The organism is Cellulomonas sp. PhB143 (genome assembly GCF_003752595.1).
Lineage (GTDB): Bacteria > Actinomycetota > Actinomycetes > Actinomycetales > Cellulomonadaceae > Paraoerskovia.
This window is the reverse complement of sequence record NZ_RKIJ01000013.1, coordinates 112,513-226,543: the sequence shown is the minus strand read 5'-3', so window position 1 is coordinate 226,543 and position 114,031 is coordinate 112,513. Positions and strand designations below refer to the sequence as shown.

106 protein-coding genes and 2 tRNA genes (2 of these 108 running past the window's edge) are annotated in these 114,031 nt (G+C 74.3%); 35 read left to right on the top strand and 73 right to left on the bottom strand.

The features are described from left to right. Both phoA and EDF32_RS14600 read left to right on the top strand, forming a co-directional pair. Positions 1–468, top strand: partial view of an alkaline phosphatase gene (gene phoA / locus EDF32_RS11195; protein WP_123308615.1) — the 3' end only. The gene continues 1,248 nt to the left of window position 1, outside the view; the window shows 468 of its 1,716 coding nt (coding positions 1,249–1,716); its start codon lies off the left edge, out of view; it ends in the stop codon at positions 466–468. 159 nt (positions 469–627) lie between these two features. Then, the gene (locus tag EDF32_RS14600) at positions 628–771 is read left to right on the top strand and encodes a hypothetical protein (protein ID WP_158614091.1); all 144 of its coding nucleotides are present in this window, start codon (positions 628–630) and stop codon (positions 769–771) included. An 18-nt stretch (positions 772–789) separates the two neighbouring features. On the opposite strand, the gene EDF32_RS11190 is transcribed toward EDF32_RS14600, so the two are convergent. Further along, a complete protein-coding gene (locus EDF32_RS11190) occupies positions 790–2,073 on the bottom strand; it encodes a phosphatidylserine/phosphatidylglycerophosphate/cardiolipin synthase family protein (protein WP_233565867.1) in 1,284 nt (427 codons plus the stop codon). A 92-nt stretch (positions 2,074–2,165) separates the two neighbouring features. Next, entirely contained in the window at positions 2,166–2,435 is a 270-nt protein-coding gene (locus tag EDF32_RS11185) for a Rho termination factor N-terminal domain-containing protein (RefSeq protein WP_123308740.1), read from the bottom strand. Between the two features lie 134 nt (positions 2,436–2,569). Here EDF32_RS11185 and EDF32_RS11180 point away from each other — a divergent pair, with 134 nt between their 5' ends. Continuing rightward, the gene (locus EDF32_RS11180; protein ID WP_123308613.1) at positions 2,570–3,097 is read left to right on the top strand and encodes a DUF6328 family protein; all 528 of its coding nucleotides are present in this window, start codon (positions 2,570–2,572) and stop codon (positions 3,095–3,097) included. Here EDF32_RS11180 and EDF32_RS11175 read toward each other — a convergent pair. After that, complete coding sequence (locus tag EDF32_RS11175; RefSeq protein WP_123308612.1) at positions 3,053–4,126, bottom strand: tyrosine-type recombinase/integrase; 1,074 nt, start codon at positions 4,124–4,126, stop codon at positions 3,053–3,055. The genes EDF32_RS11180 and EDF32_RS11175 overlap by 45 nt on opposite strands. A gap of 89 nt (positions 4,127–4,215) precedes the next feature. Next, the gene (locus EDF32_RS11170; protein ID WP_148061596.1) at positions 4,216–4,803 is read right to left on the bottom strand and encodes an alpha/beta hydrolase; all 588 of its coding nucleotides are present in this window, start codon (positions 4,801–4,803) and stop codon (positions 4,216–4,218) included. A 105-nt stretch (positions 4,804–4,908) separates the two neighbouring features. Between EDF32_RS11170 and EDF32_RS11165 the strand changes: the two genes are divergently transcribed. Then, a complete protein-coding gene (locus tag EDF32_RS11165) occupies positions 4,909–5,460 on the top strand; it encodes a DinB family protein (RefSeq protein WP_123308739.1) in 552 nt (183 codons plus the stop codon). A 19-nt stretch (positions 5,461–5,479) separates the two neighbouring features. Here the strand turns inward: EDF32_RS11165 and EDF32_RS11160 are convergent, their stop codons facing one another. Together EDF32_RS11160 and EDF32_RS11155 are read right to left on the bottom strand one after the other, a co-directional pair. Then, complete coding sequence (locus tag EDF32_RS11160; RefSeq protein ID WP_123308738.1) at positions 5,480–6,259, bottom strand: class I SAM-dependent methyltransferase; 780 nt, start codon at positions 6,257–6,259, stop codon at positions 5,480–5,482. Between the two features lie 758 nt (positions 6,260–7,017). Further along, positions 7,018–7,416, bottom strand: a complete 399-nt coding sequence (locus tag EDF32_RS11155) for an MmcQ/YjbR family DNA-binding protein (protein WP_123308610.1) — start codon at positions 7,414–7,416, stop codon at positions 7,018–7,020. Between the two features lie 94 nt (positions 7,417–7,510). On the opposite strand from EDF32_RS11155, the gene EDF32_RS11150 reads away from it, so the two are divergent. Both EDF32_RS11150 and EDF32_RS11145 read left to right on the top strand, forming a co-directional pair. After that, positions 7,511–8,503: a phosphotransferase gene (locus EDF32_RS11150; protein WP_123308609.1), complete on the top strand. Its 993-nt coding sequence runs from the start codon at positions 7,511–7,513 to the stop codon at positions 8,501–8,503. A gap of 98 nt (positions 8,504–8,601) precedes the next feature. Beyond that, a complete protein-coding gene (locus EDF32_RS11145; protein ID WP_123308608.1) occupies positions 8,602–9,315 on the top strand; it encodes a VOC family protein in 714 nt (237 codons plus the stop codon). Positions 9,316–9,333: 18 nt separating this feature from the next. Here EDF32_RS11145 and EDF32_RS11140 read toward each other — a convergent pair whose 3' ends face one another. The 3 genes from EDF32_RS11140 to EDF32_RS14980 are packed head-to-tail and all read right to left on the bottom strand — an operon-like array spanning position 9,334 to position 12,389. Next, positions 9,334–9,855, bottom strand: a complete 522-nt coding sequence (locus EDF32_RS11140; protein WP_123308607.1) for a putative immunity protein — start codon at positions 9,853–9,855, stop codon at positions 9,334–9,336. A gap of 43 nt (positions 9,856–9,898) precedes the next feature. Continuing rightward, a complete protein-coding gene (locus tag EDF32_RS11135; protein ID WP_123308606.1) occupies positions 9,899–12,253 on the bottom strand; it encodes an excinuclease ABC subunit UvrA in 2,355 nt (784 codons plus the stop codon). Position 12,254: 1 nt separating this feature from the next. Beyond that, positions 12,255–12,389, bottom strand: a complete 135-nt coding sequence (locus tag EDF32_RS14980) for a hypothetical protein (protein WP_255414258.1) — start codon at positions 12,387–12,389, stop codon at positions 12,255–12,257. A 310-nt stretch (positions 12,390–12,699) separates the two neighbouring features. Between EDF32_RS14980 and EDF32_RS11130 the strand changes: the two genes are divergently transcribed. After that, positions 12,700–13,044 carry an RNA polymerase-binding protein RbpA gene (locus EDF32_RS11130; protein WP_123308605.1) on the top strand — a complete coding sequence of 115 codons (345 nt, stop codon included), beginning with the start codon at positions 12,700–12,702 and terminating at the stop codon, positions 13,042–13,044. An 86-nt stretch (positions 13,045–13,130) separates the two neighbouring features. Here EDF32_RS11130 and lnt read toward each other — a convergent pair whose 3' ends face one another. From lnt to EDF32_RS11080, 10 genes are all read right to left on the bottom strand, one after another. Next, positions 13,131–14,738 (bottom strand): apolipoprotein N-acyltransferase, encoded by a 1,608-nt coding sequence (gene lnt / locus EDF32_RS11125; RefSeq protein WP_370449972.1) that lies wholly within the window; start codon positions 14,736–14,738, stop codon positions 13,131–13,133. A gap of 70 nt (positions 14,739–14,808) precedes the next feature. Continuing rightward, positions 14,809–16,500 (bottom strand): amidohydrolase, encoded by a 1,692-nt coding sequence (locus EDF32_RS11120; RefSeq protein ID WP_123308736.1) that lies wholly within the window; start codon positions 16,498–16,500, stop codon positions 14,809–14,811. Between the two features lie 62 nt (positions 16,501–16,562). After that, a complete protein-coding gene (locus tag EDF32_RS11115; protein WP_199734914.1) occupies positions 16,563–16,712 on the bottom strand; it encodes a hypothetical protein in 150 nt (49 codons plus the stop codon). A 140-nt stretch (positions 16,713–16,852) separates the two neighbouring features. Beyond that, on the bottom strand, positions 16,853–19,759 hold the full coding sequence (locus tag EDF32_RS11110) for an RNA helicase (protein WP_123308604.1): 2,907 nt from the start codon (positions 19,757–19,759) through the stop codon (positions 16,853–16,855). A 9-nt stretch (positions 19,760–19,768) separates the two neighbouring features. Further along, positions 19,769–20,776, bottom strand: a complete 1,008-nt coding sequence (locus tag EDF32_RS11105) for a diacylglycerol kinase family protein (RefSeq protein ID WP_123308603.1) — start codon at positions 20,774–20,776, stop codon at positions 19,769–19,771. A 29-nt stretch (positions 20,777–20,805) separates the two neighbouring features. Then, a complete protein-coding gene (tatC, locus tag EDF32_RS11100) occupies positions 20,806–21,546 on the bottom strand; it encodes a twin-arginine translocase subunit TatC (RefSeq protein WP_123308735.1) in 741 nt (246 codons plus the stop codon). 36 nt (positions 21,547–21,582) lie between these two features. Continuing rightward, positions 21,583–21,930: a Sec-independent protein translocase subunit TatA gene (gene tatA, locus EDF32_RS11095; protein WP_123308602.1), complete on the bottom strand. Its 348-nt coding sequence runs from the start codon at positions 21,928–21,930 to the stop codon at positions 21,583–21,585. Between the two features lie 157 nt (positions 21,931–22,087). Continuing rightward, positions 22,088–22,426 (bottom strand): hypothetical protein, encoded by a 339-nt coding sequence (locus tag EDF32_RS11090; protein WP_123308601.1) that lies wholly within the window; start codon positions 22,424–22,426, stop codon positions 22,088–22,090. Between the two features lie 10 nt (positions 22,427–22,436). Continuing rightward, on the bottom strand, positions 22,437–23,396 hold the full coding sequence (locus EDF32_RS11085) for a YafY family protein (RefSeq protein WP_123308600.1): 960 nt from the start codon (positions 23,394–23,396) through the stop codon (positions 22,437–22,439). Further along, positions 23,389–24,396 (bottom strand): YafY family protein, encoded by a 1,008-nt coding sequence (locus tag EDF32_RS11080; RefSeq protein ID WP_123308599.1) that lies wholly within the window; start codon positions 24,394–24,396, stop codon positions 23,389–23,391. Before EDF32_RS11080 ends, EDF32_RS11085 begins: the two co-directional genes overlap by 8 nt. Positions 24,397–24,431: 35 nt before the next feature. Here EDF32_RS11080 and EDF32_RS11075 point away from each other — a divergent pair, with 35 nt between their 5' ends. Next, positions 24,432–25,577 (top strand): DUF3866 family protein, encoded by a 1,146-nt coding sequence (locus EDF32_RS11075; protein ID WP_123308598.1) that lies wholly within the window; start codon positions 24,432–24,434, stop codon positions 25,575–25,577. 122 nt (positions 25,578–25,699) lie between these two features. Continuing rightward, positions 25,700–26,275, top strand: a complete 576-nt coding sequence (locus EDF32_RS11070) for a Dps family protein (protein WP_123308597.1) — start codon at positions 25,700–25,702, stop codon at positions 26,273–26,275. Between the two features lie 3 nt (positions 26,276–26,278). On the opposite strand, the gene EDF32_RS11065 is transcribed toward EDF32_RS11070, so the two are convergent. From EDF32_RS11065 to EDF32_RS11050, 4 genes are all read right to left on the bottom strand, one after another. Continuing rightward, entirely contained in the window at positions 26,279–26,884 is a 606-nt protein-coding gene (locus tag EDF32_RS11065) for a hypothetical protein (protein ID WP_123308596.1), read from the bottom strand. Between the two features lie 109 nt (positions 26,885–26,993). After that, the gene (locus EDF32_RS11060) at positions 26,994–28,454 is read right to left on the bottom strand and encodes a UTP--glucose-1-phosphate uridylyltransferase (protein WP_123308595.1); all 1,461 of its coding nucleotides are present in this window, start codon (positions 28,452–28,454) and stop codon (positions 26,994–26,996) included. A 34-nt stretch (positions 28,455–28,488) separates the two neighbouring features. Further along, positions 28,489–29,109 carry an L-threonylcarbamoyladenylate synthase gene (locus EDF32_RS11055; protein WP_123308594.1) on the bottom strand — a complete coding sequence of 207 codons (621 nt, stop codon included), beginning with the start codon at positions 29,107–29,109 and terminating at the stop codon, positions 28,489–28,491. A gap of 61 nt (positions 29,110–29,170) precedes the next feature. Next, positions 29,171–30,160 carry a threonine/serine dehydratase gene (locus EDF32_RS11050; RefSeq protein WP_199734913.1) on the bottom strand — a complete coding sequence of 330 codons (990 nt, stop codon included), beginning with the start codon at positions 30,158–30,160 and terminating at the stop codon, positions 29,171–29,173. Positions 30,161–30,250: 90 nt separating this feature from the next. Between EDF32_RS11050 and EDF32_RS11045 the strand changes: the two genes are divergently transcribed. Next, the gene (locus EDF32_RS11045) at positions 30,251–31,156 is read left to right on the top strand and encodes a LysR family transcriptional regulator (RefSeq protein WP_123308593.1); all 906 of its coding nucleotides are present in this window, start codon (positions 30,251–30,253) and stop codon (positions 31,154–31,156) included. Here EDF32_RS11045 and EDF32_RS11040 read toward each other — a convergent pair. The 5 genes from EDF32_RS11040 to EDF32_RS11020 all read right to left on the bottom strand — a co-directional run bounded on the left by EDF32_RS11040 (position 31,123) and on the right by EDF32_RS11020 (position 38,400). Further along, entirely contained in the window at positions 31,123–34,029 is a 2,907-nt protein-coding gene (locus EDF32_RS11040; RefSeq protein ID WP_123308592.1) for a molybdopterin-dependent oxidoreductase, read from the bottom strand. The genes EDF32_RS11045 and EDF32_RS11040 overlap by 34 nt on opposite strands. Further along, the gene (locus EDF32_RS11035; protein ID WP_123308591.1) at positions 34,029–34,904 is read right to left on the bottom strand and encodes an FAD binding domain-containing protein; all 876 of its coding nucleotides are present in this window, start codon (positions 34,902–34,904) and stop codon (positions 34,029–34,031) included. The genes EDF32_RS11040 and EDF32_RS11035 overlap by 1 nt, the downstream gene beginning before the upstream one ends. Beyond that, positions 34,895–36,238 (bottom strand): XdhC family protein, encoded by a 1,344-nt coding sequence (locus tag EDF32_RS11030; RefSeq protein ID WP_123308590.1) that lies wholly within the window; start codon positions 36,236–36,238, stop codon positions 34,895–34,897. Before EDF32_RS11030 ends, EDF32_RS11035 begins: the two co-directional genes overlap by 10 nt. Before the next feature lie 211 nt (positions 36,239–36,449). Continuing rightward, positions 36,450–37,940 (bottom strand): NCS2 family permease, encoded by a 1,491-nt coding sequence (locus tag EDF32_RS11025; protein ID WP_123308589.1) that lies wholly within the window; start codon positions 37,938–37,940, stop codon positions 36,450–36,452. A 10-nt stretch (positions 37,941–37,950) separates the two neighbouring features. Next, positions 37,951–38,400: a nucleoside deaminase gene (locus EDF32_RS11020; RefSeq protein ID WP_123308733.1), complete on the bottom strand. Its 450-nt coding sequence runs from the start codon at positions 38,398–38,400 to the stop codon at positions 37,951–37,953. A gap of 385 nt (positions 38,401–38,785) precedes the next feature. On the opposite strand from EDF32_RS11020, the gene EDF32_RS11015 reads away from it, so the two are divergent. After that, positions 38,786–40,054, top strand: a complete 1,269-nt coding sequence (locus tag EDF32_RS11015) for an arginine deiminase (RefSeq protein ID WP_123308588.1) — start codon at positions 38,786–38,788, stop codon at positions 40,052–40,054. 16 nt (positions 40,055–40,070) lie between these two features. Here the strand turns inward: EDF32_RS11015 and EDF32_RS11010 are convergent, their stop codons facing one another. Beyond that, positions 40,071–40,367, bottom strand: coding sequence for a DUF5808 domain-containing protein (locus EDF32_RS11010; RefSeq protein WP_123308732.1), 297 nt, complete (start codon positions 40,365–40,367; stop codon positions 40,071–40,073). Between the two features lie 179 nt (positions 40,368–40,546). Between EDF32_RS11010 and EDF32_RS11005 the strand changes: the two genes are divergently transcribed. After that, positions 40,547–41,356, top strand: coding sequence for an IclR family transcriptional regulator (locus EDF32_RS11005; RefSeq protein ID WP_123308587.1), 810 nt, complete (start codon positions 40,547–40,549; stop codon positions 41,354–41,356). On the opposite strand, the gene EDF32_RS11000 is transcribed toward EDF32_RS11005, so the two are convergent. After that, entirely contained in the window at positions 41,351–41,743 is a 393-nt protein-coding gene (locus EDF32_RS11000) for a helix-turn-helix domain-containing protein (RefSeq protein ID WP_123308586.1), read from the bottom strand. The two genes, EDF32_RS11005 and EDF32_RS11000, sit on opposite strands and share 6 nt — an antisense overlap. Before the next feature lie 101 nt (positions 41,744–41,844). Here EDF32_RS11000 and EDF32_RS10995 point away from each other — a divergent pair, with 101 nt between their 5' ends. Further along, positions 41,845–42,708, top strand: coding sequence for an SDR family oxidoreductase (locus EDF32_RS10995; RefSeq protein ID WP_123308585.1), 864 nt, complete (start codon positions 41,845–41,847; stop codon positions 42,706–42,708). A gap of 231 nt (positions 42,709–42,939) precedes the next feature. Here EDF32_RS10995 and EDF32_RS10990 read toward each other — a convergent pair whose 3' ends face one another. Both EDF32_RS10990 and EDF32_RS10985 read right to left on the bottom strand, forming a co-directional pair. Then, complete coding sequence (locus EDF32_RS10990; protein ID WP_123308584.1) at positions 42,940–44,571, bottom strand: GMC family oxidoreductase; 1,632 nt, start codon at positions 44,569–44,571, stop codon at positions 42,940–42,942. A gap of 74 nt (positions 44,572–44,645) precedes the next feature. Then, complete coding sequence (locus EDF32_RS10985; protein WP_123308583.1) at positions 44,646–46,403, bottom strand: aldehyde dehydrogenase family protein; 1,758 nt, start codon at positions 46,401–46,403, stop codon at positions 44,646–44,648. Between the two features lie 143 nt (positions 46,404–46,546). Here EDF32_RS10985 and EDF32_RS10980 point away from each other — a divergent pair, with 143 nt between their 5' ends. From EDF32_RS10980 to EDF32_RS10970, 3 genes are all read left to right on the top strand, one after another. Then, positions 46,547–46,957: a nuclear transport factor 2 family protein gene (locus tag EDF32_RS10980; protein ID WP_123308582.1), complete on the top strand. Its 411-nt coding sequence runs from the start codon at positions 46,547–46,549 to the stop codon at positions 46,955–46,957. Between the two features lie 167 nt (positions 46,958–47,124). Continuing rightward, on the top strand, positions 47,125–48,030 hold the full coding sequence (locus tag EDF32_RS10975; RefSeq protein ID WP_158614090.1) for a PrsW family glutamic-type intramembrane protease: 906 nt from the start codon (positions 47,125–47,127) through the stop codon (positions 48,028–48,030). A gap of 125 nt (positions 48,031–48,155) precedes the next feature. Next, a complete protein-coding gene (locus EDF32_RS10970; protein ID WP_123308580.1) occupies positions 48,156–49,244 on the top strand; it encodes a YihY/virulence factor BrkB family protein in 1,089 nt (362 codons plus the stop codon). Between the two features lie 17 nt (positions 49,245–49,261). Here EDF32_RS10970 and EDF32_RS10965 read toward each other — a convergent pair whose 3' ends face one another. The 16 genes from EDF32_RS10965 to EDF32_RS10895 form a co-directional block, all read right to left on the bottom strand. Further along, a complete protein-coding gene (locus tag EDF32_RS10965; RefSeq protein WP_123308579.1) occupies positions 49,262–50,035 on the bottom strand; it encodes an SCO1664 family protein in 774 nt (257 codons plus the stop codon). Further along, on the bottom strand, positions 50,032–50,583 hold the full coding sequence (locus EDF32_RS10960) for a DUF3090 domain-containing protein (RefSeq protein ID WP_123308578.1): 552 nt from the start codon (positions 50,581–50,583) through the stop codon (positions 50,032–50,034). Before EDF32_RS10960 ends, EDF32_RS10965 begins: the two co-directional genes overlap by 4 nt. A 9-nt stretch (positions 50,584–50,592) precedes the next feature. Continuing rightward, on the bottom strand, positions 50,593–51,333 hold the full coding sequence (locus tag EDF32_RS10955; protein ID WP_123308577.1) for an MSMEG_4193 family putative phosphomutase: 741 nt from the start codon (positions 51,331–51,333) through the stop codon (positions 50,593–50,595). Between the two features lie 84 nt (positions 51,334–51,417). Next, a complete protein-coding gene (locus tag EDF32_RS10950) occupies positions 51,418–51,972 on the bottom strand; it encodes an AAA family ATPase (protein ID WP_123308576.1) in 555 nt (184 codons plus the stop codon). A 77-nt stretch (positions 51,973–52,049) separates the two neighbouring features. Continuing rightward, a tRNA-Pro gene (locus EDF32_RS10945) sits at positions 52,050–52,123 on the bottom strand. A gap of 47 nt (positions 52,124–52,170) precedes the next feature. After that, a complete protein-coding gene (locus EDF32_RS10940; protein WP_158614089.1) occupies positions 52,171–53,247 on the bottom strand; it encodes a hypothetical protein in 1,077 nt (358 codons plus the stop codon). 14 nt (positions 53,248–53,261) lie between these two features. Next, positions 53,262–54,818: a ribosome biogenesis GTPase Der gene (gene der / locus EDF32_RS10935; RefSeq protein WP_123308731.1), complete on the bottom strand. Its 1,557-nt coding sequence runs from the start codon at positions 54,816–54,818 to the stop codon at positions 53,262–53,264. 47 nt (positions 54,819–54,865) lie between these two features. Further along, on the bottom strand, positions 54,866–55,561 hold the full coding sequence (locus tag EDF32_RS10930; RefSeq protein WP_123308575.1) for a 1-acyl-sn-glycerol-3-phosphate acyltransferase: 696 nt from the start codon (positions 55,559–55,561) through the stop codon (positions 54,866–54,868). After that, on the bottom strand, positions 55,558–56,256 hold the full coding sequence (gene cmk / locus EDF32_RS10925; RefSeq protein WP_123308730.1) for a (d)CMP kinase: 699 nt from the start codon (positions 56,254–56,256) through the stop codon (positions 55,558–55,560). Before cmk ends, EDF32_RS10930 begins: the two co-directional genes overlap by 4 nt. Before the next feature lie 168 nt (positions 56,257–56,424). Next, entirely contained in the window at positions 56,425–56,787 is a 363-nt protein-coding gene (gene aroH, locus EDF32_RS10920) for a chorismate mutase (RefSeq protein WP_123308574.1), read from the bottom strand. Between the two features lie 3 nt (positions 56,788–56,790). After that, complete coding sequence (locus tag EDF32_RS14895; protein WP_233565866.1) at positions 56,791–57,693, bottom strand: pseudouridine synthase; 903 nt, start codon at positions 57,691–57,693, stop codon at positions 56,791–56,793. Further along, positions 57,690–58,409, bottom strand: a complete 720-nt coding sequence (locus tag EDF32_RS14890; protein WP_233565865.1) for an SMC-Scp complex subunit ScpB — start codon at positions 58,407–58,409, stop codon at positions 57,690–57,692. The genes EDF32_RS14895 and EDF32_RS14890 overlap by 4 nt, the downstream gene beginning before the upstream one ends. Further along, complete coding sequence (locus EDF32_RS10910; protein WP_199734912.1) at positions 58,406–59,326, bottom strand: ScpA family protein; 921 nt, start codon at positions 59,324–59,326, stop codon at positions 58,406–58,408. The genes EDF32_RS14890 and EDF32_RS10910 overlap by 4 nt, the downstream gene beginning before the upstream one ends. A 43-nt stretch (positions 59,327–59,369) precedes the next feature. Beyond that, a complete protein-coding gene (locus EDF32_RS10905; RefSeq protein ID WP_123308728.1) occupies positions 59,370–60,185 on the bottom strand; it encodes a ParA family protein in 816 nt (271 codons plus the stop codon). Positions 60,186–60,370: 185 nt separating this feature from the next. Further along, a complete protein-coding gene (locus tag EDF32_RS10900) occupies positions 60,371–61,345 on the bottom strand; it encodes a site-specific tyrosine recombinase XerD (protein ID WP_123308572.1) in 975 nt (324 codons plus the stop codon). A gap of 7 nt (positions 61,346–61,352) precedes the next feature. Next, positions 61,353–62,273 (bottom strand): heme o synthase, encoded by a 921-nt coding sequence (locus tag EDF32_RS10895; RefSeq protein WP_233565883.1) that lies wholly within the window; start codon positions 62,271–62,273, stop codon positions 61,353–61,355. Positions 62,274–62,581: 308 nt separating this feature from the next. Between EDF32_RS10895 and tkt the strand changes: the two genes are divergently transcribed. The 5 genes from tkt to pgl all read left to right on the top strand — a co-directional run bounded on the left by tkt (position 62,582) and on the right by pgl (position 69,383). Next, positions 62,582–64,744 (top strand): transketolase, encoded by a 2,163-nt coding sequence (gene tkt / locus EDF32_RS10890; protein WP_123308570.1) that lies wholly within the window; start codon positions 62,582–62,584, stop codon positions 64,742–64,744. A gap of 159 nt (positions 64,745–64,903) precedes the next feature. Next, the gene (tal, locus tag EDF32_RS10880; protein WP_123308569.1) at positions 64,904–66,034 is read left to right on the top strand and encodes a transaldolase; all 1,131 of its coding nucleotides are present in this window, start codon (positions 64,904–64,906) and stop codon (positions 66,032–66,034) included. Positions 66,035–66,101: 67 nt separating this feature from the next. Then, positions 66,102–67,643: a glucose-6-phosphate dehydrogenase gene (gene zwf, locus EDF32_RS10875; protein WP_123308568.1), complete on the top strand. Its 1,542-nt coding sequence runs from the start codon at positions 66,102–66,104 to the stop codon at positions 67,641–67,643. A gap of 79 nt (positions 67,644–67,722) precedes the next feature. Beyond that, complete coding sequence (locus EDF32_RS10870; protein WP_123308567.1) at positions 67,723–68,637, top strand: glucose-6-phosphate dehydrogenase assembly protein OpcA; 915 nt, start codon at positions 67,723–67,725, stop codon at positions 68,635–68,637. Further along, the gene (gene pgl / locus EDF32_RS10865) at positions 68,634–69,383 is read left to right on the top strand and encodes a 6-phosphogluconolactonase (protein ID WP_123308566.1); all 750 of its coding nucleotides are present in this window, start codon (positions 68,634–68,636) and stop codon (positions 69,381–69,383) included. The genes EDF32_RS10870 and pgl overlap by 4 nt, the downstream gene beginning before the upstream one ends. 29 nt (positions 69,384–69,412) lie before the next feature. Here pgl and EDF32_RS10860 read toward each other — a convergent pair whose 3' ends face one another. The 9 genes from EDF32_RS10860 to uvrC all read right to left on the bottom strand — a co-directional run bounded on the left by EDF32_RS10860 (position 69,413) and on the right by uvrC (position 78,736). Continuing rightward, entirely contained in the window at positions 69,413–69,760 is a 348-nt protein-coding gene (locus EDF32_RS10860; protein ID WP_123308565.1) for an RNA polymerase-binding protein RbpA, read from the bottom strand. An 87-nt stretch (positions 69,761–69,847) separates the two neighbouring features. After that, on the bottom strand, positions 69,848–70,090 hold the full coding sequence (secG, locus tag EDF32_RS10855) for a preprotein translocase subunit SecG (RefSeq protein WP_123308564.1): 243 nt from the start codon (positions 70,088–70,090) through the stop codon (positions 69,848–69,850). A gap of 177 nt (positions 70,091–70,267) precedes the next feature. Continuing rightward, positions 70,268–71,059 (bottom strand): triose-phosphate isomerase, encoded by a 792-nt coding sequence (gene tpiA, locus EDF32_RS10850; RefSeq protein WP_123308563.1) that lies wholly within the window; start codon positions 71,057–71,059, stop codon positions 70,268–70,270. Positions 71,060–71,180: 121 nt separating this feature from the next. Next, entirely contained in the window at positions 71,181–72,380 is a 1,200-nt protein-coding gene (gene pgk / locus EDF32_RS10845) for a phosphoglycerate kinase (protein WP_123308562.1), read from the bottom strand. 102 nt (positions 72,381–72,482) lie between these two features. Next, on the bottom strand, positions 72,483–73,487 hold the full coding sequence (gene gap / locus EDF32_RS10840; protein ID WP_123308561.1) for a type I glyceraldehyde-3-phosphate dehydrogenase: 1,005 nt from the start codon (positions 73,485–73,487) through the stop codon (positions 72,483–72,485). Between the two features lie 271 nt (positions 73,488–73,758). Then, positions 73,759–74,739, bottom strand: coding sequence for a DNA-binding protein WhiA (whiA, locus tag EDF32_RS10835; protein WP_123308560.1), 981 nt, complete (start codon positions 74,737–74,739; stop codon positions 73,759–73,761). A 42-nt stretch (positions 74,740–74,781) separates the two neighbouring features. Beyond that, positions 74,782–75,756: a uridine diphosphate-N-acetylglucosamine-binding protein YvcK gene (yvcK, locus tag EDF32_RS10830; RefSeq protein WP_123308559.1), complete on the bottom strand. Its 975-nt coding sequence runs from the start codon at positions 75,754–75,756 to the stop codon at positions 74,782–74,784. Next, on the bottom strand, positions 75,753–76,691 hold the full coding sequence (rapZ, locus tag EDF32_RS10825; RefSeq protein WP_123308558.1) for an RNase adapter RapZ: 939 nt from the start codon (positions 76,689–76,691) through the stop codon (positions 75,753–75,755). The genes yvcK and rapZ overlap by 4 nt, the downstream gene beginning before the upstream one ends. Then, a complete protein-coding gene (gene uvrC / locus EDF32_RS10820) occupies positions 76,688–78,736 on the bottom strand; it encodes an excinuclease ABC subunit UvrC (RefSeq protein ID WP_123308557.1) in 2,049 nt (682 codons plus the stop codon). Before uvrC ends, rapZ begins: the two co-directional genes overlap by 4 nt. 78 nt (positions 78,737–78,814) lie before the next feature. On the opposite strand from uvrC, the gene idi reads away from it, so the two are divergent. The 7 genes from idi to EDF32_RS10785 are packed head-to-tail and all read left to right on the top strand — an operon-like array spanning position 78,815 to position 85,319. Beyond that, positions 78,815–79,381: an isopentenyl-diphosphate Delta-isomerase gene (gene idi / locus EDF32_RS10815; RefSeq protein ID WP_233565864.1), complete on the top strand. Its 567-nt coding sequence runs from the start codon at positions 78,815–78,817 to the stop codon at positions 79,379–79,381. After that, on the top strand, positions 79,371–80,369 hold the full coding sequence (gene mvk, locus EDF32_RS10810) for a mevalonate kinase (protein WP_123308555.1): 999 nt from the start codon (positions 79,371–79,373) through the stop codon (positions 80,367–80,369). The genes idi and mvk overlap by 11 nt, the downstream gene beginning before the upstream one ends. Continuing rightward, on the top strand, positions 80,366–81,343 hold the full coding sequence (mvaD, locus tag EDF32_RS10805; RefSeq protein WP_123308554.1) for a diphosphomevalonate decarboxylase: 978 nt from the start codon (positions 80,366–80,368) through the stop codon (positions 81,341–81,343). The genes mvk and mvaD overlap by 4 nt, the downstream gene beginning before the upstream one ends. Further along, complete coding sequence (locus EDF32_RS10800) at positions 81,340–82,464, top strand: phosphomevalonate kinase (protein ID WP_158614088.1); 1,125 nt, start codon at positions 81,340–81,342, stop codon at positions 82,462–82,464. The genes mvaD and EDF32_RS10800 overlap by 4 nt, the downstream gene beginning before the upstream one ends. After that, entirely contained in the window at positions 82,461–83,531 is a 1,071-nt protein-coding gene (locus EDF32_RS10795) for a hydroxymethylglutaryl-CoA reductase (protein ID WP_123308552.1), read from the top strand. Before EDF32_RS10800 ends, EDF32_RS10795 begins: the two co-directional genes overlap by 4 nt. Continuing rightward, the gene (locus EDF32_RS10790; RefSeq protein ID WP_233565863.1) at positions 83,528–84,754 is read left to right on the top strand and encodes a hydroxymethylglutaryl-CoA synthase; all 1,227 of its coding nucleotides are present in this window, start codon (positions 83,528–83,530) and stop codon (positions 84,752–84,754) included. The genes EDF32_RS10795 and EDF32_RS10790 overlap by 4 nt, the downstream gene beginning before the upstream one ends. 58 nt (positions 84,755–84,812) lie before the next feature. After that, positions 84,813–85,319, top strand: coding sequence for an OsmC family protein (locus tag EDF32_RS10785; RefSeq protein WP_123308726.1), 507 nt, complete (start codon positions 84,813–84,815; stop codon positions 85,317–85,319). Positions 85,320–85,378: 59 nt separating this feature from the next. Here EDF32_RS10785 and uvrA read toward each other — a convergent pair whose 3' ends face one another. Beyond that, positions 85,379–88,237 carry an excinuclease ABC subunit UvrA gene (gene uvrA / locus EDF32_RS10780; protein WP_123308551.1) on the bottom strand — a complete coding sequence of 953 codons (2,859 nt, stop codon included), beginning with the start codon at positions 88,235–88,237 and terminating at the stop codon, positions 85,379–85,381. 92 nt (positions 88,238–88,329) lie between these two features. Between uvrA and EDF32_RS10775 the strand changes: the two genes are divergently transcribed. Genes EDF32_RS10775 through EDF32_RS10765 form a run of 3 tightly spaced genes read left to right on the top strand, consistent with a single transcriptional unit; the run spans position 88,330 to position 91,296 of the window. Beyond that, entirely contained in the window at positions 88,330–90,243 is a 1,914-nt protein-coding gene (locus tag EDF32_RS10775) for a glycoside hydrolase family 15 protein (RefSeq protein WP_123308550.1), read from the top strand. Next, positions 90,240–90,956 carry an MBL fold metallo-hydrolase gene (locus tag EDF32_RS10770; protein ID WP_123308549.1) on the top strand — a complete coding sequence of 239 codons (717 nt, stop codon included), beginning with the start codon at positions 90,240–90,242 and terminating at the stop codon, positions 90,954–90,956. Before EDF32_RS10775 ends, EDF32_RS10770 begins: the two co-directional genes overlap by 4 nt. Positions 90,957–90,996: 40 nt before the next feature. After that, entirely contained in the window at positions 90,997–91,296 is a 300-nt protein-coding gene (locus EDF32_RS10765; protein WP_123308548.1) for a YciI family protein, read from the top strand. Positions 91,297–91,306: 10 nt separating this feature from the next. Here the strand turns inward: EDF32_RS10765 and EDF32_RS10760 are convergent, their stop codons facing one another. The 3 genes from EDF32_RS10760 to coaE all read right to left on the bottom strand — a co-directional run bounded on the left by EDF32_RS10760 (position 91,307) and on the right by coaE (position 95,302). Next, a complete protein-coding gene (locus EDF32_RS10760) occupies positions 91,307–92,320 on the bottom strand; it encodes a TerC family protein (RefSeq protein ID WP_123308547.1) in 1,014 nt (337 codons plus the stop codon). 219 nt (positions 92,321–92,539) lie between these two features. Then, entirely contained in the window at positions 92,540–94,642 is a 2,103-nt protein-coding gene (uvrB, locus tag EDF32_RS10755) for an excinuclease ABC subunit UvrB (RefSeq protein ID WP_123308546.1), read from the bottom strand. Positions 94,643–94,675: 33 nt separating this feature from the next. Beyond that, complete coding sequence (gene coaE / locus EDF32_RS10750; RefSeq protein ID WP_123308545.1) at positions 94,676–95,302, bottom strand: dephospho-CoA kinase; 627 nt, start codon at positions 95,300–95,302, stop codon at positions 94,676–94,678. Between the two features lie 88 nt (positions 95,303–95,390). Here coaE and EDF32_RS10745 point away from each other — a divergent pair, with 88 nt between their 5' ends. Continuing rightward, on the top strand, positions 95,391–97,274 hold the full coding sequence (locus tag EDF32_RS10745) for an ABC transporter ATP-binding protein (RefSeq protein ID WP_123308544.1): 1,884 nt from the start codon (positions 95,391–95,393) through the stop codon (positions 97,272–97,274). 147 nt (positions 97,275–97,421) lie between these two features. Here the strand turns inward: EDF32_RS10745 and rpsA are convergent, their stop codons facing one another. Then, entirely contained in the window at positions 97,422–98,921 is a 1,500-nt protein-coding gene (gene rpsA, locus EDF32_RS10740; RefSeq protein WP_123308543.1) for a 30S ribosomal protein S1, read from the bottom strand. Positions 98,922–99,165: 244 nt separating this feature from the next. Between rpsA and EDF32_RS10735 the strand changes: the two genes are divergently transcribed. Continuing rightward, the gene (locus EDF32_RS10735; RefSeq protein WP_123308542.1) at positions 99,166–99,966 is read left to right on the top strand and encodes a class I SAM-dependent methyltransferase; all 801 of its coding nucleotides are present in this window, start codon (positions 99,166–99,168) and stop codon (positions 99,964–99,966) included. Between the two features lie 4 nt (positions 99,967–99,970). On the opposite strand, the gene polA is transcribed toward EDF32_RS10735, so the two are convergent. After that, complete coding sequence (polA, locus tag EDF32_RS10730) at positions 99,971–102,598, bottom strand: DNA polymerase I (protein WP_233565882.1); 2,628 nt, start codon at positions 102,596–102,598, stop codon at positions 99,971–99,973. A 67-nt stretch (positions 102,599–102,665) separates the two neighbouring features. Between polA and EDF32_RS10725 the strand changes: the two genes are divergently transcribed. After that, positions 102,666–103,112, top strand: coding sequence for a hotdog fold thioesterase (locus EDF32_RS10725; RefSeq protein WP_123308725.1), 447 nt, complete (start codon positions 102,666–102,668; stop codon positions 103,110–103,112). A 65-nt stretch (positions 103,113–103,177) separates the two neighbouring features. On the opposite strand, the gene EDF32_RS10720 is transcribed toward EDF32_RS10725, so the two are convergent. Then, positions 103,178–103,855: a GNAT family N-acetyltransferase gene (locus tag EDF32_RS10720; protein ID WP_123308541.1), complete on the bottom strand. Its 678-nt coding sequence runs from the start codon at positions 103,853–103,855 to the stop codon at positions 103,178–103,180. Positions 103,856–104,053: 198 nt separating this feature from the next. Continuing rightward, positions 104,054–104,686, bottom strand: coding sequence for an ANTAR domain-containing response regulator (locus tag EDF32_RS10715; RefSeq protein ID WP_370449978.1), 633 nt, complete (start codon positions 104,684–104,686; stop codon positions 104,054–104,056). A 182-nt stretch (positions 104,687–104,868) separates the two neighbouring features. Here EDF32_RS10715 and EDF32_RS10710 point away from each other — a divergent pair. After that, positions 104,869–104,942 (top strand) — tRNA-Leu (locus tag EDF32_RS10710). A gap of 30 nt (positions 104,943–104,972) precedes the next feature. On the opposite strand, the gene EDF32_RS10705 is transcribed toward EDF32_RS10710, so the two are convergent. The 8 genes from EDF32_RS10705 to EDF32_RS10670 all read right to left on the bottom strand — a co-directional run. Beyond that, a complete protein-coding gene (locus EDF32_RS10705; protein ID WP_199734911.1) occupies positions 104,973–106,088 on the bottom strand; it encodes a helix-turn-helix transcriptional regulator in 1,116 nt (371 codons plus the stop codon). Positions 106,089–106,314: 226 nt separating this feature from the next. Continuing rightward, complete coding sequence (locus tag EDF32_RS10700; protein ID WP_123308539.1) at positions 106,315–106,926, bottom strand: hypothetical protein; 612 nt, start codon at positions 106,924–106,926, stop codon at positions 106,315–106,317. Next, positions 106,923–107,342 carry a DUF4383 domain-containing protein gene (locus EDF32_RS10695; protein WP_123308538.1) on the bottom strand — a complete coding sequence of 140 codons (420 nt, stop codon included), beginning with the start codon at positions 107,340–107,342 and terminating at the stop codon, positions 106,923–106,925. The genes EDF32_RS10700 and EDF32_RS10695 overlap by 4 nt, the downstream gene beginning before the upstream one ends. A gap of 98 nt (positions 107,343–107,440) precedes the next feature. After that, on the bottom strand, positions 107,441–108,412 hold the full coding sequence (locus EDF32_RS10690; protein ID WP_123308537.1) for an NAD(P)-dependent oxidoreductase: 972 nt from the start codon (positions 108,410–108,412) through the stop codon (positions 107,441–107,443). Further along, on the bottom strand, positions 108,409–111,138 hold the full coding sequence (locus tag EDF32_RS10685) for an alpha/beta fold hydrolase (protein ID WP_370449977.1): 2,730 nt from the start codon (positions 111,136–111,138) through the stop codon (positions 108,409–108,411). Before EDF32_RS10685 ends, EDF32_RS10690 begins: the two co-directional genes overlap by 4 nt. Continuing rightward, positions 111,132–112,154 (bottom strand): 3-oxoacyl-ACP synthase III, encoded by a 1,023-nt coding sequence (locus EDF32_RS10680; RefSeq protein ID WP_199734910.1) that lies wholly within the window; start codon positions 112,152–112,154, stop codon positions 111,132–111,134. Before EDF32_RS10680 ends, EDF32_RS10685 begins: the two co-directional genes overlap by 7 nt. A gap of 111 nt (positions 112,155–112,265) precedes the next feature. Next, positions 112,266–113,699: a pyruvate kinase gene (pyk, locus tag EDF32_RS10675; RefSeq protein ID WP_123308534.1), complete on the bottom strand. Its 1,434-nt coding sequence runs from the start codon at positions 113,697–113,699 to the stop codon at positions 112,266–112,268. A gap of 105 nt (positions 113,700–113,804) precedes the next feature. Further along, positions 113,805–114,031, bottom strand: the 3' portion of a protein-coding gene (locus EDF32_RS10670; RefSeq protein WP_123308533.1) for a glutamate synthase subunit beta. Its footprint extends 1,240 nt past the window's final position; only the last 227 of its 1,467 coding nucleotides appear in the window; its start codon lies beyond the right edge, outside the window; its stop codon occupies positions 113,805–113,807.

Sequence of the window (114,031 nt, the reverse complement as noted above, 5' to 3'; positions counted from 1 at the left end):
GCCTACGGCACCGCCCCCGAGGGCGGCTCGCAGGACCACACGGGCACGCAGGTGCGGATCGCGGCGTACGGGCCGGGCGCGGCGAACGTCGTCGGGCTCACGGACCAGACGGATCTGTTCTTCACCATGCGCGACACGCTCCGGCTCGACCCGGACAAGGAGCTGCCGGGCGCGCCGGAGATCCGCAGCGTGAACATCAACGACGGGGCGGTCCTGCGCGGGAACAAGACCTTCGTGGTCACCCTCGACGCGCCGGCGAAGTACACCTACATCGAGCTCAACCAGGGCGGGGTGTGGAAGACGGACAACACCAAGGCGCCGGGCAGCACCAACGCCGGGAGCAAGCCGACCCTGAAGATCGACACGCGCGACTACCCGGACGGGACGTACTCGCTGAAGATCGACGCCGTGGGGATCGACGGCCGCACCACCGAGAAGGTGCTGGACCTGGAGATCCGCAACCACTGACCTGCGCACGACGCGCGCACCACAGGTGCGCGCGTCAGGTCCTCCGGGGTGTCCCCGGGCCCGCCGCGACCCTGCTGGCAGGCCCGGGGGCACCCGTCTACCGTGAGGGCTACGGGCGGGTCCGACGGCCCGCCGGCGCCTAGCCTGCGGAGGTCCGAGATGAGCACTCCCGACGAGCGGCACGCCGAGGGGACGCCCCGGGTGCCGCGCGAGCACCCCGAGTACGACGAGCCCCACCTGCTCGAGGACGACGAGACGGTCCCGCCCCGACCCGAGGAGGAGGTGGCCGACGCCGACCGCTGACGGTCGGCGTCGGACCGTTCAGAGCAGGGGGCGCAGGGGCTGCAGCGTCCACTCCGACAGCTTCGCGACGACCGGTCGGGCGGTCCACTCGTCGAGGGTCAGCTCTCGGCAGTTGGACAGGTCCGTCTCGAAGATTGCGCCCATCTGCTCCGCGAGCGCCGGCTCGACGACCTCGATGTTGACCTCGTAGTTGCCGGTGAGCGAGAGCCGGTCGATGTTCGCCGTCCCGATCGTGGTCCACGTGCCGTCGACCGTGGCGGTCTTGGCGTGCACCATGGCGTCGCGGAACAGGAAGATGCGCACCCCGCCCTCGAGGAGGGTGGTGAAGTGCCCGCGGGCCAGCCAGTCGGCGAGGACGTGGTTGGAGCGCTCGGGCACGATGACCCGCACGTCGACGCCGCGGGCGGCGGCCTGCAGGAGGCCCCCGAGGATCTCGCGGTCCGGGATGAAGTACGCCTGCGTGATCGAGATGCTGCTCGTCGCGCGGTCGATGGCGTCCAGGTACAGGTTGCGGATCGGGAACGTGAGGCGCGCCGGGGCGTTGCGGGCGGCGCGGACGCTCGGGTCCCACACCGGGGACCCCGGGTCCTCGAGCAGCGGCTCGTCGTCGTCGCGGTGCAGGTTCCAGAAGTCGACGAACGCGTTGCGCAGCTCCCACACGGCCGGGCCGACCAGGCGGGTGTGCGTGTCGCGCCACTGGTTCGCGTAGTCGGCGCCGATGTTGAACCCGCCGACGAACCCGATCTCGTCGTCGACGACGAGGAGCTTGCGGTGGTCGCGGCCGGACTTGCGCACGTTCAGCAGCAGCGAGCCCGGACGGTACGCGGGGAAGCGGAGCGTGTGCACGTCGTCGGCGAACGTGAGGAAGCTGCGCGGCACCACGAGGTTGGCGAAGCCGTCGAAGACGACGTAGACGTCGACGCCACGGGCCGCCGCGTCCTCGACGGCGGTCTTGAACTCCCGGCCGACCTGGTCGTCCTTCCAGATGTACGTCTCGAGCATCACCGTGCGGCGGGCACCGCGGATCGCCTCGAGCATGTCGGCGAAGACGTCCTCGCCGAAGGTGTACACGCGCGCGGTGTTCTCCCCGACGGGGCGGTCGGCCGGGGGAGTGACGGGGAACTTGCCCGTCAACGGCCGGCTGCGGCGCCGGACGGCGTCGCTCGCCATGATCGCGGCCGCGACGGCGAACGGCGTCGCGGCTGCGATCATGGCGCCGCGCGTGGCGGCCCGGCGCGCTCGGGCGGACAGGGACCGGCGGAGAGCGCCGGTGCGCGGGAAGACTTCGTCGAATGTGGGCACGGTCGGAACACTACTGTGCGCGACTGCGGGCACGCCCGCCGCCTCCCGGAGCCGTGGGGCGGCGGAGGGCCTGCCCCACGGCGCGGCGCGCGTCAGTGGTGGCGCAGCGCGTCGATCAGCTCGGACTTGCGCATCGTGGAGCGTCCCTCGATGCCGAGCTCGGCGGCCCGGCCCTTGAGGTCGGCCACCGTCCAGTCGTCGTAGGACGGTGACTCGCCGCCCTTCCTGCCCACCGTGCTGCGGGACGAGCTGGCCGCGGCGTTGGCGACGCGCGCGGACTTCTCCTTGGAGCTGCCCTCGTCACGCAGCTTCTCGTACAGCTCGGGGTCCTTGACGCTCGGTCCCGGTCGACGCCCTGGCATCGTGGCCTCCTCGAATCCGTGGGTGCGCTCCTTCCCTGCCAGGATGTCCGCCGCCGGCACCGTTCGCACGAGGAGCCGCACGTCGGCGGCGCACCGGCGTGCGGCAGCATGCCGTCTCCGGGACGATCGGGGCCATGGACCCGGAACCGAGCTCGCCCGCGAGCGCCTCGCCCTCGGCGGCTCCCGATGGCCGGAACGAGACCCCCGACCAGCAGATGGACCGCAACTGGGCAGAACTGCTCCAGGAGCTGCGGGTCGCGCAGACGGGGATCCAGATCCTCACCGGGTTCCTGCTCACGATCCCGTTCTCCTCGCGCTTCGGCGAGCTGGACGCGGTCCAGCGCGGCGTGTACCTCGCCCTGGTCCTGCTCGCCGCGGTCGCCACGGGGTTCGTCATCGCGCCGGTGAGCCTGCACCGCGTCCTGTTCCGCCGGCACCGCAGGCGCACGCTCGTGGCGACCGCGGACCGGCTGGCGCGGGCGGGGCTGGTCGCGCTCGGCCTCGTCATCGCCGGGTGCGTGGAGCTGCTGTTCGACGTCGTCGCGGGCCGCGCGGCGGGACTGGTCGCCGGCGGGGCGGTGCTGCTCGGTCTCGTCGTCCTGTGGCTCGTCCTGCCGCTACGGCTCAGCCGGGACGCCCCGCGGGTCCCGCCCGAGGGGTGAGGCCGGCGTGAGCGGGTGCGCCCTGATGGCCGCGGCGAGCTCCCCCTCGATGCGGTCGAGGTAGACGCCGGTCGTCGCGATCGACGCGTGCCCGAGCAGCTCGGCCACGACCTTGACGTCCCAGCCGTCCGCGACCAGGACGGTCGCCGTCGTGTGGCGCAGCGCGTGCGGGGTCGTCTCGCGCCGGTAGGCCGCCGGCATGCGCGCCACCGCCCGCGACACGAGCGCCCGCACGCCTTGCGTGTCCAGCCGGCGCCCGCGCCAGGTGAGGAAGAGGGCGCGCCTCGTGTCGGGGTCATGGGGCCGGCGCGCGGCGAGCGCCGGCCGGGAGGCGGTGAGGTAGGCGTCCAACGCGGTCACGAGGTGGGGCGAGAGCGTGACCGTGCGCACGCCGCCGCCCTTGCCGTGGATGCGCCACCTCGTCTCGCCGGGCTCGCGCACGAGGTCGTCGACGTCGGCGCGCACCAGCTCCGACACGCGGGGGCCGAGGATCAGGAGCAGGGCCACCACGAGGCGGTCGCGCGCCGACAGGTCCTGGTCGGCGCGCCCGGGCCGCGCCTCGTCGTCGGCCGCCACGAGCAGGGACCGGGCAGCCGTGCCCGAGAGCGCGGTGCGTGCGGTGCGGAGCCCGCCCCGCACGCGGGCCGGGGGCGCGGCCCAGCGGAACGGGTCGACCTGGACCCACCCGTGCAGCGCCGCGTGGGAGAAGAACCTCGAGAGCGACTGACGGAACCGGTTCACGGTCGCCGGCGAGCGCCCGGCGCGCGCGGCGGGGGAGGAGGGGTCCCGGAACCGGCCGTCCGGCGTGGCCTGGTAGCGGACCAGGGCGTCGTCGACGTCCGGCCCCTCCAGGTCGTCGAGCACCACGTCCGGTCCGACCAGGCGCACGAGCTCGCGCAGGTCGCGCTCGTAGCTGCGCTGCGTCGTCGGAGCCAGCACGCCGCGGGCGGTCTGCGAGGCCACCGCCGCCAGGTAGGCGTCGACGGCCTGCGCCACCGTCAGGCGCTCGACGCGTGGAGGACTCGCCACCGTTGGTTCCCTTCGCACACCCGCTACGGACACACCGGACCATACGGGCAGCCTCGGACACCGAGGACGGCGCCGTCCTCGGTGGCGGCTCAGGACGCGGCGACACTTGCCGCGAGGAGCTCGACGGCGGCGGTGATCTCGGCGAGCGCGTCGAGGGACCGGCGCCACGCGCCCGGCACCTCGAGGGCGTGGTCCGCGCCGTCCACCTCGAGGACCTTGGCCCGCGAGGCGCGGGCCAGGGCGCCGTCCCACATCGCATCGGCCGTGCCGCCGGCGAGCAGGTGCTGCGCTGCGAGCCCGGCGGTGGCCGCCCGCACCTCCGACGCGAGCGAGCCGTCGAGGACCGGGGTCAGCCAGGCGCCGACCATCCCCAGCTCCAGCGCCGCGGGCATCGCGAGGGTCCCGAGCGACTTCGCCACGACGACGTGCGCGGCGCCCGGTGCGGCGCGCACCGCGTCGCGCAGGGTGGCTGCGTACACCTCCCGTGCCCGCGCCCACCCGGCGTCGCCCGACGGCGCGAGAGCCCAGTGCACCTGCCGTACCGTCCAGCCTGCGTCGTGCAGCGCCGTGCTCGGGTACGCGAGCAGCGGAGCGGCGGCCGTGTACCCGGAACCTGGCAGGACGGTCGCCACCCGCGCCGGGTCACCGGCAAGGACCTGCACCTCGTGGTCGCTCATGCCGAGATCCTCGAGGGTCATGGCCGGGCGGGCAAGGCGGGCGGCGCTCGTCGTGGTGCCGTATTGCCCTTGTGCGTGGCCACGGCGCGTGCGAGCGTCGCCGCCATGACACAGACCGAGAACGGACCCCTCGTCGTCACGGGGGTCGTCGACGCGCGCACGGACGGCCCCATGTCCGGGGACGAGCGGGCCGTCCTGGACCACTGGCTGGACCTGTACCGCGAGACGGTCCTGCTGAAGATCGCCGACCTGGACGCCGAGCAGCTGTGCCGGCGCTCGGTGCCGCCGTCGACCATGAGCCTGGTGGGCGTCGTCCGGCACCTGACCGAGGTCGAGGCCTACTGGCTGAGGGTCGTCCTGGTGGACGAGCAGGACGTCCCCGACTACTACTGCACGGTCGAGAGCCGGGACGGGGACTTCGACGACGTCGACCCCCGCACCGCGGCCGCGGACGTCGAGGCGTACCGCGCGGAGGTGGCGCGGACCCGTGCCGTCGCGGCGGGATGGCGCGACCTCGACGTGCCCGCCCGCGGCCTGCGGCGCGGCAAGGAGGTCAACCTCCGCTGGATCCTGGTGCACCTCGTCGAGGAGTACGCGCGGCACCTGGGACACATGGACCTTTTGCGCGAGGCCGTCGACGGCCGCACCGGATACTGAGCCCGCCGGCGCCGGGCGCTCAGCGCAGCCGGGCACGAAAGGCTCGAGCGACGTACGGCAGGTCGACCACAGACCGTCCCGCGAGGTCGGGATGGGTGAGGACAAGGTGGTCGACGGCGTCGAGCAGGGCGTCGCGAGCGTCGTCGGGCAGCGTGAGCAGGTAGCTGCGAGACGCGGCGAGCATGCGGAGATCGGTGGTGCGGACCCGGTCGGACCAGGGGAACGACGCGTGCTCGACCTCGGTGAACGCCGGACCGAGCGCGGGGGAGGCGTGATCGTGGGCCGTCCGGGGGTCGAGCCGGTCGCCCCGGTGGAGGATCTCACCGAAGCGGGCCACCCATCCGGCCCGCTCGTCCCGGTCGTTCCAGGTGACGCCCACCTGCCCGCCGGGCCGCAGGACCCGCGCGACCTCCGCGGCCGCGCGGGAGGGCTCGAACCAGTGCCACGCCTGCCCGACGAGCACCGCGTCGACGCAGCGACCGGGGAGCGGGATCGCCTCGGCAGTGCCGAGGTGCGTCGTCACGCCGGGCAGCCGCTCCCTGAGCTCGGTGAGCATGGCCGCAGAGGGTTCGACGGCGACGACGTCCAGGCCGCGGGCCGCGAGCGACGTCGTCAGGAGACCGGTCCCGGCCGCGAGGTCGAGGACCCGCTCGGCCCCGGCGGGAAGGAGCCAGTCGACGCACGCGACCGGGTACGCCGGTCGCACACCGGCGTAGAGCGCTGCGCCGCGCTCGAACGACGCCGCCCGGTCGGCAGGGGAGGAGGGGTCTGCCCGTCGTGCGGGCTGCGGCTCCGACATGCCCACAGCCTCTCAGGCATGCGGGCCGTGCATCGCTCGGCGGTGCTGGGCTCTGCCGGGCCTGCTGGGCCCGGTGAGCCCGGTGGTGGAGTGGCGGCCCGCCGACGCCGGAGCGGGGCGTGGGCGTAGGCGTGGGCGTGAGCGTGGATCCTGTGCTCACCACTGTGTTGTGCTAAACACTATGGTTTGAGCCGTATGTCCGATTGTGCAGACAGTACCGGCTCGATCGCCCGGCTGCAGCACGGCGTGCTGACGCAGGCTGGCGTGCCGCGCGCCGCGGACCGAGCGGCACGCGCAGTTCCGTCGTGCGGGCGGCGCAGCGGCAAGGGGAGGCCCGGACGCCGTCGCAGGGCCGTCGAGGACGGAGGACCTGGGTAGCCGATCGGATGCCCGAGAGCTCAGCGCCCAGGTCGCCGCCGGTTTCACGCGTGGAACGTTCTGGACGTCGGCACGGCGTGGCGTGAATCACGACGTGCCGACGTGCGCCGTCCAGCCCGACGGGATCTGTGCCGAGGCCGTCGTCGGGGCCGCCTGTGCCGGAGCGACCGGCGCGTCGGCTCGCGGCGGTCGTCGTCGTCGGTGGGCCGGCGCACGACCTCGCGAACCTGCCGCTCTGCGGCAGGCGGAGCAGGGTCGAGCGAGGAGCGGCGCGGCCGTCCATCAGCGCCTGTTCTGACATAATGCACATTATCGGCGCCGGGTTAGCGCGAACTGCCTGGGCCGATCTGCGCGAGAAACGTGTCGGCGACGTCCTCCTGTCATGAGTCCGCGCTTCCGCTCTGGTGACGGTCGTCGAGCTCAGCCAGGCCGCCAGGATGGGCCAGGTCGTAGGCCCGGGCGACCTTCTGTGGGACGACCATGCGCCACGCGTCGACGACGAGTTCGCGCGCCTCGGCCGGATCGAGCGCGGCGAGCTCGGCGTGCACCCAGTTGAATCGAAGGTCGGAATCCCCCGGCAGCTGGAACTTGACCGGGTCGCTCGCCACGAGCGCTGCCCGCTCCTCTCTCGGAAAGGCGAAGCCCATCACTCGCTCATCGAGGGAGAACGCGACGTACACGATCTGCTTGACCCGGAACTTCAGCCGGCCGCGTACGTAGACCGGGTACGACCGCTCCAGCTCGCTGCACAGCGATCGCACATCGTCGAGGACCGCCACGGTTCATGGTCGCACACGGTCCAGCGGCCAGTGGGCCCGGGCGCCCTCGGACCTGCGTAGCGCCGTCGACCGCGGGACATGGTGGGATGGCCCGGTGCCTGAGCCGCAGATGCCCGTGATCGAGATGTTGTGGGAGACGGTCGATCCTGCGGAAGCGCTGCGCGCGCGGTTCGGATTCCGCGACGCGGCGTCGGCCGGCCGCTGGGTGGCGACGACCCTGCTCGCGCACTGGGGTCTCGCGATCGATCGATGCGAACGCATCGTCATCAGCGACCGCAACGCGCTGGCATGGGTCGTGACGCCGTCGGGCCGGCTGCTCGCCAAGTGGTCCGTCGCCTCGTCCCGCTTTGCGCACCTATCCCGCGTGGCTCGCCTCACCGCGTGGCTCGACAGCGAGTCACTGCCCGTCTCCGCACCGCTGCCGGCCTTGGACGGTCGTCACCAGGTCGAGCTGGACAACGTCTCGATGAGCCTCCAGCGCGTCGTCGACGGCGATCTCCTCGACGTGGACGACGCCGTCCAGGTCAGAGCCGCCGGGGCGACCCTCGCCGAGCTTCACCGGGCCCTCGCCGCCTACCCGGCGGCCGACGAGCTCGTCCGGTCCGCCGAGCGCCCCGAGCCCTTGCCAGCGCGCATCACGGGGTGGCTCGGCGCCGCGCCGGCGCATGTGCCCGCGGCCGGTCGCCGCATGATGCGCCGCCTCGTGGCCGCGGCGCCGCCGGGCTTGCCCCCGGTCCAGCTGGTCCACGGAGACTTCCGTTCGTCGAACGTGCTCGCTGCCGGCCCGGCGATCGTCGCGGTCATCGACTTCGAAGAGGTACGGCTCGACTGGTGCATCGACGAGCTGGCCCGCTCGGCGGTGATGCTCGGGACCCGCTTTCGTCACTGGGGGCCCGTTCCCGCCGAGGTCCACGCGGCCTTCTTCTCCGGCTACCAGTCGGTGCGCCGGCTGACGCCCGTCGAGGAGCACTGGTGGGACGCCCTCGTGCTCTGGTACACGTGGGCTCTCGTTCCGACCGGCGACGACCCGACGGGATGGGGAGCTGCGGCCCAGAGGCAGCTGGACACCCTCCTCGGGACGCGGTGATCTCAACCCCAAAGAGGCATCGGGAGCGCGATCTCGCGCGAAGGCGCCGAGGAGAATTGCCTGGTGCACCGCCGTCGGCGCGACCTAGCGTTGCAGACATGACCCTTCGACTGGACTGGGTGGTCTTCGACGCTCACGACCCTGGCCGGCTGGCGCGCTTCTGGGCGGAGCTTCTCGAACGGGACAGCTCGGACGGCATCTACGGTCCGCAGCTCCCGGGCGCGGCGGGCCAGCTCGGCCTCGCCTTCTGCGCGAGACCCGAGGCGAGGTCGGGGCCGAACCGCGCCCACCTGCACCTGACGAGCACCACCCACCGGGACATGGACGCCACCGTGGCGTCCGCCCTCCGCCTGGGAGCAAGCCATCTCGACGTCGGTCAGACCCCGGACGAGGGCCACGTCGTTCTCGCCGACCCGGAAGGCAACGAGTTCTGCGTGATACCGCCGGGCAACGCCTACCTCGAGGGCTGCGGCGTGCTCGGCGAGCTGAACGGTGAGGGGACTCGCGAGCTCGGCCAGTTCTGGAGCTCGGCCCTGGACTGGCCGCTGGTCTGGGACCGCGACGGAGAGACCGCGGTGCAGGCGCCCGCGGGCGGCACGAAGATCTCCTGGTCCGGACCTCCCGTCGCACCGGTGACCGGGCGGATCCGCCAGCACCTCGCCCTCAGTACCGACGATCTGGACGGCGACCTCGCCAGGCTGCTCGCGCTCGGCGCGTCGCGCGTGGCGAGAAGGGGGCCCGACGGCACGTTTCGGCTCGCCGACCCCGACGGTCAGGAGCTCTGGCTGCGGGAGCGGCCGGACGCCGGGTGAGTGTCCCGCTCGACCTGCTCAGTCGTCGAACACGTGCCAGCAGATCGCGCTGCGCCGCCGCTGGTCGTCGAGCACCAGCGCGCGGACGACCGCGGGCACCAGTTCCCGCTGCCGGTCGCGCTCGGCGAGCCGCGCCGCCTCGGCGTCCTCGCCCTTCGCGGCTGCGTCGGCCGACGCAGCCTTGATCGCGTACGCGGCGGCGCCCAGGTCGTGCGCCGCGACGTGCGCGACCACCGCGGCCTGACCCGCCGCGTACGCGGCGTGCCGGGCGGCGCCCCGGAGCTCCCGGGCCGCGCCCATGGCGTGACCGCCCGCCGTGCGGGCCTGCGTCATCGTGACCTCGCCCGCGGCCCACCGCCGGGCGTGCTCGATGGCCTGGCGCGGCCGGGCGTCGTCGGGCCGCGCCGCCTCGAAGAGGCCGAGCACGCGCTCGGCGCAGCCCGCGGCCCACAGCGCAAGCAGGTGGTGGTCGGCGTCGGTCAGGGTGCCACCGCGACGCACGGTCACCAGGCGCGGGTCGCGGTCCTTCGACAGGATCACGGCCGGGAACCCATCTCCGGTGCGGCGGCGTCGGGCTGCGCGGTCATGCGCCCACGTACGCCGCGAGGTGCTCGCCCGTCAGCGTGGAGCGGGCCGCGACGAGGTCTGCCGGCGTGCCCTCGAAGACGACGCGGCCGCCGTCGTGCCCGGCGCCGGGACCGAGGTCGATGATCCAGTCGGCGTGCGCCATCACCGCCTGGTGGTGCTCGATGACGACGACGGAGCGTCCGGCGTCGACGATCCGGTCGAGCAGCCCGAGGAGGTTCTCCACGTCGGCGAGGTGCAGGCCCGTCGTGGGCTCGTCGAGCACCAGGATCCCGCCCTTCTCCCCCAGGTGCGTCGCGAGCTTGAGCCGCTGCCGCTCTCCCCCGGACAGCGTCGTCAGCGGCTGGCCCAGGCTGACATAACCGAGGCCGACGTCCTCCATCCGCTCGAGGACCGCCGCGGCCGCGGGCGTGCGGGCGGGGCCCTCGGAGAAGTAGGCGCGCGCGCGGGCCACGGGCAGGTCGAGGACCTGCGCGATGTTCAGCTCGCCGAGCCGGTGGTCGAGCACCTCGGCCCGGAACCGGGTCCCCCCGCACTCCTCGCACGGCGTGGTGACCGTCTCCATGAACCCGAGCTCGGTGTAGATGACGCCGGCGCCCTTGCACGCCGGGCAGGCGCCCTCGGAGTTGGCGCTGAACAGCGCGGGCTTGACCCCGTTGGCCTTGGCGAACGCCTTGCGGATCGGGTCGAGCATGCCCGTGTAGGTGGCGGGGTTGGAGCGTCGCGAACCCTTGACCGCGCTCTGGTCGATGGTGACGACGCCCTCGCGCCGCGAGATCGAGCCCTCCACGAGCGAGCTCTTGCCCGAGCCCGCGACGCCGGTCACGACGACCAGGACCCCGAGCGGCACGTCGACGTCGACGTCCTGCAGGTTGTGCGAGTGCGCCCCGCGCACCTCGAGGGTGCCCGACGGCGTGCGGGCGGCGGCCTTGAGCCGCGCGCGGTCGTCGAGATGGCGACCCGTGACCGTGCCGCTGGAGCGCAGGCCGTCCAGGGTGCCCTCGAACGTCACCTCTCCCCCGGCGGTGCCGGCCCCCGGGCCGAGGTCGACGACATGGTCCGCGATCCGGATCGTCTCGGGCTTGTGCTCGACGACGAGCACCGTGTTGCCCTTGTCCCGCAGCTGGAGCAGCAGGTCGTTCATCCGGTCGATGTCGTGCGGGTGCAGGCCGATCGTGGGTTCGTCGAAGACGTACGTGACGTCGGTGAGCGAGGAGCCGAGGTGGCGCAGCATCTTGATGCGCTGCGCCTCTCCCCCGGACAGCGTGCCGGACGGTCGGTCGAGGCTGAGGTACCCGAGGCCGAGGTCGACGAACGAGGAGAGGTTGTCCCCCAGCGCGGTGACGACGCTCGCCATCGCCGGGTCGTCGAGGTCGCGGATCCACGCCGCGAGGTCGGTGATCTGCATGGCGCACAGGTCGGCGATCGTCACGCCGCGGACCTTCGCGGAGCGCGCCGACTCCGACAGCCGGGTGCCGCCGCAGTCCGGGCACGTCGCGAACGTCGCGGCGCGCTCGACGAACGCCCGGATGTGCGGCTGCAGCGCGTCCACGTCCTTGGCGAACATCGACTTCTGGATCTTGGGGATCAGCCCCTCGTAGGTGACGTTGATCCCCTTGGCCTTGATCTTCGTCGGTTCCTTGTACAGCAGGTCGTGGCGCTGGGCGTCGGTGAACTCGCCCACGGGCCGGTCGGGCGGGAAGTACCCGGACTCGACGAACGTGGCGACCATCCACCCGTCGGCGGTGTAGCCGGGGACCTTGATGGCTCCGTCGAGCAGGGAGAGCGACTCGTCGACGATCTCGCCCAGGTCGAGGTCCGAGACGGTGCCGCGGCCCTCGCACCGCGGGCACATGCCGCCGTGGTAGATCGCCTCACGGACGATCTTCTTCTCGCCCGTCGCGGAGGTCATGACGCCGCTGGCCTTGCGCGCCGGGACGTTGAAGGAGAACGCCACGGGCGGGCCGACCTGCGGCTCGCCGAACCGGCTGAACAGGACGCGCAGGATCGCGTTGGCGTCGGTGACGGTCCCCACGGTCGAGCGGGGGTTCGCGCCGAGCCGCTCCTGGTCGACGACGATCGCCGTCGTCAGGCCCTCGAGCACGTCGACGTCCGGGCGGTCGACCGACGGCATGAAGCCCTGCAGGAACGCGGGATAGGTCTCGTTGATCATGCGCTGCGACTCGGCGGCGACCGTGTCGAAGACCAGCGAGCTCTTGCCGGACCCGGACACCCCGGTGAACACGGTGAGCCGGCGCTTGGGGATCTCGACGGTGACGTCCTTGAGGTTGTTCTCCCGTGCGCCCTGCACGCGGATCACGTCGTGCGTGTCGGCGGTGTGCGTGGCGCTCACCTCAGCGGACCTCGTCGATGCGGACCATGGTGCCCGCCGGGTCCGCGCCCGCGGCCCGGAGCCGCTCGACCGTGGCGTCGAGGTCCTTCATGGCCAGGGTGTGCGGGAAGCGCGTGGTGCGCAGGGTGAGGTCCATGCCTCTCACGCTAGGTGAAGGTCTGCTGCCGGCGCTCGCGGTGACGTCCGTGTCGCTGCCGCCGGCCACGGGCACGGCCACGGGCATAGCGACCCCGTGCCCGGGCGCCCGTGGTGTGTCCTTGCTCATTCCGGCGGCCGCCGACTTGCAGCGCCGGTGCGCGCCTGGAAACCTTGACTGGCGTTCCGGCGCGCTGTCCCGGCGATGAGTGCGCACGTTCACGGGACCTTCACCGGTCCACGGAACATCGATCGCCGTCCGGCGGTTCACTGTCTTTGGACGACGCTTCCGCTACCCCTTGGAGGACCACATGCCCGACCGTTCGTTGCGTGGAATGAGCATCGGCTCGAAGAGCATGGAGACCGACGAGGGCGTCGACTTCGCCCCCCGCTTCCAGGCCCACTACGACTGCCCGAACGGCCACACGATCATCCTGCCGTTCTCGACCGAGGCCGAGGTCCCCCCGGTCTGGGAGTGCCGTTGCGGCGAGGAGGCGCTCCTGCGCGACGCTGAGCGCCCCGAGCCCAAGGCGTCCAAGCCGCCGCGCACCCACTGGGACATGCTGCTCGAGCGCCGCACCATCTCCGAGCTGGAGGAGCTGCTCGACGAGCGTCTCGACCTGCTGCGCGCGGGGAAGCTGCGCCGCAGCGCCTGACCGCCCGCGCTGTCGAAGGCCCGCACCCGTCGCCCGGGTGCGGGCCTTCGTCGTCCCGGACGACGGGTACGCCGTCGGTGCGGGTATCAGTGCGGCAGGAGCTCCGGGGCCGGCTGCGCGTCGGGGGCGGCGGTCCGGGCCCGACGGCGTCCGCGGACCCCGGCGACCACGCCGCCGGCCAGCAGGAGCACCGACAGCGCCCACACGCCGCGCTCGACCCACCGCCCCGCGACCACCGCGGGCGTCAGCGAGGTGCGCAGCGGCAGCTCGGAGACCATCTGCGCCGCGGTGAACAGGTCCGTGGACTGCAGCACCGTCCCGTCGGGCGCGATCACGCCGCTGACGCCGACCGTCGAGATCTGCACGGTGGCGCGTCCGGTCTCCACCGCGCGCAGGCGCGACATCGCCAGCTGCTGCGTCGACTCCGCGGTGAACCCGAACGAGGCGTTGTTGGTCGGTATCACCAGGACCTCTCCCCCGTCGCGCACCGCGTCCTGGATCAGCCCGTCGTAGGCCACCTCGAAGCAGATCAGGGTCGCGAGCGGCACCGTGCGCCCGAGCCGGGGGACGTCGAGGTCCATCACCCCGGCGCCGCGCCCGGGGATCATGTCCGTGGTGATCCGGTCGACCTGGTCGCTGAACAGGCGCACGAACCCGCGGATGGGGATGTACTCCCCGAAGGCCGCCGGGTGCTGCTTGGCGTAGCGGTCGGTGACCCCGACCCCCGGCTCCCACAGCAGCAGCACGTTGTACCGGCCCCCCGACTCGGGGAACTCCTGCGCGCCCACGAGGATCGGGGCGCCGACGGTGCGCGCGGCGTCGTCGATGTCCGCGGCGACGTCGGGGTTCGTCTGGGGGTCGAGGTCGGAGCCGTTCTCCGGCCACAGGACGACGTCGAGGTCCCCCGGGTCGACCTGCTCGAGCAGCGCCTTGGTCCCGTCCACGTGGTTCTGCAGGACCTCGCCGCGGTTGGCGAAGGACCCCAGCCCGGGCTCGTCCACGTTCCCCTGCACGGCGCCGGTGCGCAGGGTGCCGTCCTGCGCGTCGGTCGCCAGCGGGATCGCGAGCGGCACCACGAGCAGGACTCCCGCGACCGCCACGACGACGACGCCGGCCCCCGCGCGCCGGGGCACGGCCTGCGCCCCCAGGGCCAGCAGCGCGACGCCGAGGAGCACGCCCACGGCCGCCACGAGGAAGGACACGAGCGGGGCGCCGCCGAGCCAGGCGGCGTGCAGCAGCGGGGAGTCCTCCTGGGAGAACGCGAGCTTGCCCCACGGGAAGCCGCCGAACGGCCAGATCGAGCGCCACTGCTCGACCGCGACCCACAGCAGCGGCAGCACCAGGACCTGCAGCCAGGCGTGCTCCCGTACGGCGGGGACGCGCCGCACCCAGGTCCATGCCGCGGCGAACCCCGCGACGAAGACGGACTCGGTGATGCTCAGCGCCAGCCACGGGACGGCCGCCGTCGCGACGTACGACCACCAGATGTGGGGCAGGAAGAACGCGAGCCCGTAGACGAGACCGACGAGCGCGTTCCACCACGCCCCGTCCCGGCGCAGCGCCAGGTACAGCAGGGCGACGCCGACGAACGCCGTCGGCCACCATCCCGTGTCGGGGAACGCCAGCATCGTGGCGACGCCGCCGGCCGCGGCGAGGAACAGCGTGGTGGAGCGGCGCGGCTCGGGATTTCGCACCCGAGCAGGGTACGGCACCCGCCCGGGCGTCCGGTGCGGGTCTCGCGCGGGCGCTGCGCCCGTGCGTCCGTCAGCCCAGCGCGTCGTGCAGGACGACGCCGTCGCGCACGGTCTGCAGGCACACCGGCTCCGGCTCGTCCCCGCCGAGCGCCGGCAGCAGCGGCGTCCCGGACCGGGCGTCCGTGCTCCACGAGGACACGCGCTGGTTGCCGCCCTGCACCGCCAGGTGCTCGGCGCGCCACACCGCGAGGTGCGCGGGCGCGCCGACGCGCAGCTCGCCGGCGCCCGAGTCGTCGAGGCCCGCCAGCCGCCAGCCGCCGCGCGTGTGCGCGCGGAACGCGGCGCGGGCCGAGATGCGCTGCTCCGGGTCGGCGTGCTCCAGGGTCGCGCGGACCGCGCCCCACGGGTCGAGCGGCGTGACGGGCGCGTCCGAGCCGAACGCGATCGGCACCCCCGCGCCCGCGAGGTCGGCGAACGCATTCATCCCCGCGACGCGCGTGCCCCCGAGCCGGGTCGCGTACATCCCGTCCGGCCCGCCCCAGGCGGCGTCGAAGCCGGGCTGGATGCTCAGGCACACGCCGAACAGCAGCAGCGACGCCAGGGCGTTCGCGTCCACCATCGGGGCGTGCTCGACGCGGTGGCGGGCCGCCCGCAGCGGACCGTTGCCCACCACCTCGGCGGCGGCCGCGAGCCCCTCGACGAAGACGTCCATCGCCCGGTCGCCGATGACGTGGAACCCGCCCTGGGTGCCCGCCTCGGTGACGGCCGCCAGGTGGGCGGCCACCTGCGCGGCGTCCAGGTACAGCAGCCCGCGGCCGTCGGGGCCGCCGGCACCCGGCACCGCCCCGCCGGCCGCACCGGCCGTCGTGCCGCCGAGGTCGCTGTACCGGTGACGCAGCGCGGCGGTGCGCGAGCCGATCGACCCGTCCACGTCCAGGTCGCCACCGATGCCCGCCAGCCCGGGCAGGTCCGCCAGGAGCGCGCGGGCGTCGTCGGCCGTCGCGCACAGCTCGCCGCGGTAGCCCACGACCGACGGGAGACCGGACCCCGGCTCGCGCGTCAGGTCGAGCAGCTCGCGCAGGCCCGCGCGGGTGTCGATGTGCGGGGCGCTGTTCTCGTGGATGCTGACGATGCCCCGCGACGCCGCGTGCTCGAGGACCACCCGGTACAGCTCGCTGCGCCGCTCGGGGCTCAGGTCGCGGGCCGCGTCCCGCGCGGCGTCGTTCGCCTCGCCCGTCACCCAGCCCTCGTCCGTCCAGCCCGGGCGCCCGGCGAGCCCCGCCCCCTCGGCCAGGGAGCTCGAGACGGCGGCCGAGTGCACGTCCACCCGCGCCGCGTAGACGCGCGCGCCCCGCGCCGCGTCGTCGAGCTCGCGGCGCGTGGGAGCACGGCCTTCCGGCCACGCCGTCTCGTCCCACCCGAAGGCGCGCAGCACGTCGTCGGCCGCCCCGGCGGGCCGGGAGTCCACCGCGTGCCGCACCGCCGCCAGAGCCTGGGCGAGGCTCGCCACGCCGGCGCTCGCGGACAGGTCGACGCCGGTCAGCGCCAGGGCCGTCTCCAGGGTGTGCACGTGGGCGTCGACGAACCCCGGCGCCACGAGCGCGCCGTCCAGCTCGACGACGCGGTCGGCGCGGTGCGCCATGCCGTCGGCCGTGTCGTCCGCCCCGATCCAGGTGATCAGGCCGTCGGCGACGAGGAGGGCTTCGGCGAACGGGTCGGCCGGCGAGTGCACGATGCCGCCCCGGTAGAGAGTCGTGGTCACGTCCCGCACCCTAGGCCGTCGGGCCGCTGCGGGCACAGCCGCGTGCCGGCTCCTGCCGGCGGCTACCGGCGCCGGTGCATGCCGACGGACGCGGGGGCCGTCTCGGTGAAGCCGTGCGCGCGGTACAGATGGTGCGCAGGGCCGTCCGCGATCAGAGACACGTAGGCGCCGGCGGGGGCGCCCGCATCGAGGGCGCCGGTCAGGGCCGCCATGATGCGAGGCCAGCCCCGCTCCCGTGCGCAAGGCGCGGTACGTCGCGGGGTCGGGCACACCGTCGACGACCTCGTACCCTTCCGCGTCCGGACCGGGGCCGGTCACCGCGGACCGGCGTGCGGGCACGCTCATCGGGGGCTCACAGGCTCGAGTAGGCGACGACGCCGCGGTGCACGGCATCGATCGCCTTGCGCGCGGTGGTGCGCAGCCTCGGCTGGGGTGCGGCCTTGGACAGCTGGTCGAGGACGTCGATGACCTGCTTGCACCAGCGCACGAAGTCGCCGGCGGCGAGCTCGGAGCCGCGCAGCACGTGGTCGAGGGACCGGCCGGTCGCCCAGCGGTGCACGGCCGTGACGATCCCGAGGTCCGGCTGGGACGTCGTGTCGACCCGGTGGGCGGCCTCGACGTCCTCGACCTCGGACCAGACGCGCACCGTGTCGTCCAGGGCCCGCGCGAGCACGCCCTGGGGGCCGCCCGGCACGTGCGGCTCGGTGCCCTCGTCGCGCCGCGCCTCGTAGACGATCGTGGAGACGGCCGCCGCGAGGCCCGGCGCGTCCAGCGCGTCCCACACGCCCCGGCGCAGGCACTCCGCGAGCAGCAGGTCGTTCTCGGCGTAGAGGCGGCGCAGCCACCGTCCGTCGTCCGTCACCGCGACGGAGCGCCGGCCGTCGAGCTCGACCTGCTCGAGGTAGCCCAGGTGCTCCAGCACGTCGCAGATGTGGTCGAAGACCCGCGCGATCGACCCCGTGCGCCCCTCGACCCGGCGCACGAGGGCGTCGTGCTCCTTCTTCAGCCGTGCCCAGCGCTCGGCCCAGCGGGCGTGGTCCTCGCGGTCGGGGCACGCGTGGCACGGGTGGGCGCGCAGCTCCTCGCGCAGCCGGGAGAGCTCGCGGTCGTCGTGGGCGGCGGACCGCACGCGGCCCCGGCCGCCGGGCGAGCCCCCGGACCGGCCGTCGGCCTCGGCGGCGGAGTCGCGCAGGGTCGCGGCCAGCGCAGCCCGGTCGCGGGGGGCGCGAGGGTTGAAGCCCTTCGGCACGCGCACCCGGGTCAGGGTCCGTACGCCGTGCGGGGCGTCGGCCACCGTGAGCTTCTTGACCTGCTTGTCCTGGGTGAGGACCGTCGGGCGGGGCCCGTCGAACCCGCCGTCGCCCTGGGCGAGGACCAGCACGTAGCCGGCCCGCCGGCCGGACGGGACCTCCACCACGTCGCCGGGGCGCAGCGCCTCGAACGCCGCGACGGTCGCCGCGCGCTGCTCGCTGCGGTCCGCTCGCCCGAGGTCCTGCTCGCGCGCCGCGATCCGGCGACGCAGGTCCGCGTACTCCGGGAAGCTTCCCCGGTCGCAGCGCATCGCCTCGGCGTACCCGTCGAGCGCCTCCGCGTGGGCCTGGGCCTGCTTCGCGAGGCCGACGACGCCGCGGTCCGCCTGGAACTGGGCGAAGGACGTCTCGAGCACGTCGCGCGCCCGGTCGCGACCGACCTGCTCGACGAGGTTGACGGCCATGTTGTAGGTGGGGCGGAAGCTGGACCGCAGCGGGTACAGCCGGCGCGACGCGAGCCCGGCCAGCGCCACCGGGTCGAGCCCCGGGTGCTCGACGACCACGGCGTGACCCTCGACGTCGATCCCCCGGCGCCCCGCGCGCCCCGTGAGCTGGGTGTACTCCCCCGGCGTCACGTCCACGTGGGACGTCCCGTCCCACTTGACGAGCTTCTCCAGCACCACCGAGCGCGCCGGCATGTTGATGCCGAGCGCGAGCGTCTCCGTCGCGAACACGACCTTGACCAGCCCGCGCGAGAACAGGTCCTCGACCGTCTCCTTGAAGATCGGCAGCATCCCCGCGTGGTGGGCCGCGATCCCCCGGGCCAGCGACTCCGCCCACGTGTGGAAGCCGAGCACCTGGAGGTCCTCCGCCGGGAGCGTCTGCGCACGCAGCTCGACGGCGGCCCGGATCTCGGCCTCCTCCGCCGGCGAGGTCAGGCGCAGCCCCGCGGTGAGGCACTGGGTGACCGCTCCCTCGCAGCCCGCGCGGGAGAAGATGAAGTAGATCGCCGGCAGCAGCGAGTCCTGGTGCAGGGCGTCGACCACGGCGAAGCGCGCGGGGGAACGGCGCGCGCCCCCGCCGCCCTGCCCCTGCCGCACCGGCTGGGCGGTCCGTCCCGCGCGCCCGCGGGCCTGCGCACGCCGCCCGCCCGGTCCGCGGAACCCGCGGTCCCCGCCCTGCCCCCGGGTGTCCCGGTCGGGGCGCCCCGCGCGCAGCGCCGCGACGAGCTCCGGGCTGATCGGCGGGTTCGTGCCCGGCGCGGTCGGGTCCACGTCCTGCGCGTACAGGTCGACGAGCTCGGGCCCGCCCCGCGCCTCGCGGGAGCCGACGGCGACGTGCTGCCACAGCGGCACGGGCCGGCGCTCGCTGACGACGACGGCCGTGTCGCCGCGCACCATGGCGAGCCAGTCGCCGAACTCCTCGGCGTTGGAGACCGTCGCCGAGAGCGAGACGAGCTGGACGTCGTCGGTCAGGTGGATGATCACCTCTTCCCAGACGGGGCCGCGGAACCGGTCGGCGAGGTAGTGCACCTCGTCCATGACGACGAACGCGAGACCGTCGAGGGCGGAGGACCCGGCGTAGAGCATGTTGCGCAGGACCTCGGTGGTCATCACGACGACGGGCGCGTCACCGTTGATCGCCGTGTCGCCGGTGAGCAGGCCGACGTCGTCGGGCCCGTAGCGGCGCACCAGGTCGGCGTACTTCTGGTTGGACAGCGCCTTGATGGGCGTCGTGTAGAACGCCTTGCGGCCGCCCGCGAGGGCGAGGTGGACGGCGAACTCCCCCACGATGGTCTTGCCCGCTCCCGTGGGGGCCGCGACGAGGACGCCGCGCCCCGCCTCGAGCGCCTGGCAGGCGTCCACCTGGAACGGGTCGAGCTCGAAACCGGCGACGCCGCGGAACCGGGCGAGCTCCGTGCGGTCCTCGTGGGCGCGCGCCCGGGCCGCGGTGTAGCGCTCGGCGGGCGACCCGGCGTCGGTGGTCGTGCGGGGTGTGCGCTCAGCCATGACGCCACCCTACGGTCGGGCGGCCCCGACCGGCGGCGCGAGGACGCGCAGCGCGCCGGGCACGACCTCGACGCGCAGGGGCAGGGGCCCGATGCGCTCCCCGTCGGCGAACGCCTCCGGGGGCAGCGCTCCGGCGCCGGTCGGCTCGAGCGTCACGCGGCGTGCCCGGAACGACTCGATCCCCTCGACACCGAGGTGCCGGCCCCGGTACATGCCCGGGAAGATCGAGGCGGCGCGCAGCCGGCCGAACGGGGCCGCGACGACCACGTCGAGCAGGCCGTCGTCGAACAGGGCACCCGGGGCGATGCGGATCCCGCCGCCGATCGCCGGCCCGTTCGCGACCGCGACGAGCGTGCCGGGCGAGTCCCACGTGCGGTCCTCGGTCGTGACGCGGTACCCGTACGGCGCGAAGCGGCGCAGCTCGGAGCCGACGGCGCGCACGTAGCTCGCCCGGCCCCGCGGCCACCGGATCTCGTTGGCACGGGCGTTGACGGCGGCGTCGAGGCCGGCCGAGAGCACCCCGCAGAACCAGCGGGCGGGCGCACCTCCCTCGGTGCCACCGGTGCCGTCGGCGCCCGCACCCAGGGCGACGACGGACGCCGCGTCGATCGTGCGCGGGCCCGCCGCCAGCGCGTCGAGCAGCGCCCGGACCCCCGTGCGGACGTCGCGGACGGGGAGGCCGAGCTCGCGTGCCGCGTCGTTGCCGCTGCCCGCGGCGACCAGACCCAGCGGGACCGTCGTCCCCGCGACGGCGTTGACGCCGAGGTGGGTCATCCCGTCGCCGCCGACGACGACCAGGGCGTCGACCGGGCCGCCGGCCGCCTCCGGGCGCGTGCCCCGGACGGCGGCCCGTGCGTTCTCGAGCGCGCCGGCGGCCGTCGTGGCGGAGAGGTTGACGACGTCGTGGCCCGCGGCGTCGAGGAGCGTGACGGCGCGACGCCCGGCGTCGAGGCCGTGCCCGCGGCCGGCGGTCGGGTTGACGACGACGCCGATCCGGGCGGACCGGTGCCGGTTCACGCGGCGGTCACGCGGCGGTCACGCGGCGGTCACGGTGCGAGAGCCTCGACGCGGCGGTCGATCCGCCGGTCGTGCACGGTGCACACGACCAGCGCGACCGCGTACAGCCCGCAGATGGGCAGCGCGACCCAGATCATCGTCAGCGCGTCGGGCGTCGGGGTCATCACCGCGGAGAACGCGAAGGCGATGAGCACGGCCCACCGCCACCCGTGGGCCCAGGTCCGGGCGCGGACGACGCCGAGGAAGTTCAGGGCGACCATCACGACCGGCAGCAGGAACGCGATCCCGAACGCGAGCACGAGGCGCATGACGAAGGAGAGATAGAGCTGCGCGTCGATGAAGTTCGCGGAGTCCGCGGGGACGAAGTCGGTGAGGACCTTCACGGCGTGCGGCAGCACCCACCACGCGAGCCAGGCGCCGCCCAGGAACAGCGGCACGCCCGAGCCGAGGAACGCGAACGCGTAGCGGCGCTCCTTGGAGGTCAGACCGGGGTTGACGAAGGCCCACAGCTGGTACATCCACCACGGCGTCGAGACCAGGATGCCGATGAACAGCGAGACCTTGAACTTCATGTCGATCGCGGTCGCGACCCCGCCGAAGTTCGTGGTGGTCAGCGTGTTGTTCTGCGCCGCGGCGTCGAGCAGGGGCTGCTGCAGGGCATGGAACACCGGGTCGTACAGGAACCAGCCGACGACGGCACCGACGACGATGCCGATCGAGGACAGGAAGAGCCTCTTGCGGATCTCCAGCAGATGCTCGCGCAGCGGCATCCGCGCGTCGGTGGCGCGGCGTGTGCGCGCCACGCGTCAGGCCTTCGGGTTCTCGTCCGTACGGCCCGGGGCGCGCGTGCTGTTCGGGTCCCACATGCCCGGCGGGAGGCTCGAGCCCGACGACGGTTCGGGCGTCGGAGGCGCGGGCGCCGGGGCCGCGGGCGTCACCGGCGGCTGGGCTCCGGCGGCCGGTGCCCCGGCCGGGTGCGTGGCCGGCGGTACGTCGGCCTTCTTGTCGTCGCCGCGCAGGTCCTCGACCTCGCTCTTGAAGATCTTCAGGGACTGGCCGACGCTCTTGGCGAGGTCGGGGAGGCGACGCGCACCGAACAGCAGCAGGATCACGACGACCAGCACGATGATGTGCCAGGGCTTGAGCGCGTTCACGGTGAGGCTCCTCGGTGTCTCGGCGGTGCACGGGGCGCAGCGACGCGTCCCACACCACGATCGTACGTTCCCGGGCGGGCGAGCCCGTGCACGGCGGACGCTATCAGCCTCCGGCGGCACGGCGTGACGCCGGTCACGTCGTGCCGCCCCGAGCGCGTCAGAGCTCGTCGCGCTCCCAGCGCCCCCAGAGCTCGGCGTCCCGGGCGTGGCGCCGCGCCCGCCGCTCGCCGCGGCGCGCGACCGTCTCGAGCCGTCGCTCGTCCACCCGCGCGCGGGCCGCCGGCACGTCGCTCATGTCGACCGGTCCCACGGGCCCGTCGGCGGCGGCGAGGCGCTCCAGCTCGGCGGCACGCGCCGACAGGTCCGAGAGGACGCCCTCCGCCTTCGACAGCTCGCGCAGGAACCGGCGCGCCCGGCGCCACACGTCGCGCACGAGCCACGCGACCACGCACACCGCGCCCACGACCAGGACGACCCACAGGATCCACCACCACATGCGCGCCAGCCTAGGGGGCCGTGGGCTCGCCGTACGCCGCCAGCGCCGCGCGGGCGGCCGAGGCCACGTCCTGCACGAGGCCGGACGGCGAGACGCCACGCACGTAGGTCGCCTGCTCGAGCAGCAGGTGGCGCAGCCAGGTCGGGTTCGTGACCCGCAGGACGACCTCGAACCCGCCGTCGTCCAGGTCGCGGACGGACTCGACAGGGACCTGCTCCGCGACCCAGCGGGCGGGGCCCGAGAAGGTGATCGTGGCGAGCGGCGCGTCCTGCGACGGGGCGTACTCGACGTCGAGCGGGATGTCGTGCTCCTCCGCGGGCACGTCGAGCGCCGTGGCCGCGGTGATGCGGTCGACCCGGAACGTGCGCCGGGCGCCGGCGCGGTGGCACCAGGCCGCGAGATAGGCGTGCTCGTCCTGCGTGTGCAGCACCACCGGGTCCACGTCCCGCTCGGAGGCGACGTCGGCCGCCGTCACGTAGCGGATGCGCACCCGGCGCCGGTCCGCGATCGCCCGCGCGAGCGTCGCGACCACGTCGGGCGCCCCGGGGGTGGCGAGGCGCACGTCGAGCGCCGCGGCCGCCTCGCCCGTCGCGGCCGTGAGCTTCGCGAGGACCGAGCCGAGCACGTGAGCACGCTCGTCGTCCGGGGCGAGGGCGTCACCCATCGCGCGCAGCGCCGCGATCAGCGCGATCGCCTCCCGCGTGCCGAGACGCAGGGGACGGGTGAGCCCGCGGGCGGCCGTGAGCCGCACGATCCCCTCGTCGAGGGAGTAGGCGTCGAAGTCGATGAGGTCGTCCGGGAAGTAGCCCGGCGTCCCCGTGACCCAGAGGGCGTCCACGTCCTTGACGATCTGCTCGCTCGAGACCCCGAACCGGGTCGCGAGCTGCTCGACCGAGACCGGGCCGGCATGGTCGAGGTAGGCCACCAGCCCCAGGAGCCGCACGACGCGGTCGTCCGCGCGCTCAGCCACGAGCCACCTCCGTCCCGGGGGACCCGTCACCGAGCGCCGCTGCCCGGCGCAGCCGGTCGACCGCCGCGGCCCGCACGTCCTCGGGCGCCAGCACCACCACCGCCTCCCCGTACCCGGCGACCTCGGCCGCCAGCCGGTCCGCCGAGCCGAAGCCGATCTCGAGGACGTCGCGGTCCCCGTCCACGGCGACCACCTGCCCCCGGGCGCGGAGCGTGCCGGCCCGCTCGGGCATGACCGCGAGCCGCGCGGTGCGCTCGGCCCGCTCGCCGCCGCCGGCCGGCATCAGCCCGAGGACCGCGTCCACGTCGACGCGGGCGGGCAGCTCGTAGGCCCCCGCCGGTCCGGTCGCGCGCACGGCGCCCACGACCCGGCTCAGACGGTAGGCCCGCACGGCGCCGCGGTCACGGTCGAGACCGATGACGTACCAGCCGCCCCCGCGCGCGGCGACGCGCCACGGCTCCACCGTGCGCCGCCGGACCTCGCCCGTGCTGGCCGCCCGGTAGGTGAACGTCACCACCGTGCGCGCCGAGATCGCGTCGAGCAACGGCCCGTACGCCTCCCCCGCGGCCCGCACCCGGGGGGCGAGCCCCGCGACCACGTCCGTGGCCGCCTCGTCCACCCCTGCCGAGCGGATCTTCGTCAGCGCCCGGGACATGTCGGTGCGCAGGTTCTTGTCCTGCCAGAACTGCGCCGCCAGGGACAGCACGCCGAGCTCCGCGGGCGTCAGGTCCAGCTCGCCCAGGGCGTAGGCGTCGAGATCGACGCGGTAGCCGACGTCGTCCGCGTGCCCGTCCGCGTTGACGGTGACCACGGGGATGCCCAGGGCGCGCAGGGCGTCCTTGTCGCGCTCGAACATCCGTTCGAACGCCTCGTCGGTCGCGGCGTCGTCGTACCCCTTCACCGTGCCGTGGATCATCTGCTTGGTCATCGCGCCGCTCGTGTTCACGAGCGCGATCACGAGGTTGAGCAGGCGCTCGTGGGGTTGTGATCTCTCGGCCATCGGGGCCAACGCTAGCGTGCAGTAGCCTCGGGCGGGTGATCACGTGGCGGAGCGGCACCGTCCTGTCGTGCGGCAGGGGCTGGCAGGGCGCGCAGGAGCTGCTGGTCGACGTCGACGGCGAGCAGGTGCGGGCGCTCGCGTACACCGACGTCGTCGGCTCCCCCGAGGCCGGCGACCGCGTGACCCTCAACGTCTCCGCGCTCGCCCGAGGGCTCGGCACGGGCGGCTACGCGCTCGTCGTCGCACTCCCCGACCGGCTGCCGCCCGACCCGCCGCCGGGACCGGGCCATCTCGTCAAGGCCCGCTACACCCCGCTGCAGGCGCTCGTGCTCGGCGCCGACGAGCAGGAGTCGCCGCACCACGAGGCCCTCGCCGACGCCGACGACCTCGACGCGCTGCCCGTCGTGGTCGCCGACCTGCACTCCGCGCTGCCCGCCGTCGTGGCGGGCGCCCGCCACGCCGCGGCGCGCGCCGGGCGCGACGCACCGCGCGTCGCCTACGTGATGACCGACGGCGGCGCGCTGCCCGCCGCGTTCTCCCGCACGGTCGCGGGCCTGCGCGACGCCGGGTGGCTGGACTCCTGCATCACCGTGGGCCAGGCCTACGGCGGCGACCACGAGGCCGTCACCGTGCACACGGGGCTGCTCACGGCGCGCCACGTCGTCGGGGCCGACCTCGCGGTCGTCGCCCAGGGTCCCGGGAACCTCGGGACGGGCACCCGGTGGGGGTTCTCCGGGGTGCAGGTCGGCGACGTCGTCAACGCCGTGGGGACGCTCGGCGGCCGGGCCGTCGCGTCCCTGCGCGTCTCGGGCGCCGACGCCCGCGACCGGCACCTCGGCGTCTCCCACCACTCGATGACCGCCTACGGGCGGGTGGCGCTCGCGGCGGCCGACGTCGTCGTCCCCCGGCCGGTCGAGGCGCTCGAGCAGATGCCCTCGTGGCCCGCGGGGCTGACGCGGCGCGTCGACGTGCAGGCCGCGACTCTGACCGCGCCGGGCGCCCGGCACCGGCTCGTCGAGGTCGTGGCGGACGAGCCGCTCGTCGCCGCGCTGCGCGCGTGCCCCGTCGGCCTGCGGACCATGGGCCGCGACCTCGACGGGGACCCGTCGTCCTTCGTGGCGGCCGCCGTCGCCGGCGTGCACGCCGAGCAGCTGCGTGTCCCGGCCGCGCCGCGGCCGTGACCGACGAGGCACCGACGAGCGCGGCACCGACCCGGCCGCCGCGCTGCGAGTCGGTCGTCCTCCGGCCAGGATGGTGGGTACCGGAGGCGTCCCTGCCTCCCATCGAGACGTAGGAGGTCCTCATGGCAGCCAGCAACCTGCCCAAGTACACGGTCCCGTCCCTCACTCCCGCGGACGGTGCGAAGGTCGCGAGCATCCTGCAGGAGCGTCTCCACGCACTGAACGACCTCCAGCTGACGCTCAAGCACATCCACTGGAACGTCGTCGGGCCGCACTTCATCGCGGTCCACGAGATGATCGACCCGCAGGTGGACGCCGTGCGGGCGATGGTCGACGCGATCGCGGAGCGCATCGCGACCCTGGGCGTCTCGCCCGTCGGCACGCCCGGTGCGCTCGTGGCGGCGCGCCCCTGGGACGACTACTCGCTCGGCCGGGCGTCGACGATCGAGCACCTCGGGGCCCTCGACGAGGTCTACGTCGGCATCGTCACCGCGCACCGCGAGGCGGCGACCGCGACGGCCGACCTCGACGACGTGACGAACGACCTGCTCATCGGCCACCTGCACGAGCTCGAGCTCTTCCACTGGTTCGTCCGCGCGCACCTCGAGTCGGTGGGCGGCGAGCTCAGCACGACCGACGCGACGGGCGAGCGGGACGCCGCCGACAGCGCGAAGCTCGCCGCGCTCGACGAGGCCTGACGCTCACTCCAGCGGGCGACCGGCCCAGGCGCGGCGCACCTGCTCGAACCGCGTCGGCAGGGGCGGGCGGATGCCCGCCCAGCGGGCGTTGGTCCGCAGCACGTGACGCCGCCAGGACAGCACCAGGCCCTGCTTGGTGATCGGCAGGCCGCTCACGACCGTCGTCCCTTGGTCGTGGGTGTGGTGCACGGTCAGCAGCAGCGCCCGCGGCGGTGACCCCTCGAGGTCCGCACAGAGCTCTGTGCGGACCTCGAGCCATGTCCGCAGCAGCACGACCGTGCCCGCGTCCAGCCGGTGCTCGAGCGGCGTGCGGTGCTTGCCGTGCAGGACGACGACGCTCCCCTCCCCCGACCGGGCCGCCTCCGGCCCGAGGTCGAGGGAGTCGACGGTGCAGCGCAGCAGGTCCCCGTACCGGGCGCCCGTGGCGCGGGTCAGCGCGACGATCACCGCCAGGCGCACCGTCTCCGGCTTCGCGCCGGGTGCTGTGGCCGCGCCGGCCAGGTCCCGCCAGACCGTCTCGGCCTCGGCGAGGCTCACCGGCGGTCGTGGGTACCGGGCCGGCGCTTCGGGGCTCGTGGTGGTGGTGAGGTGGTCGTGTTGGGCGTCCATGGGTACAGGGTGTCGCTTGGCACACTATTTATTCGACAGGCACGCCGATCGACCCAGCCGTGGATCGACGGGCGCGGTCCGGACGGACTCTGCTCGGACGGGCCGTGGCTCAGGCCCGCACGCCCTCCGGGCCGATGCCGGCGCCGTCGGGCACCGTGCCACCGCCGTCACCGAGGAAGGCCTCCCCGGTGACGGTGACGTCCCTGCCGAAGGTCCAGTCCCCCGCGACCTCCAGGGACCGCGCGTCGCGCAGCGAGGGCGCACCGGCGGCGAACCGCGCGTCGAAGTCCCCCACGAGCTTGTAGGGGCCGGGCGCCAGCGTCACGAGCGGCGCGTCGACCTGGGCCGTGAGGCGGTAGTCCTCCCCGAGGGCGTACACGTCCGAGCGCAGCAGCAGCAGGTCGCTGGTCGTCTTCACGGGCAGGAAGCGCGCGCGCTCGACCTCGATCGCCACGGCGCCGTCGAACACCTCGACGGCCGCACCCATCGCCGACTCGATCTGCACGACCGGCGTCGACGAGGAGTCCGCCGGGTCGACCGTCTTCTCGTTGCGGATCAGCGGGAGCTCCAGGACGCCGCCCGTGCGCTCGAGCTCGGTCGCCAGCGCCGCCAGGTCGAACCAGAGGTTGTTGGTGTGGAAGTACGGGTGGCGCTCGATGTCCGCCGCGGCGTCCTGGTCCTCGACGGGCGTCTGCGCCGTCTCCCGCAGCACGAGGCGGCCGTCGCTCTTGCGCACGACCAGGTGGCCGCCCTTGCGGTCCGCCGGCGTGCGGCGGGCGACCTCGGCGGCGTACGGGGCGCCCGACGCCGCGAACCAGGCTGCCATCCCGGCGTCCGGCGCCGCGCCGAGGTTGTCCGAGTTGGAGACGCTCGCGTACCGGAAGCCGGCGTCGAGCAGCGCGCGCAGCACGCCGGACGCGTGCAGGGCCGCGTAGAGGTCGCCGTGACCCGGCGGGCACCACTCCAGCGCCTCGTTCGCGGGCCACTCGACGGGCTCCAGGTCCTCGGCGCGCAGCTTGGGCTCGCGGTTCTGCAGGAAGTCCAGGGGCAGCCCGTCGACGGCGAGGTCGGGGTACTCGCTCAGCGCCGCGAGCGTGTCGTCCTGGGTGCTGAAGCTGTTCATCAGCACGAGCGGCAGGCGCGCGCCGGTGGCCTCCCGAGCAGCCCGCACCTGGCCGACGATGACGTCGAGGAAGCTCAGCCCGTCCGGTGCCTGCGCTCCCTCGGGCGCGTCGTCGCGCACGGTCAGCAGCGACTTCGCCCGGTCCATGCCCATCGACGTGCCGAGGCCGCCGTTGAGCTTGACGATCGCCGTCGCGGCCAGCGCCCCGCGGGCCGCGTCCGGGTCCGTCTCGAGGTCCGCGCGGCGGGGGACGTCCGTGAGCGGGTCGACGTCCGCCTCGGCGATCGTCCCGGTCTGTCCCGAGGCGAGCAGGTCGTAGAAGCGGCTGAAGACGTCCACCGCGGCGTCCGCCACGCCGGCGTCGCGCATCTTGCGCCGGGCGTGCTCGAGCCCGGCGCGGCCGGGGGTGTCGCTCGTCTGGCTCGTCTGGCTCGTCTCGCTCGTCATGGGGCCCAGGCTAGTGGTCGCGGCCGCGCTCCCGTCACTCGAACCGGGACGGGTCCCCCGCGCCCACGCGCAGGATCTCGGGCGCGCCGCCGGAGAGGTCCACGACCGTCGTCGGCTCCGTCCCGCACTCCCCCGCGTCGACCACCGCGTCCACGAGGTGGTCGAGCTCCTCCTTGACCGCCCAGCCGTCCGTGAGCGGCTCCTCGCGGCCCGGCAGGAGCAGCGTGCTCGACAGGATCGGCTCCCCCAGCTCGCGCAGCAGCGCCTGGACGACGCGGTTGTCCGGGATCCGCACGCCGACGGTGCGCTTCTTCGGGTGGGCCAGGCGCCGCGGGACCTCGGCGGTGGCCGGCAGGACGAACGTGTACGGCCCCGGCGTGGCGGCCTTGATCGCGCGGAACGCGGCGTTGTCCACCTTCACGAGCTGCCCGAGCTGGTGGAAGTCGCAGCACACGAGCGTGAAGTGGTGCCTCGCGTCGAGGTCCCGGACGGCGCGGATGCGGTCGGTCCCGTGGGTGTTGCCCATCCGGGTGCCGAGCGCATAGCCGGAGTCGGTCGGGTAGGCGACCAGGGCGTCGTCGGTGAGCATCGCGACGACCTGGGCGATCGCCCGGGGCTGGGGGTCGTGGGGGTGGACGTCGAAGTAGCGGGCCATGCGCCCATCGTGCGCCCGACGCCACCTGCCCGCCGGGCAGGCTCGCCCGGCCCCTCGCCCGCTACGGGAGCACGGACCCGGCGGCGACCACCTCGCGGAGCTCGGCCGCGCTGGCGTTGCCGCCCGTGACCGCCATCCCGACCCGCCGCCCGGCGAACCGGCCCGGGTCGGCGAGCACGGCCGCGAGCGCCGCGGCGCCGGCCCCCTCGGCGACGGTGCGTGCGGCGGTGAGCAGGGTCCACTGGGCGTCGCGGATCTGGTCGTCGGTGACGGTGACGAAGTCCGCGAGGTGGGCGCGCATGACCTGCTGGGTCAGGGGGAACCCGGTGCCGGTGGCGAGCCCCTCGGCGCGGCTCGTGTTGGGCAGGCGCTCGATGACGCCGGAGCGCCAGGAGGCGTAGGCGGAGGGTGAGGCGTCGGACTGGACGGCGATCACCTCGCAGCGCGGGGCGAGCGCGGACGCGACGGTGCACGCCCCGGCGGCGCCGCTGCCCCCGCCGACGGGCACGAGGAGGACGTCGAGGTCGGGCGCGGCGCGCAGGAGGTCGAGGTAGGCGGTGGCGACGCCGGCGAGGATCCGGGTGTCGCCGGCGGCGCCGACGAGCCGCGCGCCGGTCTGCTCGCTGATGCGGGCGGCGTGCGCGGCGGCGTCGTCGAAGGTCGCGCCGTGCAGCACGAGGCGCGCGCCGAGGGCCCGCACGGCGTCGGCCTTGGCCGGGTTGGGGCGCTCGGGCATGACGATGGTGCAGGCGGTGCCGGTCGCGCGGGCGGCGTGGGCGACGGCCTGGGCGTGGTTGCCCGTGGAGTAGGCGACGACGCCGCGGGCCCGCTCGTCGGCGGTGGAGCGCAGCAGGACGTTGAGGGCGCCGCGGACCTTGAACGCGCCGGTGGGCTGGAGGTTCTCGTGCTTGAGCACGACGCGGGCTCCGGCGGCGCGGTCGAGGGCGTCGTAGGTGCGGACGGGGGTCTCAGCGAGGTGGGCGGACAGGAGGAGGTCGGCCTCCAGCACGTCGCCCATGGTCGGCGGGCAGGTGTGGTCGGCGGCGGTCATGTTTCCACGGTGGCAGGGTCGGACCCATCGATCCATACCCGAATGTCGCTGGTCTCATCGATAGCATCGATGCCTGGGTAGCCTGGACCCATGGACCTGCACCGCCTGCGCATCCTCGTCGCCGTCGCGCACGAGGGATCGGTGACGGCCGCCGCCGAGTCGCTCTACCTCGCCCAGGCGTCCGTCTCCCACCACCTGGCGCGCCTCGAGTCCGAGGTCGGCGTCCCCCTGCTGCAGCGCCACGGGCGCGGCGTCCGGCTCACGGACGCGGGCCGCCTCCTGGTCGCCCGCGCGGAGGAGATCCTCGGGCGCACCGAGGCCGCGCAGGAGGAGCTGCGCGCGCTCGCCGGCCTCGAGGCGGGCCGCGCCCGCCTGGCCGCCTTCCCGTCCGCGCTGGCCACCCTGGTGCCCGACGTCGTCGCGCGCCTCGGGCGGGAGCGCCCCGGGCTCGGCGTGGAGCTGGTCGAGGCGGAGCCGCCGGAGGCGCTCGCGTCGCTGCGCCGCGGCGAGGTGGACGTCGCGCTCGTCTTCGAGCACGACCACACCCCCGCCGACCTCGGGGGGCTGGCCGCGACGCCGGTGCTCACCGAGCCGGTGTCGCTGGTGCGGCGCCGCGACGACCGGCCCGGCACGGGGCCGGCGGACCTGCGCCGCTGGGCGGGCACGGACTGGATCGCGGGCTGCCCGCGCTGCCGGGCCGACCTCGTCGGGCGGTGCGAGCGGGCGGGGTTCACCCCGAGGATCGCGTTCGAGACCGACGACTACGTCGCGGTCCAGTCGCTCGTCGCGGCGGGGGTGGGCGTGAGCCTCCTGCCGTCGCTCGCGCTGCGGGCCCACACCGACCCGCGTGTGGAGGTCAGCCCCGTCGCGGACGCGCACCGGCGCGTCCTGGCGGTCACGTACGGCGACCGTCCTCCCCCGCCGGCGCTGGCCCTGGTCGAGCTGCTGGCGGCCGCGGGCGCTCAGCGCACCCCCGCCTCCTTCATGCCGAGGTAGACGCGGTCGCGGGTCAGCGGGAGCCGGGTGAACCGCACCCCCGTGGCCGCCTTGATCGCGTTCGCCATCGCGGGCGCGACGGGGTTGAACGGGCTCTCGCTCATCGACTTGGCGCCCGCCGGGCCCGTGGTGTCCGACGTCCGGGCGAAGTACACCTCCGTGCGCGGCACGTCGGCGAAGGTCGGCACGTGGTACGAGCGGAAGATCTGGGTCTCGGTCGTGCCGTCCTCGCCGACGACGACGTCCTCCCACAGCGCCGCACCGAGGGCCTGGGCGACCCCACCCTCGACCTGTCCGCGGCACTGGCGGGGGTTGACGACCGTCCCGGCGTCGGCCGCCTGGACGCTCTGCAGGATGCGGATCTCACCGGTCCCCCGGTGCACGGCGACGCGGAAGCCGTGCACGTTGAACGCCACGGAGCGCGGCGTGCCGTCCCAGTGCCCGGTGGCCTCGAGGCGCTCGCCGCGCCCGGCCGCCTCCCGGGCGACGGCGGCGAGCGGGAGGAGCGTGCCCGCGCAGTCGACCGCGCCGGGCACGAGCCGGCACTCGTCGGGCGTGGTGCCCGCGAGCGCCGCCGCGTAGGCCCTGATCCGTCGAGCGAGCTCCTCGGCGGCGGCGAGGGAGGCCTTCCCTGCGACCGTGGTGCCGGTGGACCCGAACGCCCCGGTGTCGTGGGCGACGAGGTCGGTGTCGGACTGGCGGACGGTGACGGCGGCGGCGCCCTGGCCCAGCGCGCCGCCGACGAGCTGGGCGTGCACGGTGGTGGTGCCGTTGCCGAACTCCGCGGTCCCGACGAGCGCCTCGAGGCCCCCGTCGGGGCGCAGGCGCACGGTGGCGTCGGCGATGTGCCCGCGCGGGGGGACGGTGTCGATCATGGACAGGGCGGTGCCTTCCCCGATCCCCCAGTCCGGGCCCAGGTCGATGCCGCAGCCGGTGCCGTCGGCGGCGCGCCCGTAGTGCTCGGCGTCGCGCTCGCGCCCGCGGGCGAGGGCGTCGGCGACGAGGTCCACGCACTGGTCGAGGCCGTAGGAGCCGTAGAGCACGTCCTCCTCCGGCTCGGGGAACGCGGACAGCAGCGGGTCGCCGTCGCGGACCATCACGCGCCGGCGCATCTCGAGGGGGTCGATGCCCAGCTGCTCGGCGAGCTCGGAGACCGCGGACTCGACCGCGAACACGGTCTGGGACAACCCGTAGCCGCGGAAGGCCCCGGCGGGCACGGTGTTGGTGTAGACGGAGCGGGCGTCGACCTTCTTGTTCGCGCACCGGTACACGGCCAGCGACTCCCCGCAGCCGTGGAACATCACCCCGGGGCCGTGGTTGCCGTACGCGCCGGTGTTCGCCAGCACGTCCAGGTGCAGGGCGGTGAGCGTGCCGTCGGCGGCGGCGCCGGCACGCACCCGGATGCGGAAGGGGTGGCGGGTGGTGGTGGCGGTGAACTGCTCGGTGCGGGTGTGCTCGAGCTGGACGGGCCGGCCCAGGCGCAGGGTGGCGAGGGCGACGACGTCCTCGGTGATCATCTCCTGCTTGCTGCCGAAGCCGCCGCCGACGCGCTCGCACACCACCCGCACCCGCTCGGCGGGCAGGTCGAGCACGCGCGCGAGCGCGCGCCGCGTGAGGAACGGCGTCTGGGTCGAGGAGCGCACGACGAGGCGGCCGTCCTCGTCGAGCGAGGCGATGGACGCGTGGGTCTCCAGGGCCGCGTGCGCGACGCGCTGGGTGCGGTAGGTCGCCTCGTGCACGACGGCGGCCTGGGCCAGCCCCGCCTCGACGTCGCCGATCTCGCTGTGCAGGCGGGCCACGACGTTCCGCTCGGGTCCGGGCGCGAGGCCGTCGGCCCCCTCGGGGACCTCGGCGGGCGGCCCGTCCCCGGCAGGGGCGTCGGCAGGGTCGCCGCGCAGCTCGTCCTCGGGGACCTCCTGCAGCTCGGGGTGCACGAGGGGCGCGTCCGGGGCGGTGGCCCGCTCGGGGTCGACGACGGCGGGCAGCTCCTCGTAGGTGACGCGCACCCGGCGCGCGCCCTCCTCGGCGGCGCGCACGGTCTCGGCGACCACGGCGGCGACCCGCTGCCCGCGGAACCGGACGACGTCGTCCAGGATGCGGGTGTCGGCCGGGTCGTCCTCGACGAGCTCGTGCTGCGCGGTGGAGAACCGGGTGGCGGGAGCGTCGGCATGGGTCAGCACGGCGTGCACGCCCTCGACCGCGAGCGCCTGCGTCGTGTCGATGTCGATGACGCGGGCGTGGGCGTGCGGGGAGCGCACGAGCTTCATGTGCAGCAGGCCCGGGTACCGTGCCGGGTCGATGTCGAGCGTGTACCGCACGGTGCCGGTGACCACGCCCCGCCCGGCGGGGGCGGGCGCGTCGGTGCCCACGCCGCCGGTGGCGCACGTCCCGCTCCCGCGCCCCTGCACGGCGTCCTCGATCGCGCGGTAGCCGGTGCAGCGGCAGAGGTTGCCCTTGAGGCTGCGGTCGAGGTCGGCGCGCCCCTCGTCGTCGAACGTGGCGGCGGTCATGACGAACCCGGCCGTGCAGAACCCGCACTGGAAGCCCTGGGCGTCGAGGAACTGCTGCTGGACGGGGTGCAGGGCGTCGGGTCGCTCGGCGGTGGCGTGGCCGGTGGCGGCGGCGAGCCCCTGGACGGTCGTGACCTCGTGGCCCGCGGCGCGGTGGGCGGGGTAGATGCAGCTGTGCACGGGCACGCCGTCGACGTGCACGGTGCAGGCGCCGCAGTCGCCGGCGTCGCAGCCCTTCTTCACGCCCAGGGCGCCCTGCTCGCGCAGGTAGGTGCGCAGGCACTGCCCGGGGGCGGGCGGCGCGGCGGCGGGGCTGCCGTCGACGACGACGGTGTCGGGCCGGTGCGTCAGGGGCTCGGTCATCACAGGTGTCCTTCCGTGCGGGCGCGCGGGCCCGTCTGGTCGGCGAGCTCGGCGCGCACCTCCTCGGCGAGCCGGTACGTCATGTCCTTGCGCCACGCGGGGTGGCCGTGGACGTCGTCGTGGTACAGGTCGTCGGCGATCGCGGCGTCGATCGCGGCGGCCAGGGCGTCCGGGCCCGGGTGCGTGCCGGCCGCGAAGCGCAGCTGCACCGGGCGGCGGGTCGAGGCAGTGACGGTCACCACGAGCGCGCCGCCGTCGTCGGGCCGGTCGACGCGGCCGATCACCAAGACGCCGGAGCGTCCCCGCTCGGACAGCGACAGGCGGCGGAACGCGGTGCGGGCGCGCAGGGCGCGCGCCGGGAGGCGGATCGCGCGCAGCAGCTCGCCGGGGCGCAGGTCGTTGCGCATGTCCCCCGTGACGAGGTCGACGACGGGCAGCCGGCGGGTCCGGTCGCCGGGAGACCAGATCTCCGCGACGCCGTCGAGCGAGGCGGTCAGCGACGTCATCGGTCCGGCGGGCAGGGACGTGCAGACGTTCCCCCCGACCGTGGACATCGTCCAGATCTTGAAGCTCGCGACGAACGCGTCGCAGCAGGGGCGCACGAGGTCGAGGGCGCTCCAGCCCGGGTGCGCGGCGCGGGCGGCGGCCCTGCCGAGGTCCCACAGCCGGGCGATCGTGCAGGTCGCGGCGATCTCCAGCCCGTCGTCGTCCGCGACGAGCGGCTCCCAGCCCGCGCCGGAGACGTCGAGGAGCCGGCGCAGCCGATCGGTGCCGTAGGAGTACAGGACGGTGCCGCCGGCGAGCCAGGCGTCGCCCTCGCGCCACTGGTGCGGGTCGCTCGTGGCGACGACGTCGGTGACGGTGCTCATGTCCATGGCCGGTCGCTCTCCTTCGGCTGAGGTGCGGGGTGCAGGGGTCCGTCGAGGCCGCTCAGCGGCACGCCCGTGGCGCCGGGCCGGGCCGCGGCCACGACCTCGGCCAGCACCGAGACCGCGATCTCGGCGGGGGTCACGGCGCCGACGTCGAGGCCTATGGGCGACCGGAGGCGGGCGAGGTCCGCGTCGGTCAGGCCCTCCTCGCGCAGCGCGGCGACGCGCTCGGCGTGGGCGCGGCGCGAGGCCATGGCGCCGACGTACCCGAGGTCGGTGCGCAGCGCGAGCGCCAGCAGCGGCACGTCGACCTTGGCGTCGTGGGTCAGCACCGCGACGGCGGTGCGCGCGTCCGTGCGCCCGGCCGCCACCTCGGCGGCGAGGTAGCGGTCGGGCCAGTCCACGACGACGTCCGCCGCGGGGAACCGGCGCGGGTCCGCGAACAGCGGCCGGGCGTCCACCAGGGTGACGCGGTAGCCGAGCAGGCGCGCGGCGGCGGTCAGGGCCGCCCCGTGGTCGTTGGCGCCGCACACGATCATCCGCGGGGGTGCGAGGCGCGTCTCGACCAGGAGCGTGACGGGTGCGCGCTCGGCGCTCCCGGGCCGCGCGTCGGGCCCGGCGCACTGCGCCGGGCGCGGGGCACCGTCGGGAGCGACGCGCACGACGCCGCTCGCGCCCGCCCGGGCCAGCGCCCCGACCTGCGCCACCGCGCCGGGCAGCGACCGTTCGTCGTCGAGCAGCGGGCGCAGGAGCGCGGCCAGCGTCCCGGCGTCCAGCACGCCGCCCACCGCCGAGCCGCCCACCGCGGCGCCCACCGCCGAGCGCGTCATCAGTCGGCCCGTTCCCGGTTTCCGACCCACCGATGACGCGCTCGGCGGTGGGGGCGGGACGTCGTCCGAGGCGTCGTCGGGCGCGACGCGGCGCACCAGGAGGGCCGGGGCGTCCTCGGGCGCGGCCGCCAGCCGGCGCAGCGCGCCGAGCAGGTGTCCCGGGGACGACGGGTCGACCGGCTGCACCAGCACGTCGATGGTCCCGCCGCACGTCAGCCCGACCGCGAACGCGTCCTGCGCGCTCCACCCGAAGCTCTCGCGGTGCGGGCGCCCGGTGCGCACCGCCTCCACGCACGCGGCGTGCACGGCGGCCTCGACGCAGCCGCCGGAGAGGCTGCCGACGACCTCGTCGCCGTGCACCGCTCCGCTCCGCACCGCTCCGCTCCGCACCGCCATGGAGGTGCCCACAGGTCGCGGCACGGAGCCTCCCGCGGCGACGATCGTCGCGACCGCGAAGGGTGGCGAACCGGGCGCGAGCCACGCGGCGGTCCGGTGGACGACGTCGAGCATGCTGCCTGCCTTCCGCACGGTGCCGGGAACCCCCCGGCGACCTCAGTGAACCTGTGCGGTGAGTCCCTCGTGTGTCCGGGACGTGACGCCGTGTGACGCGCGTCCCGGGCGAGGCTTGATTCCGCGGCCGGCGCGCCGCGGCGCCGGTCCTCCTCCAGTCATACACGCCGTGCGCACCGCCCACGCGTCCGGCGCGGGCGGTGCGCACGGGTCAGCCGCCGAGCACCACGGTCACGGGCCCTCGCGCGAAGTACACGAGGAACCCGGCCGCCACGACCCACAGCAGCGGGTGGATCGACCGCCCGCGGCCCGCGAAGGTGCGGATCAGCACCCAGGTGACGAAGCCGGCACCGATGCCGTTCGCGATCGAGTAGGTCAACGGCATCACGACGATGGTCATGAAGGCCGGCAGCGCGACCGAGAAGTCCGCGAAGTCGATCTCCTTGATCTGCCCGACCATCATGGCGCCCACCACCACGAGGGCGCTGGCGGCGACCTCCAGCGGCACGACGCCGGTCAGCGGCGTGAGGAACATCGCGACGAGGAACAGCCCGCCGGTCACGACGGAGGCGAGGCCGGTGCGCGCCCCCTCCCCGACCCCGGCCGCGGAGTCCACGAACACGGTGTTGGAGGACGACGACGTCCCGCCGCCGACGACGGCTCCCGCGCCCTCGACCACGAGGGCGCGCTTGATCCCGGGGAAGTTCCCGTCCTCGTCCGCGAGCCCGGCCTGGGTGGCGAGGCCCGTCATCGTGCCCATCGCGTCGAAGAAGTTGGTGAAGAACAGGGTGAACACGAGCATGGTCGCGGCCAGCGGGCCGATCCGGTCGAACGCGCCGAAGCTGACCTGGCCGAAGAGGCTCAGGTCCGGCACGGAGAACAGGGACGACGGCGCGGTGGGCACGTTGAGCGACCACCCGTGGGGGTTGTCGGCGCTCTGGGCGCCGACGTGGGCGAACGCCTCGACGACCACGGCCAGCACGGTCGTCGAGACCAGGCCGATGAGCAGCCCGCCGCGCACCTTGCGCGCGACGAGGGTACCCATGGTGATCAGCCCGACGACGAAGATCAGCGTCGGGATCGAGGCGATGGACCCGCCGTCGCCCATCTGGACCGGCGGGCCGCCCGGGGTGCGCGTGACGAAGCCGGAGTCGACGAAGCCGATGAACGCGATGAACAGGCCGATCCCGACGGTGATCCCGGCCTTGAGCGGCCGGGGCACCGCGTTGAAGATCGCCTCCCGCAGCCCCGTGACGGCGAGGACCACGATGAGGACGCCGTTGATCAGCACGAGGCCCATGGCCTCGGGCCACGTGACCTCCCCGACCACGGTCACGGCGAGGAAGGAGTTGATCCCGAGCCCCGCCGCCAGCGCGAACGGGAGGTTGGCCACGACGCCGAAGGCGATCGTCAGCACCCCGGCCGCCAGGGCCGTCATGGCCCCGACCTGGTGGGCCTGGAGCCAGCCGCCCTCGACGTCCAGGGGAGCGGCGTCGGCGGAGAACCCGCCGAGGATCAGGGGGTTGAGGACCACGATGTAGGCCATCGCGATGAAGGTCACCAGACCGCCGCGCAGCTCGCGCTCGACGGTGGTGCCCCGGGCGGTGAGGTGGAAGATCGTGTCGAGCAGCCTCAGGCGCGGTGGCCGGGGGGACTCGACCTTCTCCGGGGTGCGCTCGCGCTCGTCGTCGATGAGGGTCATGCCCGCCTACTCAGTAGTCGACCCGCGCGGCGTGCGAGCGCCACGCGTCGAAGGGCGCGACCGGCGCTGAGGCCGGTGCCTGGCGCACGGGCATGGGGCGCTCGTCCGGGTGGGTGTCGAAGTAGTCGTAGAAGACCGCGTCGTCGAACCCCGCCGCGGCGGCGTCGTGCCGGTCCGCCGCAAATCGTACGGTCTCGATGCGCGCCCACAGGGCCGAGGAGAGGCACATGGGGCACGGCTCACAGCTCGACCAGAGGGTCGCGCCGCGCAGGTCGAACGTGCCGAGCGCGGCGCAGGCGGCGCGGATGGCGGTGACCTCCGCGTGCGCGGTCGGGTCGTTGGTGGCGGTGACACGGTTGACGCCGTCGAAGACCCGGCCGTCGGCGGTGACGACCACCGCCCCGAACGGGCCGCCGGCGGCGGTGACGTTGTCGACCGCGAGCGCCACGGCTCGCTCCAGGTGCGGGTGCGCGGCGGGCGACGGAACGTCGCTCGCGGGGTCGTCGGGGGCGTGCTGGGCAGGGGTGATGAGACCAGGCAGAGTGTCCACGTCGAGACTCCACTGTTCGGGCCGCGCCCAGGGGTCCCTCTGAGACGGGTGGGAGCCGGGGCGCTGCAGGCGATTCGTGCTGGTTCACCTGGTAGATAGCTCCCCGGCGCATGGTCCGCGGGAGCCCGCCTTGGGCTTGCGGAGGAACGTAGCACCGTGTGGCCCAGGACACAATGTTTTCGGAATGCGGATTTCGTTGTGCGGAAAGCCGCTGGTCAGTCCGGTGCGGCGCCGCGAGGAATCGCGCGAGCGCGCCGTCACGGCAAGCGGACGGCGGACGTGACAGGGTCCTGCCATGGACACCACGGCACCGGCAGGCACGCCACCGGCACGCACGTTCTCGGTCGGCTCGGAGGTCGGCACGCTGCGCAGCGTGCTCGTCTGCGAGCCCGGTCTGGCGCACAGCCGGCTGACCCCCAGCAACTGCGACGACCTGCTGTTCGACGACGTCATGTGGGTCCAGCGCGCGCAGGAGGACCACGCCGACTTCGTCCGCTCCCTGACCGAGCGCGACATCGAGGTCCTCGAGCTGCACCGCGTGCTCGCGCAGACCCTGGAGGACCCGCGGGCGCGGGCCTGGCTGCTCGACCGCAAGATCGTGGCGAACGAGGTCGGGCTCGGTCTGGTCGAGCCCACGCGCGCCTACCTCGACGAGCTGCGCACCGACCAGCTCGCCCGGCACCTCGTCGGCGGGCTGTCCACGCTCGAGCTGCCCCGGGACCTGCGGCCCGCCTCGATCGACCTCGCGCGCGAGTCGCTCGGCCGGGGCGAGTACCTCATGCCCCCGCTGCCCAACTCCCTCTACACGCGCGACACCACCTGCTGGATCTACGGGGGCGTCACGCTCAACCCGCTCTACTGGCCCGCGCGGCACGACGAGACGCTGCTGATGAAGGCGGTCTACCGGTTCCACCCGAGGTTCGCGGGCGCCGAGGTCTGGTGGGGGGACCCGGAGCAGGACTGGGGGACGGCCTCCCTGGAGGGAGGCGACGTCATGGTGCCCGGCAACGGCGTCGTGATCGTCGGCATGGGCGAGCGCAGCTCGCGCCAGGCCATCACGCAGGTCGCGGTGCGCCTGTTCGAGGCGGGTGCCGCCGAGCAGGTGATCGTCGCCGGCATGCCCAAGCTGCGCGCCGCGATGCACCTGGACACCGTCTTCACCTTCGCCGACCGTGACTGCGTGACGATCTACCCGGAGATCGTCCACTCGATCCAGGCGTTCACGCTGCGCCCCAGCGACCGCTCCCCCGGCTTCGGCGTCGTGCAGGAGACGCGCCCGTTCCTCGAGGTGGTGCGCACCGCCCTGGGCCTGGCCGAGCTGCGCACCGTCGACACCGGCGGCAACGTCTACGACACCGAGCGCCAGCAGTGGGACTCGGGCAACAACGTCGTCGCGCTCGAGCCGGGCGTCGTCATGGCCTACGACCGCAACACCACCACCAACATGCTGCTGCGCGACGCCGGGATCGAGGTCGTCGAGATCGTCGGCGCCGAGCTCGGTCGCGGCCGCGGCGGCGGGCACTGCATGACCTGCCCGCTCGAGCGGGACCCGGTCGAGCTGTGACCGCCGCCGGCCGCGCTCAGGCGTCCGCGCCGTGGCGGACGATGGCGACCACGCGACCGAGGTTGACGGTCCAGCCGACGCCCCACACGTGCGGGCTGAGCAGGTGGGTCCCCTGCGGGTCCCACACGCGCTCGCGCAGGCGACCGAGCGTCGGCGGCCGGAACTCGTAGGGGACGAACCCCGCGACGGTGCCGTGCCAGGTCCGCTCCCCCGACGGCTTCTGCAGCTCCTTGGTGACGGCCGCGACCGCCAGCCCGATCGTCACGAGGCGGACCAGCCCGCCGAGCCCGCCGCGCTTCTTGTGGTGTCCCATGCGTACCTCCGTCGTCGGGCGGTGCAGCACCGGCCGGTGCAGCACCGGGGCCATGATCCACCCCCGCGGGGCAGGTCGCCACGACGCCGGCGCGGGCACGGGTGTCGACCGTTCCGGTGGCGCCCGGGCAGTGGCACGCTGGACACCGGTCAACGACGACGCGAGGAGGGAGCGAGCCGATGCCCGCACCGAGCCGGCCGGCCGACGTCCCCGTCCCGGCGCCGGGGCGCCGTCCTCCGCCGGGCCCCGGCGTCGTCGAGCGGGCGTTCGCGCTCCTGCGCGCCTTCGACGCCGAGCACCGCACCCTCGCGCTCTCCGACCTCGCCCGGCGCAGCGGGACGCCCCGCAGCAGCGCGCTGCGGCTCGCGCGCTCGCTGGTGGACGTCGGCGCGCTCGAGCGCCTGGACGACGGGCGGTTCACGGTGGGGCTCGGCCTGCTCGAGGTCGCCCCGCGCGGCCACGGGCTGCGCGAGGTCGCCCTGCCGTTCATGGAGGACCTGTTCCACGTCACCCGCCAGCACGTCCTGCTCGCCGTGCGGGACGGCACCGACGCGCTCCTCGTCGAGCGCCTGTCCGCGCACGACGCCGACGCGGTGCGCTACCGGGTCGGCGGGCGGATCCCGCTGGCGACGACCGGCGTCGGGCTCGTGCTGCTGGCCCACGCCCCGCACGACGTCCAGGAGGACGCCGTCGGCAGGTTCGCCTCCGGTGACCGGCAGGAGGCGTTCGACGGGCCGCAGGACCTGCGCCGGATGCTCGCCGAGGTCCGCCGCGGCGGGTTCGCCGTGGGCCGCACGGGGCAGCCGTGGGCGCGGAGCACCGCGGCGGCACCGGTGCGCGGGCCCGACGGCGTCGTCGCCGCGCTGAGCGTCGTCACGCCGAGCGACGCGTTCGACCCCGTCGGCTCCGTGGCCGCGGTGCGCGCCGCGGCCCGCGGCGTCTCTCGGGAGCTGTGCCAGGAGGCTCTGCCCGCGAGCCCGGCGTCATGACTCCGGGCTCGCGGCCGCCGTCCCGACGATCGCGTCCGCGTTGTCGGCGATCCAGTCCGTCAGGGGCAGCAGCCGCTGCGCCAGCTCCCGCCCGCGGTCCGTGAGCGAGTAGTCGACGCGCGGCGGGATGCTCGCCCACGCCTCGCGGTGCACGATCCCGTCCGCCTCGAGCGTGCGCAGCGTCTGGGCGAGCATCTTCTCGCTGACGCCCTCCACGGTGCGGCGCAGCTCGCCCCACCGCATCTCTCGCTCGGCGAGGGCGACGAGGACCAGCACGCCCCAGCGGCTCGTCACGTGGTCCAGCACCGTGCGCGACGGGCAGGCGGCCGGCAGAACCCCCGCGGTGAACAGGCGGCTCACCGGCCTGACCTCGCTGCTTACCTCCATGTGCGTACCTTACTCGAAAGTGCGTACCGCAGTCCGGGAAGCAACGGCGTGCGGTCCGGGTTGGGACGGACGAACCACGTCGCGCAACGAGAGGGAACATCATGTCTGTCGTCGTCACCGGAGCCACCGGCCAGCTGGGCCGGCTCACGATCGAGCACCTGATCGCTGGCGGCACACCCGCCGGAGAGATCACCGCCGTCGGGCGCAGCGCCGACCGCCTCGCGGGGCTCGCCGCCCGCGGCGTGCGGACCGCGGTCGCCGACTACTCCGACGCTGCCGCGCTCGAGGCAGCGTTCGCCGGCGCGCAGACCGTGCTGCTGGTCTCGGGCAGTGAGGTGGGGCGCCGCGTCGCGCAGCACGGCAGCGTGATCGACGCCGCGAAGGCGGCGGGCGTGCGCCGGGTCGTGTACACGAGCGCCCCGCACGCCGACGAGACCGCACTGGTCCTCGCCCCGGAGCACACCGCGACCGAGCAGCTCCTGCGGGACTCGGGGCTCGCGTGGACCGTCCTGCGCAACAACTGGTACACGGAGAACTACGCCGACGCGGTCAGCGCCGCCCGCGAGAGCGGCGTGATCCTCACGAGCGCCGGCGACGGGCGCGTCGCCAGCGCGAGCCGCGACGACTACGCGGCCGCCGCCGCCGTGGTCGTGGCCGGCGGCGAGGCGCACGACGGGCGCGTCTACGAGCTCAGCGGCGACGTCGCCTGGACGTTCGCGGAGCTGGCCGACGCGGCGAGCCAGGTGCTCGGCACCCCGGTGGCCGTCCAGCAGGTCTCGAGCGACGAGCACCACGCCGCGCTGCTCGGGTCCGGGCTCGACGAGGGGACGGCGGACTTCGTCGTCACGCTCGACGGCGACATCCGCCGCGGCGACCTCGCGGACGCCACGAGCGACCTGCGCGACCTCGTCGGGCGCCCGACGACGCCGCTCGTCGAGGGCTTGCGGGCGGCGCTCCGGGCATAGCCGCACGCGCACCCAGCTCGCCGAGCGCGCGCGAGACGGAGCGCAGGCCCGGGCCGCCCGACGGCCCGGGCCTCAGCCCGCGCGCACGACCCTCTCGAGCGGGCACCTCGGCCGGCGTACCGCCCGGTGGCGCACGTCCGGCACGGGCAGCCTCGCGGTGGCGGCGCGCAGCTGCGGGTCGACTCGTGACAGGTGCGTCGTACCCGCCCCCGCGGCCCTCGGCGACCGCGCTCAGGCCGCCGAGCCCTGACGGGCGGCGCCTCGACGCTCGTCGGCGAGGACCAGCTCGGCCGCCTTCTCCCCGATCACGATCGACGGGGCGTTGGTGTGCCCGCGGATGATCTCGGGCATGACGGACGCGTCGGCGACGCGCAGGCCCTGCACCCCGCGCACCCGCAGCTCGCCGTCGACGGGGGCCGCGCCGTCCGTGCCCATCCGTACCGTGCTCGTCGGGTGGTAGAGCGTGTGCGCCGTCGAGACGAGCGAGGCCTCGGCACGCTCGGCCAGGCTCATCCCCTCCCCGTTCGCGGGGCGCAGGTAGCGCCCGGTGGTCAGCGCCGCCAGCGACGGCGCGGACAGGATCCGGTCGGCGATCACGAGGCCCGAGAGGAGTGCGGCGCGGTCGGCGCCCTCGGGGTCCGAGAGGTAGCGCGGGTCGATGACCGGCTTGTCGAACGGGTCCGCCGAGGCGAGGGTGATCGTGCCCGTGCTCTTCGGCGCCACGAGGACCGGTCCGATGCTCTGCCCGTGACCGGGGATCCCCGCCAGGCCCTCGTCGACGTAGGCGACGGGCGCGTAGATGATCTCGACGTCCGGCAGGTCGAGGCTCTCGTGCGACCGGACGAACCCGTAGGCCTCCCCCACGTTCGACGTGAGCATCCCGCGCCGGCGCAACAGGTACTTGCCCAGCTCCGGGAGGGTGGTCGCGGACATCAGGCTGCCCGGCCCCGTCTCGACGACGAACAACGACATCAGGTGGTCGCGCAGGTTGGCGCCCACCTCGGGCGAGTGCGAGACCACGTCGATCCCGAGCCCGGCGAGCTGCGACGCGTCACCCACGCCGGAGAGCATGAGCAGCTGGGGCGTGTTGACGGCGCCGCCGCTGAGGACCACCTCGTTGCGGGCGGTGGCCCGGCGCACCTCGCCGTCGGCCACGTACTCGACGCCGACCGCGCGGGTCCCCTCGAAGACGACCCGCGTGGCGTGGCTGCCCGTGCGCACGGTGAGGTTGGCGCGCTCCCGGGCGGGCTTCAGGTAGCCGTCGGCGGTGCTGTGCCGGGCGCCCTTCGTCTCGCTGACCATCGTCTGGCTGAAGCCCTCGGGGCGGCGCGAGTTCGCCGGCACCAGGGGGTAGCCCGCCTCGGTCGCCGCGCGCAGGAACGCGCCGGTCAGACGTCGCGGGTCACGCTGGGCCTCCACCCGCATCGGCCCGTCGGTCCCGTGCTCGGGATCCGTCGCGTCCTGCACGTTCTCGATCTTGCGGAACGTCGGCACCAGCGACTCGTAGGACCACGCGGGCCCGGCGAGCTCGGCCCAGCGGTCGTAGTCCGCGGCGAAGCCCCGCACCCACATCATCGCGTTGATCGAGGACGACCCGCCGAGCACCTTCCCGCGCGGCCAGTAGACCGTGCGCCCCGCCAGCTCGGGCTGCGGGACCGTCTCGTAGTTCCAGTCGAACTCGCTCTTGAACAGGCTCGAGAAGGCGGCCGGGATGTGCAGCGACTGGTTGGTGTCGGCGCCGCCCGCCTCCAGCAGCACGACGGAGCGGGACGGGTCCTCGCTGAGCCGGTGGGCGAGCGCGGCACCGGCCGATCCGGCGCCGACCACCACGTAGTCGAAGGTTCCTGCGTCTCGCGCGCCCATGCGCGTGCTCCTGTCGTCGGTGGTGCGGGGTTCTCGATCGGGTCTGTCCTGGTGCCGGCGGGGGCCGGCGCGCGCTACGCGCGGAACGCAGAGGCGAAGATCCTCGGCATCCGCCACCACGACGGCGCCCCGGCGAACCCGGTCAGCAGCCGACCGGTGGCCTGCGCGCTGCGCGCGGTCACGAACCACGGCGGCTTCGGGAACAGCGCCGCCTCGCCGTGCGCGACCGACCGCGGGAAGGGCCGGAACGGCCCGGTCACCACGGTCCGCTCCGCGGAGTCGATGAGCAGCGCGTTGTGCACGACCCCGATCCCCGACTGCACGTCCTGGAGCGTGTGGCCGGGGTACGCGCCCCACGTCGCCGTCGCGGTGAGGAACCCGATGCCGGTCCAGGCGTTGATCGCGACGGTGCCGTACTCCAGCCGCGCAACCGCCTCCCGGAATCCTGCGCCGAGCCTCTTCTGCTCCGCGGGATCGACGAGCACGTTCGCGCCGAGAGTCCCGAGGAAGTCGCGGTTGACCGTTTCCACGGCCGTGTCGAGGAACTCCTGTCCGGTGCCGCCGAGCTCGAGCACCCCGAGGACCGGGGCGAAGTACTCCGTGTTCTCGATCGTCGACGCGTCGTCCTCGGCGGTGAGGTCCACGAGGAGCCGGGTGCCGTCGGCCAGCCGCTCGCAGCCGGGATAGGCCGCCTCCGCGCTCTCCACCCGGCCCGCGCTGCCCGGGTACCAGGCCTTGCGCCGCGGGGCCCGCTCGAGCGCGCCCCGCAGCTCGTCGAGAAATGCGGCCTTCTGCGGCCAGTCCTTGCTGAGCACGACGATCTGGCCCGCGATGCAGTTGTAGCCGCCGTTGTGCAGCCGCTGGGTCGCGACGTGCTCCGCCTGGAAGCGCAGGTCGCTCGCGCTCCACCGGCCCGGGACGACGATGATCGGCGAGACGCCGCCGAGCTCGCTCGTGATGGGCTTGGTGAGCACGGGGGTGCCGGCGGCCTTGCGTGCCGCCGCCTCCTCGCCCGTCCCCCAGACGATCGCGTCGTGCGTGACCACGCTGCCCGTGATGTGCACGTGCCCGATGCCGGGGTGCTGGACCAGGTAGCCGCCCTCGGGCGCCCCGCCCTGCACGACCCGCAGCATCTTGGCGCTCACCAGCGGCTGGAGGGCCGCGAGGTAGACGCTCATCATGGGCGCCATGACCGGGTTGAGCTTGAGCAGCACCGACCGGTTGTGCGCCACGATCTCGTAGAGGACGTCGAGCGGCGGGATCGAGGTGATGTTCCCGGCGCCGAGCACGAGCCCCACCCCTCCGGACACCTGCGGGGTGCGCTGCGCGAGTCCCGCACGCGCGACGGCCTCCTCCTCGCTGACGCCCGGCCGCAGCCACACCTCGGCGCGGAAGCCGTGCAGGAGGACGGCCTCCTTGGAGGTGCGGGGCAGGACGGGCACGGTCACCCGGCCGCCCGGGGCGGTCCCGGTGGTGATGCCGGCCAGCGGCGAGTGCCCCGCCGCGAGGCCGGCCACCGAGCGCGCCACGGTCCCGAACCCGGAGAGCGTGGCGTACGGGCCCGAGAGCCACTCCTCGCCGACCAGGGGCGAGCCCGCGTCGAGGCCCTTGATGTCGCGCGCCGTCAGCGCCCAGCGCTGCGCCTGCGCGCGGACGGTGGCACAGGTCTCCTCGAGGAGCGCGGCACGCCGTGCCAGGGACAGGCCGAGCCACGCCCGCGCACCGTCCTCGAGGTCGGAGACCGCCCGGTCGAGACGCTCGCGCTCCGCCTGCGGGACCCCGCTCTGCTCGGCGGCGGGCTCGGTGGGTGCCGACTGTTCGACGAAGCTCATGGATCTCCCTTGATCGGTTAGGGCAGTCCTACCCCCTCGCGCGCCCCGGAGGCAACACGGCTCCGGGCCGCGCCCGCGCGACGCGCCGGTGTCCGGCGCACCATGGTCGTGGTGGCTGCCCGCGCCGCCGGAGGAGGACCGCCATGGACCACGACCGCGTCAACGCCTGGGTGGCGGCGTACGAGCGCGCGTGGCGCGAGGACGACGCCGGCGCCGTGCCCCGCCTGTTCACCGAGGACGCGCGCTACTCCCGTTCGCCGTACGACCACGCCCTGGTCGGCCACGCCGAGATCGCCGACTTCTGGACGGCGGACGCGGGCGCGACGTTCTCCATGACCGCGGAGCCCGTCGCCGTGGAGGGCCGCCACGCCGTCGTCCGCGTCGCCGTTCGGTACACCGCCCCCCGGGACCAGGAGTACAAGGACCTGTGGGTCCTCGAGCTGGCCGACGACGGCCGGGTCTCGGACTTCGAGGAGTGGCCCTTCTGGCCGGGCCGCCCGTACAGCGCGAACGATGTGGGCACCGAGGGCCCCGACGCCGGCCCGACGCCGTAGGTCGCTACCGGCGCCGCCTCGCTCGCGCACCCCAGCGCCCGCCCCGGTGCCCGACGTCGATGGGGTGCTCGAACGCCGCGGTCACCGCGCGACAGTGCACCGGCTCTTGCGCATACTCGTGCCAGTGGCGCGCCGCCACCCCCCGCCCTGCGTCCCGAAGGAACTCGATGCCCGCGACACCCGCTCCCCCGTCCGCCACCGTCGTCACCGCCCGGGGGTGGTGGTGGAAGGCGCTGGTCTGCGGCGCGGCGCTGTGGGCCGTCACGGCGATCGTCACGTCCAGCACGCAGAACACCAACCTCGTGCCCACGGTCATCCTGCTGGGGAGCTTCCTCGTCCCGTTCTGCGTCGTGCTGTTCGTGGTCGAGCGCGCGAGGGGCACGATCGACATCATGCTGCTGCTCGCCGCGTTCTTCATCGGCGGCATCTTCGGTGTCCTCGGGGCGTCGGTCCTGGAGTCGCGGCTGTCGCCGTCCGTGTGGATCTACGTGGGCGTCGGAGCGATCGAGGAGCTCGTCAAGGCGGTGGTGTTCCTCGTCGTCGGGGCGCGGGTCGCGCAGAAGACCGCGCTCAAGGGTGCGCTGCTCGGCGCCACCGTGGGTGCCGGGTTCGCCGCCTTCGAGTCCGCCGGCTATGCGTTCAACGCCAGCCTCACCCGGCTCGGGCGGATCGACCTGGACGCGCTGCTGCAGACGGAGGCGGTGCGCGGGCTGCTGACACCGGTCGGGCACGTCCTGTGGACGGCGATCCTGGGTGCGGCGATCTTCGGTGCGGCGTCGGCCGCCGGGAAGTACCGCCTCACCGGCGGCGTGGTGCTCGCCTACGTGGTCGTCGTCGCGCTACACGCCGGCTGGGACTCCATGGGGTTCATCGCCGCCTATCTCGGCACGAAGGTGACCGGCGGCGTCCACTACGAGCTGGCCTACGGCCAGCTGCTGCCCGCCGTGGCGGACAACGCCGGGGCCTGGGCGACGGGGTTCTACGTCGTCGGGCTCGCCGTGGTCTCGCTGCTCGGCGTGCTCGCCCTGCGCCACTGGTCGCGCGGGCTCGCGACGGCGCCGTCGCGCGCGTGAGATCGCGTTGGCGTGGCGTGCCGGCGCCTGCCGACGGACGATGACCTGAGTGTGGGGTCGCCGCTCGTGGCGACGGGCGCGGTGAGCACCGCGTCCGGCCCACGGGGACGAACGGAGCCGACGCGATGACGACCGACGGGACGACCAGCGAGGCCAGCACCGACAAGGACACGGCGCCGGCACCGGACGACCCGCGCAAGCCGGACGCGCCGCAGGACGTCACGAAGACCTCGTGGCTCTACGTCGTGCGCCGGACGGTGCGGGAGTTCGGCAAGGACCAGTGCACCGACCTGGCGGCGGCGCTCACGTACTACGCCGTCCTCGCGATCGCGCCGGCGCTGCTGGCGGTCGTGTCGATCCTGGGCCTGCTGGGCGACCCGCAGAAGATGATCGACCAGGTGCTGGACATCGTCGGCGACATCGGGGCGGAGTCCGCGACCGAGACCATCGAACCGATCCTGACCCAGCTGACGCAGGCTCCCGCGGCCGGGTTCGCGCTCGTCTCGGGTGTCGTCATCGCCCTCTGGTCGGCGTCCGGGTACGTGGCGGCGTTCAGCCGGGGCATGAACCGGGTCTACGAGGTCGACGAGGGCCGCCCGGTCTGGAAGCTGCGGCCGGCGCTGCTGCTCGTGACGCTGATCCTCGTCGTCATCGCCGTCGTCGTCGTCGCGGCGATCGTCCTCTCCGGCGGCGTCGCGAGCGCCGTCGGGGACGCCATCGGCCTGAGCGACGCCGCGCTCACGGCGTGGAACATCGCCAAGTGGCCCGTCGTCGTCGTCCTCGTGATCATCGCGATCGCGCTGCTCTACTACGGGACCCCGAACGTCAAGCAGCCCAAGTTCCGCTGGATCAGCCTCGGCGCCGTCGTCGCCCTGGTCGTGTGGCTGATCGCGTCGGCGGCGTTCGGCCTCTACGTCACCAACTTCTCCAGCTACGACCGCACGTACGGCACGCTCGCCGGCGTCATCGTCTTCCTGCTGTGGCTCTGGATCACCAACCTCGCGCTGCTCTTCGGCGCCGAGCTGGACGCCGAGGTGGAGCGCGGACGCGAGCTGCAGGGCGGGATCGCGGCCGAGAAGAGCATCCAGCTGCCGCCGCGCGACACCCGGGCGAGCGACAAGAAGCAGGGCAAGCTCGACGAGGACGTCCGCAAGGGCCGAGAGCTGCGGGAGTCGCGGGGCGACAGCACGGACCCGGGCACGGGCTCCGACTGACGGCGGGCGTCCTGCGGCTAGAACAACGGCCACGGGACCGCCGGCATGTCTCCGGCGGGCGCCGGGAACCGGGGGTCCTGCAGCAGCCGCTCGCAGCGCCGGTCCAGCGCGGCGACCTCGCGCTCGGTCACCAGCGCGCCGAGCCGGTGCCCGAGGTCACCGTGGAGGCCGTCGCGCACCCGGGCGACCCCCTCCAGCTCGTCGGCGTCCAGCTCGCCACCCAGCCAGCCCCACAGCACCGTGCGGAGCTTCGGATCGACGTGGAAGGTCACGCCGTGGTCGACCCCGAGGAGACGACCGTCCGGGAGCGGCAGGACGTGCCCGCCCTTGCGGTCGGCGTTGTTGACCACCGCGTCGAACACCGCCATGCGGCGCAGCGCACCGCTGTCTTCGTGCACCAGGGTGACGGGTCGACCCTCGCCGTCGCTGCCCTCCAGCACGACCCGGACCCCGGACCGCGGGACCTCGGCCGTCGGGACGACGTCGACCGGCGCCCGTGAGCCGTCCACCGTCTGCCACAGCTGGACCATCCCGGGTCCCAGCGGACCGTCGCGCAGCCACGTGCGCGGTACGAGACCCCACCCGGACGCCTCGGACACGGCGTACGCGGCCACCTCACGGCCCGCCAGGGTGCCGTCCGGGAAGTCCCAGAGCGGCCGCTCGCCGGCGACCGGCTTGTACACGACCTCGAGCTCGCCGATCTGGGCGAGGTAGGTCGCGTTCGAGGCGCTGCGGATGCGGCCGACGACCTCGAGGTCGGCCCCGTCGAGGTCGACCTGCGGCGACGTCACCCCTCGGCTGAGGACACGCACTCGTGCCCGTCGTCGTCGACGGGCAGCCCGCAGCGGGGACAGATCGGCCGGCCGGAGCGGACGACGGCGCGCGTGCGCTGGACGAACGCGCGGGCCGTGCCGACGGGCATCCGCACCACCAGCGCCTCGGGCGGGTCCCGCTCCTCGAGCGGATCGCCGTCGGCGTCCTCGCCCTCGACGAGCGGGAAGGTCTCGAGGACCACCTGGGCGCTGCGCGGGTCCCAGCTCAGGCGCATCGACCCGGCGCGGAAGTCCGCCTCGACCGGCTGGTCCAAGGGGTCGTCGTCGACCAGCTCGACAGGGACCGCCTCGGGCACGCTGTACCGGTTGTCCTCCTCCGACATCAGCTCGTCGAGCAGACGTTGGACGGTCTCGGCCAGGACGGCGGACTGCTCCTTCTCCAGGGCGACGCTGGCCGTCCGGGAACCGGCGCGTGCCTGCAGGTAGAAGGTTCGCGATCCGGGCGGTCCGACCGTGCCGATCACGACCCGGTCGGGCCAGTCGAACTCGTGCACGAGAGTGGGCATGCCCTCACTCTACGAGCGCTGGGGCCTGTGGTCAGGTCCGCTCGCGTCGTCCTCGTCGCCGGGACGCGGCGGGCCGCTCCCCCCGCCGACCGGCGCGTCGCCGGCCGGCGCCGCCCCGCTCAGCCATGACAGGTCGCCGCAGTCCGTGTTGGTGGCCACCACCTCCGGCCGGTGCGGCCCGTACCGCACCACCGAGACCGACGCGGGGCCGACCACGATGCGCTGGAAGACGTCGAGGTGCATGCCCAGCGCGTCGGCGAGCACTGCCTTGATCACGTCGCCGTGCGCGACCGCGGCCCAGATCGCACCCGGTCCGTGCTGCGCGGCGACATCTGCGTCGTGGCGCCGGACGGCGCCGACGCTGCGGGCCTGCACCGCGGCGAGCGACTCACCACCGGGGAACGTCGCCGCCGACGGCTGGGTCTGCACGACCGCCCACAGCGGCTCGTTCACCAGGTCGCGCAGGGCTCGTCCCTGCCAGCGGCCGTAGTCGCACTCGGTGATGCCCGCCTCGACCCTCCACTCCGGCGCGCGGTCCTGGTGCTCCACGAGGATCCGGCCGGTCCTCCGGCAGCGTTCCAGGGGGCTCGTCACGACCCGGGCCAACGGCACGCCGGACATGCGCTCGGCGGCGCGGACGGCCTGCCGGCGACCGACCGGGTCCAGGCTCACCCCGGGTGCCCGCCCTGCGAGCAGTCCCTGGGCGTTCGCGGTGGTGCGGCCGTGGCGGACGAGCAGGACGGTAGGCATGACCCGAGCCTAGGTGCCCGAGGAGGCCCTGGACCGCGCCGATCCCGCCCGCACCGCGCGACGCCGTGCCGACGTCCCGCTGGTTCAGCCTCGATGCAGCAGGAACTGCTCACCGGAGACGGCCCGTCGAACGGCGGCCAGCGTCTCGTCCGGTCCGTGGGCGGTGGTGTCGATGACGTGACTCTCGAGCGCCCCGAGGTCGGCGAGCTGGTCCCACAGCTCGGTCACTGGCACCTCGTCGACCAGCGCGTCGGGCGAGGCGCGTGCCTGCGCCCGTCGCAAGGACTCGGCGCGGCTGGCGCGCAGGACGACGTAGTGGATCCGCGGGGCGGTCAATCCGTCGTGGGCGCTGGGCCGCTGGAAGTGCGGGAGCATCCACGGGCCGATGATCCCGTCGACGACCGTGACGAAGCCGCCGGCGGCGTACGCCCAGGCTGCCCGCTGGACCACGGTCATCACGGTGTGGTTCTGCGCGTCCGAAGCGGGCAGGTAGGGGGCGATCCCGCCAGAGACGATCGCCCGCCAGAAGTCGTCGGTGTGCAGGTGCACGGAGGTCGGGAAGCCGCTGGCAAGGCTCCGGGCGATCGTCGTCTTGCCCGACCCCGGAGAACCAGTCAGAAGGATGACATCCGCGACCACGCGTTCACGCTAGCAGCGTCGCCCTCGAGCGCGACGAAGCCCTGGTGAGAACGATGCTCTCACCAGGGCTTCCGATGTCGGGCTGACAGGATTTGAACCTGCGACCCCCTGACCCCCAGTCAGGTGCGCTACCAAGCTGCGCCACAGCCCGAGGACCCGCGAGCGGATCCCGGTGGCCCTTGCGAGCCGTCCGAAATACTACCGCACCTCCGGCCGTCCCCGAGACACGGTCCGCTCCCCCGCGGTCCTGCGGTGACCGACGTCGTCCGCCCCGACGCCGTCGCGCGCCTGGTCCGCCAGCACGTACACCGCGAGCAGCACGACCGCGCCGCCGGCGGCGGGCCAGGACAGCGCCCGGAAGGCGCACACCTGCACGAGAAGCAGCCCGACGAGCGTGCCCCGGTACAACCAGTCCCAGGCGGCGGTCGCCTCGCCGCGCAGCGCCGCCGCGCCCGCCAGCACCATGGCGACGAGCACGAGCGCCGACGAGGCGAGCAGCCCGACGGCGACCCAGCGCGTCACGCCCTCGTTCGCCAGGAGACCCAGGACCGTCTCGGCCCCGACGGTCAGCGCAGTCAGCGCGAGCAGCACCCACGGCAGCCGGCGCGCGGCCAGCATCCGTCGGGCGACGCCCTGCACCCGGGACCCGAGCGCCGCGACGGGATCGACCAGCTCCGCGTCGTCGTCGACGACCGCGTCCACGAGCGCCGCGACCTCCTCGGCCCCCGGCGCGCCCGAGCCCCGCTCCGCGAGGTGGCGCGCCTCGGCCCGCGCGCGGGCCGTGAAGCCGCCCGCGATCCCCGCCGCGGCGCGGTCCACCGCGCCCGCGAGGTACTCCGACGGGTGGTGCTCCCGGCGCCCGTGCAGCGCCTCGGCGACGAGCACGAGCGCGACCACGACGACGTAGACGATCGCGGCCGTGGGCGCGAAGAAGTAGTCGTTGTCGGAGGTCACGAACTTGCCGACCTCGTCGACGAACAGCCCGAACCCGATGCCCGCGAGGACGGCCGCCAGGGGCCGCGCCGTCGGGCCCACGAAGCTGAGCAGCACGATCACCGCGAGCGCCATCGCGAGCCCGCCCCAGAGCACGTGGGCCACGTGCAGGCCGGCTCCCCCGACCTGCGGGTAGCCGGTCGCGGCCAGCAGGCCACGCACGAGGAGCACGGTCGTGACCGTGACGACGAAGAACCCGGTGAGGTATCGCCCGGACGCGGGGTCCCGGGGCAGCCCGAGGCGCAGGCGCCTGGGGCGCCCCGCGAACGGGTCCTCGGTCATCGGCGCACCAGGGGTCAGCGTCGGCGCTTCTCGCGCACGCGCACGGAGATCTCGATCGGCGAGCCCTCGAAGCCGAACTCCTCCCGCAGGCGCCGCTCGATGAAGCGCCGGTAGCCGGCCTCGATGAACCCGGTGGCGAACAGCACGAACCGCGGGGGCCGGGTGGAGGCCTGCGTGGCGAAGAGGATGCGGGACTGCTTGCCACCGCGCAGCGGGTGCGGGTGGGCGGCGACGAGCTCGCCGAGGAACGCGTTCAGGCGCCCGGTCGGGATACGCCTGTCCCACGAGGCGAGGGACCGCTCGAGCGCGGGCACGAGCCGGTCCGTGTGCCAACCGGTGCGCGCCGAGACGTTCACGCGCGGCGCCCACTGCACCTGGACGAGCTCGCGGTCGAACTCGCGCTCGAGGTAGCGGCGGCGGTCCTCGTCCATGAGGTCCCACTTGTTGTACGCGATGACGAGCGCCCGCCCGGCGTCGACCACCTGGGAGATGACGCGGGTGTCCTGCTCCGTCATGGGCACGCTCGCGTCGAGCAGGACGACGGCGACCTCCGCCTTCTCGATCGCGGCCTGCGTGCGCAGCGAGGCGTAGAAGTCGGCGCCGCGCGTCTGGTGCACGCGCCGGCGGATGCCTGCGGTGTCCACGAACCACCAGGGCTGGCCCTTGAGCAGCACGAGCTCGTCGACGGGGTCGCGGGTGGTGCCGGCGACCTCGTCGACGACGACGCGCTGGGCGCCCGCGACCTTGTTGAGCAGCGAGGACTTGCCGACGTTGGGCCGCCCGACGAGCGCGACCCGGCGCGGCCCCTCGGGGCGCAGCTCGCCGTGCGCGCTGATCTCCGGCAGGGCGTTGACCGCGGCGTCGAGCAGGTCCCCGGTGCCGCGCCCGTGCAGGGCGGAGACCGGGTGCGGCTCGCCCAGCCCGAGGCTCCACAGGGACAGCGCGTCGGCCTCGCCGGCCGCGCCGTCGACCTTGTTGGCGCACAGCACGACGGGCTTGCCGGCCCGGCGCAGCAGGCGCACCACCCGCTCGTCCGTGTCCGTCGGACCGACGACGGCGTCCACGACGAACACGACGGCGTCCGCCAGGTCGATGGCGATCTCGGCCTGCTCGGCGACGCGCGCGTCGATGCCGGCGACGTCGACCTCCCAGCCGCCGGTGTCGACGAGCGTGAACCGCGTGCCCGCCCACTCGGCGGGGTAGCTCACGCGGTCGCGCGTGACGCCGGGCTTGTCCTCGGTGACGGCCTCGCGGCGCCCGAGGATGCGGTTGACGAGGGTGGACTTGCCGACGTTCGGGCGTCCGACGACGGCGAGCACCGGCAGCGGCGCCTCGGGCGCCTCGTCCTGCCCGTCCTCGGGTTCGTGGTCGAGGAGCGAGAGGTCCTCGTCGGCCAGCTCGTAGTCGTCGAGACCGGCGCGCAGGGCACGCTCTCGCGAGGCGTCGTCGGCGCTCTGGTCGATCGTGCCGACGCCCTCGGGCTCGTCGGTCGTCGCGTCGGGTTCTGCTGCGCCGACGGCGGCGCCGGGCGTGGCGGTGGCGTCGTCGAGGGCGTCGTCGGGGTGGGTCATGGTGCCCATTCTCCCAGGCGCGGGGCCCGACGCCGAACGCAGGCCCCTCAGGCCCGCCGGACGGCGTCGGGCAGGGGGATCCCGGACTCGTAGGAGGCGCGCGCGACGAGCCCGGCGAGCGCCGCGCGCACCGCCTCGTTCGCCTCGGCGAGCGCCTCGCGCCCGGTGCTCCCGGGCCGGCGCTCGAGGCTCAGCGGCGTCCCGATCCGCACGACGAGGCGGCGCCGGAGCCCCGGCACGTGACCCGTGCCCTCGGCGCTGCGCCGGGTGCCGAGGATCGCGACGGGCACGACCGGAGCCCGCCCGTGGAGGGCGAGCCAGGCGACGCCCGCCTGCCCGCCGGACGCGTCGCCGCGGCCCCGGTTGCCCTCGGGGAACAGCCCGACGGCGTCCCCGCGGCGCAGGACCGCGAGCGCCGAGGCGAGCGCCGCGCGGCCGTTGGCGCGGTCGACGGGGATCTGCCCGGCGCGGCGCAGCACGGCGCCCACGGGACCGCTGAACATCTCCTGCTTGACCAGGATGTGCAGCGGCCTGGGCGAGACGCCGAGCAGCAGGGGGCCGTCCACGACGCCGGTGTGGTTCGCCGCCAGGATCACGGGACCGGCGGCGGGCACGTGCTGGGCGCCGCGGACCTCGGTGCGCCACACGACGTGGGCGCCGAACCGCCCGACGTGCCGCGACCAGGCCGGCCCGCGCGGCGAGGGGCCGTCGGGCCCGTAGAGCTCGACGGCGTCCGCGCTCACGCGGGGGTGCCCGTCACCTGCGCGATCACGGTCAGGACGGCGTCGATGGTCTGGTCGAGGTCGAGCTCTGAGGAGTCGACGGTCACGACGCCGTCGGCGGCGACCTGGAACTGGGAGACGGTGGAGTCGTCCTTGTCACGGCGCAGGACCTGGTCGCGCGTGGCCTCGACCGCGGCGTCGCCCGCGTCGCCGTGCAGCTCGCGCGCCCGGCGCGCCAGGCGCGCGGCCTCGCTGGCGGTCAGGAGCACGCGCACGTCGGCGTCCGGGGCGACGACGGTGGTGATGTCGCGCCCCTCGGCGACGACGCCGCGGCCGCCGGAGTGCGCCCCGGGCGCGCGCTCGGCGCCGATGGCCGCGCGCTGCAGGCGGCGCAGCTCGGCGCGGACCTCGAGGTTCGTGGCCACGGCGCTGACGGCCGTGGAGATCTCGCCCGTGCGGATCGCGGCCGTCACGTCGGTGCCGTCCACGGAGACCGTGGGGTCCGCCGGGTCGGTGCCCATGACCAGCGGCATCGCGGCGACGGCGTGCGCGACGGCGTCCGGGTCGGCGAGGTCGACGCCCTGGTCCAGGCACCACCACGTCGCCGCCCGGTACATGGCGCCCGTGTCGAGGTAGCCGAGCCCCAGGCGGCGGGCGACGGCGCGCGACACGCTGGACTTGCCGGATCCGGCAGGCCCGTCGATCGCGACGACCAGCGCGGCACCGGCCGACGAGCCGGCCCCGTCCGTGCTGGCGGGGACGTCCGGGCGGTCGGGGGCGGTGCTGGTCACGTGCGTCTCCTGGGCGGGTCGGAGGATCGGTCGGGGGGCTGACGGTGAGGATACGCGGCGCAGCGGCCGCGCAGCCACGGAGCCGCTGCCTCGCTACTGCGCGATGTCGCGGCGCAGGGCGCGTGCCCCGTGCAGGTACACGTGGCGCACCTCGGCGCGCGGGACCTCGAGCTCGGCGTGCGCCATGAGCCGCACCACGCGGGGCAGCGCGCCCGGCACGTCGACCTCGACCGCGCACATCAGGGGCACGTCGCCGAGGCCGAGCCGCCGCGCGGCGGCGGCCGGGAAGTCGGACGTGAGGTCGGGCGTGCAGGTGAAGAAGACCGAGATCAGCGCGTCGGTGCCGACCCCGTTCTCGGCCAGGACGGCACGGACCAGCTCGCCGGTCCGCTCGTGCAGGTGCTCGCGGTCGTCGGCGTCCAGCTGGGTGGCGCCCCGCACCGCGCGGACGGGCACGCGCTACAGCCCGAGGTCGGACATCAGCGAGCCGAGCTCCGCCTGGCCGAGCACGCGGGTGGTGCCGGGGCGCAGGTTGCCGAGCCGGATGGGGCCGACCTGGGTGCGCACGAGGCGCGTCACGGGGTGGCCGACCTCCTCGAACATGCGGCGCACGATGCGGTTGCGGCCGTCGTGGATGACGACCTCGACGAGGCTCTCGACGGGCGTCGCGTCCACGAGCTTGTACGCGTCGACCCGCGCGGTGCCGTCCTCGAGCTCGACGCCGTGCAGCAGCTTGTTCGCGAGCGATCCCTTCACGCGGCCCTCGACGCTGACGAGGTACGTCTTGCGCACCTCGTACTTGGGGTGCGTGAGCCGGTTGGCGAGCTCGCCGTCGTTGGTCAGCAGGAGCAGGCCCTCGCTGTCCGCGTCGAGCCGGCCGACGTGGAACAGGCGCTCCTTGCGGTCCCCGACGAAGTCGGTGAGCGTCGGGCGCCCGTCCGGGTCGTGCATGGTGGAGAGCACGCCCTGCGGCTTGTTGAGCGCGACGGTCACCAGCGACGTGTCGAGCTGGACCCGCATCCCGTCCACGTGCAGGACGACGTCGCCCGGCACGACCCGCACGCCGAGCTCCCGCACGGTCACGCCGTCCACCTGGACGCGCCCCTCCTCGATGAGCTGCTCGCACGCGCGCCGGGACCCGAGCCCCGCCCCGGCGAGCACCTTCTGCAGGCGAACACCCTCGGGGTCGTGCACGTCGCGGGCCGGCGCCTCGGCGACCTTCGTCGGACGGCGGGTGCGCGGCGCGGACCCCGACGAGGGGCTCCGCGAGCCCGCCGGACGGGAGCCCTTGCGGTGCTTCGATGCGGAGCCGCCGGAGGCGTCCGGGCGGTCTGCGCCGCGGCGCGGCCTGGGAGTGCTCATGGTGTGTCGTCGTCCTTCGTCGGTGCGGTGGAGGCCTCGGGCCCCCCGGCCTCCGGGTGCGCCCGCCGGCCGGCGGGCCCCGAGAGGTCCGCCAGACCGTCGATCTCGTCGAGCGCGTCCACGTCGGGCAGGTGGGGGGCGAGCGGCGGGAGCTCGTCGATCGTCGAGAACCCCATCCGCTCCAGGAAGTATCCCGTGGTCCCGTACAGGATCGCACCCGTGGCGGGGTCGTGGTCGACCTCGGCGACCAGCCCGCGCGCCGTCAGCGTGCGCACGACGCCGTCGACGTTCACCCCGCGCACCGCCGAGACCTGCCCGCGCGTGACCGGCTGGCGGTAGGCGACGACGGCGAGCGTCTCGAGCGCGGCCTGCGTCAGGCGCGCCGTCTGGCCCTCCAGCACGAACCGGCCGACGACGTCGGCGAAGGCCGGGGCGGAGTAGAAGCGCCAGCCGCCGCCGGCCTCCCGCAGCTCGAAACCGCGCGGCCGCTCCCCCGTCCCGCCCCGGTAGGCCGCGGCGAGCCCTGTGAGCAACGTCTCCACCTCGGCGACGGTCAGCGCGAGCGCCGACGCCAGCGCCGGCGCCGGGATCGGCTCGTCGGCCACCATGAGGACCGCCTCGAGCGCCGCCCTCGCCCCACCGGGCAGCGCGTCGACGTCGAACGCGAGCTCGTCGGCGTCCGGTGCGTCCGGCGACCCCTGCGTGGCCTCGCTCATCCCCGTGCTCCCTCGTCCGCCGACGCATCGTGCGCCGCCGCATCGTCCTGCTCGTCGTACTCGCTGCTGGCGACCGGGGCGTCGTCCCCGCCGCCGGTCCACCGCACGGTCAGCTCTCCGAGCGCCGTCACCTGCTCGAAGGCCACCAGCGCCTGGCGGAACAGCTCGAGCAGCGCCAGGAACCGGGCCACGACCACCGCCTGCTCCGCGCCCGCGACGAGCGCGCGGAACGTCGCGGCCCCGTCGCGCCGCAGCCGCTCGGCGACGACCTGCCCCTGCTCGCGCACGCTGACGGCGGGCGCGTGCAGGTGGCTCAGGTCCACCCCCGGCGGCGCCTCGCGCGGCGCGAGCGTCCGCGCGGCCAGCCGGGCGAGCTGCTCCGCCCCGACCTGCCACACCAGCTCGGGCAGCAGCGCGGCCAGCTGCGGCTCGAGCTGGACCTGGCGCGGGAAGCGTCTCCCCTCGGTGGCCAGCCGCTCTGCGACGACCGCCGCGACCTCCTTGTAGGCGCGGTACTGCAGGAGCCGCGCGAACAGCAGGTCGCGCGCCTCGAGGAGCTCGAGGTCCTCCGCGTCGTCGACGACGCCCGCGGGCAGCAGCCGCGCGGCCTTGAGGTCCAGGAGCGTCGCGGCGACGACGAGGAACTCGCTGGCCGTGCCGAGGTTCCAGTCGGCCGTGCCGTCGGGCCCCGCGCGGCGGATGTAGGCGATGAACTCGTCCGTGACCGCCCCGAGGGCGACCTCGGTGATGTCGAGGCGGTGCTTGGCGATCAGCGACAGCAGCAGGTCGAAGGGCCCGGAGAAGTTCTCCAGGTGCACCTCGAACGCGTCGCGGGCGACGCGGCCCTGCCCGAGGTCCTGGGCCACGGCCGTCGCGGCTCCCGGCACCGCCGCCGGCGCCGGCGCAGCGCCGCTCACGGTGACCTCCGCCCGCGGCGGGCGGAGGGCACCCCCCGCCTCCTCAGGCCGCGTCGCCGCGGGCGACGAGCTCACGGGCGAGCTGGCGGTAGGCCGCCGCGCCGGGGTGGTTCGGCGCGTACGCGGTGATGGGCTCGGCCGCCACCGAGGCGTCGGGGAACTTCACGGTCCGCCCGATGATCGTGTGCAGCAGCCGGTCCCCGAAGGCCTCGTGCACCCGGGCCACGACCTCCCGCGAGTGCAGCGTGCGCGAGTCGTACATCGTGGCGAGGATCCCGTCGATCTCCAGCCGGGGGTTGAGCCGGTCGCGGACCTTCTCGACGGTCTCCACGAGCAGGGCCACGCCGCGCAGGGCGAAGAACTCGCACTCGAGGGGGATGACGACGCCGTGCGCGGCCGTCAGCGCGTTGACGGTCAGCAGCCCGAGGGACGGCTGGCAGTCGACCAGGATCACGTCGTAGTCGTCCGTCACCGGGCGCAGCACCCGCGAGAGGACGGACTCGCGAGCCACCTCGCCCACGAGCTGCACCTCGGCCGCCGAGAGGTCGATGTTGGCCGGCAGCAGGTCGAGTCCTTCGACGCCCGTGGTGACGATGGTCTCGCGGATGTCCGCGTGCCGTTCCATCAGCAGGTTGTAGATCGTCCGGTCGAGCTCGTGGGGGTTCACCCCCAGGCCCACGGACGCGGCGCCCTGCGGGTCGAAGTCGACAACGAGCACCCTGCGGCCGTACTCCGCCAGCGCCGCGCCCAGGTTGATCGTGGACGTGGTCTTGCCGACCCCGCCCTTCTGGTTGCACATGGCGATGATCCGCGCCGGTCCGTGCTCCGCGAGCGGCGGCGGCTCGGGAAACTCGGGCATGGTCCGCCCGGCCGCGTCGGGACGGAGCGCGCCGACCGCGGCGCCCGAGACGGTGTCGTCGGTGCTGGTCTCGCTCGGGATGCTCACGCCCGCCACGCTACAACAGCGCCCGGGCCCAGACCCGCGCGCGTCCGGGCGCGCCGCGCATCGACGCCCGGGGCCGGTCGCCGACGAGCGCCGCGTTCTCAGCCGAGGGCGCGCGGGTGCGCGGCGACATACACCTCGCGCAGCGTGTCCGGCGTCACGAGCGTGTAGATCTGGGTGGTCGTCACCGACGCGTGCCCGAGCAGCTCCTGGACCGCGCGCACGTCCGCCCCGCCCGCGAGCAGGTGCGTCGCGAACGAGTGGCGCAGCGTGTGCGGCGAGATCCGTTCCGGGCGCTCGATGCCCGAGCGCTCCGCGGCGCTGCGCAGCACCGACCAGGCGCTCTGCCTGCTCAGCCGGCGCCCCCGGGTGTTGAGGAACACGGCCGGCGTGCCCACGCCGTGCGCGGCGAGCCCGGGCCGGGCCTGCACGAGGTAGGCCTCCAGAGCGCGCCGGGCGTAGGAGCCGACCGGCACCGCCCGCTCCTTGCTGCCCTTGCCGAAGAGGCGCACGGCCCCGCGCTCGAGGTCGAGCTCGTCCACGTCGAGGTTCACCGCCTCGGAGATGCGCGCCCCCGTGGAGTACACGAGCTCGAGCAGGGCCCGGTCGCGCAGCGGGGCGAGGCCCTCGCCCTGGCCGGACGCCTCGAGGATCAGCTCGACCTCGTGGGTAGAGATCGCCTTGGGCAGGCGCTTCGCCTGCACCGGGGCGTGCACGTCGGCAGACGGGTCGTCCCCCGCGGACCCCTCCGCGAGCGCGAACCGGTGGAACCCGCGCACGGCCGCGAGCGTGCGGGCCGTCGACGACGGCGACAGCGCGCTCCCCCCGTCCGCCCCGGTGCGCACGGCGGCGAGGAACCCCGTCACGTCCTGCGGCAGCACGCCGTCGACGCCGGTGCGCCGCAGCGTCGTGAGGTATCCCACGTAGCGGGCGAGGTCGCGCCGGTAGGCGCCGAGGGTGTGGGGCGACAGGCCGCGCTCGACGCCCAGGTGCGCGAGGTAGTCGGCGACGGCGCGGGCGAGACCCGGTGCGACGTCGTCGGGCACCGGGGCGGGCGGGGACTGGCTCGCTGCCACGGCGGCGTCAGAAGGGCAGGAAGACGTCGACCGCGACCGCGACGAACAGGAGCGTGAGGTAGGTGATCGAGGCGTGGAAGACCTTCATCGCCCCGAGCTTGCCGGTCCCCGGTCGCTCGGCGCGCCGCAGCATCAGCACGCACGACGTGAGGAACCAGGCACCCAGCCCGACGGCCACGACCGTGTACACCCACGTCATCCCGGCGAGCGGCACCAGCGCGAGCGAGCAGACGATCATCGCGACCGTGTACGCGACCATCTCGCGGGCGACCCGCGCGGAGCTCGCCACGACGGGGAGCATCGGGACGCCGGCGGCCCGGTAGTCGTTGGTGAACTTGATGGACAGCGGCCAGTAGTGCGGCGGCGTCCAGAAGAAGATCACGCCGAACAGCGCGACGGCGCTCCAGCTCAGCCCGCCGTCGACCGCGGCCCAGCCGATGAACACGGGCATGCACCCCGCGATGCCGCCCCAGACGATGTTCTGCGACGTGCGCCGCTTGAGGAGCATCGTGTAGCCGACCACGTACATGGCGATCGCGCCGAAGGTCAGCCACGCGGACGCGGCGTTGACCAGCAGGGCGAACCAGGCGAGGGAGAAGAGGCCGAGCGCGCTCGCGAAGACCAGCGCCGCCGTCGGCGTCACCTCGCCGGTGACCAGCGGGCGGCGCTTCGTGCGGTTCATCACCTCGTCGATGTCGCGATCGAGGTAGCAGTTGAAGACGTTGGCGGACGCTGCCGCAGCGGCACCGCCGACCAGGGTGGCGAGCACGAGCCAGAGGCTCGGCATCCCGCCCTGGGCCAGGATCATCGTGGGCAGCGTCGTGACGAGCAGCAGCTCGATGATGCGGGGCTTGGTGAGCGCGACGTACGCGCCCACCCGCCCGCGCGTCCTGACCGCCGGGACCTGCGCCGGAGCGTCGGTCGGCACCTGGCTCGTCGTGTGCACTCGCGCAGCTTCCGTTCTCTCTCGTCCGGGCGGTCCCCCACATCCTACGGCCCTCGCCCCGGCGCCGCGTCGTGCCCCTGCCCGACGACCCTCCCGCCCCTCGACCCCCACCGCACCTGCGCGCCCGGTGGTGTATAGGCTGAGGAGAGACCGGCAGGCCGCCCCACGGCGGCCGCACGGTGCCGCACCCGCCGCGCGCGAGCCGCGCGGACGGCACGGCGCCTCCACACCGGTCGTGTCCGACGATGGCTGACGGTCCCCGACACGCCCGGGGACGGGAATGAGGTTCGGTGAACACGTTCGACCCGGCGATCACGCCGCTCGACTGGTCCGCGATCGACGACGAGGCGGTGCGGAGCATCAAGGCCCTCGCAGCGGACGCCGTCGAGAAGGTCGGCAACGGCCACCCCGGCACGGCGATCTCCCTCGCGCCCGCCGCGTACCTGCTGTTCCAGAAGACGATGCGCCACGACCCCGCGGACGACCACTGGATCGGGCGCGACCGCTTCGTGCTCTCCGCCGGCCACTCGTCCCTCACGCTGTACCTGCAGCTCTTCCTCGCCGGCTACGGGCTCGAGATGGAGGACCTTGCGGCCCTGCGCACGTTCGGCTCGAAGACGCCCGGGCACCCGGAGTTCCGGCACACCCGCGGTGTCGAGATCACCACCGGCCCGCTCGGGCAGGGCCTGGCCTCCTCGGTCGGCATGGCGATGGCGGCCCGCCGCGAGCGCGGCCTCCTCGACCCCGACGCCGCCCCCGGGACGAGCCCGTTCGACCACCACGTGTACGTCATCGCCTCCGACGGCGACCTCCAGGAGGGCGTGACGTCCGAGGCGTCGTCGCTCGCCGGTCACCAGAAGCTCGGCAACCTCGTCGTCATCTACGACGACAACAAGATCTCCATCGAGGACGACACCGACATCGCGTTCACCGAGGACGTCCTCGCGCGCTATGCCGCGTACGGCTGGCACACCCAGCGCATCGACTGGACGAACGGCGGGACCGGCTACGCCGAGGACGTCGACTCGCTGGCGGCGGCCCTCGAGGCCGCGAGGGCCGAGACGGACCGGCCCTCGATCATCGACCTGCGCACCATCATCGGGTTCCCCTCCCCCACGAAGCAGAACACCGGCGGGATCCACGGCTCCGCGATGGGCGCGGACGAGGTCTCCGGCCTCAAGGTCGCCCTCGGCCTCGACCCCGAGCAGTCCTTCGTGATCTCCGACGAGGTCCTGGCGCACACCCGCGCGGTCGCGGACCGGCAGTCCGAGCAGCGCGCTGCGTGGGACACCGCGTTCGCCGCCTGGAAGACCGCCGACCCCGACGGGGCCGCGCTCCTCGAGCGCCTCTCGGCGCACGAGCTCCCCGAGGGCTGGACCGACGCACTGCCCGAGTTCGAGGCCGGCAAGGGCGTGGCGACCCGCGCGGCGTCCGGGAAGGTCCTGTCCGCGCTCGCCGACGTGCTGCCCGAGCTCTGGGGCGGCTCCGCCGACCTCGCCGGCTCCAACAACACGACGATGGACGGCGCGACGTCCTTCGTGCCGGTCGAGCACGCCACGAAGAAGTTCCCGGGCAACGAGTACGGGCGCACGCTGCACTTCGGGATCCGTGAGCACGCGATGGGCTCGATCCTCAACGGGATCGTCCTGCACGGCCTCACACGCCCGTACGGCGGCACCTTCCTGCAGTTCTCCGACTACATGCGCGCGGCGGTGCGCATCTCGGCGCTCATGGCCATCCCGACGACCTTCGTCTGGACCCACGACTCGATCGGCCTCGGCGAGGACGGCCCGACGCACCAGCCGGTGGAGCACCTCGCCGCCCTGCGCGCGATCCCCGGCCTCGACGTCGTCCGCCCCGCGGACGCGAACGAGACTGCCTGGGCGTGGCGCACGGTGCTCGAGAACCTCGACAACCCCGCCGGGCTGGTCCTCACCCGCCAGAACGTGCCCACCTACGAGCGTGGCGAGGGCGCCTTCGCCGACGCCTCGGGCGTCGCCCGCGGCGCCTACGTGCTGGTCGACGCCGACGGGACGCCGGACGTCGTGCTGGTCGGCACGGGCTCCGAGGTCCAGCTCGCCGTCGAGGCCCGGGACCTGCTCGCGGCGGACGGGATCTCGGCACGTGTCGTGTCGATGCCCTGCCGCGAGTGGTTCGACAAGCAGGACGACGACTACCGCGACTCGGTGATCCCCGCCGCCGTCCGCGCCCGCGTGTCCGTCGAGGCGGGCGTCGCGCAGGGCTGGCACGACATCGTCGGTGACGCCGGCCGCACGGTCAGCCTGGAGCACTACGGCGCCTCGGCGGACTACGAGACGCTGTATCGCGAGTTCGGCATCACCGCCGAGGCGGTCGCCGATGCCGCGCGGGCGTCCGTCGCCGCCGCGGCCGAGGGCGTGGCCCCGGGCAAGTCGCCCGTGCCGTCGGAGGGCGGGACCGGCGACCAGGCCTGACACTGGTCGCGAGACGACCGGGGACCGGTCGGGGGGGGGGGGGGGGGGGGGGGGGGGGGGGCCCCCCCCCCCCCCCCCCCCCCGCCGGCGGACCGGCACCGGCGCGCGGCACGACGCGCGCACGCACGTGAGAACCATCCGAACGGAGAGAGGACCACGATGCCCGAGCAGACGAGCTCCAGCACCCCCAGCCGACGGACCGCGGCGCTCAGCGCCGCCGGCGTGTCCATCTGGCTCGACGACCTGTCCCGAGAGCGGCTGCGCTCGGGGAACCTCGCCGGGCTCGTCGCGGAGCGCGACGTCGTCGGCGTGACGACGAACCCCAGCATCTTCGCGAAGGCCCTCGCCGAGGGCGACGCCTACGACGACCAGCTGCGCGAGCTCGCGGCGGCCGGCACCACCGTGGAGCCCGCGGTCGAGACCATCACCACCGACGACGTGCGCACGGCCGCCGACGCGCTGCGTCCCGTCTACGACGCGACCGGCACCGTCGACGGGCGGGTGTCCATCGAGGTCGACCCGCGCCAGGCGCTCGACACCGAGGCCACGGTCGAGACCGCGGCCCGCCTGTGGTCCACCGTCGACCGGCCGAACGTCTTCATCAAGATCCCCGCGACCGTGCAGGGCCTCGACGCGATCACCCGCACGCTCGCCGCGGGGATCAGCGTCAACGTCACCCTGATCTTCTCCCTCGAGCGGTACCGGGCCGTCATGGAGGCGTTCCTCAGCGGCCTCGAGCAGGCGCGCGAGGCGGGGCACGCGCTGGAGCCGATCGGCTCCGTCGCGTCCTTCTTCGTCTCCCGGGTCGACACGGCGGTGGACGCGGAGCTGGAGAAGATCGGCACCGACGAGGCCCTGGCGCTGCGCGGGCGCACCGCCGTCGCGAACGCCCGCCTGGCGTTCGAGGCGTACGAGGAGGTCCTGCGCTCGGACCGCTGGAAGGCGCTCGCCGAGGCCGGCGCGCACCCCCAGCGCCCGCTGTGGGCGTCGACCGGCGTCAAGAACCCCGACTACTCCGACACGATGTACGTCACCGAGCTCGTGACGGACGGCGTCGTCAACACGATGCCCGAGCCGACCCTCGACGCGTTCGCCGACCACGGCTCCGTCGACGGCGACACGGTCACCGGCCGCTACGCCGACGCCCGGGCCACCTTCGCGGCCGTCGAGGCCGTCGGCGTCTCGCTCGACGACGTCATCGGCCGCCTGGAGGAGGAGGGGGTGCAGAAGTTCGCGGACAGCTGGACCGAGCTCCTCGCCACCGTCGAGAACGGCCTCTCGGACGCCTGAGCCCCACCCACCGCACGACCGGCGCCGGACCCGTCCCGCCGCCACGGACCACGAACGGAGACACCCGGTGACACCGGCGACCATCAGTGCGGGCGAGAACCCGCTGCGGGACCCCCGCGACCTGCGCCTGCCCCGGATCGCGGGGCCCTGCGGCCTCGTGATCTTCGGGGTGACGGGCGACCTCGCGCGCAAGAAGCTCATGCCCGCGGTCTACGACCTGGCGAACCGCGGGCTGCTGCCCCCGGGCTTCGCGCTCACCGGGTTCGCGCGCCGCGACTGGGAGGACCAGGACTTCGCGCAGATCGTGCACGACTCGGTGCGGGACCACGCGCGCACGCCCTTCGACGAGTCGACGTGGACCCAGCTCGCCGAGGGCATCCGGTTCGTGCGCGGGGAGTTCGGCGACGACGACGCCTTCGAGCGGCTGCGCGAGACGGTCGAGAAGCTCGATGCCGAGCGCGGCACCGGCGGCAACCACGCGTTCTACCTCTCCGTGCCGCCGTCGGCGTTCCCGGTCGTGTGCCAGCAGCTGTCCCAGTCGGGGCTCTCGGCGTCGTCGCAGGACGCGTGGCGGCGCGTCGTCATCGAGAAGCCCTTCGGCCACGACCTGCAGAGCGCCGAGGAGCTCAACGACGTCGTCTCGCAGGTCTTCGACCCGGAGTCCGTGTTCCGGATCGACCACTACCTCGGCAAGGAGACGGTGCAGAACCTGCTCGCGCTGCGCTTCGCCAACCAGCTCTACGAGCCGATCTGGAACTCGAACTACGTCGACCACGTCCAGATCACCATGGCCGAGGACATCGGCATCGGCGGGCGTGCCGGCTACTACGACGGCATCGGCGCAGCGCGCGACGTCATCCAGAACCACCTCCTGCAGCTGCTCGCGCTCACCGCGATGGAGGAGCCCGTCTCCTTCGACGCCGACGCGCTGCGCGCCGAGAAGATCAAGGTGCTCTCGGCGGTCCGTCTCCCGGAGGACCTGTCGGCCCACACGGCGCGCGGCCAGTACGCCGCCGGCTGGCAGGGCGGCGAGCCCGTCGTCGGGTACCTCGAGGAGGAGGGCTTCGACCCCCGCTCGACCACCGAGACCTTCGCGGCCGTCCGCCTGGACATCGACAACCGGCGCTGGGCGGGCGTGCCCTTCTACCTGCGCACCGGAAAGCGCCTCGGCCGGCGGGTCACGGAGATCGCCGTGGTCTTCAAGCGCGCCCCGCACCTGCCGTTCGAGACGTCCGCGACCTCCGAGCTGGGCAAGAACGCGCTCGTCATCCGCGTCCAGCCCGACGAAGGCGTGACCATCCGGTTCGGCGCGAAGGTCCCGGGCACCGCGATGGAGGTGCGCGACGTGACGATGGACTTCGGTTACGGGCACGCCTTCACCGAGTCCTCCCCCGAGGCCTACGAGCGCCTGATCCTCGACGTCCTGCTCGGCGACCCGCCCCTGTTCCCCAGCCACAAGGAGGTCGAGCTGTCCTGGCGCATCCTCGACCCGATCACCGCGCACTGGGCGGCCGAGGGCAAGCCCGAGCAGTACCGCTCCGGGACGTGGGGGCCGGAGTCGGCCGACGCGATGCTGGCGCGCGACGGGCGCGAGTGGCGGCGGCCGTGACGACCCTCGGGGCAGCACCCCCGGGCGCCCGCACCGCAGCCGACCAGACCGACCGGACAGACCGGACAAGGACAGCGCGATGATCATCGACATCCCCCAGACCACGACCAACGCGGTCAGCAAGCGCCTCGTGAACCTGCGCGACGAGGGCGGTGCCGTCGCCCTCGGGCGCGTCCTGACCCTCATCATCAAGACCGACGAGGAGTCCCTCGAGGCCTCCGTCGCCGCGGCGAACGACGCGAGCCGCGAGCACCCCTGCCGGATCGTGGTCATCGCTCCGTCGGCCCGCCAGGACCCGGGGCTCGACGCCCAGATCCGCATCGGCGGGGACGCCGGCGCGAGCGAGGTCGTGGTGCTGCGCCCGTCGGGCGAGCTGCGCGCCCACCCGGACACGCTCGTCATGCCGCTGCTGCTGCCCGACGCGCCCATCGTCGTCTGGTGGCCCGGTGAGGTCCCCGGCGACCCGGGCGGCGACCCGCTCGGGCGCATGGGCAGCCGGCGCATCACCGACGCCCTCGGCACGCGGGACCCCCGTAGCTCCCTCGAGCGCCTGCGCGACCACCACCGGCCCGGGGACACCGACCTGTCGTGGACCCGCATCACGCTGTGGCGCGGCCTGATCGCCGCGGCGCTCGACCAGCCGCCGTACCTGCCCGTCACCTCCGTGCGGGTCACCGGCGAGCACGACCACCCCTCCGTCGTCCTCCTCGCCGCGTGGCTCGGGCACCAGCTCGGCTGCCCCGCCACCGCCGACCGCCAGCACGACCTGCAGGGCATCACGCGGGTCGAGCTCGAGCGGGACGGCGGGTCGATCGTCATCGAGCGGCCCGACGGCGGCACGACCACCCTCACCGAGCCCGGCAAGCCGGCGCGCAGCCTCTCGCTGCCGCTGCGGGGTCTGCACGAGTGCCTCACCGAGGAGCTGCGGCGCCTGGACCCCGACGAGGTCTACGGCGAGATCCTGGTCGACGCGCTGCACGAGGTCGACCAGTGACCGACGAGCGCTTCGTCGTCGTCCACCCCGACGCCGGGCTCCTCGCCCGCGCGACGGCGGCCCGGCTGCTCACGCGCATCCTCGACGTGCAGTCGGTCCGCTCGCCCGTGCACGTCGTGCTCACCGGCGGGACCGTCGGGACCCGGACGCTCGCCGCGCTCGCGCAGGACCCGGTCGCCGCGGCCGTGGACTGGGACGGCGTCCACCTGTGGTGGGGCGACGAGCGGTTCCTCGCCGACGGCGACCCGGACCGCAACGAGACCCAGGCGCGCGAGGCGATGATCGACGCGCTGCCGGTGCCCGCGCCGAACGTCCATCCGATGGCCGCCCGGTCCGAGGGCGTCCCGACTCCCGAGGACTCGGCCACGGCCTACGCCGCCGAGCTCGCCGAGAACGCCGGGGACGAGCGTGCCGGGGTGCCGGCGTTCGACGTGCTGCTCCTCGGGATGGGACCGGACGCGCACGTCGCCTCGCTCTTCCCCGGGCACGAGGCTCTCGAGGCGGCCGGTACCACCGTCGTGGGCGTGCACGGGTCGCCGAAGCCACCGCCCGAGCGCGTGTCGCTGACGTTCGAGGCCATCGCTGCCGCGCGCGAGGTGTGGGTCGTGGCCGCGGGTGCGGAGAAGGCCGACGCCGTCGCGTCCGCGCTCGGGGGCGCGCCGGTCACCGAGGCACCGGCGTCCGGCGCCCGGGGCAGCTCGCGCACGCTGTGGCTGCTCGACGCCGCCGCCGCGGGCGGCCTGTAGCCGCTGGGGTGCCCGAGCGCCGGGGGACGTCAGCTGCCGCGGCGGGCGCGCAGCGCGGCGAGCGCCTCGTCGAGGAGGGCGACGCCGTCCTCCTCGGAGCGGCGCTCCTTCACGTACGCGAGATGGGTCTTGTACGGCTCGTTGCGCACGGGCGCCGGCGGCGCGTCGCGATCCTGCCCGGCGAGCAGCCCGCAGCGCGGGCAGTCCCACGTCACGGGAGCGGCGAGCTCCGGCTGCGCGGCAAAGCTCGGCGTCGTCTCGTGCCCGTTGGCGCACCAGTAGGAGACCCGCACGCGCGGCGCCGCCTCCCCGCGCTCGGACTCGCCGAGCGGGCCTGCCCCGACGCGCGACCCACGGATGGCGCTACCACCTGCCACGGTTGAACTCCCCTTCGAGTGTGCTCGAGCGTCCTCGGCGACGACGCCGGCGCGACCGTCCCCGGCGCGTGGCGCCGAAGGACGAGGTCAGCTGATCTTCTGGATGAGCCCGAGCAGGACGATCACGACGCCCCAGGTCAGGGCGAAGCCGACGGTGATCCGGTTGAGGTTGCGCTCGGCGACGCCGGAGCTGCCGACGCTGCTCGTGACTCCCCCGCCGAACATGTCGGAGAGGCCACCGCCCTTGCCCTTGTGCAGGAGCACGAGAAGGATCAGGAACGCGCTGGTGATCACCAGCACGACCTGGAGGATGATGCGCAGCACGTCCACGTGGTTTACGACCTCGGTTCTCGGGGCCCGCGGGGGCGGGCCGGCGTCAGCGAGCCGCTCGCGGCTCGTGGGACAGGGTAGGCGACGAACGGCCCCGGGGGCCAACCCCCGCGCCGCGCGGTGGGCGACGGTCGGGGCAGGCGGCCCTCGGGGCCGGGTCCGTGGGCGGGGCGCCGGTCAGGCGGCCGGGTGCTCCTCGAACCGCACGATCTTCGCGAACTCCTCGGCGTCGAGGCTCGCGCCACCGACGAGCGCGCCGTCCACGTCGGGCTGGGCCATGATCGCGGCCACGTTCCCGGACTTCACCGAGCCGCCGTACAGCACCCGCACGCCGTTCGCGAGCTCTGCGTCGTAGAGCTCGGCCAGCCGGGCGCGGATCGCCCCGCAGACCTCCTGGGCGTCCTCGGGGGTCGCGACCTCGCCGGTGCCGATGGCCCACACAGGCTCGTAGGCGACGACGACGCGGGCCGCCTGCTCGGCGGGCAGGCCCTCGAGCGCGCCGTCGACCTGCGCGAGCGTGTGCGCGACCTGGTCCCCGGCCTTGCGCACGTCGAGGCCCTCGCCGACGCAGAGGATCGGCACGATGCCGTTGGCGAACGCGGCCGCGACCTTGGCCCGCGTCGCGGACTCGTCCTCGCCGTGGTGCTCGCGGCGCTCCGAGTGCCCGACGGCGGCGTAGGCGACGCCGAGCTTCGCGAGCATCGATCCGGAGACCTCTCCGGTGTACGCGCCCGACTCGCGGGCCGAGATGTCCTGCGAGCCGTAGCGCAGGTCCAGCTTGTCGGCGTCCACGAGGGTCTGCACGCTGCGCAGGTCGGTGAACGGCACGAGCACCACGACCTCCACGGCCGACGCGTCGTGCTTGGCGTCCTTGAGCGTCCACGCGAGCTTCTGCACGAGGTGCGTCGCCTGGTGGTGGTCGAGGTTCATCTTCCAGTTGCCCGCGATCAGCGGGGTGCGGTCGGCCACGGTGTGTGCCTTTCTCGGTCGGGAGGCACCCGCGCGGCGCGCGGGTGCGGTCGTTCGTCGCGCCCGGGGCAGGCCCGTGCGCGGGGTCCCGGTGCGGTCGCGCCGCACCGGGACCGGGGCGTCAGCCCTCGAGGACGGCGAGGCCCGGCAGGACCTTGCCCTCGAGCAGCTCGAGGCTCGCGCCGCCGCCGGTGGAGATGTGGCTGAACCCCGCCTCGTCGAAGCCGAGGGTGCGTACGGCCGCGGCGGAGTCCCCGCCGCCGACGATCGTGAAGCCGCCCGCCGCGGTGCAGTCCACCAGGCCCTGCGCGACCGCCCGGGTCCCTGCGGCGAAGGCGTCCATCTCGAACACGCCCATCGGGCCGTTCCACACGACGGTCCGGGCCGCCGCGATCTCGGCGGCGAACGCGGCACCGGCCTCGGGGCCGATGTCCAGGCCCAGACGGTCCGCGGGGATCGCGTCGGCCGGGACGACGTCGTGCTCCGCGTCGGCGGCGAACGCCGTCGCGGCGACGACGTCCTGCGGGAGCACGATCTCGACGCCCTTCTCGGCCGCGGTCGCCAGGTAGCCCTTGACGGTCTCGATCTGGTCCTCCTCGAGGAGGGACTTGCCGACCTCGTGGCCCTGCGCGGCCAGGAACGTGAAGACCATCCCGCCACCGACGAGCAGCTTGTCGGCCTTCTCGAGCAGGTTGGCGATCACGCCGAGCTTGTCGGAGACCTTCGAGCCGCCGAGGACGACGACGTAGGGCCGCTCGGGAGCGGTCGTGGCGCGCGAGAGCGCCTCGACCTCCGCGAGCACGAGCTCGCCGGCCGCGGCGGGCAGCACCTGTGCGACGTCGTAGACCGAGGCCTGCTTGCGGTGCACGACCCCGAAGCCGTCCGAGACGAACACGTCCGCGAGCTCGGCGAGCTCGCCCGCGAGCTCCGCACGCTCGGCGTCGACCTTCGAGGTCTCGCGCGCGTCGAAGCGGACGTTCTCGAGGAGGGCGACCTGGCCGTCGGTCAGTGCCGCCACGGTGTCGTGGGCCGACGGCCCGACGAGGTCGCCCGCCAGCGCGACGTCCTGGCCGAGCAGCTCGCCGAGGCGCGCCGCGACCGGGGCGAGCGAGTACTTCTCCTCCGGCGTGCCCTTCGGCCGGCCGAGGTGCGCGGTGACCACGACGCGAGCGCCCGCGGCGACCAGGCGCTCGAGGGTCGGCAGCGCGGCGCGGATGCGCCCGTCGTCGGTGATGGTGGTCCCGTCGAGGGGGACGTTGAAGTCGGAGCGGACGAGGACGCGCCTGCCGGCGAGGTCCCCGAGGTCGGCGATGGTCTTCACAGGTGTTCTCCAGTCGTAGCAAAGAGAACGTCCGCGTGCACCGGCGGCCGCAGGGCCGTCCGTGCACGCGGACGCTGGATACTCACGTGATCGAGGGAACGATCAGAGCGCGCTGCCGACCTTGGCGGTGAGCGCGACGAGGCTGTTGGAGTAGCCCCACTCGTTGTCGTACCAGGAGACGACCTTGACCTGGTCGCCCATCACCTTGGTGAGCTTCGAGTCGAAGATGCTCTGGTGCGGGTCCGTCACGATGTCCGAGGAGACGATCTCGTCCTCGACGTAGGCGAGCACGCCCTTGAGCGGGCCCTCGGCGGCGGCCTTGACCGCGGCGTTGACCTCCTCGATCGTCGTCTCCTTCGAGGCGGTGAACGTCAGGTCCGTCGCGGAGCCGGTGATCGTCGGGACGCGCAGCGCGTACCCGTCGAGCTTGCCCTTGAGCTCCGGGAGCACGAGCGCGACGGCCTTGGCGGCGCCGGTCGTGGTGGGGACGATGTTCTGCGCGGCGGCACGGGCACGGCGCAGGTCCTTGTGCGGGCCGTCCTGCAGGTTCTGGTCACCGGTGTAGGCGTGGATCGTGGTCATGAGGCCACGCTCGATGCCGATGGAGTCGTTGAGCGCCTTCGCGAGCGGGGCGAGGCAGTTCGTGGTGCACGACGCGTTGGAGATGATGTGGTGCACGGCGGCGTCGTACTGGTCGTCGTTGACGCCCATGACGAACGTGGCGTCCTCGTTCTTCGCCGGGGCGGAGATGATGACCTTCTTGGCACCGGCGTCGATGTGCGCCTTGGCCTTGGTGGCGTCGGTGAAGAAGCCGGTCGACTCGATGACGATGTCGGCGCCGAGCTCGGCCCACGGCAGGTTCGCCGGGTCGCGCTCCTCGAGGGCGCGGATGGCCTTGCCGTCGACGATGATCGAGGTCTCGTCGAAGTCCACGGTCTGGGGGAAGCGCCCCAGGACGGTGTCGTACTTCAGCAGGTGCGCGAGCGTCTTGTTGTCCGTGAGGTCGTTGACCCCCACGATCTCGATGTCCGCCCCCGACGCGATGATCGCGCGGAAGTAGTTCCGGCCGATTCGGCCGAAGCCGTTGATGCCGACGCGGATGGTCACAGTGCCCTCCCAAGTGCGCGCCGGGTCTGCCGACGCGAACGGTTGATTCCGAACGATTACGTACGACGGCGTACGCCGATGCTGGCCGAGACTCCCCCGGGGCGCCATGACGACGCCGGGACAGCGGGTCTCGTCGCCGTGGCGGGCGTCCCGGTGCGCGGTGCGCGCCGGAGGCGCGTCGACGCGGCCGGACCAGACGTACCGATCCTATACGCGGACGCGACCGAACACCGACTCGGCGTCAACCCGTGAGACGGGGCGCCCGGTGGCCTCAGACGTCGAGCGCGTCCGGTCCGAGGCCGACCTCGGTGTCCGCCACCCCGAGCTCCGCAGCCCGCTTGTCGGCCGTCGCGAGCAGGCGCCGGATGCGCCCGGCGACGGCGTCCTTGGTCAGCGTCGGCTCCGCGAGCCGGCCCAGCTCCTCGAGGGACGCCTCCTTGTGCGCGAGGCGCAGCTCGCCGGCCTCGCGCAGGTGCTCGGGCACGTCGTCCCCGAGGATCTCGAACGCCCGCTCGACCCGGGCGCCCGACGCCACCGCGGCACGGGCGGAGCGCCGCAGGTTCGCGTCGTCGAAGTTCGCGAGCCGGTTCGCGGTGCCGCGGACCTCCCGGCGCTGGCGCCTCGCCTCCCAGACCTCGACCGAGTCCGTGGCGCCGAGGCGCACGAGCATCGTGTGGATCGCGTCCCCGTCGCGGATGACCACGCGGTCGATCCCCCGCACCTCCCGGGCCTTGGCGGCCACGCCGAGGCGCCGGGCCGCGCCCACGAGGGCGAGCGCCGCCTCGGGACCCGGGCAGGTGACCTCCAGCGCCGAGGACCGCCCCGGCTCGGTGAGCGAGCCGTGCGCGAGGAACGCGCCCCGCCACGCCGCCTCGGACTCGGCGACGCCGGCCGAGACGACCTGCGGGGGCAGCCCGCGCACCGGGCGCCCGCGCGAGTCGAGCAGCCCGGTCTGCCGCGCGAGCGACTCACCGTTGCGCACGACGCGCACGACGTAGCGGTTCGTGCGGCGCAGGCCGCCGGCCGAGACGACGATGAGGTCGCTCACGTGCCCGTAGAGCTCGCTGATCGCGGTCCGCAGCCGGGCGGCCGCGCGCTCCGTGTCCAGCTCCGCCTCGATGACGATGCGCCCGGAGATGATGTGCAGGCCCCCGGAGAAGCGGAGCGTCGCCGACACCTCGGCCCGACGGCAGGAGGTGCGGTCGACCTTCACCCGGGCGATCTCGTCCTTGACCTGTGCCGTGAGCGCCATGGCGACATCCTGCCATCCGTCACGGAGCGCCGTGCACCGTCGTCAGTCCCGGCGGCCGTACGGCACGTCCCCCACGACGCCCTCGAAGACGTCGCGGTAGGCGGCCGCGAGGCGCAGGGGGTCGTGGCGTGCGGACCCGTCCCCGCGCCGCACCTGGCGCAGCAGCAGGTCCGCGCCCAGCTCGGCCGTCGCCGCGCTCAGGGCGCCGACGTCCTCCACGGACGTCGGGTCGGCCACCACCGCGTCGATGCGCAGCCCGGGCGCGTGGGCGCGCAGCACGTCCAGGTGGTCGGTGGCCGTCAGGCCGTACGTCTCGCCGTCGTCGCTCTCCAGGTTCAGGGTGATGCAGCGCCGCGCGCGCGTGCGGTGCAGCGCTGCGGAGATCTCCGGGACGAGCAGGTGCGGCAGGACCGAGGAGAACCACGACCCCGGGCCGAGCACCACCCAGTCGGCGTCGAGGATCGCCGCCACGGACTCCGCGCAGGCGGGCGGGTCGTTCGGCACGAGGCGCAGCTGCTCGATGCGGTCGGTCGTGAGCGCCACGCGGCTCTGGCCGGAGACCACGCGGGCGAGCCCCGTGACCGGGTCCCGGACATCGGCCTCGATGAGCAGCGGGACGGACGCCATCGGCAGCACCCGGCCCCGGGCGTTCAGCAGCCGCCCGACCCAGTCCAGGCCCGCGACCGGGTCGTCCAGCAGCTCCCAGAGCGCCACGATGAGCAGGTTCCCCACCGCGTGCTGGTCGAGGTCCCCGGCGGAGGTGAACCGGTGCTGGAGCACGTCCCGCCACGTCCGGCCCCAGTCGGAGTCGTCGCACAGGGCCGCGAGCGCCATGCGGAGGTCGCCCGGCGGGAGCACGTCCAGCTCGTCGCGCAGGCGGCCCGACGAGCCGCCGTCGTCCGCGACCGTGACGACGGCGGTGATCCGGTCGCTCATCAGGCGCAGCGCGGACAGCGTCGCCGCGAGGCCGTGGCCTCCGCCGAGGGCGACGACGGTCGGCGACCCCGGCTCGATCATTCCTTGCCCAGGTCCCGGGCCGCCACGGTGACGCGGTGCCCCGCGTCGCGCAGCCGGCCTGCCAGCTCGTCCGCGACCGCCACGGAGCGGTGCTTGCCGCCCGTGCAGCCGACCGCGATCGTCGCGTAGCGCTTCTCCTCGTCCAGGTACCCGGCCAGGACCGGCTCCAGAGCGTGGGAGTACCGCTCGACGAAGACCTTCGCGCCGGGCAGCGCCAGCACGTAGTCGCGCACCGGGGCGTCGCGACCGGTGAGGTGGCGCAGCTCGCTGACCCAGTAGGGGTTGGCGAGGAACCGGACGTCGACCACGTGGTCGGCGTCCAGGGGGATCCCGTACTTGAAGCCGAACGAGACGATCGTGATGTGCAGGACGGGGGTGATGCCGCGGGTGACCGCGTCGCGCACCGCCCGCGCGAGGTCGTGGACGGTCATGCCCGTGGTGTCGATGACCGTGTCGGAGCGTTCCTGCACCGCCGACAGCAGCCGGCGCTCTGCCCCGATGCCGTCGAGGATGCGACCACCGCCCTGCAGCGGGTGCGGCCGGCGGACCTGCTCGAAGCGACGGACCAGCGCGGGGTCGTCCGCGTCGAGGAACAGGATCCGGTGGTCGACGCCGCTCTGCGCGAGGTGGTCGAGCACGTCGAGCAGGTCGACGAAGAACTCGCGCCCGCGGACGTCGACGACCGCGGCGACCTGCTCGAGCGTCGAGGACGAGCGCGTCATCATGTCGACCAGCGGGACCAGCATGCGCGGCGGGAGGTTGTCCACGACGTACCAGCCCAGGTCCTCGAGCACGGCGGCGGCCCGCGAGCGCCCAGCACCCGACATGCCGGTGATGATCAGCACCTCCCGGACGGTCGGCTCCGGCATGCTCGCCGCGGCCTCGGCGGCGGGGACCCCGGTCGGTGCGGTCGTCGGGTCGGGTTCCGTGCTCATGCGCCCAGCATGCCAGCCGCGTCCCGTTCGCCCGCGTCGTCGTCCTGGCGTGGCGCCGACGCCGACGCCGACAGCGCCTCGACGACGGCGCGCGCGGTGCGCTCCCCCATCCCCTTGACGGCGGCGACCTCCTCCACGCTCGCGGTGCGCAGCCGCTTCACGGAGCCGAACGCCTTGAGCAGCGCCTTCTGCCGCGCGGGGCCGAGCCCGGGGACGTCGTCGAGCACGGAGACCGTCATGCTGCGGCCGCGCCTGCTGCGGTGGTAGGTGATGGCGAAGCGGTGCGCCTCGTCGCGCAGGCGCTGCACGAGGTAGAGGCCCTCGGAGGTGCGCGGCAGGATGACGGGGTAGTCGTCGTGGGGCAGCCAGACCTCCTCGAGCCGCTTGGCGAGGCCGCACAGGGCGACGTCGTCGATGCCGAGCTCGTCCAGGGCGCGCTGCGCGGCGGCGACCTGGGGCGGGCCGCCGTCGACGACGACGAGGTTCGGCGGGTAGGCGAACCGGGCGGCCCGCTCGGGCACCTCGGCGGGGACCTCGCCCGAGCGCGGGGCCGACGGCGCCCGGACGGTGCCGTCGGCATCCTCGACGGTCAGGTCCGGCGAGCCGGCGCGCTCCGTGAGGTACCGGCGGAAGCGGCGGGTGATGACCTCGTGCATCGCCTCGGTGTCGTCGCGCGCGCCGTCGCCCTCGGCGCCGCGGATCGCGAAGTGCCGGTACTCGCTCTTGCGCGCCGCGCCGTCCTCGAAGACGACCATGGAGGCGACCTGGTGGGTGCCCTGCGTGGTCGAGATGTCGTAGCACTCGATGCGCAGGGGCGCGCTGTCCAGCCCGAGGGCCTCCTGGATCTCGGAGAGCGCGCGGCTGCGGGTCGTCAGGTCGCCGGCCCGCCGGGTGCGGTGCAGCGCGAGCGCGTGCTCGGCGTTCTTGCGCACGGTCTCGGCGAGCTCGCGCTTGTCCCCCCGCTGGGGCACACGGACGTCGACGCGCGAGCCGCGGATCCCGCGCAGCCACGTCGCGACCTGCTCCGGGTCGGGGGGCAGGACGGGGACCAGCACCTCGCGCGGGACCGCGTCGCGCGCCGCGGCCGACCCCGCCTCGGCCGAGTCGTCCGCCGCGCCGTAGACCTGCTGGAGCAGGTGCTCGACGAGATCCGCGTCCGTGGCGTCCTCGACCTTCTCGACGACCCAGCCGCGCTGGCCGCGGATGCGCCCGCCGCGCACGTGGAAGACCTGGACCGCGGCCTCGAGCTCGTCGCCCGCCATGGCGAAGACGTCGGCGTCCGTACCGTCGGTCAGGACGACGGCGTTCTTCTCCGTCGCGCGGCGCAGGGCCTCCAGGTCGTCGCGCAGGCGTGCCGCCTGCTCGTACTCCATCGCGGCCGCGGCCTGCTGCATGCGCACCTCGACGCGCCGCACGAACCGCGCCGTGTCCCCCGCCATGAAGTCGCAGAAGTCCTCCGCGATGCGGCGGTGCTCCTCGGGGCTCACACGCCCGACGCACGGGGCCGAGCACTTGTCGATGTAGCCCAGCAGGCACGGGCGCCCCGACTGCTGCGCGCGCTTGAGCACGCCCGCCGAGCAGGTGCGCACCGGGAACACGCGCAGCAGCAGGTCGAGCGTCTCGCGGATGGCCCACGCGTGCCCGTACGGGCCGAAGTACCGCGTGCCGGGGCGCTTCGCCCCCCGCATCACCTGGGCCCGTGGGACCTGCTCCCCGAGCGTGACGGCCAGGTAGGGGTAGGACTTGTCGTCGCGGTACTTGACGTTGAACCGCGGGTCGAACTCCTTGATCCACGTGTACTCGAGCGTCAGCGCCTCGACCTCGGTCCCGACGACCGTCCACTCCACGGACGCCGCCGTCGTGACCATCGTGCGCGTCCGCTGGTGCAGGTTCGCGAGGTCCTGGAAGTAGCTCGACAGGCGCTGGCGAAGGTTCTTCGCCTTGCCGACGTAGATGACGCGGCCGTGCTCGTCGCGGAACCGGTACACGCCCGGTGAGGTAGGGATCTCGCCTGGTCGGGGACGGTAGGTGGCGGGGTCGGCCATAGGATCAACACTACGTGGCGGCGCCGACAGCGACGCCCGCCGCGCTCCCCGACGCCGACCGGAAGAGACATCTTGACCGTGAGCGAGACCAGACCGATCCTCGTCGAGACCGTGGACCCCGCGGGGCGCGCCACCGGTGAGATGGAGAAGCTCGCCGCCCACCAGCCGCCCGGCGTGCTGCACCGTGCGTTCTCGCTCTTCGCGTTCGACGACGACGACCGGCTCGTCCTGCAGCGTCGCGCCGCGTCGAAGTACCACTCCCCCCTGGTCTGGACGAACACCGCGTGCGGCCACCCGTTCGCCGGTGAGGAGCCGGCCGACGCCGTCCGGCGCCGCGCGCGCGAGGAGCTCGGCGCCGCGCTCACGGACGTCGAGCAGGTCGGCACGGTCCTGTACCAGGTCCTCGACGAGCGCTCCGGCCTCGCCGAGCACGAGTACAACCACGTGTTCGTCGCACGGCTGGTCGGCCCCCTGGTCCCCGCGCCCGACGAGGTCGACTCGGTGCGCCGGGTCGACGCCGCCGGTCTCGACGCCGTCCGCGAGGAGCACGGGCTCACGGCGTGGTTCCCGCACGTGTGGGACGCCGTCCGGCCGGTGCTCGCGGACCGCTTCGGGGGCTTCGACCGGAGCGACGGTGCTCGCTGACCGCGGCGCCGCGCCGCGCGCCACCGGCAGGGGCGCCCACGCGGCCCGCCCCGTCGACGAGGCCGTCGGCAGCGCGCACGCGAAGGTGATCCTCCTCGGCGAGCACGCCGTCGTCCACGGCAGGCCCGCGATCGCGCTGGCGCTGCCCCACCTGCGGGTCACCGCCGAGGTCCGGCGCGCCGCCGGTCCGGCGCTGCTGCGCACGGAGGAGTACGTCGGCCCGATCGACACCGTGCCCGCCGCCCTCGCGTCCCTCGCCACCGCCGTGCGCGCCACCCTCGAGCGCCTCGAGCTCCCGGTCTCGGGCGTCGACGTCGCCGTGCGCACCGGCATCCCCGTGGGCCGCGGGCTCGGCGCGTCCGCCGCGGCGGCTCACGCGATCGTCGACGCGCTCGCGCGGCTCACCGGCGCCGACCTCGACGAGGAGGCGCGCTACCGCCTCGTGCAGGAGGCCGAGCGCGTCGCGCACGGGAACCCCAGCGGGCTCGACGCCCGCGCGACCCGCACGCGGGGCGCCATGCTCTTCCGCAGCGGCACCAGCACGCGGCTGCCCGTGCGGCTGGGCACCTGCCTGGTCGTCGCCGACTCGGGCGTGCGCGGGGCGACGAAGGAGGCCGTCGCGGACGTCCAGGCCTTCCTGGAGCGCGACCCCGCGCGGGCGACGGCCCTGCTCGACCGCCTCGCCACCCTGACCACCGAGGGCGCCGCGGACCTCGCCGACGACCGGCGCCGCGAGCTCGGCGCGCGCATGTCGCAGGCGCACGCCGTGCTGGGCGAGCTCGGCGTCGGGCACCCGGCGCTCGACCGGCTCGTCGACGCCGCCGAGGGCGCGGGGGCCCTCGGCGCCAAGCTCACCGGGGGCGGGCTCGGCGGCTGCGTCGTCGCCCTCGTCCCCACCCCCGCGGACGCGGACCGCGTCGTCGGCGCCCTCGAGGCCGCGGGCGCCGTCGGGACGTGGGTCGTGCCGCCGCTGGAGGAGGACGCGTGAGCGCCGGCACCGCGACGGCCGTCGCCCACCCGAACATCGCGCTGGTCAAGTACTGGGGCAAGCGCGACGAGGACCTCGTGCTGCCGGTCACCGGCTCGCTGTCCCTGACGCTCGACACCGGGGCCACCCGCACGACGGTCGACCTCGACCCCGCGGCCGCCCAGGACACCGTCGAGCTCGACGGCGCCACGAGCACCGGCGTCCCGCACGAGCGCGTGGCAACGTTCCTCGACCTCGTGCGCGAGCGCGCCGGGCGCACGGAGCGCGCCCGCGTGACGACGGTCAACACCGTCCCGACGGGCGCGGGCCTGGCGTCCTCGGCCTCCGGCTTCGCCGCCCTCGCCCTCGCCGCCGCGGGGGCCTACGGCCTCGAGCTGGACGAGCGCGACCTGTCCCGGCTCGCGCGCCGGGGCTCGGGGTCCGCCTCCCGGTCGGTCTTCGGCGGTCTCGCGGTCTGGCACGCCGGGCACGACGACGCCTCGTCGTTCGCGGAGCCCGTCGCCACGGACCTCGGGCTGGGGATGGTCGTCGTCGTCCTCACCGGCGAGCAGAAGGCGGTCTCCAGCCGGGTCGCGATGCGCCGCACCGTGGACACCTCGCCCTTCTACCCCGCGTGGGCGCGGCAGAACCCGCAGGACCTGGCCGACGCGCTCGCCGCGGTGCGCGCCGGCGACCTGGCCCGGCTCGGCGAGATCACCGAGAACAACGCCCTGCGCATGCATGCGACGATGCTCGGCGCCGTCCCGCCCGTCGTGTACTGGAGCGCCGGCACGCTCACGGTCCTGCACCTCGTGCAGGCGCTGCGCCGCGACGGCCTCGAGGCCTGGGCCACGATGGACGCCGGGCCGAACGTCAAGGTGCTGTGCAGCCTGCGCCACCGGGCGGCCCTCGCGCAGGCGCTGGCCGACCAGGTCGACGGCGCCCGGCTGCTCGTCGCCGGCGCCGGCCCCGCGGCCCGGCTCGAGACGCCGTGATCCGGGTCCAGGCCCCCGGCAAGCTCTACGTCGCCGGGGAGTACGCCGTCGTGGACCCCGGTGGCGCGGCCGTGCTGGTGGCGGTCGACCGCTACGTCACGGTCGACCTGCACGAGCGGGCCGACGACGGCGCGGGAACCGTCCGCTCCCGGCAGCTCGCCACGGGCGGGCTCGCCTGGGTCCGCGAGCGCGGCGACCTCGTCCCGACGCGCCCGGACCCGACGGCCGCGCCCGTCCTCGCGGCCGTGCGCGCCGCCGACGCGCTCGCGCTCGCCCGCGGTCGGCGCCCGCGGGGCTACGACCTCGCCGTGTCGAGCACCCTGGACGCCGAGGACGGGCGCAAGCTCGGGCTGGGGTCGAGCGCGGCGGTCACCGTCGCGGCGGTCCGCGCGGTCGCCGCGCTCCACGGCCTCGACCTGTCCGACCTCGCCGTCCTCAAGGTGGCGCTCGCCGCCCAGGTGACGCACGACCCGTCCGGCTCCGGGGGCGACCTCGCCGCGAGCGCGCACGGCGGGTGGGTGCGCTACACCTCGCCCGACCGCGCGGCCGTCGCGGCGCTCGTCGCCGCGCACGGGCTGCCGGCCGCCGTCGAGCGGGACTGGCCCGGCCTCGGCGTCGCCGCCCTGCCCGCCCCCGCGAGCGTGGACCTGCACGTGGGCTGGACGGGCGTGCCCGCCTCCAGCCGCCGACTCGTCGCCGACGCCCTGACCCCCGACGACCGCTCGCCCGCCGCCGACCGCCGCGACGCCCTGCGCGACCTGCGCACGGGCAGCGACCGCGCCGTCGAGGCCCTCGCCGCGGCGCTCCGTGCGGACGACGCGCGGCGTATGCTCGGGGCGGTCCGCGACGCACGCAGCGCGCTCACCGCGTACGGCCGGCGCACGGGCGTCGTGATCGAGACGCCCGCGCTCACCGCGCTGGTGGACGCGGCGGAGCGCGCCGGCGGCGCCGGCAAGTCCTCCGGGGCAGGCGGCGGCGACTGCGGCATCGCCCTGCTGCCCGCCGGGCACGAGACCGGCACGATGACCGCCGCGTGGCGGGACTCGGGCGTGCAGCTGCTGCCCCTGCGCGTCACGGCACCGGCCGGGCAGCCGACCGCTACTGACAGGGAGAGACGATGACGGTGCAGGACCGCCCACAGGAGGGTGCCCCCGCGGGCGAGCAGGAGCGCGCCGCGCGCGTCCCGCTGCGCTGGGTGGGCCCGATCCGCGTCAGCGGCAACGCCGTCCAGGGCGAGATCGAGGTGCCGCTCGCGACCTACGAGTCGCCGCTGTGGCCGTCGGTGCGCCGCGGCGCGCGCATCAGCCGCCTCGTCGAGGGCGGGCTGCGCACCACCGTCGTCGACGAGCGGATGAGCCGCTCCGTGCTGTTCGTCGCGCCCGGCGCACAGGCCGCCCTGCGCGTCGCCGTCGAGCTCGAGGCCCGCCTCGACGAGGCGCAGGACGTCGTCGCGGGGTCCAGCCGCTTCGCGCGCCTGATCGACGTGCACCACCAGATCGCCGGCGACCTGCTGTTCGTGCGCTTCGAGTTCCGCACCGGGGACGCCTCGGGGCACAACATGGCGACCCTCGCCTCGGACCGCCTGATGGCCTGGATGCTGCAGGCCTGGCCCGACCTGCGCTACGAGTCCATCTCCGGGAACTACTGCTCGGACAAGAAGGCCACCGCGGTCAACGGGATCCTCGGGCGCGGCAAGAACGTCGTCACCCAGATGACGATCCCGCGCGACGTCGTCGAGCGCCAGCTGCGCTCGACGCCCGAGCGCATCGCCACCCTCAACACGCGCAAGAACCTCGTGGGGACCATCCTGGCGGGCGGGCTGCGCTCCGCCAACGCCCACTACGCGAACATGCTGCTCGCGTTCTACCTCGCCACGGGCCAGGACGCCGCGAACATCGTCGAGGGGTCGCAGGGCGTGACCCAGGCCGAGGTCGTCGACGGCGACCTGGCGTTCTCCTGCACCGTCCCCAACGTCATCGTCGGCACCGTGGGCAACGGCAAGGGCCTGGACTTCGTCGAGGAGAACCTCGCCCGGCTCGGGTGCCGCGAGGAGCGCGAGCCCGGAGCGAACGCCCGCCGCCTCGCGGCCCTGGCGGCCGCGTCCGTGTGGTGCGGCGAGCTCTCGCTGCTCGCCGCGCAGACCAACCCCGGCGAGCTCATGGCCGCGCACGTGAAGTTCGAGCGGTGACGGGCGAGCGCCCGGTCCCGGACCCTGAGGAGAGCACGCTGAGCACGCACCCCGTCGGCATCCACGACCTCTCGGTCGCGACCGGCAGCCACGTCATCGGTCTCGACGAGATCGCCGCCCGCCACGGCGTCGACCCCGCCAAGTACCACGTCGGCCTCGGCCAGGACGAGATGAGCGTCCTGGCGCCCGACGAGGACGTCGTCACCCTCGCCGCCGCCGCCGCCCTGCCGGTCGTCGAGCGGCACGGGACGCAGGGCCTGCGCACGCTGCTCTTCGCGACCGAGTCCGGGATCGACCAGTCGAAGTCCGCCGGGGTCTACGTCCACCGCCTGCTGGGTCTGCCGGCGACCGTGCGCACCGTCGAGCTCAAGCAGGCCTGCTACTCGGGCACCGCCGCGCTCCAGATGGCCGCCGCGCTCGTCGCGCGCGACCCCGCGGAGAAGGTCCTGGTCGTCACGAGCGACGTCGCGCGCTACGACCTCGACTCGTCGGGCGAGCCGACCCAGGGCGCCGCCGCCGTCGCCATGCTCGTCACCGCCGACCCGGCGCTGCTGGAGATCGAGCCCGTGACCGGGGTGCACACCGAGGACGTCATGGACTTCTGGCGCCCGAACCACCGCTCCACGGCGCTCGTCGACGGCCGCGCCTCGATCGACGCCTACCTGCGCGCCGTGAGCGGCGCGTGGGCCGACTACGCCGAGCGCGGCGGCGCGCCGTTCGAGGACATCGACGCGTTCGCCTACCACCAGCCGTTCACCCGGATGGCCACGAAGGCGCACCGCCATCTCGCGAAGGTCGCCGGCAGCGGGCTCGACCGCGACGCCGTCGACGCGCAGATCGCCGCGACGACGACCTACAACCGGCGCACGGGCAACAGCTACACCTCGTCGCTCTACGTCGGCCTCGCGGCGCTGCTCGACAGCGGGGAGCTCGACCCGGGCTCGCGGGTGGCGCTCGTCAGCTACGGCTCCGGTGCCGTGTGCGAGCTCTTCACCGGCATCGTGCCGGAAGGTTACCGGGAGGCGACGCACCCCGGGGCGACCACGGCGGCGCTCGACGCGCGCACCCCGATCTCCGACACCGCATACCTCGAGCTGCACGCGGCGCACGACGTCGTCGTGGCCGACCTCGTGACCCCGCACCGGACGACGGGCCCGTTCCGCTACGCCGGGCTCGACGGGCACCGTCGCCAGTACGAGCGGAACGAACCGGCGACGCGCTGATGTGGACGAGACGGCACCGTCCGAGCGCGGCCGGCGCCGGGGGGCTAGCGTGACCGGCATGACCGGGGCGACGCACAGCTATTCGGGTACGGTCCGCTGGACGGGCGCCGGGACGAGCGGGACGTCCGGCTACACCGCCTACGGGCGGGACCACGAGGTCAGCTTCGACGGGCTGCCGACGCTGCTCGGGTCGGCGGACCCGGCCTTCCGCGGCGACCCGGGGCGGCACAGCCCCGAGCAGCTCTTCGTCGCCAGCCTCTCGCAGTGCCACATGCTGTGGTTCCTGCACCTCGCCTCGGCGGCCGGGGTCGTGGTGCGCGAGTACGTCGACGAGGCCACGGGAACCATGCGCGTCGAGGCGGCCGGCGCGGGCGAGTTCACCGACGTGACGCTGCACCCGCACGTCACGGTCGATGCCGGCACCGCGGCCCTCGCCGACGACCCCACGCTGTCGGCCCTGCACGCCCGGGCGCACGACCACTGCTTCCTCGCCCGCTCGGTGAGCTTCCCGGTGCACGTCCAGCCCGCGACGGTGCGCACCGCGGAAGTCGGCACCGCGGGCTGAGCGCCAGCGACCCGCGCTGTCGCGCCGCCTGAGCCACGGCCCCCGGGACCGCCCGCCCGCTACGCGCTCGCGCGCGTCTCGATCCCGAGGACCTCTGCCAGGAAGCGCCCGGTGTGGCTCTCGGGCACGGTCGCCACGTGCTCCGGCGTGCCCTCGGCCACGACCGTCCCGCCGCCCGAGCCACCCTCGGGTCCCATGTCGATCACCCAGTCGGCGTTCTTGATCACGTCGAGGTTGTGCTCGATGACGATCACGGTGTTGCCCTTGTCCGCCAGCGACTGCAGCACGCCGAGCAGCCTGCGGACGTCCTCGAAGTGCAGGCCGGTCGTCGGCTCGTCGAGCACGTAGACGGTGCGGCCCGAGGAGCGCTTCTGCAGCTCGCTCGCGAGCTTGACGCGCTGCGCCTCGCCGCCCGAGAGGGTCGGCGCGGGCTGGCCGAGCCGGACGTACCCGAGACCCACGTCGGTCAGGGTCTTCAGGTGGCGGGAGATCGCGGGGACGGCGGCGAAGAACTCGGCGGCCTCCTCGATGGGCATGTCGAGGACGTCGGCGACCGTCTTGCCCTTGAAGTGCACCTCGAGCGTCTCGCGGTTGTAGCGCGCACCGTGGCACACCTCGCACGGCACGTAGACGTCGGGCAGGAAGTTCATCTCGATCTTGATCGTGCCGTCACCCGAGCAGGCCTCGCAGCGCCCGCCCTTGACGTTGAAGGAGAACCGTCCGGGGAGGTACCCGCGCACCTTCGCCTCGGTGGTCTCGGCGAAGATCTTGCGCACGTGGTCCCAGACGCCCGTGTAGGTCGCCGGGTTCGACCGCGGGGTGCGGCCGATCGGGCCCTGGTCGACGTGCACCACCTTGTCGAGGTCGTCGAGGCCCGTGACCCGGCGGTGCCGGCCCGCCACCTGCCGGGCTCCGTTGAGCTCGTTCGCCAGCACGGTATAGAGGATCGAGTTCACGAGCGTCGACTTGCCGGAGCCGGAGACCCCCGTGACGGCGGTGAACGTCCCGAGCGGGAACGAGACGTCGACCCCGCGCAGGTTGTGCTCGCGCGCGCCGACGACGGTGACCTGCCGCTTGCGGTCGACCGGGCGCCGCTGCGCCGGCATCGGGATGTGCCGGCGCCCGGAGAGGTACGCCCCCGTCACCGAGTCCTTGGCCTCGAGCAGGCCGGCATAGTCGCCGGAGTGCACCACGTGCCCGCCGTGCTCCCCCGCGCCGGGGCCGATGTCCACGATCCAGTCGGCGGTGCGGATGGTGTCCTCGTCGTGCTCCACCACGATCAGGGTGTTGCCGAGGTCCCGCAGGCGCACGAGCGTGTCGATCAGGCGGCGGTTGTCCCGCTGGTGCAGACCGATGCTCGGCTCGTCGAGCACGTACAGCACGCCGACCAGGCCGGACCCGATCTGCGTGGCGAGCCGGATGCGCTGCGCCTCGCCTCCGGAGAGCGTGCCGGCCGGCCGCTCCAGCGAGAGGTAGTCGAGACCGACGTCGAGGAGGAACCCGATGCGGGCGTTGATCTCCTTGAGCACCTCGTTGGCGATCGCACGGTCGCGTGCGCCCAGCTCGAGCGCGCCGAGGAACTCTCCCGCCTCGCGCAGCGGCAGGCGGCAGACCTCGGCGATGGAGCGGCCCCCCACGGTCACGGCCAGGACCTCGGGCTTGAGGCGCGTGCCGTCGCACGCCGGGCACGGGACCTCGCGCATGAAGGCCTCGTACTTGTCCTTGGACCATTCGGACTCGGTCTCGGTGTGGCGACGCTGGAGGAAGGCGATCACGCCCTCGAAGCCCGTGGAGTACTGGCGCTCGCGCCCCCACCTGTTGCGGTAGCGCACGTGCACCTCGTGGTTGCGCCCGTGCAGCACCGCGTCCTTCGCGCGCTTGGGCAGCGCGCGCCAGGGCGCGTCCATGGAGAAGCCGAGATCTTCCGCGAGCGCCGTCAGCACGCGCTCGAAGTACTCGGAGGAGGTCTGCGCCCACGGCGCGACGGCGCCCTCGCGCAGCGACCTCTCGTCGTCGGGCACCACGAGTTCCGGGTCGACCTCGAGGCGGAAGCCGATGCCCGTGCACTCCGGGCACGCGCCGTAGGGGGCGTTGAAGGAGAAGGTGCGCGGTTCGATCTCGTCGAGGGCGAGCTCGTGGTCGTTGGGGCAGGCGCGCTTCTCGGAGAACTTGCGCACCCGGCCCGGGTCGTCCGCGTCGGCGTCGACGAGCTCGACGAGCACCAGCCCGCCCGCGAGGCCGAGCGCCGTCTCGACGGAGTCCGTCAGCCGGCGCTGGACGCCCTCGCGGGCGACGAGCCGGTCGACGACCACCTCGATGTCGTGCTTGAGCTTCTTCTCGAGGGTCGGCGGCTCGGTGAGCTGCGCGACCGTGCCGTCCACCCGGGCGCGGGCGAAGCCCTTGGTCTGCAGCTCGGCGAACAGCTCCGCGTACTCGCCCTTGCGGCCGCGCACGACGGGCGCCAGCACCTGGTACCGGGTGCCCTCCTCGAGCTCGAGGAGCCGGTCGACGATCTGCTGCGGCGTCTGGGCGATGATCCGCTCGCCGCACACGGGGCAGTGCTGCACGCCGGTCCGCGCGAACAGCAGGCGCAGGTAGTCGTAGATCTCGGTGATGGTGCCGACCGTCGAGCGCGGGTTGCGGTTCGTCGACTTCTGGTCGATCGACACCGCGGGCGAGAGCCCCTCGATGAAGTCGACGTCGGGCTTGTCCATCTGCCCGAGGAACTGGCGCGCGTAGGCGGACAGCGACTCCACGTAGCGGCGCTGGCCCTCGGCGAAGATCGTGTCGAAGGCGAGGGACGACTTGCCGGAGCCCGACAGGCCGGTGAAGACGATCAGGCGGTCGCGGGGAAGATCGAGGTCGACGTCGCGCAGGTTGTGCTCTCGAGCGCCGGAGATGACGAGGCGGTTGTCCACCGCAGCATCGTACGGCCCCCCACCGACAGTCGTACAGACGTTCGACGCGCCCGGCTACCGAAACCGGACCGCTCGCGGCAGACTGTCCGACGATGACCACCCAGCAGAGCACCCGTGAGAGCAACCGGCCGAGCGCCCGGGCGAACGCAGCCCGGGGTCCGCGAGCGCCCTACCCCGTCCCCGTCGCCGACTACGCCGTCGTGGGCGACGGCTCCACCGTCGCCCTGATCAGCCGGCGCGGCTCCGTCGACTGGCTGTGCCTGCCGCGCGTCGACGACCCGGCGTGCTTCGCCGCGCTCCTCGGGGACGAGCGCAACGGCCGCTGGCTGCTCACCGTCCCGGACGCGACCGACGTCGAGCGCCGCTACGACGGCGACACGTTCGTCCTCGTGACCACCTACACCTCGCCCACGGGGCGCGCCCGCGTCACCGACGTCATGCCCGTGCACGACGGCGCCGCCGACCTCGTGCGCCGGCTGGAGGTCCTCGAGGGGACGGTGAGCGTCGAGCACGAGTGGGTGGTGCGCTTCTCCTACGGGCAGGTCGTGCCGTGGGTCCGCCGCATCGGCGACGAGGCGGCGAACGAGGGCCGCCCCGCCATCCGGGCCATCGCGGGGGCCGACGCGCTGCTGCTGCGCGGCGACCGGCTCCCGCCCGCCGCCGACCACACGCACGCGGAGACGTTCGAGATGTCCGCGGGCGAGACGCTCGAGCTCGCCGTGACGTGGACCCGGTCGTGGGAGCCCGTGCCGGAGCGCCAGGGGTTCGCCGAGCGCATCGAGGCGACGCGCGCGCACTGGACCTCCTGGATCGACACGTGCTCGTACACCGGGCGCTACCGCGAGCCGCTGGTCCGCTCCCTGCTGACCCTGCGCCTGCTGACCAACAGCGAGACGGGCGGGATCGTCGCCGCGGCGACCACGTCCCTGCCGGAGGACCCGGGCGGCGAGCGGAACTGGGACTACCGCTACTGCTGGCTGCGGGACGCCGCGCTGACGCTCGAGGCGCTGGTCGAGTCCGGCTACCAGGACGAGATCTCGGCGTGGCGCAGCTGGCTCCTGCGCGCCGTGGCGGGCGACCCCGCGGACCTGCAGATCATGTACGGCGTGGACGGCGGGCGCGACCTGCCCGAGCGCACGCTCGACCACCTGCCCGGCTACGCGGGCTCGCTGCCCGTGCGGGTGGGCAACGCCGCCGTCGGGCAGATGCAGAACGACGTGCTCGGCGAGGTGATGAGCGCGCTCGCCATGGCGCGCGCCGCGGGTCTCGAGGAGACGGCGGACAGCTGGTCCCTGCAGGTCCACCTCGTCGACGACCAGCTCGAGCGCTGGCGCACCCCCGACCGCGGGCTGTGGGAGATCCGCGGCCCGGAGCAGCACTTCGTGCACTCCAAGATCATGACGTGGGCCGCGGTGGACCAGGCGGTCCGCGCGATCGAGGACCACGGCCTCGACGGGCCGCTCGAGCGCTGGCGCCGCGAGCGCGACGCGATCAAGGCGGACGTCCTCGCCCACGGCTACGACGCCGGGCTGGGCTCGTTCGTGCAGCACTACGGCGCCCATCACACCGACGCCTCGCTGCTGCAGATGCTCCAGGTCGGGTTCCTGCCCCCCGACGACCCGCGGGTGCTCGGCACCGTCGCCCGCGTGCGCGCCGAGCTCGAGCGGGACGACGGGCTGGTGCTGCGCTACCGCACGGAGACCGGCGTCGACGGGCTGCCCGGCGACGAGCACCCGTTCCTCGCCTGCTCGTTCTGGCTCGCGGACGCGCTCGCCCGCACGGGCCAGGTCGAGGAGGCGGAGCGCCTGCTCGACGTCCTCGTCGGCCTCGCGAACGACGTCGGGCTGCTCGCCGAGGAGTACGACGCCACGGACCGGACCCTCGTCGGGAACTTCCCGCAGGCCTTCTCCCACCTCGGCCTCGTGCGCGCGGTGCACAGCGTCGAGCGGGCGCGGGCGGGGAACGCCCGCACCGCGGAGCCCGCCGCCCAGGAGGCGGCCCGGTGAGCCGGCCGGCCGGGGGCTACTCCGGGGCCGTGGACGGCGGCGGCGCCTCGGCGCTGCGCCGCCTGGACGAGATCGACGTGCGCAAGGCGTCCGTCGGCCCGATGGACAACGACGCCTACCTGCTCACGTGCCGGCGCTCGGGCGAGCAGCTGCTCGTCGACGCCGCCGCCGACCCCGACCGCCTCCTCGCGCTCGTGCGCGAGGGCTCCGGCTCGGCCCGCCTCGCCCACGTCGTGACGACGCACCGCCACCACGACCACCTCGGCGCGCTGGCGGCCGTCGTCGCGGTGACGGGCGCGCCGGCGCTGGCGGGAGAGGCCGACGCCGAGGCCGTGGCCGCCGCGGCGGACGTCCCGGTCGGGGCGCTCGCCCACGGCGACCTCGTCGCCGTCGGGCACGCGCAGCTCGAGGTCGTCGCGCTGCGCGGGCACACGCCGGGATCGATCGCCCTGGCGTACCGCGAGCCCGCGTCCGTCGAGGAGCCCGACGCCGTGGCGGGACGCGTGCACCTGTTCACGGGCGACTCCCTCTTTCCCGGGGGTCCCGGACGCACGACGTCGGCGGAGAGCTTCGCGACGCTCATGGACGACCTGACCTCGCGCGTGTTCGACCGGTTCGACGACGCCACCTGGGTCTATCCCGGGCACGGCGCGGACACGACGCTCGGCGCGGAACGGCCGCACCTGGCGCAGTGGCGCGCCCGCGGCTGGTGAAGGACCCTCGGGCGCGACGCCCGTCTGCCAGACTGGCGGCATGCCCCTCGTCGCCGTGACCTATGTCTACCCCGACCGGCCCGCGGAGCTCGACGCGGCCCGCCCTGCGCACCGCGCGTTCCTCACGGACCTGCACGACGCCGGGACGCTCGTCGCGTCCGGCCCATGGCTCCCCTCGCCGGGGCAGCGCCCCGGCGCCCTCCTGCTCCTCGCGGTCGAGGGGCCCGAGGCGGCCGAGGCGCTCCTCGAGGCCGACCCGTTCGCGCGGGCCGGCCTCGTCGAGGACCGCACCGTGCGGGCATGGTCGCCGGTGATCGGTGACCTCGCCGCGCACGCCTGACGCGGCGCGGTCAGTCCGGAGCGCCGTCCGCCCCGGCACCCAGGGCTGCGCGCCGCCGGTCCCGCCGGTCCTTGGCGAGGCTCGCGACCGTGGTGACCACCAGGACCACCGCGATGAACGCGAGCGAGACGCCCGTCGAGATCTCCGGGACCGCGTCGACGTGCTCGCCGCCGTTGACGAACGGCAGCTCGTTGGTGTGCAGCGCGTGGATGACGAGCTTGACCCCGATGAACCCGAGGATCGCGGCGAGCCCGTAGGCGAGGTAGACGAGCCGGTCGAGCAGGCCGTCGATGAGGAAGTAGAGCTGGCGCAGCCCGAGCAGGGAGAACGCGTTCGCCGCGAACACCAGGTAGGTCTCCTGCGTCAGGCCGAAGATCGCCGGGATCGAGTCGACCGCGAACAGCAGGTCCGCGCTGCCGATCGCGACCATGACGATCAGCATCGGCGTGATGAACCGCTTGCCCCCGACCTTCGTGACCATGCGGTCCTCGACGTAGTCGTCGGTGGTCGGGAACAGCCGGCGCACCAGGCGCAGGACGCCGTTCTCCTTGAACTCGGTCTCGTGCTCCGTTCCGCTGCGCGCCTGGGCCCACGCCGTGTAGATCAGGAACGCGCCGAACAGGTAGAAGACCCAGCTGAAGTTCGCGATCAGCGCGGCGCCGGCGAGGATGAAGACCGTGCGCAGCACGAGGGCGATGGTGATGCCGATCAGCAGGACCTTCTGCTGGTAGAGCCGCGGCACCTTGAAGGACGTCATGATGAGCACGAAGACGAAGAGGTTGTCGACGGACAGGCTCTTCTCGGTGACGTACCCGGCGAAGTACTCGCCGCCGTACGTCGAGCCCCAGGCGGCCCACACGACGGCGCCGAACGCGACGGCGACCGCGACGTAGGCGAGCGACCACCGGGTGGCCTCGCGCAGGCTCGGGGCGTGCGGCGTGCGCACGTGGCCGACGTAGTCGAACGCGAGCATGGCCACGATCAGGCCGACGGTGACGATCCAGACCCAGACGGGGACGTCCACGGGTATACCTCCGGTAGGGACGACGAGCTACCGGAGGTCTCTTCCGCCCGGACGCCGGCTCCTCGGTCCCGTCCCGGCGACCGATCGACCTCGCGTGTGCGCGAACCGGTGGCACCGGGCCCGCTGCGGAACGGACCGTACTGACGACGCCACCGCGTGGGAATACTCCCCTCACGATGGGTACAGCGTAGGCGATCGCGCGGCCCCGCGGCCAGAGGGCTACGCCGTCGCGGCCTGCATCTGCCGCAGCTCCTTCTTGAGGCCGCCGATCTCGTCGCGCAGCCGCGCCGCGAGCTCGAACTGCAGCTCCCCCGCCGCGGCGTGCATCTGGTCGCTCAGCTCCTGGATCAGGCCCGCGAGGTCGGCCGCGGCGAGCCCGGCGAGCCGGTTGCCCGACACCGCGCCCTCCTTCGGCGCGCCCGGCACCGGTGCGCGCGTCCCCTGACCGGGCTTGCGGTACCCGCCCTGGAGCAGCTCCGCGGTGTCGATGTCCTCGCGGGCGAGCATGTCCGTGACGTCGGAGATCCGCTTGCGCAGCGGCTGCGGGTCCACGCCGTGCTCGACGTTGTACGCGACCTGCCTCTCCCGGCGGCGGTCGGTCTCCTCGATCGCCTGCTTCATCGCCGCGGTGATCTTGTCGGCGTACATGTGCACCTCGCCCGAGACGTTGCGCGCCGCGCGGCCGATCGTCTGGATCAGGGACGTCCCGGAGCGCAGGAAGCCCTCCTTGTCGGCGTCGAGGATCGCGACGAGCGAGACCTCTGGTAGGTCGAGACCCTCCCGCAGGAGGTTGATCCCGACCAGGACGTCGTACTCCCCCGTCCGCAGCTCGCGCAGCAGCTCGACGCGGCGCAGCGTGTCGACCTCCGAGTGCAGGTAGCGCACCCGCACGTCCCGCTCGAGGAGATAGTCCGTGAGGTCCTCCGACATCTTCTTGGTCAGCGTCGTGACGAGCACCCGTTCGTTGCGTGCGGTGCGCTCGCGGATCTCGCCCAGGAGGTCGTCGATCTGCCCGGTCGTCGGCTTCACCACGACCTTGGGGTCCACGAGCCCGGTGGGGCGGATGATCTGCTCGACCACGCCGTCGGACATCGAGAGCTCGTAGCTGCCCGGCGTCGCCGAGAGGTAGACGGTCTGGCCGATGCGGTCCACGAACTCCTCCCAGCGCAGCGGGCGGTTGTCCGTCGCGCTGGGCAGCCGGAAGCCGTGCTCCACGAGGCTGCGCTTGCGCGACATGTCGCCCTCGAACATCGCGCCGATCTGCGGGACGGTCACGTGCGACTCGTCGATGACGAGCAGGAAGTCCTCGGGGAAGTAGTCGAGCAGCGTGTTCGGCGCCGAGCCGGGCTCGCGCCCGTCGATGTGCCGCGAGTAGTTCTCGATCCCGGAGCAGGAGCCGATCTGGCGCATCATCTCGATGTCGTAGGTGGTGCGCATGCGCAGGCGCTGGGCCTCGAGCAGCTTGTTCTGCCGCTCGAGCTCCGCCAGCCGGTCGGCGAGCTCCGCCTCGATGGTGCCGATCGCCCGCTCCATGCGCTCCGGCCCGGCGACGTAGTGCGTCGCGGGGAACACGAACATGCTCTGCTCCGAGCGCACCACCTCGCCCGTGAGCGGGTGCAGCGTCTGGATCGACTCGATCTCGTCGCCGAAGAACTCGAAACGGATCGCGAGCTCCTCGTACACCGGGATGATCTCGACGGTGTCGCCGCGCACCCGGAACGTGCCGCGCGTGAACGCGACGTCGTTGCGCGTGTACTGCATCGTCACGAAGCGGCGCAGCAGGTCGTCGCGGTCCACCTGGTCGCCGACGTCGATCCGCACCATCCGGTCGACGTACTCCTGCGGCGTGCCCAGGCCGTAGATGCACGACACCGAGGCGACCACGATGACGTCGCGTCGGGTCAGGAGCGAGGACGTCGCCGAGTGCCGCAGGCGCTCGACCTCGTCGTTGATCGAGGAGTCCTTCTCGATGTAGGTGTCCGTCTGCGCGATGTACGCCTCGGGCTGGTAGTAGTCGTAGTACGAGACGAAGTACTCGACCGCGTTGTTCGGCAGGAGCTCGCGGAACTCCGTCGCAAGCTGCGCCGCCAGGGTCTTGTTCGGGGCCATCACCAGCGTCGGGCGCTGGAGCTTCTCGATCAGCCAGGCCGTGGTCGCGGACTTTCCGGTGCCGGTCGCGCCGAGCAGCGTGACGTCCTTCTCCCCCGCCCGGATCCGCTCGGAGAGCTGCGCGATGGCGGTGGGCTGGTCGCCCGACGGCGTGTACTCGGACACCACCTCGAACGGCGCCACGGTGCGTTGCAGGTCGGTGACGGGTCGCATGCCGCCACGGTACGCCGCGCCACCGACACGCGGTCAGGCCGGCTCGTCCGCCTCCGCGGCGACCTCCGCGGCGATCCGCGCCCACAGGTCGTCGACCTGGGCGCGCAGCGCGGCCAGGTCCCCCGAGCCGTCGAGCAGCACGTCGGCCGCCGCGGCGCGCTGCTCGTCCGAGGCCTGCGCGGCGATCCGGCCCCCGGCGTCCTGGGTGCTCAGCCCCCGCCCCGCGACCAGCCGCTCGCGGCGCAGCGCCTCGGGGGCCTGCACCACCAGCACGAGGTCGAAGTCGTCGGTCCGGCCGGTCTCGACCAGCAGCGGCACGTCGTGCACGACGACGGCGCGCGCGTCCCCGGCCGCCACCGCGGCCTCCCGCTCCGCCGCGAGCCGCCGGACCTCCGGGTGCACGATCGCGTCGAGCCGCGCCCGCGCCTGCGCGTCCCCGAACACCAGCGTCGCCGTGGCCGCACGGTCGAGCGTCCCGTCCGGCAGGACGACGTCGGCGCCGAACGCCGCGACGATCCCGTCCAGCCCGACCGACCCCGGACGCACCGCCTCCCGTGCCAGCAGGTCGTAGTCCACGACCACGGCCCCCCGCTCCGCGAGCCGCTCCGCCACCGCCGACTTGCCCGCCGCTATCCCGCCCGTCAACCCGATCCTGAACATCACCCCATCGTGCCAGCACGCCCGGAAGGATGCGCCCGCGCGCGGTGTTGCCCCGGTGGGCGCGTCCGCGCCCGGAGCAGGAGAGCACATGTCCGTCCCCCACTTCTCGCCGCGCACGACGTCGTCGTTCCGCCAGGACTCGAGCGTCACCCGGCACCGCCTCGCGCCCGGGACGGTCCGGCGCGTCCTCGCCTTCGCCCGGCCCTACCGGCGCGAGCTCACGGTGTTCCTCGTCCTCGTCGCCCTGGACGCCGCCGTCGGGGCCGTGACGCCGCTGCTGTTCAGGGACCTCATCGACGACGGGATCACGCCGGGCCGCACGGACGTGGTGCTCGGTCTCGCCGCGACCGCCGCGGCGCTCGCGGTCGTGACCGCGCTCCTCGGGCTCGCCACGCGCTGGCTGAGCGCGCGCGTCGGCGAGGGCCTGATCCTCGACCTGCGCACCGCGGTCTTCGACCACGTCCAGCGCATGCCGCTGGCCTTCTTCTCCCGCGCCCGGACGGGTGCCCTCGTCCAACGGCTCAACGGCGACGTCCTCGGCGCGCAGCAGGCCTTCACCGCCACCCTGCAGAACGTGGTGAGCAACACCCTGACCATCGCGTTCGTCCTGGCCGCGATGCTGTCGATGTCCTGGCGGCTGACCCTCGTCTCGCTCGTGCTCGTGCCGGCGTTCGTGCTCCCTGCGCGGTGGGTCGGGCGACGCATCGCCGCGATCACCCGGGAGGGCTACGAGCTCAACGCGGACGCCGCGCAGACCATGAACGAACGGTTCAACGTCGCGGGCGCGCACCTGGTGAAGATCTTCGGCGACCCCGAGCGCGAGGCCGCGGGGTATGCCGCGCAGGCCCGGCGGGTCCGGGACATCGGGGTCCGGCAGGCCCTCTACGCGACCTACTTCCGCGTGGGCCTGACCATGGTCGCCTCGGTCGCGGTCGCGGTCGTCTACGGCCTGGGCGGGGTGCTCGCGGTCCGGGGCGAGCTGACCGTGGGCGTCGTCGTCGCCCTGACCGCCTACCTGGGCCGCCTCTACGGCCCGCTGACCGCCATGTCGAACGTCCAGGTCGATGTGATGACGGCGCTCGTGAGCTTCGAGCGGGTGCTCGAGGTGCTCGACCTGAGGCCGTCGGTCGCCGAGCCCGCGCACCCCGTGGACCTGCGAGCCGCCGTGCGCGACGCCGGCGCCCGCGTGGAGGTCGACCACGTCACCTTCCGCTACCCGGGTGCGCAGGACGTCTCGCTCGCCTCGCTGGAGAACGTGGGGGCGCCCGCGGGCGACGCGACCGAGGACACCCTGCACGACGTGTCCTTCACCGTGCCGGCGGGCGCCATGGTCGCGCTCGTCGGCCCGTCCGGGGCCGGCAAGACGACGCTCACCCAGCTCGTGAGCCGCATGTACGACCCGACGGAGGGAACGGTCCGGATCGCGGGCGTCGAGCTGACCCGGGCGTCGCAGGCGACGCTCCGGGCCACCGTGGGCGTGGTCTCGCAGGAGGCCCACCTGTTCCACGACTCCGTCGCCGGGAACCTGCGCTATGCGCGACCCGACGCGAGCGACGCCGAGATCGAGGAGGCCCTGCGCCAGGCCCACGTGTGGGACCTGGTCCGGTCGCTGCCCGACGGCACCGCGACCGTCGTCGGCGACCGCGGGTACCGGCTCTCCGGCGGCGAGCGCCAGCGCCTGGCCATCGCCCGCCTCCTGCTCAAGGCGCCCGACGTCGTCGTCCTCGACGAGGCCACGGCCCACCTCGACTCGGAGTCCGAGGTCGCCGTGCAGCGCGCGCTCGCCCGCGCCCTGGAGGGGCGCACGTCGCTCGTCATCGCCCACCGGCTCTCGACCGTGCGCGAGGCCGACGCCATCGTGGTGCTCGACTCGGGACGGGTGGTCCAGAGCGGGACGCACACCGAGCTGCTCGCCCGGGGCGGCCTGTACGCCGAGCTCTACCGGACGCAGTTCGCGCCGGCGGCCGCCTGACGACGCGCCGGCGACCGGCAAAGGACGGCAGGGGACGGCAGGGGACGGCAGGGCCCCGACGACGACGGCCCGTCACCTCCGAGGAGGTGACGGGCCGCCGTGCTGACGGGCGCCCGGCCGGCGGACCGGCCGGGCGCCCGGGTGGGCTCAGTTGCCCGTGAGCTTCTCGCGCAGGGCCGCGAGCGCCTCGTCCGACGCGAGCGTGCCGCCGGTCTCCTCGGCCGCGGGGGCCGAGGAGTACGAGGAGCTGCCGCCACCGGTCGACGACGAGCTGCTGCTCGAGGACGAGGAGGACGGCGCGAGCGACGCCTCGGTGTCGGCCTTGATGGCCTCCGAGACCTGCTTGCGGTGCGCCTCCCAGCGCTCGTGGGCCTTGGCGTACTCCGCCTCCCACGCCTCGCGCTGGGTCTCGAAGCCCTCGAGCCACTCGTTCGACTCGGGGTCGAAGCCCTCGGGGTACTTGTAGTTGCCCTGCTCGTCGTACTCGGCCGCCATGCCGTAGAGCGCCGGGTCGAAGTCGTCCGACTCCGGGTTGACGCCCTCGTTGGCCTGCTTCAGCGACAGCGAGATGCGGCGACGCTCGAGGTCGATGTCGATGACCTTGACGAACACCTCCTCGCCGACCGTGACGACCTGCTCGGGCAGGTCGACGTGGCGCACGGCGAGCTCCGAGATGTGCACGAGGCCCTCGATGCCGTCCTCGACGCGCACGAACGCACCGAACGGGACGAGCTTGGTGACCTTGCCCGGGACGACCTGGCCGATCGCGTGGGTCCGGGCGAACGTCTGCCAGGGGTCCTCCTGCGTCGCCTTGAGCGACAGCGAGACGCGCTCGCGGTCGAAGTCGACGTCGAGCACCTCGACCGTGACCTCCTGGCCGACCTCGACGACCTCGGACGGGTGGTCGATGTGCTTCCAGGACAGCTCGGAGACGTGCACGAGGCCGTCGACGCCGCCCAGGTCCACGAACGCACCGAAGTTGACGATCGAGGAGACGACACCGGGGCGGACCTGGCCCTTCTGCAGCGTCTGCAGGAAGGTCGAGCGCACCTCGGACTGCGTCTGCTCGAGCCAGGCACGGCGCGAGAGGACGACGTTGTTGCGGTTCTTGTCGAGCTCGATGATCTTGGCCTCGATCTCCTTGCCGACGTACGGCTGGAGGTCGCGGACACGACGCATCTCCACGAGGGAGGCGGGCAGGAAGCCGCGCAGGCCGATGTCGAGGATGAGGCCGCCCTTGACGACCTCGATGACGGTGCCGGTGACGACGCCGTCCTCCTCCTTGACCTTCTCGATGGTGCCCCAGGCGCGCTCGTACTGTGCGCGCTTCTTGGACAGGATCAGGCGGCCTTCCTTGTCCTCCTTCTGGAGGACCAGGGCCTCGACCGCGTCGCCCACCGCGACGACCTCACCGGGGTCGACGTCGTGCTTGATGGACAGCTCGCGGGAGGGGATGACGCCCTCGGTCTTGTAACCGATGTCGAGGAGGACCTCGTCCCGGTCGACCTTGACGATGGTGCCTTCGACGATGTCGCCGTCGTTGAAGTACTTGATGGTCGCGTCGATGGCGGCCAGGAAGTCCTCTTCGGTGCCGATGTCGTTGACGGCAACCTGAGGGGCGGACTTCGCGGGGGTGGAGATGGTCATAGAGTTCGATGCTCCGATGCGGACAGGACGTAGTGCGGACAGGAATGGTGCTGGTTTCAGCGGACCCTCGCGCGCGGGGACCGAGGTCGCCTCGCGCGGCGGGCCGGAGCCCGGGTCCGTTGGGACGGTGCGGACGCGACCTGCACGCACGAGCTGAGCTCGCTGCGTGCAAGGCGCACGGCACCATCGACAAGCATAGCGGCGCACCTCCCCGAGTTCAACGCAGGTCCGGCAGGATGGGGCCATGAGCCACCTCGGTTCCGCCGGTTACCAGCCCGTCCCCGACGCCGAGGGCGGCTCGGCCGCCCGCGCGTGGTGGGACGAGAACGCGACCGGGTACCAGGACGAGCACGGCGGGTTCCTCGGCGCCGCCGAGCTCTGCTGGGGGCCCGAGGGGCTGCGCGAGGCCGACGCCCATCTGCTCGGCGAGGTGCGGGGCCGGCAGGTGCTGGAGATCGGCGCGGGCGCCGCGCAGGGCGCGCGCTGGCTCACCGACGCGGGCGCCCGGGCCGTCGCGACCGACGTCTCCGCCGGGATGCTCGAGGCGGGCGCCCGCCTCGACGCCGGCCGCGGGCGGCGCGTGCCGCTCGTCCAGGCCGACGCCCGGGCCCTCCCGTTCGCGGACGCCGCCTTCGACGTCGTCTTCACCGCGTTCGGCGCGATCCCGTTCGTCCCCGACGCCGAGCGCGTGCACGCCGAGGCGGCCCGCGTCCTGCGGCCCGGCGGGCGCTGGGTCTTCTCCGCGACGCACCCCCTGCGCTGGGCCTTCCCCGACGACCCCTCCGAGCGCGGGCTCACGGCGACCCGCTCGTACTTCGACCGCACGCCCTACGTGGAGCGGGACGCCGGCGGCCGCGTCGCCTACGCCGAGTACCACCGGACCGTGGGCGACCACGTGCGCGACGTCGTCGCCGCCGGCCTCCAGGTGTGCGACGTCGTCGAGCCGGAGTGGCCCGCCGGCAACACGGAGGTCTGGGGAGGCTGGGGCCCGGTCCGCGGGCGGTACCTGCCCGGCACGATCGTCGTCGTGACGCGCCGGCCGTAGCGGGTCAGTGGCCCGCGTCGTGCCAGCTCGTGCCCTCGCCGACGGACACGTCGAGCGGGACCGAGAGGTCGGCCGCCGCGCCCATCTCCGAGCGCAGCAGCGCCTCCACGGCGTCCCGCTCTCCCGGCGCGACCTCCACCAGCAGCTCGTCGTGCACCTGCAGGAGCAGGCGCGAGCGCAGCCCCTGCTTCTCCATCGCCCGGCGCACGCCGAGCATCGCGACCTTGATGATGTCGGCTGCGCTGCCCTGGATCGGGGCGTTCAGCGCCATCCGCTCGGCCATGTCCCGGCGCTGGCGGTTGTCGCTCGTCAGGTCCGGCAGGTAGCGGCGGCGCCCGAGGATCGTCGCGGTGTAGCCCGTGGACCTCGCCTCGTCCACGACGCCGGTCAGGTAGTCGCGCACCCCGCCGAACCGCGAGAAGTAGTCGTCCATCAGCGCCTGCGCCTCGGAGACCGCGATGTTCAGCTGGTTGGACAGGCCGTAGGACGAGAGCCCGTACGCGAGCCCGTAGGACATCGCCTTGATCTTCGAGCGCATGGCCGGGGTGACCTCGTCGGCCGGGACCTCGAACACCCGCGAGCCGACATAGCTGTGCAGGTCCTCGCCGGAGCGGAACGCCTCGATCAGCCCGGCGTCCCCCGACAGGTGCGCCATGATCCGCATCTCGATCTGGCTGTAGTCGGCCGTCAGCAGCGTCTCGTAGCCGTCGCCGACGACGAAGGCACGCCGGATCCGGCGACCGGCCTCCGTGCGGATCGGGATGTTCTGCAGGTTCGGGTCCGTCGAGCTCAGCCGGCCGGTCGCCGCGATGGTCTGCTGGAAGGTCGTGTGGATCCGGCCGTCGTCGGCCACCGAGCGCAGCAGGCCCTCGACCGTCTGGCGCAGCCGGCTCGCGTCGCGGTGCGCGAGCAGGTGCTCGAGGAAGGGGTGGCCCGTCTTGACGAACAGGTCCGCGAGCGCGGAGGCGTCCGTCGTGTAGCCCGTCTTGATCCGCTTCGTCCGCGGCATCTCCAGCTGGTCGAACAGGACCTCCTGGAGCTGCTTGGGCGAGCCGAGGTTGACCTCGCGGCCGATGACCTCGAACGCCGACGCGGCGGCGCTCGCGACGAGCTCGGCGAAGTGCCGCTCCAGGCCCCGCAGCTCGTCGGAGTCGACCGCGATGCCGTCGGACTCCATCTCGCCCAGCACCCGCGAGAGCGGCAGCTCGAGCTCGGCGAGGAGCCCGGTGGCGCCGCGGTCCTCGAGCATGCCGGCGAGGACGGTGCCGAGCTCGAGCACCGCGGTCGCCCGCACGGCGGCCTGGCGCCCGACGCCGGAGCCGTCGAGCGAGAGGTCGAGCGCCCCCTGGGCGTCGGCCTCGTCCTCGACCCTCAGCTCGCGGTGCAGGTGACGCACGGCGAGGTCGCCGAGGTCGTAGCCGCGCTGGTCGGGGTGGCACAGGTACGCCGCGAGCCCCGTGTCGAAGGCGACGCCCTCCAGCGCGAGCCCGCGCGCGCCGAGCGCGTGCGCGGCCGCCTTGGCACCGTGCACCACCTTGGGCGCGCTGGCGTCGGCCAGCCAGGACGCCAGGGCGCTCTCGTCCTCGGGTGCGGCCTCGGCGAGGTCGCAGGTGACCGCGCGCTCGCCGTCCGAGACCGCGACGCTCCACGCGTCGCCGTCGACGGGCGTGGTGCGCCCCTCGACGTCGAGGCCCAGCCGGCGCCCGGCGCGCGCGCCGAGCCAGACGCCCAGCTGCCCGGGCGCGACGTCGTCGACCACGACCTCCAGCCCCGGCTCCTCGGGCGCGTCCGACTCGGGGCCGAGCGCGAGCAGCCGCTCGCGCAGGGCCGCGAACTCCAGCGCGTCGAACACGCGGTGCACGGCGTCCCGGTCCCAGGGGCGCGTGGCGAGGTCCTCCGGGCCGACCGGCAGGTCCATGTCGCGCAGGAGGGCGTTCAGCCGCCGGTTCGAGCGCACCTGCTCGAGGTGGGCGCGCAGGCTCTCCCCGGCCTTGCCCTTGATCGCGTCGGACGCGTCGAGCACCGCCTCCAGGTCGCCGTACTGGGTGATCCACTTCGCTGCCGTCTTGGGCCCGACGCCCGGGACCCCCGGGAGGTTGTCGGCCGTCTCCCCCACGAGCGCCGCGAGGTCCGGGTAGCGCTCGGGCGGCACCCCGTACTTCTCGGCGACCGCCGAGGGCGTCATGCGCGTCAGGTCGGAGACGCCGCGCTTCGGGTAGAGCACCGTGACGTCCTCGGACACGAGCTGGAACGCGTCGCGGTCGCCCGAGCACACCAGCACCTGCATGCCCTGCGCCGCGGCCCGGGTGGCGAGCGTCGCGAAGATGTCGTCGGCCTCGAAGCCCGGCTTCTCGAACGCCGGCACGTTCAGGGCCTCGAGCACCTCCTTGATCAGCGGCACCTGGCCCTTGAACGGCTCGGGCGTCGCGGCGCGACCGGCCTTGTAGCTCGGCAGCTGCTCGGTGCGGAACGTCGTGCTGCCCGCGTCGAAGGCCACCGCGATGTGCGTGGGCGCCTCGTCGCGCAGGAGGTTGATGAGCATCGAGGTGAAGCCGAAGACCGCGTTGGTGGACTGACCCGTCGTGGTGGAGAAGTTCTCCACCGGGAGCGCGAAGAACGCCCGGTATGCCATCGAGTGGCCGTCGATCAGCAGGAGCCGAGGTCGCGCGTCGCTAGTCACAGGTGCCAACCTATCCGCTATGACCGACACGACGGCACCCGACCGGGCCACCACCGGACCCGACCCCGACGACCTCGACGTCCTGCGCGCGAGCACCCGCGGCACGCTCATCGAACGGCTCGGGATCGAGCTCGTCGAGGCGTCCGCACAGCGGTGCGTGGCGACGATGCCGGTCTCCGGCAACACCCAGCCCGCGGGCCTGCTGCACGGCGGCGCGTCGGCGGCGCTCGCCGAGACGGTGGGCTCGGTCGCGGCGCAGGTCCACGCGGGGCCGGGCCGCGCGTCGGTCGGCACCGAGCTCAACGTCACCCACCACCGGGGGCTGCGCGAGGGGACGGTCACGGCGGTCGCGACGGCGCTGCACCGCGGCCGCACGACGGCGTCGTACGAGATCGTCGTGACGGACGAGGCTGGACGCCGGGTGTGCACCGCGCGCCTGAGCTGCCTCGTGCTCGAGGCTCGCTAGCCGGGGCGCCGGTCGGTCGACCAGCTCGCGCGTCGGCCGTCCGTCAGCCGGCCGTCAGCCGGCCGTCAGCCGACGAGGTCGCGCGGCTCGGCGCCCGCAGGGGTCCCGGGCGAGTCCTCGCCGCCCTCCGCGAGGGACCGCTGGAAGCTGCGCAGGTCGACGGGCCCGCTCAGGCCCTCCGTGCGCGCCTTGCGCCGCCGTGCGATGAGGTCGTCGAGCGCCTCCTTCGAGCCGCGTCGCTTGGCCGTCGGGTCGGCGGCCAGCCGCCGCTTGAGCGTCGCCGTCGCGACCACCCGGTGCCCGGCCGCCGGCGCGAAGCCGACCCGGGCGAGGAACCGCTGGACGCCGCGCGCGCCGGGGATCGGTACCGAGAAGACGTCGACGGCGCCCGCCTCCTCGGCCAGGTCGGCGACCGCGGTCAGGAGCGCGTGGCCGGCACCGCGCCGCCGCGCCGTCTGGGAGACGTAGATGGCCTCGATGTGCAGCGCGGGGCTCGTGTCGAAGATCGTCGGGCGCACGACGCGGGTCAGGACGAAACCCACGGGCACGTCGTCCAGATAGGCCGCGAGGATGGCGCCGCCGTCGACCTCGAGCAGGACGCTCAGCTGGCGCACGACCTTCGCCTCGTCCTGCGTGCACACCTGCGAGCCGGTCAGCGACTCGGCCCGCGCCTCGGTGCTGATCCGCGCGAGCGCGGGGAGCTCCGGACCGGTGACACGACGGACCTCGATACCTGGACGCACGTCATACCTCCTCGGATCTGCGGCGGTGGACCGACGGTGCCGGACGCTTGCGAGGCAAGGTCACGAATCGTGTCGGACAACAGTCCAGAACTGTAGCCCCACCGGGGCGGTCCGACCAGCCCCAGTCGCTCGCGCGGTCCCGTGCGGCGGCCCGCAGGGCGCGGGGAGACCGGGAGACCGGTCCGCGGGAGGCAGCGCTCAGGCGCCGCCGACCTGGTCGATCACGGCGTCCGCGACCTCGCGCATGGTCAGGCGGCGGTCCATCGACGTCTTCTGGATCCAGCGGAACGACTCCGGCTCCGACAGGCCCATCTTCGTCATCAGCAGGCCCTTGGCGCGGTCCACGCGCTTGCGCGTCTCGAACCGCTCGGCGAGGTCGGCGACCTCCGACTCGAGGGCCGAGATCTGCGAGTAGCGCGAGATCGCGATCTCGACGGCCGGCAGCAGGTCGGCCGGGGTGAACGGCTTGACGACGTACGCCATCGCGCCGGCGTCGCGGGCGCGCTCGACGAGCTCGGTCTGAGAGAACGCGGTCAGCAGCACGACGGGCGCGACGTGCGCCTTGCCGATGCGCTCCGCCGCGGAGATGCCGTCGAGCTCGGGCATCTTGACGTCCATCACGACGACGTCGGGCTTGAGCTCGAGCGCCAGCTTCACGGCCGTCTCGCCGTCGCCGGCCTCGCCGACGACGTCGAAGCCCGCCTCGCGGAGCGTCTCCACGACGTCCATGCGGATGAGGGCCTCGTCCTCGGCGACGACGGCGCGCCGTCCGCCCTTCTTGGGCGCCGGGGGCGCGGGGGTCGGCTCAGGAGCGTCCTCCTGCGCCAGCATCGGCGGCAGGTCCAGGGGCTCGGGCTTCTTCGCGCTGGCGTTGTCGTCACTCACGTGCGTCATTCTACGGCTCGGCCCTGGAAAGTTCCTGCACGCGAGCCGCACGCCGCGGTGTGACGCTCGTTTCATCCGTCCGCGCCGATGTGGTTCGATGGCCCGGTGCGCCGGCCAGCCGGCGCGCTGCCCCGGTAGCCCAACCGGCAGAGGCGTTCGGCTCAAACCCGATCCAGTGTGGGTTCGAATCCCACCCGGGGCACCCGGCGGTGCCGCAGACCCCGCGCGCGGGTCAGCGGTGCCCGCCCGGCTGCTCGCCGAGGCGCGGGGCGTACTGGTCGAAGAAGACGCGTGCGACGAGCTCGCCGCGGCTCGTCACCGCGGCCTTCTCGAACACCGACTTGAGATGGTCCTGGACGGTGTAGGCGGAGATGCGCATCGCCCGGGCGATCTCCCGGGTGTCCGCGCCCCGCAGCACCAGGACCGTCACGTCCCGTTCGCGGGCGGTCAGTGCGAACGCGGCGGCGACCAGGTCGATCACCTCCTGGGGCCGCGCCTCCGCCATCGTGATCACGACCTCCCCGGCGCGGTCGTCGGCGCCGCTGAGCGGCGAGGCGCGCAGCACGAGCCAGGTGCCGTCGTGCGTGCGGACGCGCACGCTCGGGCTGACGTCGCACTCGCCGCGGGCGAAACGGCGCGCGGCGGCGACGAGCGTGTGGACGAGCGCGAGGGGGTCCCCCGAGCGCGGGGCGCGGGCCATCTGCAGCAGACGGGCGTCGGCGCCCGGGCTGGACTGGACGACGCGGCCGGCCGCGTCGACGATGACGATCGCCGGGCCGGACGACGTCGGGGGGCCTTCGCCGGCGCGCTGCGCCAGCAGCCCCGCCCGGGTCCCGCGGGTGAACGCCGGCGCCAGCTGCGCGACCAGCGCGATCTCGTCCGCCGAGAACGGCCGGTCGCCCGGTCCGCGGAACAGCGACATCGAGCCCCACGCACCGCCGCGGTCGGTGAACACGGCACGCGCCTCGTCGCGGAAGTCGAACGCCGGGACCATGAGCTCCGCCATCCGGACGGACCGCTCCACCCGGCCCCCGGTCGCGGCGTGCAGACCCACCGCGGGGGTGCCGGCCACGACCAGCCTGACCATCGCGGTCGGGTCGCCCCCGGCGTACTCGATCTGCGCCCACGAGACGTCGTGCTCGTTGCGCCCCTCGAGCGCACCGAGCTTGCGGATGCTCGACAGCAGCGTCGTGGCCGGGTCGAAGGTGCTCACGCAGCCTGCGACGAAGGGCACCACCACCGCCAGCGCGGCGCAGGCCTCGTCCGTGAACCGCGTCAGCGGCATGCCGGAGCGCGACATCGCCTCGATGTCGCGCCGCGCCTGCTCCACCGCCGCCGTCGACAGCACGTCACGAGTCTGACGCCGGGTGCCGCAGGTGCGCCATCCCAGATACCTGGGGGATGACGCCGGCCCCTGCCCCGCCGTAGCGTCCGTGTGGTCGCCGGCCCGGCGGGCAGACGGCGGCCGAGGCCGGGCGCGGCGCCGGCACGGGCCGCGCGGCGTTCACGGCACCCGCGTGACGGAGGAGGACCGATGATCTGGGACGCGATGCCCGGGACGCAGTCGATGAGGGCTACATGCCCGGCATGCCGTCCATGTGCTCCATCTGCTCCATGCCGGGCATGTGCGCCGACCCGCCGGCCGGGGTCGCGGCGAGCCCTGCCGCTGCCACCGCCGCGACGACGAGCGAGACCGCCAGCAGCGCGCCCAGGTCGCGCAGGGCACGCAGCCGAGGCCGGGCGGACGGGCCGGCCGGGACCGGCGCGCCCCCTCGCCGTCGGCCGAGTCCCGCCGCCCCGAGCGACGCGAGCGCGGTGAGCGCGAGGGCCGCGACGTCGGCGGCACCGAGCGCCCGCTCGGTCCCGATCGCCAGCAGGAGCCACGCCGGCACGGCGCCGCCGAGGGCGGCCGCACCGCCGCGCCAGACGGCGGGGGTCGCCCCGCGGAGCCCCACGAGCCCCAGCGCGACGGCGCCGAGGCCGAGCACGAGAGGGACGACGACCTCCGCGCCGTGGACCGCGCGCACCAGCCCGAGGTCCACGAGCGCCGCGCCCAGCACCGCCATGGAGGTCGAGACGGCGAGCACGTCGGTCGGCCGCCGGGCGGCGGGCCCGGCCTGACCTCCGCCCGCGGCGCTCGCGGCGCGGTGGCCCGGACCGGCGGTCCGGGCCAGGACGGCGCTCATGCGGTCGCCGCCCGACCGCTGGTCGTGGTCACCGTCCGCTCCGCACCGAGGCCCACGGCGAGCAGCAGGATGGCGCTCGCGAGGTGCAGCACGTTGTCGGCACCGTTGAGGGCGAGGATGTTGGCCGCGGAGTCCAGGAGGAAGAGCCCGAGGACGCCGACCAGCAGGTAGACGCCGCCCACGGTGGCGTTCACCGCCCGCGCGGCGGGCACAGAGCGCAGCGCGGCGATCAGCAGCGCGGCGCCGATGGCGAGATGGATGACGTTGTGCAGCGGGTTCACCGCGAACACGACGAGGTCCTTGCCCTCCGTCGCGAAGAACCCGACGCCGGACGTCACGGCGAAGCCCGCGAGGCCGACGAGCAGGTAGACGGCGCCGAAGATCGCTCCGACGAGTCTGTTCGTGGACGAGGCCATGGTGTGCCACCTTTCGGTCGTCGGCGCGCGACGCTCGCGCACCGTTCGACCGGGGTTCGGTGCGGGCCCCGCCCCGGATGGGTCACCGCCCCGAGGGGTCAGGACCCGGCCGGCCCGCCCGCCAGCCGGGCCAGGCCCTCGTCGACCGAGACCTCGGGCGACCAGCCCAGGTCCCGGCGCGTGCGTCGTTGGTCGAACCAGTGCGCCGTCGAGAGCTGCTCGGCCAGGAACCGGGTCATCGGCGGCTCGTCCGTCCCCGGGCGGACCCGCCAGGCCAGCTCCACCGCCCCGCCGGCCGCCCTCGCCAGCGCCGGCGGCACACGCCACGCGGGCGGGCGCACCCCCGCGGCGCGGCAGATGCCGGCGAGCAGCTCCGCCACCGGGCGCGGCTCTCCGTTGGTCACGACGTACGCCCGGCCGTGCACGCGGTCCGCCGCGCCGAGCGCGGCGGCGACCGCCCCGGCGGCGTTGTCCACGTACGTGGAGTCGATCAGCGCGGCGCCGTGCCCCAGCAGCGGCAGGCGCCCGGCCCGCGCGCGCTCGACGACGCGCCGGACGAGCTGGGTGTCCCCCGGTCCCCAGACCAGGTGGGGCCGGACGGCGACCACGTGCAGGTCCGCCGCGTCGCGCCCGAGGGCGAGCAGCTCGGCCGCCGCCTTGGTCCGCGCGTAGTCGCCGCGGGCACGTGCCGGGTCCGCCGGCGCGGCGTCCTCCCCCACGATCGATGCTCCGTGGTGGGCGACCGACGGCGAGGACACCTGGACGAACCGGCCCACCCCCGCCGCGGCGGCCGCGTCCAGCAGCAGGCGCGTCCCGCCCACGTTGACGCGCTCGAAGTCGGCCGGGTCCCCGGCGAGCGAGACCTTCGCCGCGAGGTGCACGACGGCGTCGTGACCGGCGACGGCGCGCGCCACCACCGGGCCGTCGGTCACCGTGCCGAGGATGTCCGCCGCGCCCCGGACGGTGCTCGAGGTGCGCTGCAGCGTGCTCACCCGGTGCCCCTGCGCGACCAGGCGCGCCGCGACGGCCCGCCCGAGGAATCCGCTCGCCCCGGTGACGAGGACCCTCACGGCGCGACCATCCGGCCGCCCGAGAGCACGCCCTCGGCCCAGGCGGCCACGCGGGCGCGGTCCACCTTGGAGTTGTGCCGGACGTCGGTGGGCAGCACGGGCACCACGAGGACGGCAGCCACGGACGCCGGGACGCGCTCGCGCAGCCGCTCGCGCACCTGCTCCGCGAGCCCGGGCCCGGCGAGCCGGGGACGGGCGCGGCGCCGTCGGGCGGAGTGCCGGTCCCCGACCGTCTCGACGACCACGACGAGCTGCTGGACCCCCGCGGGGCCCACGCCGACGACCGCCGCCCGGTGCACCTGCGCCACCTGCTCCGCCGCCTGTTCCGGCCCGACCGGCGTGACGACGCCGTCGGGCGTCGTCACCACGTGGGCGAGGCGGCCCTCGATCCACAGCCGGCCCGCGGCGTCGAGGTGGCCGACGTCCCCCGTGCGGTGCCAGCGGGCGCCGTCGGTGCGAGCGGCGGCCCCGTCGACCGGTCCGGCCGTGCGCCGGCTCGCGCGCTCCGTCAGCCAGAGTGCGTCGTAGCGGTCCTTCACGTGCGGGGCGTCGACGACGACCTCGCCCGTGACGCCCGCGTCCGCCGTGAGCTCCCCGACCGCGCGGCCGTCGCCGTCGAGCGCGCTGACCCGCACGCGCACGCCGGGCACCGGGCGGCCGACGCACACCCCGCCGGGGGCCGCCGCGCCGGCCTGCGCGGCGCGGATCTCCTGCGCGGTGACGTCCGTCATCAGCAGGCCCTCGGTCATCCCGTAGGGGGTGTGCGCCTCGGCACCGGGCATGAGGCGCCCGACGGCGTCGAGCAGCGCCAGCGAGACCGGCGCCCCGGCGGAGAGGAAGGTACCGACGCCCGCCAGCGCCGCACGGTCCTCCGCGCCGAGCGCGTCGGCCGTCGCGACGACGTTCGCGACCGCGGCGGGCGAGAGGAAGACGACGCGGGCGTCTGCGGCGGCGACCGCGTCCGCCAGGGCGCGCGCCGTCAGCGTGCGCGGCGCGGTCACGTCCATGTCCGGCGTCACGGTGCGCGCGCCGAGGGCGGGGCCCAGCAGCGCGAAGGGCGCGAACCCCGCCACCAGGCTCCCACCGGGCGCGATGCCGTACCGCGCGGCCAGCGCGTCGCGCACGGCCCCGAGCTGGGCGTGCGTGTAGACGACGCCCTTCGCCGGGCCGGTCGAGCCCGAGGTGAACAGGACCGCCGCGACGTCGTCCTGCGCGGGCTCCGGGAGCGGGGCCCCGCGCATCGCCGCGCCGAGCGAGGCGAGGTCCACCAGCGTGGTCTCCACACCGAGCGCCGCGGTCGTCGCCCGCGGGAGCGGGTGCGTCGCGATGCGCCGGCCCGGCCAGCCGAGCGCGCGGGCGGCGGCCAGGCCGGGCACCGCGCCGACGACCACGTCGGGACGGGCCCCCCGCACCGCGCGCGTCAGGCCGCGCAGCCCCAGCCCCGCGTCGGCCACCACGACCACGGCGCCGAGGCGCAGGCAGGCGTACAGGACCCCGGTGAGGTCCGCGCCCGGCGGGACGAGGAGCGAGACACGGTCGCCGGGCCGGACGCCGAAGGCGTGCAGCCCGCGGGCGATCTCGTCGACGCGCCGCGCCAGCAGCCGCCAGCTCACGGTCCGCGGGCCCGCGCCGCGCGGCGGGGCCATCTCGACCAGGGCCGTGCCCTCGTCGTCCCGCAGCGCGTCCAGGTGCGCCCACAGGCGCGCGGTCGCCGGCTCCCTGGCGGGACGCGCGTCCGCGGCGGGCGACGCGTCGCGGTCCTCGCGGCGGTCGGCGACGTCCCCGAGCCAGGTCAGGACCGCCCCGGCGACGTCGACGTCCTCGGCGAGGAGGTGGCCCGCCCCCTCGAAGCGGTGCACGTCCAGGTGCGGCAGGCGCTCCCGCAGGTCGTCGAGATAACGGTCGGAGAAGATCGGGTCGCGCGGGCCCCACAGCGCCAGGGCCGGCACGTCCAGCGTGCGCAACCCCTGGGCGATGCGGTCGAGCTCGCCCGCGCTCGGGTGGTCCGCGTCCACGGGGATGTCCGCGACGAACGCCGCGATCCCGCCCCGGCGCGCGGCCGTGCGGTAGGGCGCCCGGTACGCCGCGCGCACACCCGGCGTCAGCCGCGGGTGGGCCAGGGCGAGGGTCGTGTCCAGGAACGCGGTCGTCCGCTCGGTGCCGAGCCCGTGCACGCCCCGGGCGAGGGCGAGGCGCAGCGGTGCCGGCACCGGTGTGCCCTCCGGCTGGTGCACCGCGGTGTTGAGCACCGCGGACGCCAGCAGCTCGTCGCGGTGGTCCACCGCCCAGCCCAGGGAGACGACGCCGCCCCAGTCGTGGCCCAGCGTGACGACCGGGCCCTCGACGCCCGCCGCGCGCACGACGGCGTCCAGGTCGCGGACCCGCTGGGCGAGGCGCCGCCGCGTGCCGGTGCGCTCGGACCAGCCCATGTCGAGCTGGTCGACCGCGACCACGCGCCAGGCGCGCCCGCCGCCGGCCGCCTGCGCGGAGGCGGCGGCCAGCACCGAGCGCCACAGGTAGGACCACGTCGGGTTGCCGTGCACGCAGACGATCGTGGCGACGGGCGCCGCCCCGGCGGACGCCAGGTCGCCCGCGTTGTCCAGCACGTGCCAGGTGCGCTCGACGCCGTCGGCGTCGGGCGCGGTCACGAGGCGCGACCAGGACGGCTCGACGCCCTCGAACGAGCCCGGGTCGACGACGCCGGCGGGAGAGCGCTCCGTCACCAGGCGAGCTCCATCATCGAGGTGTTCAGGCCGGACCCGACGCCCATCAGCAGGACGCGGTCCCCCGGCGAGAGGGTCGGCGCCTGCTCGGCGAGCGTGATCGGGATCGAGGCCGGCCCGACGTTCCCGTAGCGGGGATAGGTGAGCGGGACACGGTCGCGGTCGAGACCGACCGCCCGGGTGATCGCGTTCGTGTGCACGTCGGAGACCTGGTGCATCACGTACCGGTCCATGTCCGACCAGTCCCACGTCTCCTCGGCCTCGCGCCAGGCGGCGACGACCAGCTCCATGCCGCCGTCCAGGAGCGCCTTGGTGTCGGTGAACATCCCGTCGACGGAGCCCACGCAGACCTCGTGGAACTGGGTCGCCGCGCGCGTCACCCCGCCGACGAGGCGGTGCCCGAGCGGGTGCTCGTCGGAGCGCCCGAGGACCGCGGCGACCGCGCCGGAGCCCAGCGTCAGGCTCGCGAACTCGTTCATGAAGTCGGCCCGCACCGTGCCCGGACGGTTCAGCCGCTCGATCGTGCGCTCGTGCAGCTCGTCGGCGTCCTCCCCGTCGATGACGACGGCGTACCGCACCTGGCCGGAGTCGATCATGCCGGCCGCCAGCGTCATGCCGTTGACGAAGCCGAGGCACGCGTTCGCGACGTCGAAGTTGATCGCCGAGCTGGGCAGGCCGAGGCCGTGGTGCATGCGCACGGCGACCGACGGCTCGAGGTGCGGCCGGGTCACCGAGGTGTTGATGACGAGCCCGACCTCGTCGGGGGCCACGCCGGCCTCGGCGAGCGCCTTCTCCCCCGCAGCGATCGCCGCGGTCGAGAACGTCTGGTCCGCGGCCCACCGGCGTCGGGCGTGCACGCCCGCCACGCGCTGCAGCAGCCCGCGCGGCAGCCGGAGCCGCTCGAGCGTCGGCGCGAGCCGGTCGTCGAGCTCGTCCGACGTCGTGACGTCGTCGGGCAGCGTCGTCGCCAGGGACAGCAGCGAGACGTTGCGGTGGATCGAGGTGGCGTTTCCGTTCACAAGCAGACCTTGCCGTTCTTCGGCCCCGCACGGGGCCGTTCGGTGCTTCCTAGCGACGCCGAGAGCCGAGACCCGCCGCTGGGTCCCGGCTCTCGACGTCGGTGGAGGTCGTCAGCCCTGGCGACCGTCGTTGCTCGTGCCGATCTTGTGCACGAGGATCGAGTTCGTCGTCCCCGAGACGCCGACCGGCGCACCGGACACGACGACCACGAGGTCTCCGACCTCAGCGAGCCCGTTGGCCTGCAGCGTGGAGTCGACCTGACCGACCATCGCGTCGGTGCTCTCGACCTCCGGGACCTGGTACGCGTCCGTGCCCCAGGACAGCGCCAGCGTGTGCTTGACGTGCTCGTTGGGCGTGAACGCGAGCAGGGGGATGCCCGAGCGCAGGCGCGACATGCGCCGTGCCGAGTCGCCCGACTGGGTGAACGTCACGAGGTACTTCACGTCGAGCCGCTCGCCGACCTCGGCCGCGGCGCGGGTGATGGCGCCGCCGCGCGTGTGCGGCGTCGAGCCGAGGGGCGCGATGCGCTCGCGGCCGTGCTCTTCGGTGCTCTCGATGATGCGCGCCATCGTCTCGACGGTCTCGATCGGGAAGTCACCGACGGAGGTCTCGCCGGAGAGCATGACCGCGTCCGCGCCGTCCAGGATGGCGTTCGCGCAGTCCGACGCCTCCGCGCGCGTCGGGCGCGGCGACGTCGTCATGGACTCGAGCACCTGCGTCGCGACGATGACCGGCTTCGCGGCGCGGCGCGCCAGCTCGACGGCCTGCTTCTGCACCAGCGGCACCTGCTCCAGCGGGAGCTCGACGCCCAGGTCGCCGCGGGCGACCATGATGCCGTCGAACGCCTCGACGATCTCGGCGAGGTTGTCGACCGCCTGCGGCTTCTCGACCTTGGCGATGACGGGGACGACGCGTCCCTCCTCCTCCATGATCGTGCGGACGTCGTCGTAGTCCGAGGCGGAGCGCACGAACGACAGGGCGATGAAGTCCGCGCCCAGGCGCAGGCCCCAGCGCAGGTCCTCGCGGTCCTTCTCCGACAGCGCGGGCACGGAGACCGCGACGCCCGGCAGGTTGAGGCCCTTGTTGTTCGACACCGGGCCCGGCACCTCGACGCGCGTGACGACGTCGTTGCCCTCGACCGCCGTCACCCGGACGGTCACCTTGCCGTCGTCGATGAGGATCGGGTCCCCGACGCGCGCGTCGTGGGTCAGGCCCTTGTGGGTCGTGCCGACCCGCTCCTTGGTGCCGACGACGTCGTCCGTCGTGATGGTGAAGACGTCGCCCACCGCGAGGTGGTGCTTCTCGTCCCCGGCGAACCGCCCGAGGCGGATCTTGGGGCCCTGCAGGTCCACGAGCACCGCGACGTTGCGCCCCGCCTGCTCGGCCGCCGCGCGCACGTTGCGGTAGACCGCCTCGTGCTCCTCCGGGTCGCCGTGGCTCCGGTTGATCCGGGCGACGTCCATCCCGGCGTCGACCATCCGCTGCATCATCTCTCGGGATGCCGTCGCGGGACCGATCGTGCAAACGATATTCGCTCTGCGCATGTCTCCAGCCTCAGTTGTTCTGTCCGGCCCGCGCACGGGCCGCACGCTCCGCGGAGCGGGACGTGTCTGGTATTCCGGCCCGCAGGCCGGGACGTGGGTGGTTCGTCAGGGCCGCAACGAGACCGTGCTCCCCCGCACGGGTGCCGGGAGCTCCGTCTCACCCTGAAGGTACGCGTCGGCGGCCGCCGCGGCAGCCCGGCCCTCGGCGATCGCCCACACGATGAGGGACTGGCCGCGGCCGGCGTCGCCGGCGACGAAGGTCCCCGGCACGGACGTCGCGAAGTCGTCGGCCCGGGCGACGAGCCCCCGGCTCGTGAGCTCCACGCCCGCCT

Excerpts from the sequence above, each read along its gene's own strand:
- EDF32_RS14600 (WP_158614091.1), top strand. The coding sequence starts at position 628 with ATGAGCACTCCCGACGAGCGGCACGCCGAGGGGACGCCCCGGGTGCCG.
- EDF32_RS11185 (WP_123308740.1), bottom strand. The coding sequence starts at position 2,435 with ATGCCAGGGCGTCGACCGGGACCGAGCGTCAAGGACCCCGAGCTGTAC.
- EDF32_RS11180 (WP_123308613.1), top strand. The coding sequence starts at position 2,570 with ATGGACCCGGAACCGAGCTCGCCCGCGAGCGCCTCGCCCTCGGCGGCT.
- EDF32_RS11170 (WP_148061596.1), bottom strand. The coding sequence starts at position 4,803 with ATGAGCGACCACGAGGTGCAGGTCCTTGCCGGTGACCCGGCGCGGGTG.
- EDF32_RS11165 (WP_123308739.1), top strand. The coding sequence starts at position 4,909 with ATGACACAGACCGAGAACGGACCCCTCGTCGTCACGGGGGTCGTCGAC.
- EDF32_RS11160 (WP_123308738.1), bottom strand. The coding sequence starts at position 6,259 with ATGTCGGAGCCGCAGCCCGCACGACGGGCAGACCCCTCCTCCCCTGCC.
- EDF32_RS11145 (WP_123308608.1), top strand. The coding sequence starts at position 8,602 with ATGACCCTTCGACTGGACTGGGTGGTCTTCGACGCTCACGACCCTGGC.
- EDF32_RS14980 (WP_255414258.1), bottom strand. The coding sequence starts at position 12,389 with ATGGACCTCACCCTGCGCACCACGCGCTTCCCGCACACCCTGGCCATG.
- EDF32_RS11130 (WP_123308605.1), top strand. The coding sequence starts at position 12,700 with ATGCCCGACCGTTCGTTGCGTGGAATGAGCATCGGCTCGAAGAGCATG.
- EDF32_RS11115 (WP_199734914.1), bottom strand. The coding sequence starts at position 16,712 with ATGGCGGCCCTGACCGGCGCCCTCGATGCGGGCGCCCCCGCCGGCGCC.
- EDF32_RS11110 (WP_123308604.1), bottom strand. The coding sequence starts at position 19,759 with ATGGCTGAGCGCACACCCCGCACGACCACCGACGCCGGGTCGCCCGCC.
- tatC (WP_123308735.1), bottom strand. The coding sequence starts at position 21,546 with ATGCCGCTGCGCGAGCATCTGCTGGAGATCCGCAAGAGGCTCTTCCTG.
- EDF32_RS11090 (WP_123308601.1), bottom strand. The coding sequence starts at position 22,426 with ATGTGGTGGTGGATCCTGTGGGTCGTCCTGGTCGTGGGCGCGGTGTGC.
- EDF32_RS11080 (WP_123308599.1), bottom strand. The coding sequence starts at position 24,396 with ATGGCCGAGAGATCACAACCCCACGAGCGCCTGCTCAACCTCGTGATC.
- EDF32_RS11070 (WP_123308597.1), top strand. The coding sequence starts at position 25,700 with ATGGCAGCCAGCAACCTGCCCAAGTACACGGTCCCGTCCCTCACTCCC.
- EDF32_RS11065 (WP_123308596.1), bottom strand. The coding sequence starts at position 26,884 with ATGGACGCCCAACACGACCACCTCACCACCACCACGAGCCCCGAAGCG.
- EDF32_RS11060 (WP_123308595.1), bottom strand. The coding sequence starts at position 28,454 with ATGACGAGCGAGACGAGCCAGACGAGCCAGACGAGCGACACCCCCGGC.
- EDF32_RS11055 (WP_123308594.1), bottom strand. The coding sequence starts at position 29,109 with ATGGCCCGCTACTTCGACGTCCACCCCCACGACCCCCAGCCCCGGGCG.
- EDF32_RS11050 (WP_199734913.1), bottom strand. The coding sequence starts at position 30,160 with ATGACCGCCGCCGACCACACCTGCCCGCCGACCATGGGCGACGTGCTG.
- EDF32_RS11045 (WP_123308593.1), top strand. The coding sequence starts at position 30,251 with ATGGACCTGCACCGCCTGCGCATCCTCGTCGCCGTCGCGCACGAGGGA.
- EDF32_RS11040 (WP_123308592.1), bottom strand. The coding sequence starts at position 34,029 with ATGACCGAGCCCCTGACGCACCGGCCCGACACCGTCGTCGTCGACGGC.
- EDF32_RS11035 (WP_123308591.1), bottom strand. The coding sequence starts at position 34,904 with ATGGACATGAGCACCGTCACCGACGTCGTCGCCACGAGCGACCCGCAC.
- EDF32_RS11030 (WP_123308590.1), bottom strand. The coding sequence starts at position 36,238 with ATGCTCGACGTCGTCCACCGGACCGCCGCGTGGCTCGCGCCCGGTTCG.
- EDF32_RS11025 (WP_123308589.1), bottom strand. The coding sequence starts at position 37,940 with ATGACCCTCATCGACGACGAGCGCGAGCGCACCCCGGAGAAGGTCGAG.
- EDF32_RS11015 (WP_123308588.1), top strand. The coding sequence starts at position 38,786 with ATGGACACCACGGCACCGGCAGGCACGCCACCGGCACGCACGTTCTCG.
- EDF32_RS11010 (WP_123308732.1), bottom strand. The coding sequence starts at position 40,367 with ATGGGACACCACAAGAAGCGCGGCGGGCTCGGCGGGCTGGTCCGCCTC.
- EDF32_RS11005 (WP_123308587.1), top strand. The coding sequence starts at position 40,547 with ATGCCCGCACCGAGCCGGCCGGCCGACGTCCCCGTCCCGGCGCCGGGG.
- EDF32_RS11000 (WP_123308586.1), bottom strand. The coding sequence starts at position 41,743 with ATGGAGGTAAGCAGCGAGGTCAGGCCGGTGAGCCGCCTGTTCACCGCG.
- EDF32_RS10995 (WP_123308585.1), top strand. The coding sequence starts at position 41,845 with ATGTCTGTCGTCGTCACCGGAGCCACCGGCCAGCTGGGCCGGCTCACG.
- EDF32_RS10990 (WP_123308584.1), bottom strand. The coding sequence starts at position 44,571 with ATGGGCGCGCGAGACGCAGGAACCTTCGACTACGTGGTGGTCGGCGCC.
- EDF32_RS10985 (WP_123308583.1), bottom strand. The coding sequence starts at position 46,403 with ATGAGCTTCGTCGAACAGTCGGCACCCACCGAGCCCGCCGCCGAGCAG.
- EDF32_RS10980 (WP_123308582.1), top strand. The coding sequence starts at position 46,547 with ATGGACCACGACCGCGTCAACGCCTGGGTGGCGGCGTACGAGCGCGCG.
- EDF32_RS10975 (WP_158614090.1), top strand. The coding sequence starts at position 47,125 with ATGCCCGCGACACCCGCTCCCCCGTCCGCCACCGTCGTCACCGCCCGG.
- EDF32_RS10970 (WP_123308580.1), top strand. The coding sequence starts at position 48,156 with ATGACGACCGACGGGACGACCAGCGAGGCCAGCACCGACAAGGACACG.
- EDF32_RS10960 (WP_123308578.1), bottom strand. The coding sequence starts at position 50,583 with ATGCCCACTCTCGTGCACGAGTTCGACTGGCCCGACCGGGTCGTGATC.
- EDF32_RS10955 (WP_123308577.1), bottom strand. The coding sequence starts at position 51,333 with ATGCCTACCGTCCTGCTCGTCCGCCACGGCCGCACCACCGCGAACGCC.
- EDF32_RS10940 (WP_158614089.1), bottom strand. The coding sequence starts at position 53,247 with ATGACCGAGGACCCGTTCGCGGGGCGCCCCAGGCGCCTGCGCCTCGGG.
- der (WP_123308731.1), bottom strand. The coding sequence starts at position 54,818 with ATGACCCACCCCGACGACGCCCTCGACGACGCCACCGCCACGCCCGGC.
- EDF32_RS14895 (WP_233565866.1), bottom strand. The coding sequence starts at position 57,693 with ATGAGCACTCCCAGGCCGCGCCGCGGCGCAGACCGCCCGGACGCCTCC.
- EDF32_RS14890 (WP_233565865.1), bottom strand. The coding sequence starts at position 58,409 with ATGAGCGAGGCCACGCAGGGGTCGCCGGACGCACCGGACGCCGACGAG.
- EDF32_RS10905 (WP_123308728.1), bottom strand. The coding sequence starts at position 60,185 with ATGCCCGAGTTTCCCGAGCCGCCGCCGCTCGCGGAGCACGGACCGGCG.
- tal (WP_123308569.1), top strand. The coding sequence starts at position 64,904 with ATGCCCGAGCAGACGAGCTCCAGCACCCCCAGCCGACGGACCGCGGCG.
- EDF32_RS10870 (WP_123308567.1), top strand. The coding sequence starts at position 67,723 with ATGATCATCGACATCCCCCAGACCACGACCAACGCGGTCAGCAAGCGC.
- whiA (WP_123308560.1), bottom strand. The coding sequence starts at position 74,739 with ATGGCGCTCACGGCACAGGTCAAGGACGAGATCGCCCGGGTGAAGGTC.
- yvcK (WP_123308559.1), bottom strand. The coding sequence starts at position 75,756 with ATGATCGAGCCGGGGTCGCCGACCGTCGTCGCCCTCGGCGGAGGCCAC.
- rapZ (WP_123308558.1), bottom strand. The coding sequence starts at position 76,691 with ATGAGCACGGAACCCGACCCGACGACCGCACCGACCGGGGTCCCCGCC.
- uvrC (WP_123308557.1), bottom strand. The coding sequence starts at position 78,736 with ATGGCCGACCCCGCCACCTACCGTCCCCGACCAGGCGAGATCCCTACC.
- EDF32_RS10795 (WP_123308552.1), top strand. The coding sequence starts at position 82,461 with ATGACGGTGCAGGACCGCCCACAGGAGGGTGCCCCCGCGGGCGAGCAG.
- EDF32_RS10785 (WP_123308726.1), top strand. The coding sequence starts at position 84,813 with ATGACCGGGGCGACGCACAGCTATTCGGGTACGGTCCGCTGGACGGGC.
- EDF32_RS10775 (WP_123308550.1), top strand. The coding sequence starts at position 88,330 with ATGACCACCCAGCAGAGCACCCGTGAGAGCAACCGGCCGAGCGCCCGG.
- EDF32_RS10765 (WP_123308548.1), top strand. The coding sequence starts at position 90,997 with ATGCCCCTCGTCGCCGTGACCTATGTCTACCCCGACCGGCCCGCGGAG.
- uvrB (WP_123308546.1), bottom strand. The coding sequence starts at position 94,642 with ATGCGACCCGTCACCGACCTGCAACGCACCGTGGCGCCGTTCGAGGTG.
- coaE (WP_123308545.1), bottom strand. The coding sequence starts at position 95,302 with ATGTTCAGGATCGGGTTGACGGGCGGGATAGCGGCGGGCAAGTCGGCG.
- EDF32_RS10745 (WP_123308544.1), top strand. The coding sequence starts at position 95,391 with ATGTCCGTCCCCCACTTCTCGCCGCGCACGACGTCGTCGTTCCGCCAG.
- rpsA (WP_123308543.1), bottom strand. The coding sequence starts at position 98,921 with ATGACCATCTCCACCCCCGCGAAGTCCGCCCCTCAGGTTGCCGTCAAC.
- EDF32_RS10735 (WP_123308542.1), top strand. The coding sequence starts at position 99,166 with ATGAGCCACCTCGGTTCCGCCGGTTACCAGCCCGTCCCCGACGCCGAG.
- polA (WP_233565882.1), bottom strand. The coding sequence starts at position 102,598 with ATGGCATACCGGGCGTTCTTCGCGCTCCCGGTGGAGAACTTCTCCACC.
- EDF32_RS10725 (WP_123308725.1), top strand. The coding sequence starts at position 102,666 with ATGACCGACACGACGGCACCCGACCGGGCCACCACCGGACCCGACCCC.
- EDF32_RS10715 (WP_370449978.1), bottom strand. The coding sequence starts at position 104,686 with ATGCTGGCGCAGGAGGACGCTCCTGAGCCGACCCCCGCGCCCCCGGCG.
- EDF32_RS10700 (WP_123308539.1), bottom strand. The coding sequence starts at position 106,926 with ATGAGCGCCGTCCTGGCCCGGACCGCCGGTCCGGGCCACCGCGCCGCG.
- EDF32_RS10695 (WP_123308538.1), bottom strand. The coding sequence starts at position 107,342 with ATGGCCTCGTCCACGAACAGACTCGTCGGAGCGATCTTCGGCGCCGTC.
- pyk (WP_123308534.1), bottom strand. The coding sequence starts at position 113,699 with ATGCGCAGAGCGAATATCGTTTGCACGATCGGTCCCGCGACGGCATCC.